The sequence below is a fragment of the Sanguibacteroides justesenii genome (assembly GCF_003204205.1).
Lineage (GTDB): Bacteria > Bacteroidota > Bacteroidia > Bacteroidales > Marinifilaceae > Gabonibacter > Gabonibacter massiliensis.
Map to the genome: position 1 here is coordinate 1 of NZ_QJPL01000008.1, position 114824 is coordinate 114824.

The 114824-nt window shown below is 43.1% G+C and carries 89 protein-coding genes and 1 rRNA gene; 40 read left to right on the forward strand and 50 right to left on the reverse strand.

Annotated features, from left to right (window positions below):
* The 13 genes from DMB45_RS12475 to DMB45_RS12535 all read right to left on the reverse strand — a co-directional run.
* Window positions 1-275, reverse strand: a 275-nt coding sequence (locus tag DMB45_RS12475; protein ID WP_146216446.1) for an ATP-binding cassette domain-containing protein, incomplete at its 3' end; no start/stop codon positions are given.
* Window positions 276-349: 74 nt separating this feature from the next.
* Window positions 350-2947 carry a zinc-dependent metalloprotease gene (locus DMB45_RS12480; protein WP_181416519.1) on the reverse strand — a complete coding sequence of 866 codons (2598 nt, stop codon included), beginning with the start codon at window positions 2945-2947 and terminating at the stop codon, window positions 350-352.
* A gap of 15 nt (window positions 2948-2962) precedes the next feature.
* Window positions 2963-5617: a zinc-dependent metalloprotease gene (locus DMB45_RS12485; protein WP_041504537.1), complete on the reverse strand. Its 2655-nt coding sequence runs from the start codon at window positions 5615-5617 to the stop codon at window positions 2963-2965.
* Window positions 5618-5786: 169 nt separating this feature from the next.
* Window positions 5787-7379, reverse strand: coding sequence for a PKD-like family lipoprotein (locus DMB45_RS12490; protein ID WP_041504538.1), 1593 nt, complete (start codon window positions 7377-7379; stop codon window positions 5787-5789).
* 17 nt (window positions 7380-7396) lie between these two features.
* Window positions 7397-8146: a DUF4843 domain-containing protein gene (locus DMB45_RS12495; RefSeq protein ID WP_041504539.1), complete on the reverse strand. Its 750-nt coding sequence runs from the start codon at window positions 8144-8146 to the stop codon at window positions 7397-7399.
* Window positions 8147-8169: 23 nt separating this feature from the next.
* A complete protein-coding gene (locus tag DMB45_RS12500; RefSeq protein WP_041504540.1) occupies window positions 8170-9735 on the reverse strand; it encodes a RagB/SusD family nutrient uptake outer membrane protein in 1566 nt (521 codons plus the stop codon).
* A 17-nt stretch (window positions 9736-9752) separates the two neighbouring features.
* Entirely contained in the window at window positions 9753-13169 is a 3417-nt protein-coding gene (locus DMB45_RS12505) for a SusC/RagA family TonB-linked outer membrane protein (RefSeq protein ID WP_052634885.1), read from the reverse strand.
* Between the two features lie 103 nt (window positions 13170-13272).
* Window positions 13273-14439 carry a FecR family protein gene (locus tag DMB45_RS12510; RefSeq protein ID WP_181416520.1) on the reverse strand — a complete coding sequence of 389 codons (1167 nt, stop codon included), beginning with the start codon at window positions 14437-14439 and terminating at the stop codon, window positions 13273-13275.
* Window positions 14440-14526: 87 nt separating this feature from the next.
* Window positions 14527-15108, reverse strand: a complete 582-nt coding sequence (locus DMB45_RS12515) for an RNA polymerase sigma-70 factor (RefSeq protein WP_052649443.1) — start codon at window positions 15106-15108, stop codon at window positions 14527-14529.
* Window positions 15109-15689: 581 nt separating this feature from the next.
* The gene (locus DMB45_RS12520) at window positions 15690-16271 is read right to left on the reverse strand and encodes a LutC/YkgG family protein (RefSeq protein ID WP_041504542.1); all 582 of its coding nucleotides are present in this window, start codon (window positions 16269-16271) and stop codon (window positions 15690-15692) included.
* Complete coding sequence (locus DMB45_RS12525) at window positions 16264-17634, reverse strand: lactate utilization protein B (RefSeq protein WP_110688821.1); 1371 nt, start codon at window positions 17632-17634, stop codon at window positions 16264-16266. The genes DMB45_RS12520 and DMB45_RS12525 overlap by 8 nt, the downstream gene beginning before the upstream one ends.
* Window positions 17631-18368, reverse strand: coding sequence for a (Fe-S)-binding protein (locus DMB45_RS12530; protein WP_041505587.1), 738 nt, complete (start codon window positions 18366-18368; stop codon window positions 17631-17633). The genes DMB45_RS12525 and DMB45_RS12530 overlap by 4 nt, the downstream gene beginning before the upstream one ends.
* Window positions 18369-18465: 97 nt before the next feature.
* Window positions 18466-19965 (reverse strand): L-lactate permease, encoded by a 1500-nt coding sequence (locus DMB45_RS12535; RefSeq protein WP_041504605.1) that lies wholly within the window; start codon window positions 19963-19965, stop codon window positions 18466-18468.
* Window positions 19966-20204: 239 nt separating this feature from the next.
* Here DMB45_RS12535 and DMB45_RS12540 point away from each other — a divergent pair, with 239 nt between their 5' ends.
* Window positions 20205-20783 (forward strand): YIP1 family protein, encoded by a 579-nt coding sequence (locus tag DMB45_RS12540; protein WP_041504545.1) that lies wholly within the window; start codon window positions 20205-20207, stop codon window positions 20781-20783.
* 10 nt (window positions 20784-20793) lie between these two features.
* Window positions 20794-21240, forward strand: a complete 447-nt coding sequence (gene smpB, locus DMB45_RS12545) for an SsrA-binding protein SmpB (protein ID WP_041504546.1) — start codon at window positions 20794-20796, stop codon at window positions 21238-21240.
* 489 nt (window positions 21241-21729) lie between these two features.
* On the opposite strand, the gene DMB45_RS12550 is transcribed toward smpB, so the two are convergent.
* Window positions 21730-23616, reverse strand: a complete 1887-nt coding sequence (locus DMB45_RS12550; protein WP_041504548.1) for an amidophosphoribosyltransferase — start codon at window positions 23614-23616, stop codon at window positions 21730-21732.
* Between the two features lie 187 nt (window positions 23617-23803).
* Between DMB45_RS12550 and DMB45_RS12555 the strand changes: the two genes are divergently transcribed.
* The 14 genes from DMB45_RS12555 (at window position 23804) to DMB45_RS12620 (ending at window position 40150) form a co-directional block, all read left to right on the forward strand.
* Window positions 23804-24214, forward strand: coding sequence for a DUF1573 domain-containing protein (locus DMB45_RS12555; RefSeq protein WP_041504549.1), 411 nt, complete (start codon window positions 23804-23806; stop codon window positions 24212-24214).
* A 105-nt stretch (window positions 24215-24319) separates the two neighbouring features.
* Entirely contained in the window at window positions 24320-26926 is a 2607-nt protein-coding gene (locus tag DMB45_RS12560) for an alpha-2-macroglobulin family protein (protein WP_110688822.1), read from the forward strand.
* 7 nt (window positions 26927-26933) lie between these two features.
* Window positions 26934-29561, forward strand: coding sequence for a hypothetical protein (locus tag DMB45_RS12565; protein ID WP_041504551.1), 2628 nt, complete (start codon window positions 26934-26936; stop codon window positions 29559-29561).
* Between the two features lie 103 nt (window positions 29562-29664).
* Window positions 29665-30036 carry a hypothetical protein gene (locus tag DMB45_RS12570; protein WP_146216447.1) on the forward strand — a complete coding sequence of 124 codons (372 nt, stop codon included), beginning with the start codon at window positions 29665-29667 and terminating at the stop codon, window positions 30034-30036.
* 101 nt (window positions 30037-30137) lie between these two features.
* Complete coding sequence (locus tag DMB45_RS12575; protein WP_041504553.1) at window positions 30138-30488, forward strand: NADH-quinone oxidoreductase subunit A; 351 nt, start codon at window positions 30138-30140, stop codon at window positions 30486-30488.
* Complete coding sequence (locus tag DMB45_RS12580; protein WP_082027585.1) at window positions 30479-31036, forward strand: NADH-quinone oxidoreductase subunit B; 558 nt, start codon at window positions 30479-30481, stop codon at window positions 31034-31036. Before DMB45_RS12575 ends, DMB45_RS12580 begins: the two co-directional genes overlap by 10 nt.
* A gap of 11 nt (window positions 31037-31047) precedes the next feature.
* Window positions 31048-32670: an NADH-quinone oxidoreductase subunit D-related protein gene (locus DMB45_RS12585; RefSeq protein ID WP_041504606.1), complete on the forward strand. Its 1623-nt coding sequence runs from the start codon at window positions 31048-31050 to the stop codon at window positions 32668-32670.
* A gap of 87 nt (window positions 32671-32757) precedes the next feature.
* Complete coding sequence (gene nuoH / locus DMB45_RS12590) at window positions 32758-33834, forward strand: NADH-quinone oxidoreductase subunit NuoH (RefSeq protein ID WP_041504554.1); 1077 nt, start codon at window positions 32758-32760, stop codon at window positions 33832-33834.
* A 10-nt stretch (window positions 33835-33844) separates the two neighbouring features.
* The gene (locus DMB45_RS12595; RefSeq protein WP_041504555.1) at window positions 33845-34333 is read left to right on the forward strand and encodes a 4Fe-4S binding protein; all 489 of its coding nucleotides are present in this window, start codon (window positions 33845-33847) and stop codon (window positions 34331-34333) included.
* Window positions 34334-34379: 46 nt separating this feature from the next.
* On the forward strand, window positions 34380-34889 hold the full coding sequence (locus DMB45_RS12600; protein ID WP_041504556.1) for an NADH-quinone oxidoreductase subunit J family protein: 510 nt from the start codon (window positions 34380-34382) through the stop codon (window positions 34887-34889).
* Between the two features lie 56 nt (window positions 34890-34945).
* On the forward strand, window positions 34946-35245 hold the full coding sequence (nuoK, locus tag DMB45_RS12605) for an NADH-quinone oxidoreductase subunit NuoK (protein WP_041504607.1): 300 nt from the start codon (window positions 34946-34948) through the stop codon (window positions 35243-35245).
* A 50-nt stretch (window positions 35246-35295) separates the two neighbouring features.
* Window positions 35296-37197: an NADH-quinone oxidoreductase subunit L gene (gene nuoL / locus DMB45_RS12610; protein ID WP_041504557.1), complete on the forward strand. Its 1902-nt coding sequence runs from the start codon at window positions 35296-35298 to the stop codon at window positions 37195-37197.
* Window positions 37198-37214: 17 nt separating this feature from the next.
* Window positions 37215-38708, forward strand: a complete 1494-nt coding sequence (locus DMB45_RS12615) for a complex I subunit 4 family protein (protein WP_041505593.1) — start codon at window positions 37215-37217, stop codon at window positions 38706-38708.
* Between the two features lie 23 nt (window positions 38709-38731).
* The gene (locus DMB45_RS12620; protein ID WP_041505594.1) at window positions 38732-40150 is read left to right on the forward strand and encodes an NADH-quinone oxidoreductase subunit N; all 1419 of its coding nucleotides are present in this window, start codon (window positions 38732-38734) and stop codon (window positions 40148-40150) included.
* An 84-nt stretch (window positions 40151-40234) separates the two neighbouring features.
* On the opposite strand, the gene DMB45_RS12625 is transcribed toward DMB45_RS12620, so the two are convergent.
* The 8 genes from DMB45_RS12625 to DMB45_RS12655 all read right to left on the reverse strand — a co-directional run bounded on the left by DMB45_RS12625 (window position 40235) and on the right by DMB45_RS12655 (window position 47720).
* Window positions 40235-41533: a hypothetical protein gene (locus tag DMB45_RS12625; RefSeq protein WP_041504560.1), complete on the reverse strand. Its 1299-nt coding sequence runs from the start codon at window positions 41531-41533 to the stop codon at window positions 40235-40237.
* Window positions 41534-41651: 118 nt separating this feature from the next.
* Window positions 41652-41981: a M57 family metalloprotease gene (locus DMB45_RS12630; protein ID WP_052634890.1), complete on the reverse strand. Its 330-nt coding sequence runs from the start codon at window positions 41979-41981 to the stop codon at window positions 41652-41654.
* Between the two features lie 65 nt (window positions 41982-42046).
* Window positions 42047-42229, reverse strand: a complete 183-nt coding sequence (locus DMB45_RS12635; protein ID WP_041505595.1) for a hypothetical protein — start codon at window positions 42227-42229, stop codon at window positions 42047-42049.
* A 12-nt stretch (window positions 42230-42241) separates the two neighbouring features.
* Entirely contained in the window at window positions 42242-42403 is a 162-nt protein-coding gene (locus tag DMB45_RS14740; RefSeq protein WP_160289163.1) for a hypothetical protein, read from the reverse strand.
* 209 nt (window positions 42404-42612) lie between these two features.
* Window positions 42613-44805, reverse strand: a complete 2193-nt coding sequence (locus tag DMB45_RS12640) for a patatin-like phospholipase family protein (protein ID WP_041504562.1) — start codon at window positions 44803-44805, stop codon at window positions 42613-42615.
* Window positions 44806-44824: 19 nt separating this feature from the next.
* Window positions 44825-46216 carry an alpha/beta hydrolase family protein gene (locus tag DMB45_RS12645; RefSeq protein ID WP_041504563.1) on the reverse strand — a complete coding sequence of 464 codons (1392 nt, stop codon included), beginning with the start codon at window positions 46214-46216 and terminating at the stop codon, window positions 44825-44827.
* Window positions 46217-46243: 27 nt separating this feature from the next.
* Window positions 46244-46942: a hypothetical protein gene (locus DMB45_RS12650; RefSeq protein ID WP_041505608.1), complete on the reverse strand. Its 699-nt coding sequence runs from the start codon at window positions 46940-46942 to the stop codon at window positions 46244-46246.
* Complete coding sequence (locus tag DMB45_RS12655; RefSeq protein WP_041504564.1) at window positions 46923-47720, reverse strand: metallophosphoesterase family protein; 798 nt, start codon at window positions 47718-47720, stop codon at window positions 46923-46925. The genes DMB45_RS12650 and DMB45_RS12655 overlap by 20 nt, the downstream gene beginning before the upstream one ends.
* A gap of 175 nt (window positions 47721-47895) precedes the next feature.
* On the opposite strand from DMB45_RS12655, the gene ybaK reads away from it, so the two are divergent.
* Window positions 47896-48384, forward strand: coding sequence for a Cys-tRNA(Pro) deacylase (gene ybaK / locus DMB45_RS12660; RefSeq protein ID WP_041504565.1), 489 nt, complete (start codon window positions 47896-47898; stop codon window positions 48382-48384).
* A gap of 124 nt (window positions 48385-48508) precedes the next feature.
* On the opposite strand, the gene gltA is transcribed toward ybaK, so the two are convergent.
* On the reverse strand, window positions 48509-49978 hold the full coding sequence (gene gltA, locus DMB45_RS12665; protein ID WP_041505609.1) for an NADPH-dependent glutamate synthase: 1470 nt from the start codon (window positions 49976-49978) through the stop codon (window positions 48509-48511).
* A gap of 4 nt (window positions 49979-49982) precedes the next feature.
* Window positions 49983-50801 carry a sulfide/dihydroorotate dehydrogenase-like FAD/NAD-binding protein gene (locus tag DMB45_RS12670; protein WP_110688824.1) on the reverse strand — a complete coding sequence of 273 codons (819 nt, stop codon included), beginning with the start codon at window positions 50799-50801 and terminating at the stop codon, window positions 49983-49985.
* Between the two features lie 157 nt (window positions 50802-50958).
* Between DMB45_RS12670 and DMB45_RS12675 the strand changes: the two genes are divergently transcribed.
* The 8 genes from DMB45_RS12675 to DMB45_RS12705 all read left to right on the forward strand — a co-directional run bounded on the left by DMB45_RS12675 (window position 50959) and on the right by DMB45_RS12705 (window position 61178).
* Window positions 50959-51297 carry a translation initiation factor gene (locus DMB45_RS12675; protein WP_041504567.1) on the forward strand — a complete coding sequence of 113 codons (339 nt, stop codon included), beginning with the start codon at window positions 50959-50961 and terminating at the stop codon, window positions 51295-51297.
* Between the two features lie 446 nt (window positions 51298-51743).
* Window positions 51744-52283, forward strand: coding sequence for an RNA polymerase sigma factor (locus DMB45_RS12680; RefSeq protein ID WP_052634892.1), 540 nt, complete (start codon window positions 51744-51746; stop codon window positions 52281-52283).
* Between the two features lie 75 nt (window positions 52284-52358).
* A complete protein-coding gene (locus DMB45_RS12685; protein ID WP_041504568.1) occupies window positions 52359-53516 on the forward strand; it encodes a FecR family protein in 1158 nt (385 codons plus the stop codon).
* 251 nt (window positions 53517-53767) lie between these two features.
* Window positions 53768-56275, forward strand: a complete 2508-nt coding sequence (locus tag DMB45_RS12690; protein WP_237143311.1) for a SusC/RagA family TonB-linked outer membrane protein — start codon at window positions 53768-53770, stop codon at window positions 56273-56275.
* Window positions 56272-57285, forward strand: coding sequence for a hypothetical protein (locus DMB45_RS14945; protein ID WP_237143312.1), 1014 nt, complete (start codon window positions 56272-56274; stop codon window positions 57283-57285). The genes DMB45_RS12690 and DMB45_RS14945 overlap by 4 nt, the downstream gene beginning before the upstream one ends.
* Before the next feature lie 11 nt (window positions 57286-57296).
* On the forward strand, window positions 57297-58859 hold the full coding sequence (locus tag DMB45_RS12695; protein WP_041504569.1) for a RagB/SusD family nutrient uptake outer membrane protein: 1563 nt from the start codon (window positions 57297-57299) through the stop codon (window positions 58857-58859).
* A 10-nt stretch (window positions 58860-58869) separates the two neighbouring features.
* The gene (locus DMB45_RS12700) at window positions 58870-60036 is read left to right on the forward strand and encodes a hypothetical protein (protein ID WP_052634900.1); all 1167 of its coding nucleotides are present in this window, start codon (window positions 58870-58872) and stop codon (window positions 60034-60036) included.
* Between the two features lie 47 nt (window positions 60037-60083).
* Window positions 60084-61178 (forward strand): TlpA disulfide reductase family protein, encoded by a 1095-nt coding sequence (locus DMB45_RS12705; RefSeq protein WP_041504570.1) that lies wholly within the window; start codon window positions 60084-60086, stop codon window positions 61176-61178.
* Between the two features lie 112 nt (window positions 61179-61290).
* On the opposite strand, the gene glgP is transcribed toward DMB45_RS12705, so the two are convergent.
* The 5 genes from glgP to DMB45_RS12730 all read right to left on the reverse strand — a co-directional run bounded on the left by glgP (window position 61291) and on the right by DMB45_RS12730 (window position 72415).
* Entirely contained in the window at window positions 61291-65535 is a 4245-nt protein-coding gene (glgP, locus tag DMB45_RS12710) for an alpha-glucan family phosphorylase (RefSeq protein ID WP_041504571.1), read from the reverse strand.
* 79 nt (window positions 65536-65614) lie between these two features.
* Entirely contained in the window at window positions 65615-67018 is a 1404-nt protein-coding gene (locus DMB45_RS12715) for a glycoside hydrolase family 57 protein (RefSeq protein WP_110688825.1), read from the reverse strand.
* A 58-nt stretch (window positions 67019-67076) separates the two neighbouring features.
* A complete protein-coding gene (locus tag DMB45_RS12720) occupies window positions 67077-68381 on the reverse strand; it encodes a glycosyltransferase family 4 protein (RefSeq protein WP_110688826.1) in 1305 nt (434 codons plus the stop codon).
* Between the two features lie 50 nt (window positions 68382-68431).
* The gene (locus DMB45_RS12725; protein ID WP_110688827.1) at window positions 68432-70387 is read right to left on the reverse strand and encodes an amylo-alpha-1,6-glucosidase; all 1956 of its coding nucleotides are present in this window, start codon (window positions 70385-70387) and stop codon (window positions 68432-68434) included.
* A 45-nt stretch (window positions 70388-70432) separates the two neighbouring features.
* Window positions 70433-72415, reverse strand: a complete 1983-nt coding sequence (locus DMB45_RS12730; protein ID WP_110688828.1) for an alpha amylase C-terminal domain-containing protein — start codon at window positions 72413-72415, stop codon at window positions 70433-70435.
* 390 nt (window positions 72416-72805) lie between these two features.
* Between DMB45_RS12730 and DMB45_RS12735 the strand changes: the two genes are divergently transcribed.
* The gene (locus tag DMB45_RS12735) at window positions 72806-73423 is read left to right on the forward strand and encodes a WbqC family protein (RefSeq protein WP_041505601.1); all 618 of its coding nucleotides are present in this window, start codon (window positions 72806-72808) and stop codon (window positions 73421-73423) included.
* A gap of 64 nt (window positions 73424-73487) precedes the next feature.
* Here the strand turns inward: DMB45_RS12735 and rlmD are convergent, their stop codons facing one another.
* The gene (gene rlmD, locus DMB45_RS12740) at window positions 73488-74891 is read right to left on the reverse strand and encodes a 23S rRNA (uracil(1939)-C(5))-methyltransferase RlmD (protein ID WP_041504577.1); all 1404 of its coding nucleotides are present in this window, start codon (window positions 74889-74891) and stop codon (window positions 73488-73490) included.
* A gap of 107 nt (window positions 74892-74998) precedes the next feature.
* Entirely contained in the window at window positions 74999-75682 is a 684-nt protein-coding gene (locus DMB45_RS12745) for an SIR2 family NAD-dependent protein deacylase (protein WP_041505611.1), read from the reverse strand.
* Between the two features lie 142 nt (window positions 75683-75824).
* Between DMB45_RS12745 and DMB45_RS12750 the strand changes: the two genes are divergently transcribed.
* A complete protein-coding gene (locus tag DMB45_RS12750; RefSeq protein WP_041504578.1) occupies window positions 75825-76613 on the forward strand; it encodes a C40 family peptidase in 789 nt (262 codons plus the stop codon).
* An 85-nt stretch (window positions 76614-76698) separates the two neighbouring features.
* Here the strand turns inward: DMB45_RS12750 and DMB45_RS12755 are convergent, their stop codons facing one another.
* From DMB45_RS12755 to DMB45_RS12770, 4 genes are all read right to left on the reverse strand, one after another.
* Window positions 76699-78264, reverse strand: coding sequence for a lytic transglycosylase domain-containing protein (locus DMB45_RS12755; protein ID WP_110688829.1), 1566 nt, complete (start codon window positions 78262-78264; stop codon window positions 76699-76701).
* Window positions 78265-78268: 4 nt separating this feature from the next.
* Window positions 78269-78982 (reverse strand): DUF5683 domain-containing protein, encoded by a 714-nt coding sequence (locus tag DMB45_RS12760; RefSeq protein WP_052634894.1) that lies wholly within the window; start codon window positions 78980-78982, stop codon window positions 78269-78271.
* Between the two features lie 9 nt (window positions 78983-78991).
* A complete protein-coding gene (locus DMB45_RS12765) occupies window positions 78992-79888 on the reverse strand; it encodes a ParB/RepB/Spo0J family partition protein (protein WP_041504580.1) in 897 nt (298 codons plus the stop codon).
* A 62-nt stretch (window positions 79889-79950) separates the two neighbouring features.
* Window positions 79951-80721: a ParA family protein gene (locus tag DMB45_RS12770; protein ID WP_041504581.1), complete on the reverse strand. Its 771-nt coding sequence runs from the start codon at window positions 80719-80721 to the stop codon at window positions 79951-79953.
* Window positions 80722-80863: 142 nt separating this feature from the next.
* Between DMB45_RS12770 and DMB45_RS12775 the strand changes: the two genes are divergently transcribed.
* The 3 genes from DMB45_RS12775 to DMB45_RS12785 all read left to right on the forward strand — a co-directional run bounded on the left by DMB45_RS12775 (window position 80864) and on the right by DMB45_RS12785 (window position 84864).
* Window positions 80864-81577 carry a DNA alkylation repair protein gene (locus DMB45_RS12775; RefSeq protein WP_052634896.1) on the forward strand — a complete coding sequence of 238 codons (714 nt, stop codon included), beginning with the start codon at window positions 80864-80866 and terminating at the stop codon, window positions 81575-81577.
* A 53-nt stretch (window positions 81578-81630) separates the two neighbouring features.
* Window positions 81631-83502 carry an ABC-F family ATP-binding cassette domain-containing protein gene (locus DMB45_RS12780; RefSeq protein WP_041505602.1) on the forward strand — a complete coding sequence of 624 codons (1872 nt, stop codon included), beginning with the start codon at window positions 81631-81633 and terminating at the stop codon, window positions 83500-83502.
* A gap of 234 nt (window positions 83503-83736) precedes the next feature.
* Complete coding sequence (locus DMB45_RS12785) at window positions 83737-84864, forward strand: mechanosensitive ion channel family protein (protein ID WP_235375115.1); 1128 nt, start codon at window positions 83737-83739, stop codon at window positions 84862-84864.
* Window positions 84865-84989: 125 nt separating this feature from the next.
* Here DMB45_RS12785 and DMB45_RS12790 read toward each other — a convergent pair whose 3' ends face one another.
* The 3 genes from DMB45_RS12790 to DMB45_RS12800 are packed head-to-tail and all read right to left on the reverse strand — an operon-like array spanning window position 84990 to window position 88403.
* Entirely contained in the window at window positions 84990-86318 is a 1329-nt protein-coding gene (locus tag DMB45_RS12790; RefSeq protein ID WP_041504584.1) for a sensor histidine kinase, read from the reverse strand.
* A 4-nt stretch (window positions 86319-86322) separates the two neighbouring features.
* The gene (locus tag DMB45_RS12795) at window positions 86323-87687 is read right to left on the reverse strand and encodes a sigma-54-dependent transcriptional regulator (RefSeq protein ID WP_041504617.1); all 1365 of its coding nucleotides are present in this window, start codon (window positions 87685-87687) and stop codon (window positions 86323-86325) included.
* Between the two features lie 20 nt (window positions 87688-87707).
* Window positions 87708-88403: an ABC transporter ATP-binding protein gene (locus DMB45_RS12800; RefSeq protein ID WP_041504585.1), complete on the reverse strand. Its 696-nt coding sequence runs from the start codon at window positions 88401-88403 to the stop codon at window positions 87708-87710.
* Window positions 88404-88646: 243 nt separating this feature from the next.
* On the opposite strand from DMB45_RS12800, the gene DMB45_RS12805 reads away from it, so the two are divergent.
* The 4 genes from DMB45_RS12805 to DMB45_RS12820 are packed head-to-tail and all read left to right on the forward strand — an operon-like array spanning window position 88647 to window position 96076.
* Window positions 88647-90029, forward strand: a complete 1383-nt coding sequence (locus tag DMB45_RS12805) for a TolC family protein (protein ID WP_041504586.1) — start codon at window positions 88647-88649, stop codon at window positions 90027-90029.
* A 17-nt stretch (window positions 90030-90046) separates the two neighbouring features.
* On the forward strand, window positions 90047-91297 hold the full coding sequence (locus DMB45_RS12810; protein WP_041504587.1) for an efflux RND transporter periplasmic adaptor subunit: 1251 nt from the start codon (window positions 90047-90049) through the stop codon (window positions 91295-91297).
* Window positions 91298-91353: 56 nt separating this feature from the next.
* On the forward strand, window positions 91354-93714 hold the full coding sequence (locus DMB45_RS12815; protein ID WP_110688830.1) for an ABC transporter permease: 2361 nt from the start codon (window positions 91354-91356) through the stop codon (window positions 93712-93714).
* A gap of 16 nt (window positions 93715-93730) precedes the next feature.
* Window positions 93731-96076 carry an ABC transporter permease gene (locus DMB45_RS12820; protein ID WP_041504589.1) on the forward strand — a complete coding sequence of 782 codons (2346 nt, stop codon included), beginning with the start codon at window positions 93731-93733 and terminating at the stop codon, window positions 96074-96076.
* Window positions 96077-96096: 20 nt separating this feature from the next.
* Here the strand turns inward: DMB45_RS12820 and DMB45_RS12825 are convergent, their stop codons facing one another.
* Entirely contained in the window at window positions 96097-98229 is a 2133-nt protein-coding gene (locus DMB45_RS12825) for a Tex family protein (protein ID WP_110688832.1), read from the reverse strand.
* Between the two features lie 81 nt (window positions 98230-98310).
* Here DMB45_RS12825 and DMB45_RS12830 point away from each other — a divergent pair, with 81 nt between their 5' ends.
* The 4 genes from DMB45_RS12830 to DMB45_RS12845 all read left to right on the forward strand — a co-directional run bounded on the left by DMB45_RS12830 (window position 98311) and on the right by DMB45_RS12845 (window position 100858).
* Window positions 98311-98967, forward strand: coding sequence for an ABC transporter ATP-binding protein (locus DMB45_RS12830; protein WP_041504590.1), 657 nt, complete (start codon window positions 98311-98313; stop codon window positions 98965-98967).
* A gap of 118 nt (window positions 98968-99085) precedes the next feature.
* A complete protein-coding gene (locus tag DMB45_RS12835; RefSeq protein ID WP_041504591.1) occupies window positions 99086-99688 on the forward strand; it encodes an FKBP-type peptidyl-prolyl cis-trans isomerase in 603 nt (200 codons plus the stop codon).
* Window positions 99689-99705: 17 nt separating this feature from the next.
* Window positions 99706-100410: an FKBP-type peptidyl-prolyl cis-trans isomerase gene (locus DMB45_RS12840; RefSeq protein WP_041504592.1), complete on the forward strand. Its 705-nt coding sequence runs from the start codon at window positions 99706-99708 to the stop codon at window positions 100408-100410.
* Window positions 100411-100480: 70 nt separating this feature from the next.
* Window positions 100481-100858 carry a DUF3127 domain-containing protein gene (locus DMB45_RS12845; protein ID WP_041504619.1) on the forward strand — a complete coding sequence of 126 codons (378 nt, stop codon included), beginning with the start codon at window positions 100481-100483 and terminating at the stop codon, window positions 100856-100858.
* Between the two features lie 143 nt (window positions 100859-101001).
* On the opposite strand, the gene menA is transcribed toward DMB45_RS12845, so the two are convergent.
* The 5 genes from menA to mazG all read right to left on the reverse strand — a co-directional run bounded on the left by menA (window position 101002) and on the right by mazG (window position 107499).
* The gene (menA, locus tag DMB45_RS12850; RefSeq protein WP_041504593.1) at window positions 101002-101907 is read right to left on the reverse strand and encodes a 1,4-dihydroxy-2-naphthoate octaprenyltransferase; all 906 of its coding nucleotides are present in this window, start codon (window positions 101905-101907) and stop codon (window positions 101002-101004) included.
* 25 nt (window positions 101908-101932) lie between these two features.
* Window positions 101933-102775 (reverse strand): CvfB family protein, encoded by an 843-nt coding sequence (locus tag DMB45_RS12855; protein ID WP_041504594.1) that lies wholly within the window; start codon window positions 102773-102775, stop codon window positions 101933-101935.
* A 159-nt stretch (window positions 102776-102934) separates the two neighbouring features.
* Complete coding sequence (locus tag DMB45_RS12860) at window positions 102935-106165, reverse strand: FAD-dependent oxidoreductase (protein WP_041504595.1); 3231 nt, start codon at window positions 106163-106165, stop codon at window positions 102935-102937.
* Between the two features lie 163 nt (window positions 106166-106328).
* Entirely contained in the window at window positions 106329-106685 is a 357-nt protein-coding gene (locus tag DMB45_RS12865) for a hypothetical protein (RefSeq protein WP_235375116.1), read from the reverse strand.
* 16 nt (window positions 106686-106701) lie between these two features.
* Window positions 106702-107499 carry a nucleoside triphosphate pyrophosphohydrolase gene (gene mazG / locus DMB45_RS12870; RefSeq protein ID WP_041504596.1) on the reverse strand — a complete coding sequence of 266 codons (798 nt, stop codon included), beginning with the start codon at window positions 107497-107499 and terminating at the stop codon, window positions 106702-106704.
* Between the two features lie 159 nt (window positions 107500-107658).
* Here mazG and DMB45_RS12875 point away from each other — a divergent pair, with 159 nt between their 5' ends.
* Both DMB45_RS12875 and DMB45_RS12880 read left to right on the forward strand, forming a co-directional pair.
* Entirely contained in the window at window positions 107659-108603 is a 945-nt protein-coding gene (locus DMB45_RS12875) for a PhoH family protein (protein WP_041504597.1), read from the forward strand.
* A gap of 21 nt (window positions 108604-108624) precedes the next feature.
* The gene (locus DMB45_RS12880) at window positions 108625-109575 is read left to right on the forward strand and encodes a phosphoribosylaminoimidazolesuccinocarboxamide synthase (protein ID WP_041504598.1); all 951 of its coding nucleotides are present in this window, start codon (window positions 108625-108627) and stop codon (window positions 109573-109575) included.
* Between the two features lie 223 nt (window positions 109576-109798).
* Here the strand turns inward: DMB45_RS12880 and DMB45_RS12885 are convergent, their stop codons facing one another.
* From DMB45_RS12885 to rrf, 6 genes are all read right to left on the reverse strand, one after another.
* Window positions 109799-110266, reverse strand: coding sequence for a low molecular weight protein-tyrosine-phosphatase (locus DMB45_RS12885; protein WP_041504599.1), 468 nt, complete (start codon window positions 110264-110266; stop codon window positions 109799-109801).
* Window positions 110267-110396: 130 nt separating this feature from the next.
* A complete protein-coding gene (gene ftsY, locus DMB45_RS12890; protein ID WP_041504600.1) occupies window positions 110397-111347 on the reverse strand; it encodes a signal recognition particle-docking protein FtsY in 951 nt (316 codons plus the stop codon).
* Window positions 111348-111410: 63 nt separating this feature from the next.
* A complete protein-coding gene (locus DMB45_RS12895; RefSeq protein ID WP_200889864.1) occupies window positions 111411-112322 on the reverse strand; it encodes a glycosyltransferase family 2 protein in 912 nt (303 codons plus the stop codon).
* A 1-nt stretch (window position 112323) separates the two neighbouring features.
* Window positions 112324-113760: a glycosyltransferase family 39 protein gene (locus DMB45_RS12900; protein ID WP_041504601.1), complete on the reverse strand. Its 1437-nt coding sequence runs from the start codon at window positions 113758-113760 to the stop codon at window positions 112324-112326.
* A gap of 3 nt (window positions 113761-113763) precedes the next feature.
* A complete protein-coding gene (locus DMB45_RS12905) occupies window positions 113764-114267 on the reverse strand; it encodes a hypothetical protein (RefSeq protein WP_041504602.1) in 504 nt (167 codons plus the stop codon).
* Window positions 114268-114562: 295 nt separating this feature from the next.
* Window positions 114563-114673, reverse strand: a 5S ribosomal RNA gene (gene rrf / locus DMB45_RS12910).
* Between the last annotated feature and the right edge of the window lie 151 nt (window positions 114674-114824).

Genomic DNA, 114824 nt, shown 5'->3' on the forward strand with positions numbered 1-114824 from the left:
TCCGGGTGCAAGGGCGGCGTCTGCGGCAAAAAGCCGATATGCCGTTTCGCCTCTACAGGGTTCTCCCGGATACTCACGCCCTTGATGTAAACATCTCCTTCCGTCGGTCTCAACACGCCACACATGATATTCATCGTGGTCGACTTGCCCGCCCCGTTGGAGCCGAGCAAACCGTAAATTCCGTTCCGGGTAATCTCGAAATTGATATCCCGGATCGCCCACTGGATCGTGTAACGATGAGATAGATTTTCAATTTTTACGATCGATTCTTCCATACAATAGATTTACTTTATATTAGTGATTAATATTTTATTACCTTTTATAAATCAACACTTTAATACGTCAATTATTATTTCTTATCCAACATCTTCCGTATCTTGTACAACATGTACTCGTAATGCAATTTCGTATCACCGGAACTTTTCTGAACGGCAGTTTTCAACAAATCCTGAACTTTAAACAACATGTTGAAATAATGATCCACCGGGATATAATCACTCGGCATAACCACGTTCATGTTCGGGTAAAAACCGCTTTGTTCCTCAACGGCCTTTCCGTCGACACGCACCTGATTGCGGTACTCGTCCATTAATCGGTTTGCCGTTTTCATGTCTATAACGGGGAATACCGCTTTATATGAATCCACCAAACCTTTTTTGGGAACGAAATTCCCGGCATTGGTCGCTACCGTCGAGGAGGCGACAACGCTTCCCAAGAACTCCCGTTGCAAGGCCATCTCGTGCTTCTCTAACGGACGGTTTTTTATCGTGCCTTCCCAAACCGCTTTATAGATATCGTCGACATACTCCTCCACGGGATAACCGCTACCTTTTTCGGCTCCCAACGCCACGTACTTCAAACGGAAGGTCAACGTACCGAAAATAAAACCACGGATACGGTCGATATAAGAGTTGCCGATCTCGAGTTGTCGCAGGACGGCCTCGTTCTCCAACCAGGAAAGATCTTTCGCCAGGTCGACCATCGCTTTCAAAGTAGCTTTCTGCGTGGTTTTCGGAACCGCGGTGTAACTCGTCAGATCTTCATCGTCAAACGCCTCGCGTTGATAAAAACCGCCAAGGTTTATCGAAAGGTCGTTTACCCGTTTTTGTAATTGCCCGTATAACATGTTATACAAGATCGTGCGCTGGCGTTGATCAACGTCTCCTTCAGCGTACCATTCATAAAAATGACGAACGGAGAGTTTCAAATTATTAACGGCGTATTCGAGGGCCTTTAAATGATCGTCTCCCAAATCCCCGGCGAACGTCGTCGGGTCGTAATAGTAATAAGGCATTTTACCGAAACGACAATTGGGGTTGTCCCGGCCTTCCTTGATCCAACGGTCTAAGGTTTCAAATTCATCCTCCGGACGGGAAGCGTTAGCGATAGGACGGTACAACCAATTGATCACGTAATAGTCGTAATCGCCCAAACCTTTCGGAGTCATACGAACGCCTTTCTCCACGTCTCCCGGTTGGGCGATGTAATTACAAGGCACATCATCCATGATCGAGGGACTCAAACCGTGTTCCCGCGTGAATGAAGGGGAACGCAAAGAGTCTACCGGATAAGCACTCGAGGCCCCAGCGTTGTAGACTAAACCCAAGTTAATACCCGTTTCACGCGTGACATTCGCCCGGATAAGCTCCCCGATCTGTTCGTCGGAAAGCTGTTTCCGTCTCACTCCCGGGTCGGAAGCCATCGTCGTCACCTTGCGATCAAATTGTAAACCGGAGGCCAACCCGTCATAAAGGTAAAGAGACGCCTGCAAGATCTCTCCCGTACGAGGGTCGATCGTCATGGAACTTTGCATGTCCATCCATAGCGGGGCGTAACGAACCGTCGAATAACCGATGTTGTTGGCATTAAAATCCGGATCGTTCCTCGGGAAATCGACCACGCGTATCGCATTTTTGAATCCTATCTTCTCAAAAGCCGCATTCCAAGCCTCGATACCCTCTTTCACGGGTTTCTTCCAGGCCGGGGGCATCAACGTGTCCATGTAAAAAACGATCGGTTTCAGAGGTTCGACCAATTCTCCTCGCTGGTAAGCCACGCTATCGCTCGGCTCTAAACGCCAGCGTTTCGTGAAATACGTTCTTTCAAGGGGCTTTCGACCATCCGGAAACTGGGACACGCTTGTGAAAGAAACTCCCAAGCGGGGATCCGCCAAGCGGGGTTTCATCGGCTCCTCCGGTAACAATAACAACATCTTGTTAGTCGTAACGGAAACCTTAACATCGGCCGGTAACATCTTGAATGCACCGAACAAGTACATGTTTTCGATAAAACCCAACTCGCAAGTCACCGAGATATTATCTTTATAAGACCTGACCTCTTTCAAGAAAGAGGTCTCTTTCTTGTACTCGTGAACACGGGCGATATAACCGTAAAAAGAGTTAGCCGAGTAAGCGGCAAAAGGGGTCGTGTAAGGAGAGTATTCCATGAAAAGAGGGGTCATGTCAACCACGATAGCGCTACTATCCGGCGTGTAAGCCGCAACTTTGAAAGAAGCGTAAACGCCACCCGCATTGGACCGCTCTATCGCCTCGTCCAAGTTCTGGTCTCCGCCACGGTTCAAGGGCTTATCCAGGAGAGAAATCCGCGCCTGTAACGTCGAGTCCAAAAGAACGAAACGGAAGGGAAGCGAGTACCCCCCGAATTGACCGACGACTCCCTCTCCGTTATCGCTGATATCTTCGATAGAAGAGACCAGTAACATCTCTTTTCCCAGCAGATTCAGCGGATACTCGACGAGGACTTTGTCACCCACCTTGTGGATCGTCATCACCCCCCGGGAAGTTTGCACTTTTTTACCTTGAAAAAGTTGCCGGTAAGGGGTCAACGTTTCTCCCCTCTCCACTCTCTTCTTTTTCCGCGCCCAAGATTCCTGGCAAAAAAATCCCAGCAAAAAAGAAGTGATCAATATATATAGTATTCCTTTCATACGTGACATCATGAATTATTTCAACGCCTGTTCCAGTTTATAAAGTAGTAAACGGTAATGTTGACGGGTATCGGCAGAACCGGTATTGGATTTCGATTTAACCAGGGACTGTATCTTTTTCAACATGTCGAAATAGAGGTGATCAAGAGGCTCAACTACCGTATTCGAATTGACATTCACCCAGTAACCGAAACCCTGACGCTCTAAATGTTCCAAGCTCGTGCCCCGTTCAAGCGCAGGCACCTCCTTGCAAGCCTCGACACGCGGAAAGTCCGAATACATGCCCATCCACTCCGTAGATAACATTCCGTATTTTTCACGGTGAAACGTCTTCACCACTTCCGGGACATCCACGAGCCCGCTACCGGAAACGATCGAGAACGGGTCACCCGAGATTCCTTTCTTCGCCACGTCCGAGAACAACATGATATTGGCAAGCAATTTCATCTGGAGTTTCTTCTCCGACACCGAAAGGGTTTTACCCTGTCTCGTCGGTTTGAAAACGAACTCTTGAACGTCATTTAAAAATTCCCGGGGGGTGTAAGTATCCTTATTTTCATCTTTCACCGCCGTTAAAGTGACACTCCCCAACCGGCTCATTACCGCTCCGAAGATTTTGTCTTCCAGCTCGGACGAGATTTCGCTCCGCAACGGCCATTTAGATTGCAACTCTTTAGCGTCAAGCCAATCAAGATCACCGATCTGGCTCAACAAAAAGTGAAACGCACGGCGTTGTTTCTCTCTCGGAACCACGGAATAACTGGGGCGGGAATCTCCGTCATAACGCTCGTTCAAGTAAATACCGCCGATATTCAATAAAACGTGGTTCACGTACCGAACGTACTGGTAAATAATCTCGTTGTACATGTTCTCCCGGAACGCCAGGTCGGGATCGTCTTTTCCTACCCAGGCACTCATGTTCGAGAGCACGTGTTTCAAGTTTTTCACGCCGTAGGTCGCCGACTTTATAGCGTCGTCTCCCAAATCTTCCTCGATTGAGCTCGGGTCAAAACGTGAATATATCTGTTGTTTGCCGTAACGATAAACGGGATCGCCAGATTTCTCGCTGATCCACCGGTTCAACGTCGGAACTTCATCTCGAGCGCTCTTGACATCCAATAGAGGAGTGTATAACCAGGCGATAGCGTACAAGTCGTACAAGCCCAGGTTGGGGGGAGTCAATTTTACCCCTCTCTCTTTATCGCCAGGTTGGGCCACGTAGTTGTTACGGGCGTAATCCATGATCGAGTACGTAGTTCCATGTTTTTGGGTGAAAGAGGGTGAACGCAACGAATCCGTCGGGATCGAGGAAGAACCCGCCATATTGTGCATCAAGGCCAGGCAGTGCCCCACCTCGTGCGCCACCACGTAACGGATACAATTACCAAGGGTCTCCTCGTCAAAAGCGACCTTACGCACGTCCGGATCTGCCGGCGCCGTTTGCAGGAAACGCCAGTTCGTGACCAACTCTACCATGTTATGGTAAAGGTAAACGGAAGCGTTCAATATCTCTCCCGTGCGAGGGTCCGTCCAAGAGGGGCCCATGGCATTAGCGATCCAGGAAGGGGAGTACCTCACGCAAGAATACTTCAGGTTATCGGGATCGAACTCCGGATCGTCCGTCGGGAAGTCCCTCGCGATTATGGCGTTTTTAAAGCCTATCTTCTCGAAGGCAGCCTGCCACTCCTCCACTCCGGCTTTGATGTATTTTTTCCAACTCTCGGGAAAGGCGTTATCAACATACCAGACGATAGGTTTTTTAGGCTCTACCAGCTGCCCCGAACGATAGGCCGATTCGTCCGAAGGTTCCAGACGCCAGCGAGTCGCATAATAAAGGGCCTCGACTCCTTTATTGTCGTGACTGAAAGAGGATACTCCCTGGTAAAAAATACCGATACGGGGATCAGCCAGGCGGGGACGCATCGGATCGTCAGGTAAAAGGATAAAACTGCGGGTCAATACCGACGTGAAAGGTAACTTGTAAATGTAGTAATACCGACCGTCGCGAACATTTACCTCGTAACTTAAAGAGGACTGCACGCTCGCATTATCAGAGAAAGACTTCACTTTCCCCAGCTGGGATTTATCCTTTTTAAACTCTTTGACGATCCAACGACCGTTTCCGAGGATCGGTGCGTATGGAGAAAACGGGGTCAACTCCTCGTTATCGCTGATAAAGAAATCGGTCACGTCGATTACCACCGCCGTGCTGTCCGGAGTGTAAGCGAGGATCCCGGTGTTGTATAACGTGGCAGGTCGTGTGCTTGCCTTAACGCGTTCTTTCAAGTTTTCCACTTCCGTGGTGTACATCGTGTTCACTTTACATAAGCTCACGAGAGAATCTCTTCTCGTGAATACAACGTGCAAGGGGTCCGTCGGTTTCTCTCCCACGCTACCGAACCAGTTGCTCGTCGTCTCCGATATGGTTGAACCCAGCAGCATTTCACGGTCCAATAAAGTCAACGGGATCTCGAAATAAACCTTACCATCCATCTTGTGTATGGTGAAAAGACCTCTTGCCGTTTCACAGGCTTTCCCTTTAAACAATTTATCGTAAGCAGTTTCGCTCTTCGGCTGAAGCTTGTCCTTTTTCTTTTGCTTTGCAAAGGCAAGCTGTCCGCTTCCGAATAAAGCAAACACGATAAAGAAAATCACAACTCTTTTTTTCATTACCAATTCTTTTCAATTTTACAAATACAATATAACATTCCCATTCCACAACAGTTACCAAACCGTTATGGTTCTATAAATCAATTAAATATTCAGGAAAGAAGGTATTCCAAAAGATACTTTTGGAATACCTTCCATTAGTCATCTACCAAAATCTTTTTACAAATCATCATTTATAAAAATCGGTATAACTATTATAGGCCAACTCCAAAAGGTCAACAATCTTTCCACCCACGTTAAATCTCGTCTCTTCTATGATCTTAGGAGTAATGATATTAGATATGTCAATTGCAAAAAAGTCTCCGTTTTCCAAAGCGACATACAATTTGTTGTAATCTATATTAGACGCATTATAAATAAACGCCACAACATTGGCAACAAACGGACTGCTCATTAAGCTTCCGGTCGTATTATTTTCCCGGTTCACGTAATGAATCTCTTTTCCTTTGGAATAGAAAATATAGTTATTGGATATCGGAGCACCGTAATTGGCGGCCGAAGTCAAAAACTTCGTTCCTTTGGGCAAATTTCCTCCCGGGAATGCTTGTTTACCGGCCTCTTCATGTTGAACGACCAAACCGGTAGCCCGATTGACAATAAAATCGGTCAACCAAGTTTTTCCATCCTTATCATTGTAAATGATCGAATATTTATACACATTTCCCAAATAATTGTAATACTCTCCCGCAAACAGGTGCAGCACCTCTGTTCCTTCCGGCATAGCCCAGACCGGATCCGGATACTCGGCACCCTCCACGTAAGTCAAAGGGAAAATATTAAAGGGCTCAGAATTCATCTTAATCATCAATATTCTCCGGTTTTTCTCGTCCCAACAAGGTGAAATATATCCCCCCGAGGGAGTACGTCCTAAACCGAAGCCCGTCACTTGATATCCTTTTTCATCTACAATATAAGGTTCCGACTGGAATTTTCCTCCCAACCAACTGGCCGTTTTAACTCTCTGGTATAACTTTCCGTCTGCCGTTGCCAACAAAGAAAGCCGACTGCGATGGAACGCACTCACGACATCAAAATTAGCAGGAGCTCCGCTCATAAATTCATCCTTCAACTCCCCGGCGAATTTCATATTCTCGTTATTGACCACGTATATACCCTTACTCGTCAATACCGTCGTCGCCGCCATGGAAGAAGAGATCGCGTTGTCATGATTCGCATACAATCCGCGAGGTGTTCCCTCCAATTTCATATCGGCATTTGCTACTTCAAAAACATTATCCTGCAAACTATAAACCACTTTACTCACCCCGTTAACGGTTTCTGTTTTTTGCGAATAACACGACAATTTGGCATTACTGCCGTTCTCGGACAAAATCAAGACGTTGCCTCTTCTGTATCTTCCATAGGTATAAAACCAAAGTCTTGCAACGAACTTCATTCCGGTCGACTGGTCAACGGCGGTGAAGGTTCCGGTTTGAGGAATCTCCGTATAAGAGGTAATCCCCAATCTCGAAAACAAGGTATCCGTAGATATCGCCAACACTCTTTCCTCACAGAAAAGCTTCCCGTCGTAAGTTCTCCATTCGAATCTAAAATTAGAAGAATCTCCTTCGAAATGCATCGGAACCGTCGCCTTCGTGGAATCCCCCTCGTAAGCACGAATATAAACCGGAGAAGAGGAGTAATTATAATCCCATACCGGACCGTTGATCTCCTTGTAGTCATATGTTCCCTCGTCATCGAAACAACCTATCAATAAGGCGGCGAGGAATAAACATCCTAACAATATTTTGTTTTTCATCATAATAACTTCATTTTAAATTACAACATCACTTGCATGTACTCGTTATTTTCATCGTCGTATATCCGAGGATTTTGTTCCAGCAACCACTCTTTAAACTGTAAAACAAGTTGTTTAGCCCTGTCGGGAGATTCCGCGATCAGCTCTTTACTCATCTCTCCCTTCTTATCGATTTCGCTCATGAATAATTTGAACTTCTTCTCCGAATATTTTCCTAACAGATAACTCGTTACCTCGCCATTCCACCAATCAGGCGGTGATACTTGCGTCGAAACGACGATAATCGCCCTTCTCCTCTCCCATTGTCCTAAAGCAAGTTTTTCGCCGGGAACCAATTCCACGATAATCCGCACGGGAGCTACATCCATTTTAGCTGTCCGGTGTATTTTCAAGTAGATGGTATCTCTTATGTCCACGGCATCTTCTCCCACAGTTGTCGACTTAAACGTATAAGAGGGATCCAGGGTAAACTCCTTTCCTTCCTCTCCCGTGCTTCCTTCCGTAACGGCTTTTAACCCGAACGTAAGGTCTTCCGTCAAAAGATTTCCGGAAAGACAGACTACAAGCGGAACTTCTATATCCTTGGTTCCATCAGGATAATGGAAGAAAGAAACCTCGGTCGAATCGGCCCCTTCCGTACCGGGATAGATAGCATCCATATAAAATTTATCGAAAAAAACTTCGGGACGATCCGCAAACGTAAAAATTTTCTCTTCTTCACAGGCCCAGAATAAACAAAGAAGGAAACTTAAATATATACTCTTTTTCATATCTATAAATCATTTAAAATTTATCATAATCCTTCATTCGTCGGTATCGGCAACAAATATTCACTACGAGTAAAAGGACGAACCGTTCCATTACCGAAATCCACACTGGCATTCAAACGCTTGTATAAATAGAATAATTGTCCTTCACCGATCCACTCTCTGCGGGCATCCCGGATCAATTCGCTTACAAAATCCGCCCAACTGGAAATACTAAGGGACTCAACGCATCCTCTCGCCTTACGAATATCTTCCAATATTTTTTTAGCTTCAGGGAAATTATTTTGACGAGCGTAGTACTCCGCCATAATGTATTTCATCTCTGTCGCGCGAATCAACGGGATAACCGTGGCATTATAATCCCGGGTCGTCTCATCCGTACTACAATAATACTTTCCTGAAATAGGATACTCTCCTCCGGCAAGATAGGTCAAACGCAAATAACGATAATCGCGGTCGGATTCGTCCACTCCCGCATAATTCTGGAAAACTTTCTGTCCATCGAGATTAAGCACGAACCATCCCGCACTTCCCGTATATTCCGGCGCATAACTGTAAGACAACCCGAAATCTTCATAAGCATTTTCATTATACACACCGAAAATCAGGTTACTGATCGTTTTCAGATCTTTTTTATTATTCCAATTGGTAGAACTGACTCCGGAAAAATCATCCTTATCGAATGCTAACTCGTTACCGTAATTACTCTTCACCTTAAATTCCAACACCTCTTTTGCACATTCATAGGCCTCCTGATACCTTCCGGCATATTGATAGGCTCTTGCCAACAAAGCCGTTACAGCAAAATAGTGCATGCGATATCCGCGTCCTTTGAAGAAGCTCTCCACATTCAGGGTCTGATTACCGTAAATTTCCGTTCCGAACACGAACGTATTATGGAATCTACTCTCTCCTCTGATTAAAGTTCCTCTTCCCACGAGAGAAGTATCCCAGACAACAACAAGCGGACGAGCCTGTTCCAAATCGGTTATTATTTTATCGATACAAGACTGTACGCCCAATTTTTGAGAATAGAGGCTGGGATAAGCTTCTACATAGGGAACATAAGCTTTTCCATCGTCATTGACCGGAGCCGGAGCAAACAACCGCAACATATCGAAATGCATAAAAGCCCGGCAAGCGTATGCCTCTCCCAAAATAAGGTTCTTTTCCATCTCTCCTTGAGAAAAAAGATCGGGACTTGCATTTTTTAGATTCTGTATCAAATTGTTAGCATTGGCGATGATATTATAAGCATCCGTCCACACATTTTTCAAATAACTGACGGAATAAGTGGTCGTGTAGTCGAGTTTTGCAAAATCCCTCCAAATCTTCCCCGCATAAAAATTATCTTCTCCCAGCTTATATTGTTGAGATATACAATCCAACATACCCCAAGTCAACTCTTTTCCGTACAAAGCTGTCTCTCCCATGGTTTTATATAAACCATTCAGGACGGATCTGTAACCATCTCCCGTGGTTAACAAAGACTCTTCGGTAATTTGCGTTTCCGGTTGCACGTCCAACCAGCTTTCGCAAGCGGCAAACGAAAACGATATCAATAATACCACTGTTTTTATATAATCTTTCATTTCTATTACTTTTTAGGTTAGAAACTTACATTCAAGGTAAAACTATAATTCCACGCGTACGGGTAATTGGTTCCCCTTTCTACTTTTACCGTTGACCAACGGGCAAGCTCGTTCACGTTGAAACGCAAGCCTAAGGCCGTTAACCTCCATTTGCTTATCAACTCTTTCTTAAAGTCATAACCGACAGATAAACTGGTAAATTCCAAAACATTCTCATCTTGCACGAATCGACTGGTCGGTTGCGTACTCGCACTATTCTGAAGATTACGATAAGGCGTTATATCTCCCGGTTTTTTCCACCTTTCGGTAAGTAACCGTTTGTCGACATTCACACTCTGAATATTAGGATTCTCAACCCGATTCATCAACGTCGTGTTGTAAACCTGTCCACCCCATTGGTAGCTGAAAGTGGCATTCATATAAATACCGCGGAAATTAACATTGAGTCCGAAAGACCCCTGTACGTCGGGTAATTCATCTCCGACAACCACCTGGTCATTGGAATCCCAAGTATAGGTACTCGAACCGTCTCTTTTTATATATTTTTCCTTACCGTTTGCCGGATCGATTCCTGCCGAACGTACGGCATAAATAGCCGTTGTCGATGCACCTTTATAATATCTCGTAAACGGAGCATACTGCGTGTAATAAGACGAACCGTTTTGATAAGCCTCGTTAATTGCCTCGTTATAAGCTTCTGCCGCAGCTCCCAATTTCGTTATCTTATTCTTGTTTCCTCCCATATTACCCATAAAGCTAACGATCCAATCCTTATCCCGGTAAAGAGTAGCGGATAAGTCTATTTCAAAACCCTTATTCTCGACAGAACCCGAATTGTCCCGGTATTCGCTGAAACCGGAAGAGGGACGAATTGAAATCTGGTCGATCAAATCCACCGTCTTCTTGATATAATAATTGGCAGACAACAGGATACGGTCATTAAGGAATCCCAATTCGAAACCGACATCCGTCGTTTTGGTAGTTTCCCATTTCAATTTCGGATTACCCAGGTATTTTAAGGAAGTAGCAGGACCGGTATAATACCAATGCTCCGAATCCACTTCATAAGTAGAAACAGCCGTGTATGCCGGGAAATTCACCTTACCGGTACTACCGTAAGAAGCCCGAAGTCTTAACCTGCTTAACAACCAATTATCCCTCAACCAACTGTAATTATGGATATTGATACCAGCACCAACGGACCAGAAGGGAGCATATCTCTTATCCGAACCGAATTGTGAAGAACCGTCCAAACGTATAGATCCGTCAAAAAGATAGACATCGTTATACGAGTAGTTTATTGAAGCCAAGAAACCGATCAAACGGTTGGTTGATTCATCTACGGATGTCTTATCCGGTTGAGATTTGGCATAAGAAGGGTTATACATTCCCTCCATCTGGAATCCTTTAAACACACTCGTATGTGAATTGGAATTATCCTCTTTGATATTTATTCCAAGCGTCGCATTTATAAAATGTTTTTCAATTGCCCTATTATAATAGAACATGGCATTCAGGTTCCAACTATAACTATCCGAATAACTCTGGGTCAACTCTCCTCTTTCATTTTCATTGTAACTACCAGAATTCCTATATGCGTATACAGATTTAGGATCTATAAAAGACTCCTGTTTTTGAGTCGTTTTGGTTATACTCAACTGTCCCTTGAATTGCAACCCTTCCAAAATAAATAAATTCACGTTCAGGTTGTCCTGAAATTCATGGTAACGGGTACGACCGTCAAATCCACCTAAAGTGACATCGAATAAAGGATTGGCTTTCGTACCGATACCATCTTTGAGGTACTTCAGGTATTCGCCGTCTTCATCGTATATTTCCAAATAAGGTTGCTGGGAGGCATACGTACTGAACAAACCGTAAGGAGAGTTTTCAGAACGCGTTCCCGCGTAAGAGATGTAATTTCGAATTTGCAATTTTTTGTAACGATAATCCAAAGACATACCTGCTCCGACACGGTCGCGATAGGAACCTTTCATCGCTCCACCGTTTTTATCATAGAAGAAATCAACCCCGTACCGTATGCTTTCCACACCACCTTCTATATAAATCGTATGCTTGTGATTGAATACGTTGTGTAAGGGCTGAGCCAACCAATCGGTATCAACCCCTTTCAATACCTGATTCAATTTGTTGTAATAATCTTGATCGCTGTTCGGCTGACTGCTCGGAGAAGAAGCCGTATAAACACCGGCTAACCGCTCTACTTCCAACTTCTCGGCGGCATTACAGAGATTGTAATCGGAAAGATCCGGCAATTCCAAACCTCCCGTAAAATTATAAGTAACCCGCATTTCTCCCGGTTGCGGAGCTACGGTAGTGATAACCATTACGCCATTGGCGGCACGGGAACCGTACATAGCCGTTGCTGCGGCATCTTTCAAGATAGTGATACTTTCCACCCGGTTCATATCCATATCGTATATCTTTTGAACATCCACCTCAAATCCGTCCAAAATAAACACGGGCAAATTAGGGTTATCTTTCAGGTTGGTACGTTGTGTCTGTTTCATATATTCCGATTCCAGACTTTTATTCATACCGATACTGGACTCTCCCCGGATATTGATTTCAGGCAAACTATTCGGGTCGGATCCCCACGCACTCTGCCGGATTCGGAAAGAGGGATCGAAAGTCTGAACAGCCGCAAGCATATTCTTACTATTGGTTCTCAATAGCTGTTCCCGGTTTACCGTGGTTACATTTCCCGTAAAACTCTCTTTTCGGATATTGGAATATCCCGTTACAACGACATCTTCCAACGCAACCTTATCCTCCTTCATGACGATTTTCAAATCTTTTCTAACCTCTCCTTCCTTTAAGGCATTGATCTTTACGTTTTGAGTCTGCATTCCGATAAAAGTAAAGATTAAAGTCGCCGTATCCCGGGGTATAGGAATGCGAAATGCCCCCTTATCGTCCGTGGCAACTCCCAAGGTCGTACCTTTTACGAGAACGGTAACTCCGGGTAAGAAGACCCCCTTTTCATCCACGACGACTCCCTTGATCAAGATAGGTTCCTTTTTCGTACTATCTTGAGCTGCCACTTTAGGAGCCAATCGGATAACGATCAAATTTTCTTTAAATTCATAGGCAAAACCGCGAGGTGTTAAAATCTCTTGTAACAACTCTTTTACCTCTACATTCAACGCCTCCACGTTCACACGACTCTCCCCCTTTATCAGATCATAATTATAAAGAAAATCATACCCGCTTTGTTCTGTGATTTCTTTAAAAACCTTGATTAACGTCGCATTCTTCATCTTAATGCTGACGGTCTCGTTTTGGGGAAAACCTTTTGCAGAGAGAAGCATTGTCCCCGCAAGAATAAAAAAAGTAATCCTTCCCATCGTAAATAAAATTTCCTGCAACCACGTTTTTCCACGTGACATGGCAAAAATCCATTTCTTTTTCATAAATTTGTAGCGTTTAGTCATTAAACATTGTATCCCGCGTCTACGCGCATTTGACAAAGGGACACGTTATCTAAAACTGAGAATGTTGGAAGCATTTTCAGTTTTATTTTTTATTCACAGTTATACTTCTATTTTCAATTTGGAAATCAACATCATAGGTTCCCTTTAAAATCTCCAAGAATTCACGAATATCGCCGTAACGCTTTATCCTACCTGAAAATCTGATTCCTTTCAACTCTTCACTTGCATAATGAATTTCTATATTATACCACCGGGCCAACGTATTCATGATCTCTTCCAAGGTAGTTCCTTCAAACTTATAATACCCGTCCTTCCAAGAGATATACAGCGCCACGTCGACCTGACGCACATTCATTTGTCCCGTCAACGAATCAAATACGGCCTGATCTCCCGGTTTTAAAACGCCCAAAGACTTCTCGTCGCTTTGAATCGCCACGGCTCCTTCGACCAAGGTTGTAAATATCTCTGAAGTACCCTCGTAAGACGCAACATTAAACTTCGTTCCCAACACCCGAATATCGATTCCTTTGCTCGTCACGATAAAAGGCCTCGACGAATCTCTCTTCACCTCAAAAAACGCCTCTCCGTCGATATACACACGTCGCTCCTTGGTCCCCCATGCCAACGGAAATCTCAATCGGGATTCCGAATTTACCCATATCCTCGTACCGTCTTCCAACTCCAAAGGATATTCTCCCCCTCGAGGTACTTCCAAAATACGATATTTCAGATTCTCTTCACTCGAAACGAGGGGGTCCCCCGTCACAGAACAAATCAATCCGTCCTCCTTGTTGCTGATCACCTGTCCCTTCTCCACAAACGTGAACGTTTTATCTAAGCTCAAAGCAATAGTCTCTCCTGAAGCCAAAGTCAGCACAGCTTTTGTCTCTCCCCCCTGAATGCTCAACGATTCCATCGACTTCACCCGGACAGGTTTATCACGGAAAAAATAATAAAAAGAGAAAGAAAACAACAGTAAAACAGAAGCCGCATAAGCCCATTTCTTAATATTTCTTAAATACCTGGTCTTACGCTTTTCTTGAAGTTTCTTTATACATATCTGATAAGCGACATCAACATCGATATACTTTTCCTGTTTACAATCAAAGTAATACTTCTCTAATTTCTCCAGCACGACTTGATTCTCGACCTCAGATTCTAACCATTCTTTTAAAATCGATTGCTCCTCTAACGTCAACACCTCACCGTTAATTTTGGCCGCAATTATTTCCCAAATAGAATTTTGCATATCTTTTAACATTGCATTTTGTCAAAAGACCCCAAAATCTACATTTAATGTGACAAGGATTTCGTTTTTTTTAGAAAAAAATTTATTTTATTTGGTTTTCGCTGATTGTGAATACCTTAAGAAAATAAAATACAATAAAGCAGTAAACGATTTTCCATTTAAAGAAACTCGTAATGATTTGAAAGCTCTCGCCATCTGTGTCCGCACGGTATTTATAGAAATTCCCAACAGATTGGCAACTTCCTGATATTTCATACCCTCTACACAACACAGATTAAAAATACGCCGGCATTGTTCCGGCAAACGATTCATAGCCCGATACAATTCTTCACGCTCTTCCATCTCCTCCAAATCGACCTTACACTCCTCCTTTTCATTCACGATCATACGAACCAACTTATCGTTATGTCTTCTCTCGTTCCGTATATAATTGATACAATTATTACGAGTGGACCGAAACAAATACCGTTCCAATTCGGAACTTATATTCTCGTATTTTTTCTCGTACCAAAAATTAATAAATAGCTCCTGAACGATATCTTCCGCTACTTCCCGATCCTTCAATATGGTACTCGCGTAAACGACTAAATTGGCGTAATAAACCCGAAACAAACGTTTGTACGCTTGTTCATCACCCGTTTTCAACTCTTGTAGTAAATTAGCAGACACCAAACAACTGTATTAAATCTTACAAACAAAGATACGTCAAATTTCATCTCATTCGCAAGGCTATAATAAAAACAAATGTATTTTTTTCATAAAATCGTTAGTCAATTACGATTTTTTCAAGGAATTTATCAAATAGGCATCCAATTATATCACTTCTTCACAATTAAGACAATAAAGCATGGAAATATTTTAATTTAGGAATTAACAACACCACACCAACCAAGAATAACGCACATATTATTAAATAATTATAATAAATATCATAAAAATAAATATAATCCGATAATGATCTTTTACACGAAAAAAAAGCTCGAATTACATCTCCTTTTTCTTTCCACTAAAACCGCAATGTTAATTCTTTTTTAATTTTCAAGCTAACACGTGACCAAACATAAATTTTTACAGGGACGATCGACGGATTAGGTTATCCCCTCATTCTACGATACCGCGATTAACACGACGACGAACCGAAAGAAAACAGGGATGACCGAAACTGAAGAGTCTTTTCGGGACAAAACAAATCGGTAGCGTCATGAAACGATCGGGTGATTCACCATATCATCACCCGATCATCCGATCTTTTAATCGGTTAATATGATCGTCACCGCTTTCGGCCCGTGTGCTCCGATGACAAGAGCTTGCTCTATATCAGCTGTCTTTGAGGGACCCGCAATAAAACATCCGTATCCGAAATCGTTAAAATAAGGATGGCGGTAAGCTTCATGCATGTTGTTTACGATCTGATGTCGATCCAACACGATAACCAAAGATTCCGAAATAAAATAGAGCGCCTTATACCTTGTACTTTGCCTGATCCATACAGCTCCGTTCTCAATCACACCGAATTCCCCGCGGATAACTCCCACATCCGTCCCGTTTAACTCCCGGGCATCCGTTAAGGCATCGGGGTTCAATGTCGCACAAGCGATACCCGGCAAATCGGAAGCGATCACTTTGGCATCCGGATACTGCTTTCGAATCGTTTCATTTATATCTTCGCCTTTTTCAAGTAAGAATACATCACACCCTACCAATTGCGCTACCTCCATAAAATGTCGAATCTTATCTTCGAAGGTCATCGGCTCAAAGTCCATAGCAGGCCGTTCGACTTCCGGCACCGGATGAGCTTTTATTCTGTTCAATATGTCATTTTTACTATTCATGGTCAATCTTATTATGTTTCCATATGGAATGAAAAGTTTCCGGAGCCATCCGGGGTAATTCCCGTCCTTTTCCCCAAGGATCCAAACGGTTATACAATACAAAACGAGGCATATGCTCCGCTACGCGTCCTGCTTTTACCGTTGCATAAAATAAATCGGGATGATTCATTATCCATTTCATACGCTTTACCATAAACTTTTTCATCGGATCGGCCAGGTTCAATCGGTCCATCTCCTGTCTCCATTTATAGATCTGTTCGGCCAGATCGATTTTAGCCGGACATACGTTGGAACAAGAATAGCACAAAGAACAGGCCGATACATTACCGGAATATTTTTGCGGAGAATTCAACATCCCCAAATTAATTCCAATCGGGCCCGGAATAAAATAAGAATAGGAATATCCTCCCGTACGACGATAAACCGGACAGGTATTGATACAGGAACCGCAACGAATACACTTTAACATACCTATATGGTCAGGATTACCCAATATATCGCTCCTTCCGTTATCCACGATCACGATATGCATCTCTTGTCCTTCCACCGGTTTTTTATAATGCGAAGTATAAGTCGTAGAGGGTTGGCCGGTAGCGGAACGGGCCAACAAACGAATATAAACGGCTAATGCATCGTAATCTGGAATTACCTTTTCCATCCCCATGATGGCAATATGCACCTTCGGGAAAGAGGTTCCCATATCGGCATTCCCCTCGTTGGTACAGACCACGAAAGCTCCCGATGAGGCAACGGCAAAATTTATCCCCGTCATGGCAATATCGGCATGTAAAAACTTCTCTCTCAAATTTGCCCGGGCCGCGTGGGTCAAATAGGTAGGATCACTATTTCCCGGTTCCGTATGCAAGTATTTTTCAAAAACCTTTCCCACCTCTTCTCGTTTTACATGGATTGCCGGTAAAACAATATGACTGGGCGGCATTCCCATCAACTGCATGATCCGCTCTCCCAAATCCGACTCCACGACATCAATACCCTGTTCGGCCAGAAATGGAGTCATTCCGCACTCTTCGGACAACATGGATTTACTTTTTATCAAATTATTACCGTCATGTTTTTTGATGATTTCATATACTATTCGATTGTGTTCCTCCGCATCCTTAGCCCAATGCACATGAATTCCGTTTTCCACGGCATGTTTTTCGAACTCTTCCAAATAGTAAGCCAGATGGCTGATGGTATGTTGTTTTATACGACTTGCCATCTCCCGCAATTTCTCCCATTCCGGCACACCGAAGGCCATTTTATCACGTTTCTCCCTGACAAAAAAAAGGGCCTGGTCGTGCCACCGTGTCCGTTCCTTATCGGCTATAAATTTTTCGGCCGCTTTAGCATGTGTACTCATAATCTCGAGGTTAAAATTTCAATGATATGAATCGTTTTGATCGGTAATTTTTCACGTCTGATAACTCCCTCCATATGCATCAGGCAGGAACTATCAGCACCGGTAATAAACTCCGCCCCGGTCGACATATGATCCCTTACCTTATCTTCCCCCATGCACACGGAGGTTGCCGCCTCCTCCACGGCAAACATGCCTCCGAAACCGCAACATTCGTCTACCCGCTTCGGTTCCAATACCTCCACCCCTTTCACCAGGGAAAGTAAATCCCTCAACTTGGAAAACCGGGGAATATTCAACTCGCTCGGGGAAGAGAGATGTAGCAAGCGCTCCCCGTGGCAACTATTATGCAAACTCACCTTATGCGGGAAACAGGCATCCAACTTATCTACTTTTACCACATCATGCAAGAATTCACAGATCTCATATATCCGGCTACCGATACAAGCATGTTCCTCTTTACGCAACAACCGAGGATAATTCTCTTTGACAAAAACGACACAACTGGCCGAAGGTCCGACTACATAATCGTATTTTTCGAATAACTCCTCCATCTTCTTTGCCAAACCGATCGAATCGTGTTCAAAACCGCCGTTCGCCATAGGCTGGCCGCAACAAGTCTGCTCCAAAGGATAATCCACGTCTATCCCCAAGGACTTCAACAACCTGTAAGAAGCCACGCCTACTTTCGGATATATCGCATTGACATAACAGGGAATAAATAAACCTATCTTCATATGTTATATTTTAATTTGAAAAACGGATTCTATCCCATTTTTTCATTGTAATACATTCATCTTTCCAAAAATACAATCTTTAGCGTTTAAATTTCTTTCACGCGAATAAACAAACAATAACTCCTGTAATTATAACATAGGCTAACGCGTAAGGAACAGCCGCCTTCAATATATCTCCCTCCTGTCCCTGCTGATCAGTCGCCGACGTTGCAATTGCAATACTTTGCGGAGAGATAATTTTTCCTCCCGTCGCTCCGGCAGTATTGGCGGCAGACAACCAATTGGGATCCACTTGAATATGTTCCGCAACCCCTGCTTGCAACTTTCCAAAAAGGATATTAGCCGACGTATCGCTTCCGGTTAAAAAAGTACCTAAAGCCCCGATCGTCGGAGCAAAAAACGGGTACAAAGCCCCGGTCGCCGCAGATAAAGCCATTGCCAAAACCTGTATCATTCCGGCTGTCTCCATGACGGAAGAGAGGCCGACCAAACAAATCACCGTAACGACCGTTTTTCTCAATTGAATGAACGTTTTCCAAAGTAAACGCGACAGCACTCCGGCTGAAGCTCCTTGAATCAATCCCCCGATAAAGGAACCTAAAAACAAAAGGACTCCCCCTTGGGTCAACCACTGAATAACATACCGGTTTTCCTCTCCGCGAATGGTAAAAGAAACGGTTGATACCCCAACGGATTGTAAAGAGTTTTTTATCGTCGGAAATATCGGACTCGTTACCAACACGAAAAACATAATCAAAACATAAACCATCCATGCCGACACGATCTCTTTTCCCCGATACGGAGATTCTACTCTTTTCTCCCCCTCTTTACGAATCAACTTTCCGAAAAAAACAATAACGACCGCCGCAACAATACTACCGATAATGGCCGGAGTTTCCGCTCCTATATAACGAGCCGACAAATACTGGGCAGCTAAAGAAAAACTTCCGACCAACATACTTAATACCAAATTTTTAGGTAAAGATTTAAGTTTTGGATCTGCTAAAAACGTAAGGACGAAAGGTACTAAAAACATCAACACGGATAATTGAAGCACCACAGCCGTACTCAAAGGACTTACCGGCAAACCCGTTTCCTGAGCCAAAACAATCACAGGCACCCCCACGGCGCCAAAAGCCGTCGGAACACTATTGGCAATCAAACTCACGACAGCAGAAAAAAGCGGCCGGAACCCCAGGCTAATCAATATGGCTGCCGGGATGGCAACAGCGGTACCAAATCCTGCCATTCCCTCCAACAACCCGCCAAATCCCCAGGTAATCAAAAGTACTTGTATGCTTTTATCCGTGGAAATAGAGGAAAATTGTTGCTTCAACACCTCTATTTTTTTCGTACGTAACAATACGTTATAACTATATATAGCCATCAGGATAATAAAAAGGATAGGAACCAGCGCCTTTAACATACCGTACACAAAAGAAAGTGCCGTATCCCGTAGCGAACTATGAAAAGCAAACATAGCCAAAAATGCCGTTACGATCAAAGTAATCGCACTGCTTGCATCCCCCGACATTTTAAAGAATCCCATCAGGATAATCAATAAAAGAATAGGCAATGCCGCATAAAAGATTTCCATAACTTCTATCATTAAATCAACGAAAATAAAAAGATAACGAAAAACCTTTTCCATTCACTTAGATACGAGGAATAAACGTATAAAACAAAAAAAATGTTACTTCCCGTGGCTGATTTTTAAATTTATTTACGAGCCGACTATTTTAACCAAAACGGAAACCATCCCATTCCCGATCATGCTAAAACAAAATAAGAATCCGGGAACTTAATTGAATAAAAAATCATATTTTTGCAAGTCAAATGAGTAACGTACATTTAAAATACATAGCAATTCGATTGAAACATTTGCTGACGAACCCGGAAGCAGAATGGGATACAATTAGAACGGACGAGACGGGAAGGATCGAACTTTTCAGAAACTACATCGTCTTGCCGACGCTTCTATTTTCCATCCTGGTCTTTTTGCTCAGGCTTGCGAGCAATGATGCCATGGTCGCTTTGGGATGGGGAATCATTAATTTCATTGCCTGTACCGCGGGATGTTACGTCTGCTTCCGTCTTACGCGGGAATATCTTTCTAACAAAACGATAAACCCGGGCAAGACAGCCTTGCAACTATCCGTCTACAGTTCGGCTGTATTCATTCTATTTCATAGCCTTGCCGTCGGTTTTACGCAAAATTTTATCGGAGACGTGATGGCTATTCTCAGTCTTCTCTCGCTTAGAATATTATACATCGGATTAAATACGATATCGGGATTAAATACACGATACAAAAAAAGTGCCGTTATTATTATCGGATTACTGATTATTTGCACCCCCATTATCATTACGAGACTCTTGACAATTATTTTTAGAATCCCGGCTATTAACGCGTAAAGAAAAAATTATGGAAAACATCAATATAAGAAACAAACGAGCCTCTTTCGATTACGAATTTATAGAAGAATACACGGCCGGCATTGTATTGACAGGAACCGAAATCAAATCCATTCGCGCCGGCAAAGCCAGCCTGGTGGATGCCTATTGCTATTTCCATAATGGGGAACTGTGGGTAAAAGGAATGTATGTGGCCGAATACAAGTTAGGCACCTATTACAATCATATCGAACGACGCGAACGTAAACTGTTACTTCAGAAAAAAGAGTTGGTCAAACTGGAACGTAAAACAAAAGAATCCGGCCTGACGATCGTCCCGATCCGGCTCTTTTTAACTGAAAAAGGCTTTGCCAAACTCCGAATTGCACTGGCCCGCGGTAAAAAAGAGTTCGACAAACGAGAATCTTTAAAAGAGAAAGATGCCAAAAGGGAAATGGATCGTTTTATGAAAAAATAAATAAAATTCAAAGCCGGAATTCAGGATTTTCTCATCGTATTCAAGTCTCTTTTACCGATCAACATCAATAAACACCCGCACGTAAGTGCTTTGCTCCGCAACGATTATTGGAAAACAGGAGCCTTTTACCTTACCTGTATTTATCGTTCTATTCTCTTTTAAAAAAAACATTTTCAATAGAAAAAATCAAAAAAAAAACAACATCCAAATGTTAAATTTTTAAAAAGAGTAGTACCTAATAAAGGTCGGCGTATTTTATATATGAAGAAAAATATTTTATTTTGTCACAAAAAACAGGGTTTTATTTATATGGAATAATTTACAAATTTAGTGAATCTATTTTTACTATGATAACGTAAATAATACAGGTCTAAAGCAATAGATTTATAATGATTAATAACCAAAAGGGAATATATCCCAATTCCGGGCGAGGACCCCTTATTCCTCCCCGGAATTTTTTATTCGCTTGTTCTGAATAAAAAAATCAAATCAATAAGAACGTTCATTACGTCCTTCCATCCAATTGATATAAGCCGTATTGACGACCTTATTTCCCCCGGGTGTCGGATAGTTTCCGGTAAAATACCAATCCCCGGTATTGCCAGGACATGCTTCGTGAAGATTTTCAACGGTTTGGAAAACTACTTTTATTTCGGCTTTTATGGCATCACTTTTTACCATCTGGGCTATTTTATCGGAAATTTCTTCATTACTGAAAGGGGCGTAAATCTCTTTCACGTAATTTCTTATCTGCTCTTTAGGAAGTTTCTCCTGTCGTTTGCATTTTTGATAAACCTCATCAATTAAACGAATCATATTCCGTTCTTTCAGTAACTCTATGGCCGCGTTAAAGGCAATAAATTCTCCCATCCGGTTCATATCTATCCCGTAACAATCCGGATACCGTATCTGGGGAGCCGAAGAGACAACAATAATTCGTTTAGGGTGCAAACTGTCCAATATCCGTAAAATACTCCTTTTTAAAGTCGTTCCGCGAACAATGGAGTCGTCGATTACCACTAAATTATCCGTATCCTTTACAGCTCCGTAGGTTACATCATATACATGTCCGACCATATCGTCACGTCCTTCGTCCCCAGTGATAAAAGTACGCAATTTAGCATCCTTGATGACAATCTTTTCAACACGAGGTTCTTTACAGATAATTGCATCCAACGTCTCTTCGCACCAATTCGCTTTCCCCTCCCGGATCAATCTTTTTTTATCTTCGACCATATACTGTTGTATCCCTTTTACCATTCCGTAAAAAGAAGTTTCAGCCGTGTTCGGAATAAAAGAGAAAACGGTATTATCCAGGTCACCCTCTATCGTTTTCAACAGCTGAGGCGTCAATAACTCCCCTAACCTTTTCCGCTCCCGATAAATACTTCGGTCGTTCCCCCGTGAAAAATAAATCCTTTCAAAAGAACAACTGCTTTTTTGCCGCGGTTCCCGTACCAACTCTTCCCGAACAGAACCATCCTTTTTTACAATCAAGGCATATCCCGGACGAATTTCCCGTATATTCGCATCGTCTACACGGAATGCCGTTTGAATGACAGCCCCTTCTGAAGCCACGACGACCACTTCTTCGTCTTTATAATAATAAGCCGGACGAATACCCCAAGGATCACGCATTACAAAAGCATCTCCGTGCCCTACCACTCCCGCAACCGCGTATCCGCCATCCCAGTCGGCACTACTCCTGGACAAAACACCGACCAAGTCCAAATGCTCCTCTATTAAGGACGAAATATCCTGTTTCGCATATCCCTGATCCCGGTAATCCCGATACCGATCCTGAATCTCATTATCTAAGTAATAACCGACTTTTTCCAATAAAGTTACCGTATCGGAATAGTTCCGGGGATGTTGACCCGCCTGAATCAGGCTTTCAAACAACTCATCCACGTTTGTCAGGTTAAAATTAGCCGCCAATGCCAGATTACGGGAACGCCAGTTACTCGCCCGCTTCAACGGATGTACATAATCAATATTATTTTTTCCGAAAGTAGCATAACGCAAATGTCCCAGATAAATCTCCGAAACAAACGGGAGATTCTGTTTACTCCAAACCGCATCTTTCTCTTTTACCTCCTCCGCGTGAATAGATTCGTGGATCTTGTCAAACACCTCTTGAATCGGATTGGCATCACACGAACGTACTCGGTCCATGTATTTAAATCCCGGAGCCATATCCAACTTTACTCCCACGACTCCAGCACCGTCCTGCCCACGATTTCGCTGTTTTTCCATCAAAATATACAAACGATTCAAACCGTATAGGTATGACCCGTATTTTTCCCGATAATATTCCAAGGGCTTTAATAACCGAATGAATGCAATCCCACATTCATGATTAATGACATCACTCATAAATAATTATATTTACCTTCCAATGAATAGATTCCGAAAGCGATACAAAATTAATAAAATCAAAAAGCTTTGACCGTTTCGAACAGACTAAATCATTTTATTTTTTTATTTTTTCAGATTTTATTTCAGAATATATCGATTTTTTTTCCGATAACCTTTATCTTTATACCACATAATACAGAAAAAAATGAAAAAAAAATACTGGTTTATCATCATCGCCGTTAGCTCTATCGTTGTTCTCTTTTTTCTTTTTTCAGAGGATGCTACTTTCGACAAGCCAAAGCAACAACAGACTGCAATCGAAGTAAACCGGGATTCGGTCTATTTAGATACCTTCCGGTACAGCGAGTCGAAAAAAACCATATTTGAAATTAAAAATACAGGTCATTTCCCATTGATCATAAAAAAAATAGAAACATCATGCGGATGTACCGATGTGACATGGAATAAAAAACCTCTATTGCCCGGGAAAACAGAAAAGATTCAAATTACCTTTACACCCAACTCCCTGGGACATTTCTCCAAAACCATCCGAATATTTTGCAATATCTCCTCTCAAACTTACACGTTAAGACTAAGCGGATTTGTAAAAGAATAATAATACTTAATTTCACACAAAAATCAATCCGCTTCGGTGTATTCAAAATAAAAACATTAACTTGGAAAAACATCGCTTAGAGAAATGAACCAAATCTAACCCATCATGAAACGAATATCATTGCTATTTAGTATAATAGTTTCACTATATGCCTTTCAGGAGCATCCTCCATTTGAGGAAGAAATATCCGATCTATTCTATAACCTTTTCCAAAAATATCCTAAAGAAAAACTCTACCTACATACCGACAAAGATATATATATCGCAGGAGATACCGTTTGGTTCAGAAGTTACATGGTAAATGCTTTTACGAATATTCCGATACTTCTCAGCAGACTCATATACGTGGAACTATCGGACAAGAGGGATTCCGTCATTCAGCGCCTCAAATTCAGGGAATGGGACTCCACTTTTTACGGCAACATCAATCTGCCGGAAGATATAAAGCAAGGAGATTATTGCATACGGGCCTTCACGTATTGGATGCAAAACGAGGGAACCGACTACTTTTTCAAAAAAAACATCCGGGTAGTGAACCCGCATGAAGCCAGAATCAATACCGAAGTGAAATACATCAGGCAAGAGAACGGCAGGTTAACGGCAGAGATCAGGTTATCGAACGCCATGAACATCGTCCACAACAAGCAAATGTTTATATATCAGGAAAATAAACAAAACCAAACAGGTAAAATCCGCTCCGCCCGCACCGACGATAACGGTATTTTACGCGTTCAACTCCAGCCGGATGACCGTATCATATACTTGAGCACGAAAGACGACTCCTCCATCGAATGTGACCGTTACCTCTATATACCCAAGGAGGTAACAGACTTCGACGTACAATTTTTCCCGGAAGGAGGAAATTTACTTAGCAACAATTACCAACGAGTTGCCTTTAAAGCCATCGATTCCAACGGGCTTTCAACAGAAATCGAGGGAACCGTATATTTAGACAGTATGCCTACCGTCCTAATCAAAAGCGAGCACAAGGGAATGGGAAGTTTTAAACTCCCTGCCTACACGAACAAACACTACTACGCCGAAATTACGAACAAGGACGGCATCACCAAACGTTTCGCTCTACCACCCGTCGTCAGCGAAGGGATAGGCATTCAATTGGCCTCCAAGGATTCCTGTATATATTATACGATTATTACCGCAAACAACTCTCGTTTCCCCGATGGACTTTCCCTGTTGATACAATGCAGGGGACAACTTCTTAACTTAATTCCTATCAATGCACGGCACAAAAAGGGAAAAATCACCATCTCCTCCCTGCCGGAAGGAATAATACAGGCCGTTTTAGTGGATTCCTCTTTCAAAGTATACAGCGAACGTCTGTTTTTCATCCGCCCCGGGAAACAAACAAATGTAGATATCCGTACAGATAAGGAAACATTCGGCCCGCGGGAAAAGATAAACCTTCGTCTGCTTTTAGACTCCAACGCCTCCCGGGGATCGTTCTCCATGGCCGTGGTGAAAGATTCCGGGTTAGACACCACCTCTTATAACGACAACATCCACTCCAACCTGCTGATGACCTCCGACCTGAAAGGATACATCGAGGAGCCCGGGTACTACTTCAGCGACACGACCGAGGAGATCAACCGACACTTGGATTTGGTCATGTTAACACACGGCTGGACACGGTTTAACGTGGCCGACCTGGAAAAAAATCAATCTCCCAGAATGAATTTCTATCTGGAATTAGGACAAGCCATTACCGGGAAAGTGAAAAATGTCTGGGGAAAAGCTTCTGAAAAGGCCAATTTGCTTTTTATTTCCGACAAGGGAAGCATCACCATGACTACCACGGATTCTACCGGATATTTCAGTAACAATCAATTGTTTTTTACCGATGGCACTAATTTTGTCGTCAGAGCCACTAACCAAAAAGGCAAAAAACGGGTAGAGATTCATTTCGATAAGGATTCGTTTTTAACCGTATCGAACTTTTTTCCTTACAACGAAAAAATCATGAGAGAAGCGGAAGAGTTTTACGACAAATTCAATCAAAATTATTATTACGAGAACGGGGAAAAAGTGTACCTGTTGAATGAAGTGAAGGTCAATCGCAAGGCTCCTCTCAAAAAATACTCTAAATACGACAGCTGGGCCGATGATCTTTACCGGTTGGATTCCGCCCGGATCGCAAATGATCCGGAAGAGAATATCGTCAAACTTATTGCCAGGAAAATACCCGGGCTCATGGTTTACAACGAACAAGTATGTGCCATAGGCCCGTTCCCGCCTCGCACAATTCCGGTTGCATTAAACGGATTCATGGAAAGGAGTTATACCTTTATCAACATGATTCCCAAAAGATATTTCTTGGGAGTTACTTTATTAACAGGTTCTATTGCCAAAAACTCTTTCGGAGAAGATTCCGTTCTTTTAATTACGACACAACCCGATTATCATTTTGAAAAACCATCCAATCAGATCAACATAAACCGGATACGTCCGATGGGAATTCGAATCCCGGATGAGTTTTACGTTCCGAAATACGAAATCGACTCCATACGCAACGCCCCTGAAAAAGATAAAAGAGTAACCCTATTCTGGGATCCGGTCATCACGTTAGACCCCGGAAAAACGACAGCACTTTCATGTTACACGAACGATAAACCGGGAACTTATTCCATCATTGTCGAAGGGATAACCTCAGACGGGAAAACGGTAAGAAAAACAAAAAAGATAAAACTCAAATAACAACATCATGAAACGCATTGCATTACTAACCTGTTTGGTATCCGTTTTATATGCTTTTCGGGAAATTCCTCCTTTCAAACAAGAGTTAGCTGAAAAATTTTACAATCTTTTCCAAAAAACACCCAAAGAAAAAATCTACCTACACACGGATAAAGAGATCTATTATGCCGGTGAAGACATTTGGTTCAGAGCTCACCAAGTCGATGCCGCCACCCATATTCCTCATGTCATCAGTAGAATCCTCTATGTCGAATTAACCGATAAACAGGACTCCGTTCTTCAACGTCTCAAATTCATGGAATGGGACTCCGCCTTTTCAGGTAACATCAGGCTACCCGAAAAAATGGTTCAAGGCAATTATTGTATCCGGGCTTTCACCTACTGGATGCAAAACGAAGGAACGGACTATTTTTTCAAAAAAAACATCCGTATTCTCAATCCTTCCGAAGCCCGAGTAAACACCGATATCAGATACATCCGGGCGACAGACAATACCCTCAGAGCCGAAATCACGTTCACTAACGCCAGGAATACTCCCTATGTCAGAGAATCTTTTCAATATCAAGTGAACAAACGCAACGCAACTGGTAAAACACAGAACAGACGTACCGACGATAAAGGAATTCTCCGAATCGAACTGGAACCTGACGACTACTCCATACACCTCTCGACCAAAGACAAATCATCCGTCGATCTGGATCGCTACCTGTATATTCCGATGGAATCCACAGACTTCGATGTTCAATTCTTTCCGGAAGGAGGCAATCTAATAACAAACAATTACCAGGTTGTCGCATTCAAGGCTATCGATACCAACGGTCTTGCTACCGAAGTGGAAGGGCACATCTATACGGACAGCACAATCATCGCCAAAATAAAAAGCGAACACGAGGGAATGGGTAGTTTTAAATTACCCGTATACAACAACAGGCGTTACTATGCCGAACTGACCAATAGCAAGGGTATCACCAAACGTTTCGAACTTCCTTCTCCGGTCGACCACGGTTTCGGTATTCAATTAACAGCCCGTGATTCCATTATAGAATATAAAATCATGCAAGGAGAGAAAGCATCGTTTCCTCCCGGCATGACCCTATTATTACAATGCAGGGGACGACTCATTAATCTTGTCCCCGCGGACGAACACCATTTCGAAGGCAAAATACTTCGCAACACCCTGCCGGAAGGCATCATTCATGCCGTCCTCGTAGACACCGCGTACAGAATATACAGTCAACGAATCTTCTTTATTCGTCCCGGGCATCTCGCAAAACTGGACATTGCTACCGATAAAGAAGAGTTCGTCTCGCGCGAAAGCGTCACCGTAAAACTACTCCTCGACTCGATTGCCGACAGAGGATCATTCTCCATGGCCGTTGTTCCCGATTCCGACCGCGATACGTCGCATTATATCGACGACATTCAGTCCAACCTGTTGCTGACCTCCGATTTAAAGGGGTACATTGAAGAACCGGGATACTATTTCAGCGATACGACCGAAACGATCGCCCGACACACGGATCTCCTTATGCTCACCCACGGCTGGACCCGTTTCAATATCGCCGATATCGCAAAAGCGAAAACGGAAGAGTGTGAATTTTACTTAGAACGAGGGCAATCCATTGCCGGCAAAGTAAAAGACGTCTGGGGAAAAGCGGCCCGAAAAGCCAGATTACTTTTTCTCTCCGACAAGGGAGATATCACGATGACCGAAGCCGATTCTTCCGGGCGTTTTTGCAACAATTTATTTTTCATCGACGGGACCAAGTTTGTTGTCAGAGCAACAAATCAGAAAGGAAAACACCGGGTAGAAATCGAGTTTGACAAAGAAAAGTTTCTGCCCGTTTCCAACTTTTTCCCGTATAACGAAAAAATCCGCCGGGAAGAAGACGATTTCTATAATAACGCTTACGAAAACTACTATTACGAAAACGGAGAAAAAATCTACTTATTGAACGAGGTAAAGGTCGTTCGCAAAATACCCCCCAAAAAATATACGACATACGATAACTGGGTAGACGATCTCTACCGGTTAGACTCCGCTCAGATCGCCAACGAGCCGGAAGAAGACATCGTAAAACTGATCGTTCTCAAATTTCCGGGGCTTATGAGATACAACGACGAAGTATACCCTTTGGGTCCATACCCGCCGAAACGTAAAATTCCAATGACGGTAAACGGTTTTTTAGAACGTAACTCCACGTTTGTTCGCATGATACCCAAAAGATTTTTATTGGGAATAAGTCTTTTAACCGGCCCGGTCGCCAGAAATATTACGGACCCTTTTGATACATCGTCCTGTAAGGATACCGTTCTATTGATAACGACCCGACCGGATTACCATTTTGAAAAACCATCGACTCATTTCAACATAAACCGTATCAGCCCCCAAGGCATTCAAATACCCGATGAATTTTATGTACCCAAATACGAGATCGACTCCGTACGGCTCAGCACAACCAAAGACGAAAGAACAACGCTTTACTGGCAGCCGTTGATTCGGCTTGAACCGGGTAAATCCGTTAAATTTTCGTTCTATACCGGGGATAAACGAGGAAGTTACACCATTATTATAGAAGGAGTCACTCGAACGGGAGCTATTATAAGAAAAATGAAAAAGATCAAGGTAAACTGATCGTTTGCATGTAATAGTTGTTAATTAACATACTTTACAACCAAATTTGGGAACTATGATTTAAAATTAAGTTATCTTTGTGGACCTTTTAAAAAAGAGACAAATGCGTAATTTACTAAAATACAGTCTATTAACACTATCCATTCTCTTAATGAACGGATCTTCTCAAGCCATTTCCGCCCAACCGGAAGTGTTAAGAGAGAGTTATGCCGCTCAAACAACCTTACGCCAAGCCTCTAATGAAATTCTCCACTTACTGGAAGCAATCTCTTCCTACTTCGGAGAAGCCCCGTTAGGTAACACGCATATTACCTCGGATCTAAAATCTTACATCCATCACCTGTTTCATGCCAAGTATGCAAAGAACATTACACAGTCTTTAGCACCTTTTAATCTGAACAGGTATTTTCATCCTTATTCGACTCTTAACAAAACAAAATACTACGTTTTTGCCTTACGCAAAATCATTATTTAGTTTATTGAAAGAGAGAGTATCCCTTTTTCCTTTTCTATCCTTTAGTATAAATTAGTCATCTGATTTATCTATTTTATATCTACATTTTAACATTTTATTTTATGAATCTGACCTTATTTGTAGTAGTGCTACTTACGGCCATCGCACTTGTCGTCATGGCCATGGGAATAGCCCGGTTGATCTCTCCCCGTTCTTACAATCAACAAAAGGGGGAAGCCTACGAGTGCGGTATCCCGACGCGAGGAAAATCCTGGATGCAATTTAAAGTAGGATATTACCTGTTTGCCATCCTGTTTCTGATGTTTGACGTGGAAACCGTATTTCTGTTTCCCTGGGCTGTCACGGTTCAAAGTTCCGGCATATACGGATTACTAAATATATTGTTTTTCATGTTGATTCTAATCTTAGGATTAGCATATGCCTGGAAGAAAGGAGCGTTGGAATGGAAGTAAATATCAAATCCATGAAATATGAAGAGTTCAATGACAACGAGTATCTTGAACAACTTCGGGCATCCGGCACAAACGTGTTCATGGGATGCCTTGACGAGGTTATCAACTGGGGACGTTCGAACTCCCTTTGGCCTCTTACCTTTGCGACCAGCTGCTGCGGTATCGAATACATGGCAGTCGGAGCAGCCCGTTATGATTTTGCCCGTTTCGGCTTCGAAGTAACCCGAGCCAGTCCACGGCAAGCCGACTTTATTGTCGTAGCGGGAACGATCGTCCATAAAATGGCTCCGGTACTAAGACGCCTTTACGACCAGATGGCAGAGCCGAAATATGTTATCGCCATGGGCGGATGCGCTATTTCCGGTGGCCCTTTCAAAAATTCATACCATGTCGTTAAGGGAGTTGATTCCATTATCCCGGTTGACGTCTACGTACCCGGTTGTCCTCCCCGGCCGGAAGCATTGTTATACGGTATCATGCAACTCCAACGGAAACTAAAGGTTGAAAAATTCATCGGGGGAGTCAATCGAAAAGAAGAGAAGAAATAAATGATCTATTTATGCTAACAGATAAAATCAAACATATCAACCCGGATATCGTCATAGAGGAAAACGGTATACCCACCGTTATCGTCCCGGTTTCCGAATATCGAAATATAGCCTTGTTTTTCAAAAACGATCCCCAACTCTCTTTTGATTACTTGGTATGCATGACCGGCATGGACTGGGGAGATTCCATGGGTGTCATCAACCTACTTGAATCCACGATACACGGGCATCGTATCTTCCTAAAAACAAGCACTACCGACCGGGAGAACCCGGAACTTCCCTCGATAAGCGATATTTGGGAAACAGCCAACCTAAACGAACGGGAAGTGTTCGACTTTTTCGGTATACGTTTCATCAATCATCCGGATATGCGTCGTCTTTTCTTACGCAACGACTGGGTAGGCTACCCGTTACGAAAAGACTACGACGCAAGCGAAGTCATCAATCCCGTCCGTATAGAAAGCGATGAGACATTGGATACCGCCCCCACTTACAAGGAGAATAGAAGCGGAGAGATACAGGAAAAAGAGAATATCGTATTCAAAGAAAACGAATACGTGGTGAACATCGGTCCTCAACATCCGGCTACCCACGGAGTTCTTCGTTTTAGAGTATCCTTGGAAGGTGAAATCGTAAAAAAAGTAGATGTCAACTGCGGTTACATCCACCGGGGCATCGAAAAACTGTGCGAAACCCTCACCTATCCCCAAACATTAGCCCTGACGGATCGACTGGACTATTTAGCCGCACAACAAAACCGTCACGCATTATGCATGTGTATCGAAGAGGCTTTGCAAATCGAAATACCGGAACGGGTGAAATACATCCGGACTCTTATGGACGAACTGAACAGACTCTCTTCTCATCTCTTGTTTTGGTCGGCTCTATGCATGGACTTGGGAGCTCTTACGGCTTTCTTTTACGGTTTCCGTGACCGGGAGAAAGTATTGAATATGCTGGAAGAAACGACCGGAGGACGTCTGATTCAGAATTACAATGTAATCGGCGGAGTCATGGCAGATATTCATCCCAACCTAACCCGCCGGATCAAAGAGTTTATCACCTATCTACCTCCCATGATCAAAGAGTATCATGAGGTATTTACCGGAAATATCATTGCACAGCAACGCCTGAAAAACATCGGTATCTTATCCAAAGAGAACGCAATCTCTTATGGCGTTACCGGACCTTCCGGAAGAGCTTCCGGGTGGGCATGCGACGTTCGCAAGCGAATGCCGTACGGAGTCTATGATAAAGTAGATTTCAAAGAGATCATCTATAACGAAGGAGACTCGTTCAGCAGATACATGGTCCGGATGGAAGAGATGCTCGAATCCCTCCATATTCTGGAGCAATTGGTCGACAATATACCGGCCGGGGATTTTGCAGTAAAAACGAAACCGGTGATTAAACTCCCGGAAGGCCAATATTTCAAGAGTGTAGAGGCCAGCAGAGGAGAATTCGGAGTATACATCGAAAGCCGGGGTGAAAAAACACCCTACCGGATGAAGTTCCGTTCCCCTTGTCTGACATTGGTCTCCGTTGTCGATCAATTGGCACAAAACAACAAGATCGCCGACCTGATCGCCATTGGAGGTACCTTAGATTACGTGGTCCCGGATCTCGACAGATAAATAAAAATAAAAGATACTTAGGTTTAGTAAGGAATACAAATAGTGTTGGAATTATAAATCTAAAATCATAAATCTAAAATAGCATATATGTTTGATTTTTCGACAATAACAGAATGGATAGACAACTTACTCCGAAGTTTCCTGCCCCATACCGCGGCAACTTTGATCGAGTTCGTCATCATCGGGTTATGCCTGTTGGTGGGCTACGCACTCATTGCCTTAGTATTGATTTATGCCGAACGAAAAGTGTGCGCCTTTTTCCAGTGCCGGATCGGCCCTAATCGCGTAGGACCTTACGGCATCATACAAAGCATCGCCGATATGATTAAAATGCTCACGAAAGAGTTGATCGAAATCAATCAGGTAGACCGTTTCCTATTCAACTTAGCCCCCTTCGTGGTGATCGTCGCCTCCGTATTGGCATTCGGGTGCATTCCGTTTGCCAAAGGACTGCATGTTATCGATTTTCACGTGGGTATTTTTTTCCTGATTGCCGTCTCTTCCATCGGTATCGTCGGGATTCTGCTTGCCGGATGGGCCAGTAATAACAAATACTCCCTCATCGGGGCCATGCGAAGCGGAGCCCAAATGATCAGCTACGAACTCTCCATCGGACTCTCTATCTTGACGATAGTTGTATTTGCGGGAAGTATGCAACTCTCCACGATCGTAGAAGAACAAGCCAACGGATGGTTTATTTTCAGAGGTCATATTCCGGCTCTTATCTCATTCGTAGTATATCTGATAGCCGGAACGGCAGAAACCAACAGAGGTCCTTTCGACCTGCCGGAAGCCGATTCGGAGCTGACGGCCGGATACCACACGGAATATTCCGGGATGCAGTTCGGATTTTTCTATTTGGCGGAATACCTGAACATGTTTATCGTGGCCGCTGTTGCCACTACCCTGTTTTGGGGAGGATGGATGCCGCTGCATATTCCGGGATGGGAAAGTTTCAATCAGATCATGGACTACATTCCGACCATCGTCTGGTTTTTCGGGAAAGTGGCAGTCATCATATTTATTATTATGTGGTTCAAATGGACCTTTCCGCGATTAAGAATAGACCAATTGCTTAAATTGGAATGGAGATATCTTCTGCCCATTAACCTGTTCAATCTTTTTTTAATGGTCGTCATCGTGGTTTTTAAACTACACTTTTAAACTTTGAATTATGAACGTGAAAGAATATATCAGTTCCTTTTTCAGCGGATTACACTCGCTGCTTGTCGGAATGCGGGTAACGTTAAACGAATTTTTCACCCGGAAAACAACGGAACAATACCCTGAAAACAGGGCCACACTAAAAATGTTCGATCGGTTCCGTGGAGAATTGACCATGCCGCATAACGAAAAAAACGAACATAAGTGCATTGCTTGCGGAATTTGCGAGATGAATTGTCCTAACGGAACCATCAAAATCACTTCGGAATTCCTGACGGACGAGGAGGGAAAAAAGAAAAAGGTATTGGTAAAATACCAATACGATTTAGGTAGTTGCCTGTTTTGCCAACTATGCGTAAAAAATTGCCCCCAACAGGCTATTACATTTATTCCCACGTTTGAACACGCTGTTTTCACGCGTTCAAAATTGGTCAGGATACTGAACCGCGAAGGATCTAAAGTGGAAAAAAAACAAAACAACGAAAAGAGAGAGGGATAACAGGAACTTTTGTTACAACCCCGTCTCTATATTAATAGATTGAATTATGAATATTGCTTTACAAGATGCCGTTTTCTTTATTTTGGCAACAGTCATCGTAGTTTGTTCCATTCTGACGGTAACGACAAAAAGGATTCTACGATCTGCGACCTACTTGTTATTCGTGCTTTTTGCCACGGCAGGTATCTATTTTCAGCTTAATTACTCCTTTTTAGGTGCCGTTCAAATAACCATCTACGCGGGAGGCATTATCATACTTTACGTATTCTCCATTTTGTTGACCAGTCCGGATGGAGATAAAGCGGAAAAACTAAAAAACAGCAAAATGGCCGCGGGTTTACTGACAGCTTTGGCAGGTACGGTCCTATGTGTTTTTATCACTTTAACACATTCGTTCGGCCCCAGTCGGCCTGCGGATGGAGAAATTCATATGAAAACCATCGGAACGGCCTTAATGGGCATGGAGAAATACCAATACCTGCTGCCTTTTGAAGCCATTAGCGTCTTGCTGTTGGCTTGTATGATCGGAGGTATTGTCATCGCCCGGAAACGATAAAAACAAAACGAAAGAAAAACATTGCAAAATCTAAACATAAGCACATGGAAATACACATGGAATATTATCTGGTAATCAGCACCGTCATGCTTTTTGCAGGAATATACGGATTCATCACCCGCAGAAATTTATTGGCCATCTTGATCTCGATCGAGCTGATCCTGAACTCGGTTGATATCAATTTCGCGGTATTCAACCGTTACCTTTTTCCCGATCAATTGGAAGGTTTTTTCTTCACCTTGTTTGCAATCGGAATATCAGCCTGCGAAACGGCCGTGGCCATCGCCATCATTATAAACATATACCGGAACATCAGGAATATCCAGGTAAAGAACTTGAATAAGATGAAACATTAAAATCCGACGAATTACAAAATCGGGAATTTGAAAATATAAAATTATAAATCATGGAATACGTTTTACTCATTCTGATCCTGCCGCTATTTACCTTCTTGGCCATCGGGTTACTGGGAACGAAGCTTAAACCGCTGACAGCCGGTTGCATAGGAACCGCCTCTCTCGCCCTCTCGGCCATCTTAGCCTATATCGCGGCAGGACAATATTTCTCAACGGCACAGGTAAACGGCATATATGAAAAATTAATCCCCGTGAATTTCACGTGGCTTCAATTCACGGATCGTTTGCATATCGATTTAGGGCTTTTATTAGACCCGATCTCGGTCATGATGCTGGTGGTCATTACCACGGTCTCGCTGATGGTGCATATATACAGTCTCGGATACATGAAAGGAGAACGGGGATTTCAGCGTTATTACGCTTTTCTCTCCCTATTCAGCTTTTCCATGTTAGGGTTAGTCGTGGCAACCAACATTTTCCAGATGTATATATTCTGGGAGTTAGTCGGGGTCTCCTCCTACCTGCTGATCGGTTTCTATTATACCAAACCGGAAGCTGTATCCGCCTCTAAAAAAGCATTTATCGTCACCCGGTTTGCCGACCTCGGTTTTTTGATCGGAATCCTGCTATTATCCTATTTCACAAAGACATTCAGTTTCGAATTGCTGACTTCCGGCGACCGATCCCTGTTTACCGACGCATCCGGAATGACATTTATGGGCTGCTCTGTTATCAGCTGGGCATTGGCCCTTATCTTTATCGGGGGAGCAGGAAAATCGGCCATGTTTCCTTTACATATCTGGTTACCGGACGCCATGGAAGGTCCGACTCCGGTTTCCGCGTTGATTCACGCCGCCACCATGGTCGTGGCAGGAGTATATCTGGTAGCCCGATTATTTCCCGTCTATTACTTGGAGGCGCCCGACGTTTTAGTCGTCATCGCTATCGTGGGGGCTTTTACCTCTTTATACGCGGCTGTCGTCGCATGCGTACAAACCGATATCAAACGGGTATTGGCCTTCTCTACCATCTCCCAAATCGGGTTCATGATGGTAGCTTTAGGTGTCTCCGGCATGGAGGGACATGCCGGATTGGGCTACATGGCCTCCATGTTCCACCTCTTCACTCATGCCATGTTTAAAGCCTTGTTGTTCCTCGGCGCAGGAGCCATCATTCATGCCGTACACAGCAACGAGATGAGCCATATGGGAGGATTGAGAAAGTATCTTCCGGTTACGCATATTACCTTTTTGGTCGCTTGTCTTGCCATTTCGGGGATTCCCCCTTTCTCCGGTTTTTTCAGTAAAGACGAAATATTAGCCGCAACCTTCAATTTCAGTCCTATATTGGGAGGTGTCATGAGTTTTATCGCCGCTTTAACCGCATTCTATATGTTCCGGCTGTATTACAATATTTTCTGGGGAAAAGAGAGTCCGCACGAACACACGCCCCACGAAGCTCCTCGGTCCATGACCTTACCGTTGGTATTTCTGGCCATAGTCACCCTGTTTGCCGGTTTTATTCCCTTCGGGAAATTTGTCAGCAGTAACGGAGCCGAATACGCGATTCATTTGGATTGGGTCGTAGCCGCCAGTAGCGTACTTATCGCTTGTATAGCGATCGCTATCGCAACCCGCCTGTATAAAAAAGAGAGCTCCGTCCCGGCTCAAATGGCCAATACTTTCCCTACCTTATACAAGGCAGCATCCAAACGGTTCTATATCGATGAGTTTTATCTGTTTATTACCAAACGGATCATATTCAACGGAATATCCCGTCCGATCGCCTGGTTCGACCGCCACATCATCGACGGAACGATGAACGGTATAGCTCAATTGTCCCAACGAACCGCATACGCGATCCGGGGATTCCAATCCGGACAAATACAACAGTATGCTTATATTATCCTGTTGGGTACCTTATTCATCGCCTTTTTGGTTTTATTCGTGTAATCTAAAATACAAAAGATATGAATTTTTTATCCTTATTCGTTCTTATTCCGATCCTGATGATGTGCGGATTGCTCTTTTCAGCGAACCTGAAACAGATACGAGCCGTTGTTGCCGCGGGAGGATCTCTATTGCTGGCTTTGGCCATCGGATCGGTATTCGCCTACATCGGAGAACGAAACGCCGGAAACACGGCGGAAATGCTTTTTACGGCAGATTGCGTATGGTACGCTCCGCTTAACATTCACTACTCCGTAGGGGTCGACGGAATCTCCGTCGCCATGTTACTGCTCTCTTCCGTCATTGTTTTCACGGGAATATTTGCCTCCTGGAAAATGGAGTTCCTGCAAAAAGAATACTTCATGTGGTTCTGTTTGCTCGCCGTCGGCGTATTCGGTTTCTTTATCTCCGTAGATCTGTTCACCATGTTTATGTTTTACGAGATCGCCCTGATTCCCATGTATCTGTTGATCGGGGTATGGGGTAGCGGAAAGAAAGAGTACGCGGCCATGAAATTAACCCTCATGCTGATGGGAGGCTCGGCCTTATTATTGGTAGGAATCTTGGGTATCTATTTCCATTCGGCAACCGACGGGGGACAGTTGACCATGAACCTGCTCCAGATCGCCCGAACCCATATCCCGGTAGAAGCCCAACATTGGTTCTTCCCCTTGACATTCGTCGGTTTCGGTGTTTTGGGGGCCTTGTTTCCGTTTCATACCTGGTCTCCCGACGGACACGCATCCGCCCCGACGGCCGTCTCCATGCTACACGCGGGAGTATTGATGAAGTTAGGAGGCTACGGTTGCTTCCGGGTAGCCATCTACCTGATGCCCGAAGCCGCCAAGGAACTATCCTGGATATTTATCATCCTGACGGGTATCAGTGTGGTATACGGAGCCTATTCGGCCATCGTACAAACCGATTTGAAATACATCAATGCCTACTCTTCCGTAAGCCATTGCGGATTAGTATTGTTCGCCATTCTGATGCTGAACCAGACTGCCATGACCGGAGCTGTACTCCAGATGCTCTCCCACGGTTTGATGACGGCTCTCTTTTTCGCCCTCATCGGCATGATATACGGACGCACGCACACGCGGGATATCCGGGAAATGGGCGGATTGATGAAAATTATTCCCTTCTTGGGCTGCTGTTACGTTATTGCCGGTTTAGCCTCTTTAGGTTTACCGGGATTAAGCGGATTCGTGGCCGAGATGACGGTATTTGTCGGGGCGTTCCAACACACGGATACCTTCCATCGGGTCTTCACGATCATCGCCTGTACCTCAATCGTCATTACGGCGGTCTATATCCTTCGGGTTGTCGGCAAACTTCTGTACGGACAAGTCGTTAACGACCACCATCTGGCCCTCACGGATGCCAACTGGTACGAACGCCTGTCCGTCATCGTATTGATACTGGCGATAGCCGGTATCGGTCTGGCTCCCTTACGGATATCCGACATGATCCGCGAAAGTTTATTGCCGGTCGTTAACGTGTTGAACTATTAGTAATCATTAAACCTCAAAATAAAATGTATTACACGAATCTAATGCCATTAAAAGAAGAACTATCCTTAGTCGCCCTGATAGTCATCCTTTTGCTATACGATATATTCGGTTCTCCCAAAAGTCTGAAATATTTTCAGCCGACAGCCTGTATCCTGATGGGAATACATACCCTGTTGAATCTGTTTCCCGGCGAAGCTGCTTCCGCATTCGGGGGCATGTACCATTACGAACCGATGGGAGGAATCGTAAAAACAATTCTGAATATAGGTACACTGCTTATTTTCATGCAGGCAAACAATTGGCTGAAAAGCGAAGAGACCGTCATTCGAAGGGGCGAATTTTACATGATCACCCTCTCGACATTGTTAGGCATGTATTTTATGATCTCTGCCGGAAACTTCCTGATGTTCTTTATCGGCATGGAAACCGTATCCATCCCGATGGCCACTTTGGCCGCTTACAATAAATACCAGCATCTTTCAGCGGAAGCCGGAGCCAAATACATTCTTTCGGCCGTCTTTGCTTCCGGGCTGGCTCTTTACGGCATATCGTTGATATACGGTACGGTGGGAACCCTCTATTTCGAAGATATTCCCGCGGGTATCAACGGCAGCCCGATCCAAATCATGGCCTTTGTATTCTTCTTTACGGGTTTAGGATTCAAACTATCCTTAGTTCCCTACCACCAGTGGACGCCCGACGTTTACGAGGGAGCCCCGACTAACGTAACCGCCTATCTTTCCGTTATATCCAAAGGATCGGCCGCTTTCGTGTTGATGACCGTTTTATGTAAAGTATTCGGAAACCTGATCCACGAGTGGCAAGCCATCCTTTATGGCGTGATTATCGCCACGATCACCTTAGCCAACCTCTTCGCCCTGCGCCAACAGAATATAAAACGATTCTTCGCCTACTCCTCCATCTCCCAGGCCGGATATATCATGCTGGGGGTAATCAGCGGATCGGCCATAGGCATGACCGGATTGGTATATTATATTCTGATCTACACGCTTTCGAACTTAGCCGCGTTCGGGGTTATCGCCATCGTCGAAACCCGTTCCGGAAAATTGAATATCGACGAATATAACGGCTTATACTCGACAAATCCCAAATTAAGTATCGTTATGATGATCGCCCTGTTTTCCTTGGCAGGGATTCCTCCTTTTGCCGGATTCTTCAGCAAATTTTTTATTTTTGCCGCTGCTGCCAAAGAGGGATACTACGTTTTGGTTTTCATCGCCCTGCTGAACACGATCGTCTCGCTTTACTACTACCTGAGAATCGTAAAAGCCATGTTTATCAACAAAAACGAAGAAGCCGTGACGGCTTTCCGTTCCGATAATTACACCCGGTTAAGTTTAGTGATTTGCAGTGCGGGTATTCTTTTATTAGGCCTCATCAGCAGTGTTTACGAATACATCGACACATTCAGCAGATTCTAATTTTCCTCCATATACGGATCCCCTTTATTCTTCGGAAGAGATTAAAAGGGATTTATCTTCCCGATATAACGATCGCAATAAATATTAATTTATTTGAACAATACCCTCCCCGTAAAAATAGAGCCCGAAAATAAAAGAGTGGAAAGTTTGTCGCTCCGGGTTATACACGCCTAATAAATTGCTATTGCTTCCTATCTCTTTAAAATCGGAAACGACATAAAAAAGTTCGGAACATTTTCGATAAACGGGAGAATGCCAAAGCCCTCGCAATTCCGTCATTTCTTGCTTTATCTCTAAAGTTGCCGGATTTAAAATTCCTATATAAGTTCTATCTTCCCCATCCTTCTCGTGAACCCTTAATAAACCAATCTCTTTATTCATACGGAATAGCTCATTTCGTTTTCCATCTAATATTCTCTCTTTCATACTACCCGATTTGGTATTCAGGGAGATCATGCACTCCTTTTCCGAACTGTCTTCCGAGTTCGGGGAAATTCCGGTAATAAAAATAAGATTTTCGCTCACGGGATCATATACAAACGTATTCTCTTTTCCCACGAACGGTTGTAGATTCTCTCCTTTCACCCAAGTCCCGACCTCCGTCTGATCGCCGGTTTCATGATCTATTTTTAACAATTGCAATACCGTTCGCTCTTTAGCCTCCTTGTCTGCGCGCAAAACACAGAGATCATTCCCGATTTTACCCCAGGAGATCAAATCACGCACGCCCGTTAACTCCTTGTATCCTACCATCTTCAACGAGTCATACATCTCCGGATCAAAAGAGACTACTGTAATCTTATCCTGATCCTTTAACAGGCCGAACACGGGCTTAACCCCGGAAATCTTGATCAAACTTTTCAAAGGGAGTATTTCAGGCAACAAACACCGGGGATCAAACATACACCAAGGAAAGCTGCCCATCTTTCTAATTCCATATCCCTCATATCCACCCCGCTCTCGTCCCCAGGCATATAAACCACAATCCTCTTTACCGATATTCAACTCTACTATATCCTGTCCCACCTTATTCCGGCTAACAATAACCCGGAATCTCCCTGCCCTATACCGGGGAACAAAAAAAGTGATATAATCCTCCGTACATTCCAACGGTTTTATATTAGAAGCCGTACTAAGTCCAATCGTCTCCGAACGGGAATAAGCCACCGACTCCAAAACGATTTCGTCTTTTACCGTAAAACCCTTAGCCCGGATCATCACCAAGCTATTGGCAGGAAAAGCAGTCGATAAGTCAGGCATTTGAACATCCGTAATACCGATATGACCCTTTTTATATCTCTTCCAACCAAACTCGTCTTTATCGCAACTCGTAAAAGAGACCATTAGAATCATCATTATACCCCAAAATAGTTGTTTTTTCATTTTTTACAATAAATATATAAGTACTTAATTATCTATATAAGCCGTTTTATCCAAGCTTTTAAGCGTCATAAAAAATATTCACGTCAAAATACTTTTATTTATTCACAGTTTCTATTTATTACCATTGCGGATAAATTCTCCGAACAGCAATTATATCATACTCACTAAACCTCTCCCAAGGTATACCAGCTGTTCCTCCGTTCATGACAGAATAACTATCGGTTTGAGGAGTCCCCGGAATAAGGATTCCCGTTTCACCTAAACTTAAATAATTCGTATGTTTAAGACCTATAATATGTCCAATTGCATGAACTAAAACAAATACTTTTTTCTCATGACTAAGTTCTCTCCCATAACGATTCCAATAGTTTATTCTTATCATCTCTCCCGGAGCCCCATTTCTTGGTAGATTTGATGCAGCAGCTGTACCAGAAGGTAAATGATCCATTCGAACCACGACATTAGAAGGTCCTCCGCTTATATATATAATACGAACACTCGTATGGCCTCCGATTAAGCATCGAGCCAATTATCCAGACCGGATGTCGGCATATTACAAGTACTAAGCGATATAAAATTCTCATACGGAACCTGAATCAAGGTTGTATGACGAGCCTGACGAGCTTTAGGCTGATAACAAAAAAGAGAGTCCTTATCAAAAGCAATATCTTCTTCGACAATATAATAACTTCCCATATCACGAATTGTCTACGTATCAAGTCCTAACGAAGCAATAATTTGTTTATCCATGTTTTCTTGAGATACATTACTTTCCGTAAGTAACTCATCAACATTCATTTCTTCAGTTTTACTACAACTATAAAATATAGCCATCAAAAGTAAAACAACAAAATAATACAAGGTTTTCATAATAGTTTAAATTTGATGACGTGAATATTTTATGCGTAGATTATTGGAATACTTGCAAAATATCCCAATCTACGATTAGCACAAAATTAAATATAAATAATCAAATAAAGAATAATAATAAAAAAAATAACAATATTATATTGATACAATATCACTCAAAAATGTCAATCCGTATACATTTTTATCAGGTAATTCAAACAGAAAAGCAGTTAGAAGTAAAAACCCAGATCAAAATAGAATTTTAATTTTTTATCCCGGTCGGAAAGGCTGAACACTATATCTATCGGTCCCAAGCGGGAATCCCGCGAATAAGAAACGCCTCCGCCCCAAATACCCCGTCGGCCCCACATATCGAAAAAGCGGTCGTCTTGTTGGGCATAATTACCGATCAGCGAGGCATAATGCCGACCTCCCATCCGTTGTCGCAATCGAAGCCGCCACACGATAAGCGAGTGCTCGGCCATCTCCATATGATTGATCCCTAAAAAAGCTATCTGTTGGGGCAGATAACGGCCGGGATGCACTCCTCCCATGCAATTCAGATAAGAATATGCCGGGCTGCGACCGATCAAAACCCGCCCCGAAACAGAAGGCAATATCTTCAAACGGTTCGTTAACGGTATCACTCCCTCCAAACGAGACTCCAATACAGAAAAAGGAGAATGCTCCTTATAGGTAATCATATTATCGGTATACAGGGAATAATCGGCCCTGAAAGAGACCCCCCGGGTCGGATAGTAACGCCGGTCGTAGGTCTCCAAACGAGCCGACCCGCAATAACTGAAAAAGCCCTCCGGCCGCACGTCCATCACCTCCCCCCCAGCAGAATAGAGAAAGGAATTGTAATCGAAATATTCGTAACGCAAACCTACCTGAAACTGGAAGTTCCGGAAATAAAAATTGGAAAGCCCGAACTCTCCCATATGATAACGGAACGTCATATTGTAATCCTTATGCCCTTCTTTATACACGTTAACGTCGCTAAAACGAAACATATAGGCCAAATTGAACCGGCGCAAAAAAGTATTTTCCAACGTATACTCCAAACGCACGTAAGGATTGGCACTCAAACGTCCCGTTACGGAAAATCGAGAACCGCGTAAAGCCCTATTCGTCCACGTCGTATTTAAGAGGATTGCCGCCATCTCCTCGGAGTCAAACCGAAAACCTATGTTTACGCGACTCACCGGATGCTCTTTCAGGGTCAGTTCCAAATCATAGGGAGGATCCCCGACCAAACGGTAATTAACGGCACTGAATGCTTTCGTACCGTACAAAACGGCGATGGTCCGGTGCAAATCCCGTAAAGAAATTTCACTATTTTCTCGGACATACAATTTTCTCCTTACCCATTTTTCATCTTTCGGGGAGACTCCTAAAACCCGGATATCCCGTATCCTAAAATACCCGGGAGACACAAAACGACTCTTCCCGACTTTCGATTCCACCTTTTCCGGTTTGATTCCGATTTTCTCCTTGAAAGCCATCAATTCGTCCCATTTCGACAAAGCGGCGATTTTTCCCCGGGCCAATAACGAATCGATCGCTTTCGTACTGAAACTGGCCGCAGTGTAACCCTTTACATTAGGACGTATCAATAGATCCGTCTGTTTGAGGTTTGCCTCGTATTTATTCATACAAAGCAAATTAATAATCTGGGGTATCACCTGGGAAACGGATTTCAATTCATCCGCACCCAACAAATCGGCCTGTACATCCACCCCGATAATCACTTCCGCACCCAACGCCTTAGCCACATCCACCGGAAAATTATTCAATACCCCCCCGTCAACCAACACCATATCCTCCATTCGAACCGGCGTAAAAGCTCCCGGAATGGCCATGCTGGCACGCATCGCCAACGCCAGGTTGCCCCGATCGAGCCGGATCTCCTTCCGGGTTATCATATCCGCCGCGATACAGGTAAACGGAATAGGCAATTTCATAAAATCCAAGGAGTCATGATAGCCGATCGTCAAATCCTGAAACAGATTATAAATATTCTGGCCGCTTACAAATCCCAAAGATCTTCCCTGCTTTCTGCTTCTATCAAAAGGTATGGACAATAAGTACTTTTCATCCTGCTCTTTTTCGGAAAAAGAGAGGTCATAGCGGTAAACCTTATCGCTCAATAAAAATTCCCAATTCTGACGGCGTACCAAACTGTCGAGAACATCCGCACGATAACCGATGGCATATAACCCGCCAACAATGGATCCCATACTGGTTCCCACGATTATATCGACAGGTATCCCCGCCTTTTCCAATACCTGCAATACTCCGATATGAGCCACACCTTTGGCTCCTCCCCCGCTCAACACGAGTCCGACTTTTTTCCGTTGTGCGTCCGCAGTACTGCACAACAACAGGAAAAATAAAAAAGACAACCAGACTCTTTTCATGGGAAGCACTGTTATTCCGTCATTTTTTACCGTGTAAATCCAATATCCATTCGCCGATCTCTTTCAACGCCACAGGAGAAAAAGTTTGCTCTATGATTCCATATTCCCCGGGAGTCCCCGTTATACATTCTTGAAACAAATGATTTAACCCGGGTAATTTTTTTATTTCGAACCGTTTGTTTTTCCCTTCCATCAAAGCTTTTCGTATAGCCTCTAAGTTCACATCGGCAGGAACCTGCAAATCTTTTTCTCCATTCAACGCCAATACCGGACACTTCACCTTTTTCAGTATCGGATAAGGATCATACCTGAGCAAAGCCGTATACGAGGGCACCAGACAGCCGTCCACCTGCACCTGAATCCATCTCTCGACGCTCATATTTCCGGGTTTCAAAAAAAGATGTTCGTGTGCGAAACGGGAAACGAGAGCCGTAATAGAGTCTCTTTCTTTTTCAGGATCGTCCGAAGCAATAATCCGATCAAAGATCGTCCGGTCCAAATCGCCGATTTTTTCTGCTAACTTCGGATCCGTTCCGTAAGCTTTCCCGATCAACTCCTTTTGCAATAAAACAAGCCGATCCCCCCGAATACCTGGTCCTGCCAATAAAACGATAAAACCAACACGCTTGTTTCTGCTTGCCGCAACAGAAGCCACACATCCCCCTTCACTATGACCGATCAATCCGATTCGCCGGATCTTTTTTTCTCTCCTTAAAAAATTGACCGCCGCTTCCGCATCCGAAGCAAAATCCCATAAAGAGGAGGAATTAAAATCTCCCTCGGAAGCTTCCACCCCCCGATCATCCACCCGCAACACGCCGATACCTTGTCGCGTCAAATAATCGGCCAAAACCCAAAAAGGTTTATGTCCCATCATCTCTTCATTTCTATTCTGCGGGCCGCTACCGCTAATCAACACAACCGTAGGGAAGCTCTTCTTTCCTTCCGGCAAAGTCAAGGTTCCGCCTAATCTGACGGAATCTCTTTTATTCTCGAAAAACACCTCCTCGACCCGGTAAGGATAGGGTCCCCGGGGTTCCTGATAGCGTACATTTCCGTCTCCCGGGACAAAAAGCAAAAAAGAGGTGTATCCCATCTGCTTAAAAGTTCCTTCGATCTCCCCCTTTTCATTCAATTTTCCCGTGTATTCAACACCCAATTTCCGAATGACGAAACGCAATTGTTCATCTCTCCAACAAACGGTATCGACAGGGATACCGAGGGCCCCCTGAGCGGGGCTATCCAAAGAGGCGGTATATCCGCCTTCGTTTCTCTCGATATGCAACACGAGCTTTAAAACCCCGCCCGGAAGAAGCAACATTCCGTTCCATGCCCCCGTATCATGCTGAGCCGAAACCGTTCCGACTCCCCCTATAAAACATACTATGCAAACGATTAAGAAGTTTCTCATCAGTCTCGTGTTGATTCTTTTACAAATCTACAAAATTTGTAACTTGATCCCGAAAGAAAGACTTAAAATATCTCCTAAACCGATATACCTGTTTCCGACAGCACTGATAAAATATAAATCGCAGGTACTGAATTCGTAAAAGACCGTCATTTTTTTAAAGGGGGCACTCCGGTCTAACCCGAAAGTAAGCCGTTGTCCGATAAAAGCATGGAAACGAATCCGCGTGGAAAACTTATAATAGTTACTCGGATAACGATCCGGTTCCTTTACCCAAAAAGCATCGTCCAATACCGTATTCACGTAAATACCCGTCGTCAAGGGATCGAACGACCAACGTTTGGCTAAATAAACATTGGTCCAGGGAATATAATTTTGTTTTAATGTAAGAGTAATCTTTGCCTCATTGGAAGAAAAACGGGGTATGAATCCGATCAGGAAATCGGTTTCCCATTGGTCTTTTTTACCGTAATCCCATCCCATTCCTAACGAAATCAAACCTATGGAACCGGCAAATTGCAGCTTTTGATATTTAGGAATCAATTTTTGCCAGGTCGTCTGGTAATTCATCAATTTTCGCTCGTAGCGTGCCCGTAAACGTTCTTGCCTGGCCAAACGATGAGCTTCCCGTTCTTTTATCCGAATGCTGTCGGCATCCTGCTGTGCACAAAGAGGTGAAGTGACAAAAAGAAATAACCCGACTCCCCATTTAATAATAGACCACTTCATAACCATATCCTTTCGGGGTTAAAGTAAACAACAAATAATTTTTATCTTTCATACAACTGCAACCGTAATACATGACTCCGTCTTCAAACAGATCTTCCGCCATCAAAGTATGATTGTGTGCATGCAAACAAAATTCCATCCGGGGAAAACGCCTCAACAACTCATGAAATACCTGAGACACGTTATTATTGAATTCAACATCCCCCGGTCGGACATGCATCACGGGGATCGTGCGCTTAAAACCGGAAACACTATCCTGCAACTCTTTATAAATAAATGAAAAATCAGGGATCGGATGGGAATAATCAAATTCCAAGGCACAAGTGTTCATGCAGATAAATTTCGTATCACCCGCAATAAACGAAAAATTCATATCTCCGTATATTTTCTTGTACACCTCCACCCCGTTTCCCAACACATCATGATTACCGAGCAAAGCAACATAGGGCACTTTCAACTTCGACATAATATCCCGCACCCACTCGAACTCCTTGGTTAAACCAAAATCGGAAATATCCCCGCCATGAATAACAAAATCCACATCATCACGGGTATTCAAGTGGGAGACAAACTTTTCAGTCTCGTCATACCAACGCTGACTATCTCCCATCAACACGAAACGGATTGTATCTTTCCCTTTGCAAGCCTCCTCGATACGGGCAATATTCTTCTCGTTTATTCCCCTCTCCCCACCCAATCGGACATCATAAGGATGGTACTCTATCAGATCGCAACCATATACAAACAAAGCGACCATTAACATTACACCTACTCTCATCACAAGTTTATTTTTACACTACACGGAAAAATAAAATACAAAAAACAGACCAAATACAATATATTTTAAGATAATAAATATTAAAATAGAAAGTTAAACCGCTCCTCGTTTCCGAAACGCTAATCCCATCCGTTTTTCCTCACAATACACTATCTTTGTAATGAAAAAAAAGATCATGAAGGCTAAAGTAAACAAAACGAATGCAGCCCGTCTACTCGACAAAGCAAAAATCGATTACGAGCTTGTTCCTTACGAAGTCGACGACAATAACCTGGCTGCCGTTCACGTTGCCGAACAATTAGGGGAAAATATCGGGCAGGTCTTTAAAACCCTCGTGCTGAAAGGAGATAAAACCGGCTTTTTCGTATGCGTTATTCCAGGCGATCGAGAAGTCGACTTGAAAATAGCTGCCAAAGTGTCCGGAAATAAAAAAGCCGATCTTATTCCCGTGAAGGAATTACTCTCGACAACGGGCTATATCCGGGGAGGTTGTTCCCCTATTGGCATGAAAAAAGAATTTCCCACCTACATTCACTCCTCTTGTCTTCATTTCGATTACATCTATATCAGCGCCGGAATTCGCGGCTTGCAAATCAAAATCTCCCCCTCCGACCTAATCCGCATCACCCAAGCCAAGACGATAAGGATCGAGGGAAAAGATTAAGAGATTAAGAGATTAAAAGATTAGGTGATTAAAGATTAGAAAATTCGGAGCTCAATTTACAATTAACGGATGTTGATTCAATCGACCAATCATTGAATCGTTAAATCCCTAAATCACCTAATCCCTAAATTCTTTCCGTTGTCAATCGTTCCGACATATACTCCGCAGCCCTGCGTCCGTCCCCCATTGCCAAAATAACCGTAGCTCCTCCGCGTACGATATCTCCGCCCGCAAAAAGTCCGGGAATATTAGACTCCATGGTCTTTTCATCCACGATAATCGTTCCCTTGGAAGAGATATTCAGTCCCTCCACGGAACGAGGAATTATCGGATTAGGAGAGACTCCCACGGCCACGACCACCACGTCGGCATCTATCAAATATTCGGAACCGGGAACAGGCACCGGACTACGACGTCCGCTGGCATCCGGTTCTCCTAAAGCCATTTTCTGTACTTTTACTTGTTTAACCCGGCGATTCTCATCGGCAATATATTCAACCGGATTGGTCAAGGTCATAAACTCGCATCCCTCTTCCTTGGCATGCTTCACCTCTTCGATCCGGGCAGGCATCTCCTCCTCGCTTCTACGATAAACAATCGTAGCCCGTTCGGCACCCAGACGTTTTGCCGTCCGGACAGAATCCATCGCGGTATTTCCTCCGCCGACTACGACCACCCGTTTTCCGTGATACACGGGAGTATCCGACTCTTCACTATCGGCACCCATCAAATTCACCCGGGTCAAATACTCGTTGGAAGAGAGTATGCCATTGTAATTTTCTCCCGGTATATTCATGAAACGGGGCAACCCCGCTCCCGAAGCTACATAAAATCCTTTAAAACCTTCCGACTTCAAATCTTCCATCGAATCCGTCATACCCACGATAAAATTGGTAACGAATTTCACCCCCATCTTTTTCAGGCTGTCAATCTCCGCATCCACTACCCGATTAGGCAAACGGAACTCGGGAATTCCATATTTCAGCACCCCTCCGATCTCGTGCAAAGCCTCAAAAACGGTCACATCATATCCCTTTTTAGCCAAATCCCCGGCACACGAGAGCCCGGACGGCCCGGAACCGATCACCGCCATTTTTATACCGTTAGCCGGAGCCACCTCAGGAACGGATACACGACCGGATTCCCGCTCGTAATCCGCCGCAAACCGCTCTAAATAACCGATAGCTACCGGTTGCTTATCTAACTTTTGAATATAAAAACACTTGGATTCACACTGTTTCTCCTGAGGGCACACCCGGCCGCAAACCGCCGGCAAAGCACTCGTATTCTTCAATATTACGGCCGCTTGTAAAAACTCCCCCCTTTCGATATTCTTCACGAAACCGGGAATATCAATCTTCACCGGACAACCTTCCATACACGTGGGATTTATACAATCCATACAACGTTTCGCTTCCAGAACGGCCATTTTCGGCGTTAACCCTTTATTCACCTCTATCCTTTGGCTCTTAATCCTCTCCACGGGATCTACTTCCGGCATACGAACCCGTTCTATGGATGTCCGTTCCTTACCCGGCATATCTCGACGTAACTGCTGTCTCCAGGCAGCATTCCGATCACTTACCCCACTCATATTCTTATTTTTCAAATTCATGCAATTTTTCACTCTCGGTATCTTTATACCCGTTTAAGCGGGACAACATCTCGTCAAAGTCAATCTGATGCGCATCAAATTCCGGTCCGTCGACACAGGTAAACCGGGTTTTTCCTCCCACTGTAACCCGGCAAGCTCCACACATACCAGTACCGTCCACCATGATAGCATTTAAGCTGGCTATCGTGGGAACGTCATATTCCCGTGTCAATTTCTCACAAAACTTCATCATGATTGCCGGACCGATAGTCACAGCCAAATCGATCTTCTCCCGTTTTATAATCTCCTCCATTCCCTCCGTAATCAATCCCTTCTTTCCGTAAGAACCGTCATCCGTCATAATAATCATTTCATCCGACGAAGCCCGTATCTCATCTTCCAAAATAACCAAATCCTTCGTCCTTCCGGCGATCACCGATAGGACCCGATTACCGGCCTCCTTAAATCCTTTGACAATAGGCAACAAAGGTGCGACACCGACACCGCCCCCGCAAGCCAACACTGTTCCTACTTTTTCTATGTGAGTCGGTTTTCCCAATGGTCCTACTAAATCCGTGATATAATCCCCTACCTCCAAGGCACATAATTTCCGGGAAGAAACTCCCATCACCTGCACCACTAATGCAATACTCCCCCGTTTTAAATCGGCATCCGCTATCGTCAAAGGCATTCGCTCTCCCTTCTCCCCCACCCGCACGATGACAAAATTACCGGGTTTTCTCGCCTTGGCGATCAAAGGGGCCTCCACTTCCAATTTCACCACCCGCTCCGAAAAATAGGTTTTACTCAGTATCTTATTCATATTCGTTACTCTCCTAATATTATATCACACATTCGAAGGGTGTGAAGATAATAAAAAATATCAACAAAAAACACCCGTAACCTCCTTCTCTCCTTCATATATAACATTTCAACATCAAAATACTATATTTGCAATAAATATAAATCGATTATCCGCTATGAACAACAAGAAAGAAAAAAAGGAAAAAATAAACGTGGTATACTCTACTGATCCCAATTTTCAATACGAATACGACGAAGAAACAGAAGCAGAAACGCTGGCTCCGGAAAAACAGAATCTCAGGGTATCTCTCGATTCCAAACAACGCAAAGGTAAAATCGTCACGCTCGTGCAGGGTTTTATCGGCACGGAAAACGATCTAAAAGAATTAGCCAAATTACTTAAAAACAAATGCGGGGTCGGCGGCTCCGTGAAGGACGGCGAAATCATTATTCAGGGTGAGCTCAAAGAAAAAATACTCACCATTCTAAAAGACAACAACTACCGAGCCAAATAACACACCTGCCCCTTCGACTCTCTGCTTTCTGTTATTTATATTATAACGGACATTCGATTATTGCCTCTAAAAACATATTAAAATACCCCATTCATTCTCATTAATTCCAATTTTGAACATCTCCGCAAAAACACATCGATAGTCATCCATTTCCAATTGGATTAACAATAAAAACATTAAGTCCTCCTCAAAAAACAACACCTCAACAAAATAATAAATATTTTATCCAATATAATATTATAAACAAATAAATATTTTTTTATTTTTGCATTAGATATTATTTTTTATCAGACAAGAAAACAAATGCGTTTATATTAAAATATCAAATACAAGTTCCGAATAATTAACATCAAAATTTATAAGATTGTTCGAAAACTAATCGTAAAAGAAAGTTCATTTTCATTAGGAAAACATTCCTTTCAATTATAGAAGAGTCAAAAGTGGATATGATAAATACACAACAAAACAAAGTATTTGATAAATGTTTTCGTTCCTATTATCAAGTGCTTTGTTATTTTTCATACCACTATCTAAAAGATACCGAAAAAGCAGAAGATATTGTCCAAGACGTTTTTTTAAAACTACTAAACGAAAATATATTATTCGATAATGAAGAACATATAAAGCATTATCTTTATAAAGCGGTTCGAAATAGTTGTTTAAATCATATCAAACTTACAGGAATCCGTTCCGGAATACTGGAGTCCATTCACAGAGACAGAGATAAAGATGAAAATAATTTTTTTGCTAATGTCGTACGGGCTGAAGTTTACAGGGAGATTATGAAAGCAATACGGGAATTACCCCATGCATGCGGGCAAGTTTTTCAATTGGCTTACGTAGACGGTTATAGCAATGAAGAGATAGCTTCCCAACTATCCATAAGCATCAATACGGTCAAAGTTCAGAAAAACAAAGCCAAGATCCGACTACGGCAAAAATTGCAAGGATTGTATCCGGTAGTAGCACTTTTTTTACCGATTTAATAGCGAATATTAAAAAAAACGATTTCGCGTAATCCTTTCTTCAATGTTATTTGTATTAGGGCAAATTTTAAACAAATGAAGGATCCATTCGAATTTGCATCGGAACTACTAAAATATGCCCGGGAAGAACTTTCCAATGAGAGAGGAGAAAAGGTCGAGGGTATGCTGAACAAGCATAAAGCGTTAAAAGAGCTATCCGACGAATTAAAAGATAAAAAACACATCGGAAAAGAGTTGGAAATCATACACTCCTTCGACACGGAAAAGGCATTGATACGCATACATAAAAGACAACGGTTTAAAAAACATTTATTTATTTCATGGGGAATTGCCGCATCCGTTGTGATCAGTATCGGGCTTACGTTTTTATTTTTTCAAAATAGAGCCATACAGGTAAAAGAAAACAAGACCATAGAAACAAAATTGGCCAAATCAGAAGTCATACTTGAAATGTATTCCGGCAAAAAATATCGCTTGGATACTCTCGCATCAAGTATTTACAATACAGAGGAGAACGTGATCTTTGATAATAGAGAGGGAACGTTGCAAATGGAAGCAAGCAATTCTTTGACCTCACCAAACGGTTCGGAGTACAATAAAATCCATGTTCCTTACGGAGGTTCTTATATATTGAAATTAAACGACGGAACGAAAATCACCTTAAACGCGGGAAGTGTTCTTGAATTTCCATCCCGTTTCGGGCAAAGCGTACGTCGTGTAGTTTTGACAGGAGAAGCCTATTTTGAAGTAAAACGAGACGAAAAAAGACCTTTTATTGTGAAAACAGACAACATAGAAATTAAAGTATTAGGAACTTCTTTTAACGTGTCCTCTTATTTTGACGAACCCGGGATCTACACGACCTTGGTGCAAGGTAGCATTGCCCTCATTCGCAAAGGAAAACCGGAACGAATCATCGTTCCGGGCGAACAGGCTCGTTACGATAAAAATAACGGAACACTAAACCTGTTTAAGGTAGATACGAACGAATTTACGGCTTGGAAAGAGGGATTATTCTATTTTAAAGATCTTCCGTTAGAAGAAATATTACGGAAAATAGCCAGATGGTATGACTTAAAAATTTTCTACACCAATCAAGAGGCAAAGAATTTGATTTTCAGTGGAAAATTACCAATATACTCCTCCGTGGAAGATGTTTTACGAAAATTCGAACTATCGGGAGAGGTTCAATTCAAACTGAGAAATCGCACGTTAACAGTTTCCTACAAATAAAAAACGGGATTGGAGCATCCCGTTCATATTACTCCCTCGTCGGACAACGAGCAGAATAAATGTTTAATTTAATGTGTCACAAATTTATGAAAAAAAAACGAGATTCAGTACCGAAAAACCGGCAATATCCAAGATTCACATCTTCAACAAGGAGGAAAATTCTCCTGTTCGTATTGTTGACCGGCCCCTTGTTCTTTTCCGCAAAGAGCTTTTCTCAAACAAAAGTATCTCTAAAATTGAGAAATGTAGCAATGCAAGAAGTATTTGCTCAATTGGAAAAAATAACCGAATACACCTTTCTTTATAAACCGGATTTACTAAAAAAATGCGGAAGAATGGATATCGATGTAAAGGATGTAGAATTCAATCATTTACTAAAAGATCTGTTATATCCGTTCGGATTAAGCTTCACAATAGACGATCGGGTCATAATTATCACTCCGGCAGAGCCAAAGAAAGAAAAAAAACAAAGGATTCTAATCAAAGGGCGTGTTCTGGCGAAAGACAGCACGGCAATCCCCGGAGTCACGATTCTATTAAAAGGTACTTCCACGGGACTAACCACGGATAACCAAGGTTTCTTTACTTTCATACTTCCGGATTCAACAGCCAGCAGGGAATTCACGCTCTCTTTCATCGGTATGAAAACCCAAACGCTCAGATACAAAGATCGTCCGAAAACGGGACTATGGACAATCATTCTCGAAGAAGAGGTATTAAATATGGACGAAGTAGTCGTTACCGGTTACCAGCAAATGCGTAAAAGCGATGTCGTGGGCTCCATTACAACAGTAAAAACCTCGGACATCATGATGCCCGGCTATACCTCCATCGACCAAATGTTACAGGGCCGTGTTGCCGGAATGGTCGTGACAAATACAAGCTCTCGCATCGGGACTTCTCCCAAAATCCGAATACGGGGAACATCCACGATACTGGGTAACCAAGATCCGCTATGGGTTGTGGATGGAATTATCCAACCGGACCCTCTACCGATCGACCGAAGTGATGTTATGATAGATGACCTGAAAAATATTTTAGGGAATCAGATATCTTGGTTAAACCCAGCAGACATAGAGACCATCACCATATTAAAAGATGCTGCCGCTACTGCTATTTACGGTTCCAAAGCTGCCAACGGAGTAATCGTGATTACCACCAAACGAGGAAAAGAGGGGCGCATGACAGTAAATTACGGGGTAACTTTCAGTTTCAGAGCCCGCCCGCACTACAATCAATTTAACCTGATGAATTCGAAAGAGAGAATTCAGTTTAGCCGGGAAGCCTTCGAACAAGGAGTTTTCTATTCCGAAATTCCGGTGGGCTCCATCAACACCTACGAAGGTATTATTCAAATGCTTAAAGATAAACAACTCACGGGAGAAGAAGCAGAAAAAGCGGTCCTGAGGTTAGAATCAGCCAACACGGACTGGTTTAAAATCCTAACCCGCAACTCGCTAAGTCACAATCACCACCTGAGTATAAGCGGAGGGACGAACAAAGTCACTTATAATGCCTCTTTAGGGTTCAACGATCAAGCGGGTATCGAACTTCAAAATAACGCCCAAAATTTATCCGCCCGTTTAAGCCTGGGCGTCCAATTGCATCCCAAAGTCCGGATGGATATCGTTTTAGGAGGAGCCATCAATAAAAATAGAAGTTATGCCGCTGGTGTAAACCCCCTGGGATACGCGAAAACAACAAGTAGGGCCATACCTGCCTATGAAGAATCCGGAGATTTATACTATATTCAAAAAGCCGCCTATTACAAGTTAAATGCCCGGGATCGCCTGTATCTAAAATACAACATCCTCCATGAAATGGAACACAGTTATTCCCAAAATAAAGCACAGCAAATGAACGGCTCTTTCAATTTCTCCTGGGAAATTTTTCCCTGGTTAAAATATGAATTTGTCGGGGGAATAAACACGAACACGGGCTTGGGAGAATCATTCGCTGGGGCACAAACATTCTATGTGGCTCGAAATTACAGAGGCTATGATTACGGAACGGAAGAATACGGATCCGAAAAATACAACGCAGCCATGCTTCCTTACGGGGGAGAGTTGTTTAATTCGGAAAGAAACGTTACCGGATGGAACATCCAAAATAAAATCGTCATTCAAAAAGCATGGAACGAGGATCATCGCTTGGGAGTCCTACTCGGAACAGAATCCAGTTCGACCTCAACCAAAAACGCTTCCCATAAAACATTCGGCTATATGCCCGAAAGAGGAGAGAGAGTGACCGAACCCACTCCCCTCGATCAGTTAAAACCCATCGGGGCTCCGGTGGATAAATGGGGTATTTTACAGGCTATTTATAACGGCTCCGGATGGATGCGGACCACTCAAACAGCAAATCTTTTCTCGCTATTTGCCACGTTAACCTATTCGTTAAAACATCGTTACGTATTGAATGCCAGCATACGTAATGACGTTTCAAACCGGTTCGGGCAAGACCAAAACAAACGGTTCGATCCGACCTTTTCTTTCGGAGTATCCTGGAACATCGCCCAAGAACCGCTTTTAAACAGTATTTCCGCTTATTTAAACCAGTTCACGTTACGGGCGGCATACGGCATTCAAGGAAATGCGGTGAATTCCATTAGTCCCGATTTGATTTTGACCATGGGCCCCTTAAAAGAGTATTATGGTTCCTTTACCTCCTCCATCTCCCGCTTACCGAATCCGGACCTAAGCTGGGAACGAACCAAAACCTGGGAGTCGATATACAACTATTCAGATGGATTACCATGAACCTGGAGTATTATACCAAAAGATCGAATAACATCATAAAACAAACGGTCGCTTACGAATACGGGATAAACGATATGGACATCAACGGAGGACGTATCACGAACTCAGGAATAGAATACACGTTGAATATCACCCCCATCCGGACAAAAAATTGGGGATGGACCATCGGGCTCAATTCTTCAAAGAACTGGAACAAAGCTCAAACAGAAGCCCTGATTCATAACTTTACCGCAAAAGACTACCTTGAAGGAAAATCCGATCGAATACTAAAAAAAGGATATCCACTATCCGGTTTCTGGTCTTTCTCCTATAAAGGACTGAATCACGATACGGGCCTGCCGGAATTCAATCATATCTACCAACAAGACGAAGAGGGAAAAATAAAACTAAATCCCCACGGGCAACCATTGTTGGCCAAAATTTCGGAAATAACCGATTTCCTCGTGTATTCGGGCAAAACCGAACCGGACTTCACGGGAGGTATAACCACTCGCCTAAGATGGAAAAACTTAACCTTCGGGGCCAACTGTTCTCTTTTAATCGGGGCTCAAAAAAGATTACCGAGCCCGTTTCCGGGCAAAAACCATATCCCTACTTCCGACATCAACCTGGACAGAGAATTAATCAACCGATGGAAAGAACCGGGAGACGAACGAAAAACCAATATTCCGGGTTTATACACCGGAATCGAGCCTATCGATTTTACCTTACCGGATGTCGGCTTCGGTGGGAACACTTACACGGGAACAATGACCGATCCTTATGAGATGTGGGAGAAATCGGATCTAAGGGTTGTTAACGCCTCTTTTTTCCGCTGCCAGCAGATGTCATTAACCTGGAACATGAGCGAGAGAATATGCATGCAATTGGGTATTAAAAGTTTCTCCGTTCAAGCCATCGTCAATAACGTATTTGTAATCGCCAGTAAAAAATTCCACGGATTCGATCCAGAATTGGGTAACAGCGTGCAGCCCAAAACGTATTCGGTCGGGATAAATGTCGGATTTTAACATAATGCTTTATGAACAGAATAATAACATATTGTTTATTGATTTCGACGGTGTTTTTCACATCTTGTTCCGATTTTCTGGAACCGAAATCACAGAGTGAATACAGACCTCAAGTCATTCAATCTCTGGATGAATTACTACTGGGAAGTGCTTACCTCAGCCCGGTAGAGATTACCTCCGTTTTTTTATATCCCGTGTTGGGATTATTCGACGACGACGTGTCGACCCGCCCGGATATGAAAGAAGTCAGAGCCGATGACGAAAAAAAATGGAACAAAGCTTTATTAGCCTACTCCTGGTCCAAAGATATGATCCATGAATTCCCGGGTTACAATGTCTACGAAAGTGCCTATAAAATGATTGTCGGGTGTAACGCAGTACTGGATTACATCGATGAAGTTACCGGAACCAGGGAAGAGAAATATGATGTAAGATTACAGGCATTGGCGTTACGGTCTTTTTATTACTTCCATCTGGTAAACCTGTACGGAAAACCCTATTCAAGTAATAAAAACGCCCTGGGTGTCCCGTTAAAGTTAACCTCCAGACTCTCCTCCGAAGCCATTCCCCGCAACACGGTGGGTGAAGTATACGATCAAATCATCGGGGATCTGCTTGAGGCTGAAAAATTAATGAAAACGATGCCCCAAGAAATTCAACGTCGTAAAAATAAACGGGTCAATCTACCATTCATACAATTATTGCTTTCCAGGGTGTATCTCTATATGGAAAACTGGCAGCAAGCTATGATTTACGGAGAAAAGGTTATTTATGATTATGACTATACTCTCCGCGATCTGAATAATATGGAGGATCCCGACCGTTGGTCGTCGGAATCTTATCCGAATTATTTCACATGGGAAAACCCGGAAATGATATTTCTATTGGGAGACCAACGCGATGCCACCTCGTTGGCTCTACTCAGCGTTACCGTAAAATGGATGCAGGAAGGTAAAGAAAAAAGCAAAATCGTGACTACCTGTATCGCCTCAGACGAACTGATTAAAAGTTACGATCCCGCAGATTTAAGAAAAAAACAATATTTGATATGGGAATCTCTTACCAAGGAGGAGACGACTCCCGTTTACAAAATTCCCACGAGTAAATTAAAAGTAGGGACAAATTATTCGTTAAGTTCTGGCTGGGGCAAAGCGTGGGGAATTGCTTTCAAAGTAACAGAAGCCTACCTGAATACGGCAGAAGCCGCAGCCATGTTGTATAAAACCAAGGGAGGAGGGGAATACAAAACGAAAACATTGCAATTAATGGATAATTTACGTTACAAACGATACGAACAGGGAAAATATCATCCCCTCGACATCAGCAACCCGGAAGACCTGGTTGCTTTTGTCCGCGCAGAGCGCCGAAGGGAACTGTGTTTCGAACATCACCGTTGGTTTGATTTACGGCGCTACGGAATGGAAGAAATCCGGCATATATGGTACGATAAAGATCATCGCCCGGTAGAATACGTGTTGAAAAAAAATGACCCCGGTTTTACCTTATTAATACCTAAAGGAGCATTCGAAAGAAATCCCAAATTAATTCAAAATGAAGAACGTCCAAACAATTAAAATCTTAATCATGAATATTATACCCAAAAAATCAGCCTATGGAGCACTGTTATTGCTGTTATCGGTAATAACATCCTGCATGAAAGAAGAAGACATCGGAATTATCGAGAAATCAAGTCTGTTGCGTTTCGAATTCCCTCAAGGGAACAACCCATGGGACAAAGAGATCGAAAAAATCGCTCAAGAATGGGGAATGTATATCATTTACAAAAAGGTGGACAGTACCGACTTGAACCGTTCCTGGACATCCTCGGGCTTTCAAACTCCTATCTGGGTCTGCCAGACGCCGAATGATAACGAGATAAAGATATACCTGGATCTCATTCAGAAGTGGTTGTTGGGCTCTTTGGATAAAGACAAGAGGGAAGACCGGCTGCAATTACCATTTTATCTGTATTTGGTCAATGATTTAAAAGATAATAATCCAAACTCTCCCACCCACGATAAACACGTACAGTTAAAACAAGACGGCTTCGACTACTGGGCGTTGAGTTTTACCTCCGAAGAGCTACAAAACGAATTAACACCCCGGATGATTCATGCGGTGGCCTGCGCATTCAGCTACCCGGCAATGGAGGTACGTTTCCTCAATGGAGAGTACAAAATATCTCCTGATTTTGCCCCGTTAACCCCGGACTACGAAAGCAGAATAGGAACAAGATACTATTCTTTTGAAGCATTTTTTAACGACATGTTCGGGGGAAATGAAAATATGAAAAAGACGGCAGAATACATGTATGACATGATGGTGGGATCCCATGAAAAAGATCCCCAGAACGTGTACACGCGGCGAGGTTTTGCCCCGCAGGTCTCCAAAAGTTTCCTGTTGCTTACAACCAACAGACAGACTTTCGGAGCCCCGACGTGGATGCCATGGATTCTGACGCAAATGGAATTCCCCGGAAGCCCTCCCCTCGTGTTCGATAATAATCCGGAAGGAGGTTCCGTACCGGAAATAAAGGGACGAGTCCTGCAGGACTTCTTAAATACCGTTCGTCTGGCCATGACGTTTCCCGAAGAAACGATCCGGGAGATGTTTCCCGTAGACGCACCTGACCCGCTGGATCAAAAAGGGAATCGGATCATCAATGATAAGTACGATCTGGTCGTCAGGTATATGAAATCCGCTTATAACCTGGATTTACCCAAGTATGCCGCTATTTTAGGGGGAGAGTAGAAAGAAGAAGTTATAACATAAAAATATCACGTAACCTTTTAATAAAGATGAAAAAAATTACATATTACATCCTGTTATCGGGAATCCTAATCTATAGTTGTTCCTCCGGTTATACCATAAACGGAACGGTCGAGAAACAAGATCAAGGAGAAGCATTTATAACCAAAGAAGCTTACAACGGCACAAACGACACGCTGGCGAAAGCGAAGATCGAGAACGGAAAATTTACTCTCTCCGGAAAAGTAGACGGTCCGACTATCGCTTATTTAGCAGTGAGCAACAGGATTGGTGCTATACTTTATTTGGAAAACAAGGCCGTTTATCAAGTAACATCCAAACCCCGCGAGGCATGTACCGTCGAGGGAGGAGGTAAAGATCAACAATTGAGTAGCGACTACATCCAACTGAATACAAAACTGTACAAGGAACTTCAAAAATTGGGAAGAGGATTTGCCCAGGCAGGAAATAGCGGGGATACCTTGAAAAGGAATGAACTATTACGAAGACAAAAGGAACTAATCGAAAATACGGAATTAGCCAAAAAACAATTTTTGGAAAAACACGGTAACTCCTTTTTCGTGTTACACGATCTCGCCCGACGAGCGTTAGGCATGGGAATAGATGAAGTAAAAGTGGCCTTCAATCGCTGTAGCGATGAATTAAAAGCGACAGAACCCGGTAGATACATTATCTCTCTTTTGCCCAAATTAGCAAAGATAGCCATCGGTGCTACAGTTCCTGATTTTACCTCTACAACACCGGAAGGAAAGAAAATCTCTTTGTTTGGTATAAAGGCAAAAGTGAAACTCATCGATTTCTGGTCCTCTACCTGTGGCCTCTGCCGACGGGAAAACCGTCATTATTTACCCATATACGAAAAGTATCATTCTCAAGGTTTTGAAATCGTCGCCTACTCTTTTGACAAAAAACGGGATTTGTGGCTAAAAGCCATGGCTGAAGACGGAATGCCATGGACTCAGGTTTCCGATTTATCGGATCCGAAAATGAAGGTCGTAAAAGAAAATTACGGGGTGTGGTCATTACCCGCAAATCTGTTAGTGGACGAAAACAACCAAGTAATCGCCCGGAACATTAGTAGCGAAGAGTTAAAAGAGTTACTTCCGAAACTTTTAAGAAAATAACAGATAAAAAGTATTTAAAAACTAATTTGAAAAGAATGTTCTTCTCTGACATTCCCTTTTTCGAGTAAAAAAGGAACTGTCTAACTTGTGTTAGGCAGTTCCTTACGTTATACTACAACCATTTCACTAAAGCAAAGTCTTGCCTGTGCGGTAGCAAAGGATTCTTCGGATAAATACGTAGACCTAATGTAAACAGCCCCGGATCATCCGGAGTGATCTCTACCGAATAGAGGGCCTTGCCGTTTTCAAAAGAAATCGGGGCAAAATCATAGGTAGAACGAACGACCATTTTTCCGTTTACCTGTTCCGTAACGATCAACTCGACTCCCACATCGTCGATCGAAAGATCTCCTATATCCAAAAGAACTTTCCCCACGTACGACTTACCTAAAGAGATGATCTGTTTCGACTTATCCGGAAGAGTCAGCGAATCAACAGTTACATTCTCCCATTCGCGTCCGACTTTTTTCTTCCATTCCGCAATCTCTATGGCTAAAGCATCATTATCGGCTATCAATTTATGATACCGACGGGACATCGGCAAGTAAAATTTCTCCTCGTAATCCGTCAACATTCGATTCGAAGTAAAGTTGGAAGCGACCTTGGCTATCGTATTCTTAATATACTCTACCCAGGCCGACGATATGCCGTTTTCTTCTTTGGCATAGAAAACCGGAGCGATCTCAGTCTCAATGATATTATAGATCAATTCTGCATCCAGTTGATTCTGGAACTCTTGATTCTCATAGGTACGTTCCATGGGTAAAGCCCAGCCTGCTCCTTTCTGATAACCTTCCACCCACCAACCGTCCAACACGCTGAAATGCATAACCCCGTTCATAGCCGCTTTTTCCCCGCTCGTACCCGAAGCTTCCTGCGGGCGGGTGGGGGTATTCATCCACACGTCCACCCCCTGCACCATCCGGCGGGCCAAATCCATATCGTAATTAGGCAAAAAGACGATCTTCCCTAAAAATTGCGGATACTTGGAAACCTCCACGATTCGCTTGATCAAATCCTGCCCCGCCTGATCTGCCGGATGGGCTTTCCCGGCAAATATGAACTGCACCGGACGATCCGGATTATTGACAATCTCGTTCAAACGATCCAAATTGCTAAACAGAAGATGGGCTCGTTTGTAAGTGGCAAAACGCCGGGCAAAACCGATAGTCAAAATATCATCCCGCAGCTTATCTTTAATCTCTACCAACTCTTTCGGGGTAAAATAGGCCGTATCTCCTCCATCGGCTAAACGACGTTTAATATGACGTATCAACCGGCTCCTCAATACTCCCCGTACTCCCATGATCCGTTCGTTATCCACCTGATATATCCCTTCAAAGCAGGAGCGGTCGTAATGATGGGTTTTAAACTTCTCCCCGAAAACCTTCTGATGAATCGCTTTCCATTCGGGAGCTGTCCAAGTAGGGTAATGGACTCCATTCGTCACATAACTGATATGCAGCTCTTCAGGCATATATCCCGGCCACAAACCTTTAAATATTTCCCTGGTTACCTTCCCGTGCAACCAACTGACCCCATTCACTTCCTGTGACAAATTAGCCGCCAAAAAGCTCATGGAGAATTTTTCGTTCGGATCTCCCGCATTGATTCTTCCTAAAGCCAACAACTGTTCCCAAGTTATTTTCAACCGGTCGGGAAAATAGGAAAGATACCCCCTCAACAAATTCTCCGTGAAAGCATCGTGTCCTGCCGGCACGGGCGTATGCGTCGTAAACAGCGATGATGCGCGAACGACCTCCATCGCCTCGGAGAAAGCAAGGTTCTCATTCTCCACGTACTCCCTCAACCGTTCCAACCCGGTAAAAGCAGCATGCCCCTCGTTACAATGGTATACATCAGCAGAAATATTCAACTTACGCAAAGCCTGAATACCTCCCAACCCCAATAACAACTCCTGCTTCAAACGGTTTTCCCAATCTCCGCCATATAAATAATGTGTAATACAACGATCACCTTCCTGGTTATCCTCGAAGTCGGTATCCAACAAATAAAGCTCCACTCTCCCCACATCAACCCGCCAAATCCGGGCCGATACGTTACGTCCCGGAAAAGCCAGGCTTACCGTCAACCAATTCCCCTCTTTATCCCGTACGGGATTAACCGGAATTTTCATAAAATCTTGCGCTTCGTATTCCGCTTCCTGATTCCCTGCTGCCGAGAATTTTTGTGTAAAATAACCGTACCGGTATAACAAACCGACACCGGTAATCCGGGTTTGTTTATCACTTGCCTCCTTTAAATAGTCTCCTGCCAATACCCCGAGTCCACCGGAATAGATCTTCAAAGAAGCATGCAACCCGTATTCCATGCTAAAATAAGCGATAGAGGGATCGTTCATCTTCTTTTTCCCCTCCATATAATCCTTAAATTTAGCATAAACACTCTCCAAACGCTGCACGAACTCTCCGTCCTTTTCCAGCTCTTTGTAACGATTCAAAGAGATCTTATCCAAAAGGGCGATCGGGTTATGGCGTGTCAGCATCCACTGTAACGGATCTACACTCTTAAACAGATCCACGGCCTCCTCATTCCAACACCACCATAAGTTATTGGCCAACTGTTCCAAAGCACACAAGCGCTCCGGAATAGACCTGTGAATAATCACGCTCACCCAGGTCGGCGTAGTGTTAATCATCTGTTTGTCGATAAACGCTACCTCTTCCGCCTCGTTCACCGGCATATCTTCGATTCTCAAAGCTACCTTCTGTAAAGCAATTTCGTAGGCTTTATGGTAATAAGTAATCAGATGCTCCCATAAAGCAATCCGGGACACCTCTTTTGCATTCTCTTGGTACTTAAGGTATTTATCCGGAGCCAACGCAGCTATATATTTCATTTTATCTGCAATCTCATGCACCACGGCCTCGTTGTTTCGATCATCCCGAGAAATAACATCTATTCCGGGATGCTCCTTGGAATAATGAGTTTCCACCCATAACCCGAAGCCGGCTAAAGTGGTAGTAATCGAAGGAACCTTAAACGCCAGACTCTCTAAAGGAGTATACCCCCAAGGCTCGTAATAGGATGGAAACACTGTCAAATCCATACCCACTAACAAATCATAATAAGGCACGTCGAATACCCCATCGCTCCCGTTCAAATAACTGGGACTGAAAAACACCTTTACTCGATTCTCTTCCCGGTTCAACAGTTGTTCCTCGGCAAACTTCAACAATATCGGATCATGCTCCGGGTCCGTCAATATATGGGTTACATAAGGATGTACAACCTCTACAGCCTGATAAGGCTTCTCCAGATTATTTATTAACTCCGTATTCACCCCTTGATGTCCGGCCGGTACTAAAATAAAAGCTACAATCTCTTTCGTATTCTCCCGATCCCGATTCAGTTGTCCCAGAGCCTCGATAAATACATCGATACCTTTATTTTTAAATTCGTAACGCCCGCTAATTCCAACGATAAAAGCATCCTCAGAAATGGCCCTTCCGGCTAATGCCTGTGCTACCTTCAATAACTTCTTTCTTCCGGCTTCTCTCTTCTCTAAGTAAATGTCATCCGGAGGAGTAAAACTATTCTCAAATCCGTTCGGGGTAATCATATCCACCTTTTTCCCGAGGAAATGGGCACACTCGACAGCCGTGATCTCACTCACCGTTGTAAAACAATCCGCAAATTCGGCCGCCTTGCTCTCCATTGACTGTTTTGCTTCCACCTGAAAACGATGAGCGACCTCAGCCGGATTATACTGTTGTATGTGATCGTATAGAGGCAAACCGTTTCCCGCAATACTCCGTCCCAACACGGTGGCATGAGTAGTAAAAACGCATCCTACCTGCGGGAGAACATCTTTCAGATAAAGAAGACCGCTACCCGTCATCCACTCGTGAAATTGAGCAATGACATGTTGGCGGGAAGAGGCATTGTAGCGTACAAAACTCTCTATGACTTTTCCTGCCGTGTAACCGAACAGAACAGGTTCGATATAATCCCACTGTCCGGTCAAGGAGTCCAATCGGAATTTTTCCCAAAAAGAGGTCAATATCTGATCTTTTTGGGCAATGAATGTGGTAAAATCAACTAATATCACCACCGGATTTCCCGCGATATTCCAACGTCCGACTTTTATTCGCAACCCTTCACGAGATACTTTGGCCCTCCACGATTTAAACAAATGCGGATCCTCCGTAAACTCCGGATTCGGTTCATTGTACCTCCATACATCCGGCCCTATCAGGATATGATTATTTTTGAACTCTCGGGCCATACTTAAGGCTTTCGTGGAAATAACAGTGTGTATACCACCAACTTTATTACACACCTCCCAACTCACCTCAAACAAATAGGCGGGATTTTTCAATTTTATATTGTTCATGTTTTAGTTTTAAATTACAAATACAGATCGGCATTATTACACCGCTAACCCATACATCGTAGCTTTTGGTTATTTAAGATTATTTTTTCTTTTTAGTTACCGTATTCTTCGTTTTCTTCTCTACTTTTTTCCCCTTATCTTCTAACTCCTTTCCAGCTTTTACCTCCTTTCCAGCTTTTTCCGCAGAAACGACATACGTTTTCTCTTTAGGCTTGGTAGATCTTGCAACCTTCTTTTCGGGAGGTGTTTTACCCTCCTGCATTATTTCTCTCTTCGATACAATATTACTCTTTTTTTCCAAATCATCAACCCTTATGATAAAATCACTCAATACATTCATATAATTAACAAAGGCTTCATAAGGCGATTCGTATGGCGAACTATGACGACGGAAATCTCCATCGGAAAAAAGCTTGGTCCCCATATAATAAAAATGATCGCTTGCTTGCAGACGTTTATAATCCTCATTCAATACGGGATCATTGATACGCTTCACTCTCTTCTGAATCTTATACAACTCTTCAAAAGCCTCGACCTGCAACTCATTACCCAACCATCCGGTGATATCCCGTTCTTCATCTGCCCAGGATATCGGGAAAGGTACATGCAAAGGAGCTACCGGCTGATGTTTCTTAACAACCTCTTTAGGAGTCAAGAATTCAAAATCAGTCGAAGCAAACACAGCCTCAGGTAAATGCCGCATAAAATCAAAAATACCGCTCTCTTGTGATTGATACTCTCCAAAAGTTTCATAATTCATAAACAAATTGACGATTTCACTCTCCCGGACACTCTCTTTTAACCAACCGGCATACTTTTCCGCTGTCAGAGGCCATTCGCTCCAGCTCCGATCCGAAAAACGCATGGTAATATCATCACTCAACCTGGAGTTTTTCAATAACAATTTTAATTTGGGATTGATCGAATTGGTATATAGAAAATTCGGACTCTTCCATCCCAACACGTGTTTTGCCCCATCCGTCAACATGGCTTCATACCCCATTGCCGCCACTCGCTCGCCAATCTGATCCGAATAGATCAAAGAGGAGTTACGCAAGGTTACCGGACGTTGTCCGAACAACTCTTTTACCTTGCGTGCATGCTGTTTCACCTGGGCTTCGAATTCATCGGTAGAGGACAACGAGGCCAAGGAATGGGCGTAAGTTTCCGCCAGAAATTCAACGCATCCCGTCGCCGCCAATTGCTTAAAACTCTCGATCACCTCCGGAGCATGTAATTCGAATTGCTCCATAGCAGAACCCGAAATAGAAAAGCTTATTTTAAAATTACCCCCGTAACGTTGGATCAACTCTAACATCAACGCATTCATCGGTAAATAACAATTCTCCGAGACTCGGCGTATCGTGGAACGATTGATATAATTATCAAAATAATCACTGCGTTTCCCAATATCAAAGAAACGGTATTTTCTTAGCCGAACCGGCTGATGTATCTGGAAATAGAAACATAATGTCTTTCTCATAACCTTATATTTTATTTATTTTTATTTACTTACAACCTTTTTTCATCCCTTTCCGTCCTCAACGTCCCGCGTTAAACTCATTAACAAGCTCTTCATAAATGAATTTAATTTTTAAAGCCGCATTTCTCCATTTCAATTGATTTACTTCATCCAATCCCTCACGGCCTGCTAACACGGACAATGCCGGATAAGCCAGCAGGCCGTATATGGCATCGGCCATAGCATCCACATCCCAATAATCCACCTTTATCGAATGTTTTAATACCTCTGCCACACCCGATTGTTTGGATATGATGGTCGGCACTCCGGAACGCATCGCCTCCAACGGCGTAATACCGAACGGTTCAGATACGGAAGGCATCACGTATACATCACTATAAGCAAACATCTTCGGAACCTCCTCACCATACAGGAAGCCGGTGAAATGGAAATGAGTAGCCATCTTCAATTGTGCCACCCGGCGAATCGAACGATTCAACATATCCCCGCTTCCGGCCATAACGAAACGTACGTTCGGATAACGTTGCAAAACTTTATAAGCCGCCTCTATAAAATATTCCGGTCCTTTTTGGTAGGTGATCCGGCCTAAAAAAGTAACGATTTTCTCTTCCACGCCGCGTTCCACCTCGACCTCTTCACGAGACTGAAAATCTACCGCATTATGAACGGTCACCACCTTCTCCGGATTTATCCCGTACCGATTAATGACTATATTCCGGGTCAGATTGCTCACGGTAATCACCCGGTCAGCTTCCTCCATACCCTTGCGTTCAATATCGTACACCTGCTGGTTCACCCGTTCACCGCTACGGTCAAATTCCGTCGCATGTACATGGATCACCAAAGGCTTGCCCGATATCTTTTTGGCCACGATCCCGGCGGTATAGGTCAACCAATCATGGGCATGGATCACATCGAACTGCTCTTTGGCGGCAACCGTCCCGGCAACCATCGCGTAACGGGCCACCTCTTCCATCAAATTAGCTCCATATTTGCCGGAAAACTGAAATTTATTTCGAAAAGATATTTTCTCCTCTTTTTCCCCGACCTTCAACGTTTGATGAACACTTCTTTCAAATGCCTCCGGATCGAGATAAGGAACCAGATTGGAATCGATCTCCATAAAATGAATATTCTTCCAATACTCTTCCAGATCGGAACACGTATTCACGACCTCAACATCACTCGCATTAATAATTCTCACGGCACTTTGATCCTCATCACCCCCGGCTTTCGGCATCACAAACATTATTTCGACCCCGTATTCGGCCAATCCTTTCGTTAAACCGAAAGAGGCAGTTCCCAATCCTCCCGAAATATGAGGAGGAAACTCCCAACCAAACATCAATACTCTTGTACTCATATCATAACTCGATTTCAAAATTTGAGAATCCAGACACGAAACTTCCGTTCTTATTTCCGTTTCCTCTCAAACTTTTTGATTAACGCTAAACTTCTTAACACCTCTCCGACACTCCATGCCTGAGAGATACATCCACCAGGCCTGTGAATGGGGTCTCCGTCATACACTTCCGCGATAGAACAAACTCCGTAAGTGGTCATATCTTCCTCGAATCCGGCCAGTAGTTCTTTCACCGCAGGCAAAGCCTGCTTCCCCCTCAGTTTCAGACTGGCCTCGATGTAAGGACCGATCAACCACGGCCAAACCGTTCCCTGGTGATAAGCCGAATCCCGTTCATTCTGATCTCCCTCGTAACGTCCCTTATATGAAGCACTTTTAGGCGACAACGTACGTAATCCCTTGGGTGTTAACAACTCGCGGCGTACCACATGCAACACCCTCTCTTTCATATCATCGCTAATCGGGGAGTACTCCAAAGAACAAGCTATAACCTGATTCGGACGAACCAAGGTATTCTGACCGGTATGATCTACATAATCGGCAAGGTATTTTCCCTCTTCATACCAGAATAATTTATTGAAGCTCTCCCGAATCTTTTCCGGCATTTCTTTCCATTCTTCCACGAAGCGGCGATCGGCAGCTTCCTCTGCCAAACGCAAACTGTAACACACAGCATTATACCACAAAGCATTGATTTCTACGGCATAACCACCCCGAGGAGTTACCGGTATTCCTTTCACGATAGCGTCCATCCAAGTCAGGGCTTTACCGGGTTGTTCCGCCCAGATTAAACCGTTCTCCTCCATCTTCACCCAAGGATTCGTACCGTACCGGAAAGCCTTCAATATGGCTTTCATCTTACTCCCGTAATTTTTCCAGATAAATCCCTTCTTTTTCATCGCATCGTCCAATTGCTGAAGCGTCCAAAAAAACCACATCGGAGCATCTACCGAATTGTACGCCGCATCCTGACGCTTTCCGATATTCGGGAACAATCCATTATGCAATTGACGGACCATCGTATCGATCACCTCCTTACAACTTTTTATATCCTGTTCGGCAGCCAAAGTGATTCCGGGTAAAGCGATAAAAGTATCTCGCCCCCAACGCCCGAACCAAGGATAACCAGCTACCACTTCCGTATCCTTACCGTCATGAACAATAAATTGAGAAGCCGAGTATTTCAGACAATTCTCGAAATTATCCCTCGGCATACGCAGATCCACCAACCGTTGAAACTTACGCTTCAGGACGTTCGGATTGACCTCCTCCATAGAAGCCGAGAAAACGATACTCTCCCCTTTTTTGATCGGAACTTCAAAATAACCGGGAACAAATAAATCCTCCCGATAGTCATACCCCCTTGCTTTCTCTTCCAGATATTCGATATTGTAATACCAATCCGGCACTGCCACGAACTCATTCGGTTTACTCAATTGCATATTCAATGAGGGAAACCCAACATATAACCTCGACCTTATCCCGTTAGTAACCGATTCGTATTTCGTATTGGCCATCATATTGGCCTTACTCAAATCATGCACATTCCGATACGCCAAAAAAGGTTTTAAACGCAACAACGTTTCCGAATGAGCATCTACCAATGTATAGCGGATCATTACTTGTGCCTCGTTATGCACCATGATCAACTCTTTCTTCAGAACCACTCCTCCTACCCGATAGAGTAACGTCCAAACAGGCTCATACTCACAATCGACAATATACTTATGTCCCCGGGGGTCATACACGCCGGGGTATTTATGAATACCCAAATTAAACGATTGACCATGCTGTACGATAGTCTCATCCAACGAAGAGAGCAACACATGGTTCATACCGCCGAATTCTTCGATCGGAAGTATCAGTAGACCATGATACTTTCTCGTATTACAACAAACAATAGTTGTTGACGCATATCCCCCCGCCCGATTGGTCGCTAAAACCTCCCGGTGCAGAGCATACTCTAAGTTGACTAACTCTTCTTTATTGAATTTTAAATATCCCATAATCTGCCATTTAATATATCAAAATCAATTATTATTACCTTCTTATCACGAACGATGCATAACAAATGCACTCCGGGCGGGAAGATACAAACTCAGTTGGCTTCTACCGGGAGCGATATAACGCGTAAAATGTTCCACGTTCTCGTCAATCCTTTCGAAACCGTCAAACAACGCACTATCCGTATTCAGTACCGTCATATACTTTCCCGGAGGAGCATCGAATTGATAATCCATAAAAGAAACCTCAGGATTAAAATTAAAGACGAACAAAAAATCTCCCCGGGTAAAAATCAAAATCTGCCTCTCGTTATCCCTCACCAAAGGAGAAGGATATCCCACAAATAGCTGATTATCTTCAACGAAATGAATCATAGCCCGATCAAAAGCATTCAAAAAACGAAAACGCAACTGCTCATCATCGACCAAGCTCCATAATCTCCGGGCATGATCGTAACTCCAATTATTCCCCTCTCGCGGGAAATCAATCCACTCCGGATGCCCCCACTCATTCCCCATAAAAGAAAGATAACCGTCTCCTGCCGTTCCTATTGTCACCAAACGAATCATCTTATGTAAAGCAATACCCCGGTCAATGTGTATATTTTTATTAAAAACACTCATCGAAGAGTATATAGCCTTATCGACCAACCGAAAAAAAATTGTTTTATCACCGACCAAAGCCTGGTCGTGACTTTCGGCATAGCTAATCGTATGTTCCTCTTTCCGTTTATTGGTCAGTTCGTAAAAAAGATCCCCCACGTGCCATTCTTCATCTTTCCTATCCTTCAACAACTTTATCCAGTAATCCGGCACCCCCATACTCATACGAAAATCGAACCCCAATCCTCCTTCTTCTACCGGGAAAGCCATACCCGGCATTCCACTCATATCTTCGGCTATCGTAATCGCCTCCGGATTTACCTGATGAATCACCCGGTTGGCCAAACCCAAATAAACAATAGCATTTTCATCCTGATCGCCGTCATAATACATCCGGTAATCCGTGAAGTCCCTATTGATCCCATGATCCCAATATATCATACTCGTAATCCCGTCGAAACGAAAACCGTCAAAATGGAATTCATCCAACCAATATTTGCAATTGGATAACAGGAAATTAATCACCTGATGCTTGCCGTAATTAAAACAACGGGAGTTCCATAAAGGATGATATCCCTGTTCTCCGGGGTAAAAGAACTGGTCGTACGAACCGTCAAAACGACTTAATCCCTCCATCTCATTATTGACAGCATGCGAATGAACAATGTCCATAATAACCCGTACACCCATTCCGTGAGCGGCATCAATCAAAGCTTTCAACTCCTCCGGAGTCCCGAATCTGGAACTAACGGCAAAAAAATTAGATACCTGATACCCGAAAGAACCATAGTAAGGATGCTCCTGAATTCCCATCAATTGCAAGGTATTATATCCCAAATCCACCATACGGGGAAGCACAAATAAACGGAACTCCGTAAATGTGGAAACCCTCTTGTGTTCGGTAGACATACCCACGTGCGCCTCGTATATCAAAGGGTGAACAGTACGATGAGGAGATTTATGTTTCATGCGATACGGATTCTTCGGGTCCCATACCTGAGCACTGAATATTTTGGTATACTCGTCCTGAACCGCTCTTCTGACATGAGTAGGGATACGCTCTCCCGCTCCGCCGTCCCACTCCACCAACAAACGATAAAGCATTTCATGAGACAAAACACCCTCCGGCAATACGATCTCCCAATCCTCTCTATTTATTTTTTTTAAGGCATAGTCCGGATGTTTCCGCCAATCGTTAAATACCCCGATCAAATACACAGCCGTAGCATGCGGCGCCCATTCCCTGAACACCCATCCCCGGTCCGTTTTGTGAAGACCATAGTATAAATAAGAATTACACAGGTCGGCCAATCGCGTTGCCCTACTCGTGAATTCCTTCTCCAAAGCAAGTATCCGTTCATGTCTTTCCTGAATAACCTTCGCAAAAGGCTCCAATAATTTATCTTGATTCACGAGTTCCGGTTTCATATAATTGATCTAATTTAATTTTTTTGAATAATCACTTCCCTGCTTCAAATAAACCATTTTTGCATTACGTTGGGATGTATCTTCTGTTACATTTTTATTACTTAATTACGAAGAATTGAGTCATTTAGTTGTAATATAAACCTTTTTTATTTCGCGGGAATTTTAATTTTACTCCTTTCTTTATTTCCCTGAAGAGTTTTTTTCTGAAATAACCTAAATTGGTTACAAGATAACAATATTTAAGCCAATAAGAGTTGATTATACCAATTTTAACATATTATATTTTAAGAAAAGATTAATATATCCATTTACATATATTTACAATCATTTTTTCATCAAACTTCAAGCTACAATCTTTATTTTTTTATTTTTGTCCCAAAATCGCACGGAATGAAAAAAATCTTATTAAATACGGCTTATTTCCCTCCAATACAATACTTATCTAAAATAAAAGATTACGAAGAAGTTATTATCGAACAATACGAACATTACGGAAAACAAAGTTACAGAAACCGCTGTGACATCATGACCGCCAACGGAGTGATGACCTTATCCGTTCCGGTAATAAAAGCAACGAGTAAAAAGATATTAACCAAAGAAACTTGTATAGATTACTCCACCTCTTGGCAAAAACTTCATTTTAAAGGTATTGAATCCGCTTACAAAAATTCTCCTTATTACGATTATTACATGGACCATTTCACCTCTTTTTTTACAAAAAAAGAGAAATACCTGCTCGATCTGAACATGAAGATAATACACGAAATTCTTGATATCCTGTCTTTAAATAACACGATCGCCCTGTCAACAGACTACGTCAACACTCCCGACCATTGCGACGATTTCAGGGACGTCATTCACCCCAAACCGTCCAGGCGCAAATTTAACGATCCTTTTGTTGCCAAACCCTACCATCAAACTTTTGCCGAGCGTTTTCCGTTCGCCCCAAATCTCAGTGTCATGGATCTTCTCTTTAACGAAGGTCCCGATGCCACTCTCTATTTATAGCAAAAACTCCACGTTAAAAAATCCATATACTCGGGAACCAAAAATACCCGGCCCAGCGACTCTTCTACCTGCGATGCAATAATACGATATTTTCCACATGATGCGTATGCGGAAACATGTCTACCGGTTGAACTGCCATTACTTTATAATCAGCATCCATCAGGTGAAGGTCGCGTGCCTGTGTTGCCGAATTGCAGCTGACATAAACGATACGCTCCGGCGCAGCATTCAATATGGTATTTACAACATCCGGATGCATTCCGGCACGCGGAGGGTCGGTAATAATCACATCGGGTTTGCCGTGACGGGCGATAAAAGCCTCGTTTAAGACCTCCTTCATGTCTCCCGCGTAGAAAAGCGTGTTGGTAATCCCATTGATGGAAGAATTTACTCTGGCATCTTCGATAGCTTCCGGAACATATTCAATTCCGATCACTTTATGGGCATGACGAGCGATAAAATTAGCAATCGTACCCGTTCCCGTGTAAAGATCGTAGACAGTTTCATCACCCGTTAACCCGGCCAAGTTCCGGGTTTGAGCGTACAGGTTATAAGCCTGTTCCGAATTGGTCTGATAAAATGATTTCGGGCCGATCTTAAACTTCAACTCTTCCATTTGTTCGTATATGTGATCCTCACCATGAAAGCAAATTACTTCCTGATCGGTAATCGTATCGTTCAACTTCTCGTTTATCACGTACATAAGAGAAGTAATTTCCGGAAAAGCCCCGACCAAATGTTGAAGTAAACACTCCCTTGCCTCCCGCTCTTCGTGTCCAAAAGTAATAATAACCATGATCTGGCCCGTGGAGGAGGTACGAATAATTAAGGTACGCAAAAATCCTTTTTGTTCCCGTATATTATAAAAACTCAAACCTCGGGCAACGGCATAATCCCGTATAAAGTTACGAATGGCATTGGACGGTTCCTGCTGCAAATGACAGGTTTTAATGTCCACCACCTTATCGAAAAGCCCCGGGACATGAAAACCTACCGCCGGAGAGCGTTCGATCTCCTGGTCGCAACCGATCTCTTCACGAGTCAAAAAACGCTTGTCCGAGAATGTAAATTCTAATTTGTTCCGGTAATGCCGGGTTCGCGAGGAACCTATAATCGGACATACATTCCGGAGCTCAACCTTTCCGATTCGTTGCAGATTATCTACGATCTCCTGTTGCTTAAAATCCAATTGCCGTTCGTAAGGCAGATTCTGCCACTTGCAACCGCCGCATATTCCGAAATGAGAACAGAAAGGCTCTGTCCGGATATCGGCATATTTCTTCACATTCACCACGAAACCTTCCAAAAAACTTTTTCGTTTCCTGGTTACCTGAACATCGACAACATCACCGGGAACGGTATTGGGAACAAATAACACTTTTTCATCCACGTATGCGATGGATTTACCTTCCGCTGCAATTTTTTGAATTTCGATATTTTCCAGTAACGGTTTCTTTCCTCTACCCATAAACTTAAAACACTTCAAACTTCAGATTAATACCCTCAAAATTTTGAAGGGCAAATATACAAATTAAAATGAAACAGAAGACCGGAAAGGCAAAATAGCCCGATCTGTTACGACATTAGTTTCTCTTTCAATATCCGAACTCCTTCGGACGCTCCTGTCTCTATAAATTCGATTCTGCTGTTTTTCACGCTCTCCGGAATCTTAGGATCGATAAGCAAAATACGACATCCGGCCGGAGCGTAATGCAACAAACTCGCCGCAGGATATACGGCAAGAGAGGTCCCGATAACAACCAATATATCAGCCCGGGATACTAATTCTATCGCCGGCTCGATATTCGGCACGGCTTCCCCGAACCAAACGATATGCGGACGAAGAACGGATCCGTCTTCTCCTTTTGTTCCCAATTTCAACTCCCAACCTTCCAGATCATAAATAAGAGTCGGGGTTTTGCTACTTCTGACTTTTTTCAATTCACCGTGAAGATGTAGTACTTTCGAACTCCCGGCCCGCTCGTGCAAATCGTCTATATTCTGGGTAATGATTTGAACATCATACTCCGTTTCCAATTCAGCCAATCCGTAATGGCCGGCATTGGGTTTTGCCTCATAAAGTTGTTTCCTGCGTTCGTTATAAAAACGATTGACTAATTCGGGATCACGCTCCCAAGCTTCCGGGGTACACACATCCATGACATTATACTCTTCCCAAAGACCGTCGCTATCCCTGAAAGTCCGAATGCCGCTCTCCGCACTCATTCCCGCCCCTGTTAAAACTACTAACTTCTTCATGATCAAATCAATTTTACGATTCATAATGTCATGCAAGTTAACTAAAAAAATCATTTCATTATCTCGAAACTTTCTCTATTTTCGCGATAATTAATACGAACTGGAATAAAAGTTCATTTTTCAGTTTCTCAATTTTATTACGATGGAGTTTGGTATAGCTGATTTGAGTATAGTGCCCGTGAGGCGGGAAAAATCGGAACGAAGCGAAATGACCTCCCAAATTTTATTCGGGGAGATCTACGAAGTTTTGGAAAAGGAGGATAACTGGCTGTATATACGATTATTGCATGATAATTGTGAAGGTTGGATCGATCGGAAAATGCATAAGGAGGTAAGCCCATCCTACGTCGAGTCTTATCGTTCGTCCGATCAATTGATTATGGAAGAAGTATTCAACTTGGTACTAAAAGAAGGGGATTGGGGCAATAAGTTAATCGTAGCGGGCAGCGTATTGCCTTTTTACGACGCCTACTCGAAGAAAATGAAATTGGAAGAAGACGAATACGCGTTGATCGGTACATTGAAAGAGATAGGCATTGACAACTTGAGGGATCTACTTATCCAATACGCGTTGATGTACTACAATACCCCCTACCTATGGGGAGGGCGTACTCCGTACGGAATCGATTGTGCCGGATTGTCTCAGATCGTCTACCGAATGATCGGTATGAATTTACCCCGAAAGGCGGAACAACAGGTCATGAAAGGACAAACTCTTTCTTTTATCGAAGAGTCCTTACCGGGGGATCTGGCCTTTTTCGGCGACGAGGCAGGAGCCATTACCCACGTGGGAATCTTATGGGAACCGGGTCGTATCATCCATGCTTCCGGCCGGGTACGGGTCGACAAAATCGATCACCATGGTATTTTTAACGAAGAAACCAAACGCTACACCCACGCGCTAAAGCTGATCAAACGCTACATTAATTGACAATTGCAAACTAAAAAATTGAGGGATTAAGCGATTCGGCGATTGAATGATTCTTTGATTTAGCGATTAAAAAGATTGACGATTATTAGATTTTTATCTTCAACTTATGACCGGGTTTTAAATTTTTCACGGTTTTATCGGTAAGCCCGTTCCACCTCATGATATCCTTATTCGTGATCCCCGGATATTTCTTGGCTATATTCCACAGGTTATCTCCCTTCTTCATCACGTAGATTTCATATTCTCCTTCAATCAAGGGCTCCGTCTCCACCTCCGCGTTGGAAGCCATTCCAGCGTATTTCGCATCAGCCTTGTTCTGGTAAGTTTTCACCTTATCCTTAGGCACATAGACGACCAATTTCTGACCTACCCGGATTAAATTTCTGCTCATATTGTTCCAATACTTCAAATCCGCCAAACGTACATGAAAGGTATTGGCAATCCCCCCCAGCACATTCCCGCTCTTCACCACATAAATCAATTTCGCTTTATTACTGGGAGGAGCATAGGCATAGTGTTTAATCCGATCTCTCGGGTTAGCCGTCCGGTCGCTATCATCGAAATAATAAGAGCGATTATAAGCAAATATTGTATCCTGTTTATCGATAAACTCTCCGACATAATTATAAGGCATTCTTAAAGCGTAAGATTTTCCGTATCCTGCAGGGATAACATCCCGTCTATATTGAGGATTCAAATCCCGCAACTGCTCGATCGAAATATCCAAAAGTTTGGAAATCTGTTCAAAATGCAATCCTTCGTTTATCATAATGCTGTCGCACATCACGGGCAACTCGTTAGCGACAGGATAAATCTGATGCGCTTTATGATAGTTAAACACGTACATCGCCGCTATAAATGCCGGTACGTATCCCCTGGTCTCCCGAGGCAGACGATAATAAATATCCCAATAATTCTTCTTCGCCCCGGAACGACGAATAGCCTTATTCACGTTTCCGGGACCGCAATTATAAGCCGCGATAACCAAAACCCAATCTTTGTAAACACTGTACAGATCCTTCAGAAAACTGACTGCCGCTTCCGTAGATTTTACCGGGTCTCTCCGTTCGTCCACGAAAGAGTTGATCTCCAAACGATACATCTTTCCCGTCCCATGCATGAATTGCCATAACCCGCAAGCACCGGCACGAGAGAACGCCCGGGGGTTCAGTGCACTTTCTATGACCGGAAGGTATTTCAACTCGAGCGGTAAGCCTTCCCGGTCCAGAATCTCTTCAAAAATGGGGAAATAATACTCGCTTAATCCCAACATAGCACCTACCTGAGCCCGGCGTTTTAGCGTGTATAACTCGATATAGTTCTTTACTATTTCATTAAACGAAACCCGTATAGCCGAATTCATGGAATCTAATCGACTGAGGTAAATGGAATCAGGCAAAGAAGAAAAAGCCTCCTTTTGCTCCAACATGTTCAAGGTATCTCCCAATTCCGGTTTACTCACATACCACTTCTGGTATAATTCGTCTAATCTCCGGACAAAAGTTCCCGGAATGGAATCTGTAAGTAAAACCAAAGGAGGATTTATTAATTTAGGAGCTTCCGTTTGAATCTTCACGGAATCCCTATCGTGTCCCTTCACGGTAAGAACACCACACGATAAGATACATAACCACAAAAACACCCAGCGCATGCTTTTAAAAATTAAATGTTAATGATATTCCGACATTTCCCCCGGTTACAGGCGAAAAACCGGTAGTAGGACGAATCGACATAGACAAATCGTCATTGATTTCATAATCATAGAAATGAGCAAAAACCGTAGCATCGATAATCTGAATGATATAGATAGCTCCCGAAACGATGTACAGCAAATCTCGATTTCGTTTATAGTAATCTTTCTTATTTTTCAACTGATCTTTCAATCGTTGTTGTTGAGAAGGAGTAAAATCCGCCGCCGAATTTCCTGCAATCATCAATTTATCCCAGGTATTGTCTGTAGGGTAAGGTGTTTCGGGATCCTCGCTTTTTCTATCTAAATAATTCGTGTAATCCAAAAAAGCCGTCTTATACTTTCGGAAATATTTCGAATTCCAAGAGAGTCCGTAGACCGTCGCCCCGATACCCCCGTATAAAATGGGCACCTTCCACCATTGTCCGTTGTAAATCTGAGCCGATCCCGGCAGAACCATCGCCATAATCGTCGCCTTATGCGGGGAATGAGGCTTTAAATTTTTCATTTTCTTCTTATAAACAAATGCCTCCTCACCTCCGACACGTACGGAATCCTCACTGATAATAGTATCGGTTACCTGTGTTAACAGGTATACGCTCTCTCCCCGGGCATCCGTACCCAGAAGAAGTAAAATCCCACACGCGATTAAAAATATTTTTTGTAAAACAGCCTTCACGATATAAACTTATTTCGCACTCAGTTTATCCAGTAAACCGACAATGCGTTCCAACTCACCATCCGACTTAAAAGATATGACAATTTTTCCTTTTCCTTTCTCGTTTCTCTTTAAATCAACCTTCGTCTCGAAATAACGAGAAAGATGACTTTGCAATTCGTTATAATCATCGATTGTTTTTACCTTCGACTCTTTTTTATCGACCTTTTCTTCTTTTTTGGGATTCATCAGTTCCCGGACTATCTCCTCAACCTTTCTGACAGAGAAATCATATTTCATAATCTGTTCGAACACCATATATTGGGTATCGGGATCCTCTATATTCACAATAGCCCGGGCATGCCCCATACTAATCTTTCTCTCTTTAATCGCCAATTGTATCGGAGCAGGTAATTTCAACAGGCGCAAATAATTGGATATGGTCGTTCTCTTCTTGCCGACCCGTTCGCTCAAAGCGTCTTGGGTTAGCCTACACTCTTCCAGCAAGCGTTGATAACTGATCGCTATTTCGATGGCGTTCAAATCCTCCCGCTGTATATTTTCAATCAAAGCCAATTCCAATACCGTATCTTCCTCCGCTTTCCGAATATAAGCCGGAATGGTCTCCAATCCGGCAATCTTGGATGCCCGGTAACGACGCTCTCCGGCGATAATCTCGTACTTCCCGTCACCGATCTCTCGCACGGTAATAGGTTGAACAATCCCGATAGATTTTATAGAAGCTGCCAATTCATTTAATGCTTCCTCATCAAAAGAGGTCCTCGGTTGATGCGGATTAGGACGGATATCACTTAATTTTAACTCCTCTTGCATAGACGACCCGCTTCCACCCCTCGGCTTAATCTCTTCCGCCGCATCCTGAAGCAAAGCCCCTAATCCTTTTCCTAATGCATTTTTTTTTGCCATCAGCTTATTATTTATGATTACACGTCCAAACAATTTAAAACTTCACATGAATTCCTTTTCGGCTAAGCTCTTCTATTCTTCTCCAGCAATTCGTTTGCTAAACTCAGGTAATTCACCGTCCCTCGACATTCGGCATCGTACAGTACGACCGGCTGTCCGTAACTGGGAGCTTCCGCCAGCTTCGTGTTTCGCTGGATCATCGTATCGAAAACCATATCTTCGAAATGTTTTTTTACCTCGGAAGCCACCTGATTAGACAACCTCAAACGAGCATCGTACATGGTTAACACAAATCCCTCGATCTCCAAGGAGGTATTCAAACGCTTTTGAATGATCTTTATCGTATTCAACAACTTACCCAATCCTTCCAAAGCCAAATACTCACATTGCACGGGAATAATCACCGAGTCGGCAGCGGCCAGCGAGTTCACGGTCAACAACCCCAGTGAAGGCGAACAATCGATCAGTATGTAATCGTACTTCTCCCGAACACCGGCCAATACCCTTCCCATAACACTCTCTTTATCTTGAAAATTCAACATCTCCAATTCGGCTCCGACCAGGTCGATGTTAGAAGGCAATATATATAAATTCTCAATTTCCGTATTTAGAATAGCCTTCTCCGGCTCTATCCCCTCCACCAAACATTCGTAGATAGTGGCCTTCAACTCTTTTAAATCATATCCCACGGCCGTCGTCGCGTTTCCCTGCGGATCAGCATCCACCAACAAAACCTTTTGCTCCAAAACAGCCAAACTCGCTGCCAAGTTCACAGAAGTCGTCGTCTTTCCTACCCCCCCCTTTTGATTCGCTATAGCTATTATTTTTGACATAAGACTATAATTTTCGATTGTGTGGTAAAAATACAATTAAAATAAATACACTACCGATTTTTAACGGATTTTTTAATAACAACCCGAACTTTTTTATTAACAATCATTACCTTTACAACCCATAAAAAAAAATCGCTTTATCATGAAAGATTCCTTAAAAGAGATAACAGAAGCACTTAATAGACAAAAAAATACACAAAAAGCCCACGCTCTTGCCCGTTTTTTTAAAACCGGTAAAGGAGAATACGGGGAAGGAGATCTTTTTATAGGAATCCCGATACCGCAAGTCCGAGACATCGTAAAAATATACCAGCACACCCCCCTGCCCGTAGTACACGAGTTGTTACTCTCGCCTATTCACGAATACAGGATGACAGCCGTCTTGCTTCTGGTCCATCGTTTTGAAAAAGAGAAAGATCAACAGAAAAGAAAAGAATATGTCGATTTCTATATTCAACATGTCGATCACCTGAACAACTGGGATTTGGTCGATTTAAGCTGCTATAAATTACTGGGACGCTGGCTCGAAGACAAAGAGAAAACATTACTCTATGAATGGGCCCGAACCGGCCACCTGTGGAAACAACGTATCGCTATCGTCTCTTGTATGTATTTCGTGAAAAGAGGAAAATTCGAAGAGTGCTTAGAGATCGCAGATATTCTGCAATTTCACTCCCACGACCTGATCCACAAGGCAGTAGGCTGGCTTTTGAGAGAGGTCGGTAAAAAGAACCGGCAAATCCTTACCGATTACCTCACGCCGAGGTATCGGCAAATGCCGAGAACCATGCTGCGTTACGCGATCGAACACTACCCGGAGGAGAGCCGGAAAGCTTTTTTAAAGCGGGGAAATTAAAACTTATTTGACTCTTTTTTACAACTCGTTATATCTTAAACTCGAAGTTACTCATGATTAGTTTTTTACAAGTAAATAATTTAAGCAAACGTTTCGGCGAACAACTTCTATTCGAAAACCTCTCTTTTGGTATCGGCAAAAACCAAAAAGTTGCTTTAATCGCTAAAAACGGCATGGGTAAATCCACTATGCTAAAAATCATTGCCGGGAAAGAGATCGCAGATGCCGGCACGATTATCTTCCGCAACGATATTACGGTCGGTTATTTAGAACAAGATCCCCAGCTGGAACCCGAGAACAACGTGTTCGAGGAGGTCTTCAATTCGGACTCTCCTTTATTGAAAGCGATAAGAAATTACGAAGAAGCCGTAACCAATAACGATTCTGAAGCCATAGAGGAACTAATCCCGCAAATGGATGCGTTAGCCGCATGGGATTACGAGACACAGGTAAAACAAATACTTTCCGAACTTAAGATAAACAAGTATAATCAACGCATCAAAGAGCTCTCCGGCGGACAGAAAAAACGAGTCGGCTTAGCGAAGATACTGATCAGCAATCCCGATTTCCTAATCTTAGACGAGCCTACCAATCATTTAGACGTGGAGATGACCGAATGGTTGGAGAGCTACCTGGAAAAATCGAAAGTAACCCTGTTAATGGTCACCCACGATCGTTACTTTCTGGATCGAGTATGCGACCTGATTATAGAAATCGACGATTTCGGCCTTTACGCGTACAACGGCAATTACTCCTATTATCTTGAAAAAAGAGAAGAACGTATCGATGCCCGAAACGCTTCCATCGATAAAGCTAAAAACTTGCTCCGAACGGAGCAGGAATGGATGCGCAGGATGCCGCAGGCCCGAAGCCATAAAGCACAATACCGAATAGATAATTTTTACAAGCTGAAAGAGGTCGCCGATCAACATACCGAACAACAACAACTGGAACTCGATATTCGAGGAAAACGGCTGGGTAAAAAAATCCTGGAATTGGAACATGTCGACAAAAGCTACGGGGATCTTTGCATTCTAAAAGATTTCTCTTACAAATTCGTTCGAGGAGAAAAAATCGGAATTATCGGAAAAAACGGCATCGGCAAGTCGACATTTTTAAATATCATCACACAAACGACTAAACCGGACTCCGGACAAATTGAAATCGGAGAAACCGTCGTTTATGGCTATTACAAACAATCCGGAATCACCTTCAAAGAAAACGATCGTCCGATCGATATCGTCAAAAACATCTCTGAAAAAATAGATTTGGGCAATGGCCGAATCATGACGGCCTCCCAGTTCCTGGAATATTTTCTATTTTCCGATAAACTACAGTACTCTCCGGTCTACAAATTAAGCGGAGGAGAAAAACGTCGTCTCTACTTGCTAACCGTATTGATGGGTAATCCGAATTTTCTCATACTCGACGAACCAACAAACGATTTGGATATCGTAACTTTAAACGTTTTGGAAGAATACCTGAAAGCCTTTCAAGGATGCCTGATCATTGTTTCACACGATCGTTTTTTCACCGACAAAGTAGTAGACCGGGTATTTGCATTCGAAGGCAACGGTATAGTTAAAGACTTTCCCGGCAATTACACCCAATACAAAAATAAAAAAGAGGAGGAAGAACTGCTCCAGAAACAGGAAGCGAAAAAGAGCGTTCCTAATGCAAAAACCGTCGACCGGGAAAAAGAGAAAAAACGTAAACTCACGTTTAGCGAAAAGAAAGAGATGGAACAACTGGAGATCGCTATGGACCAACTGAATGCAGAAAAAGCAGAACTGGAAACAGCATTAAATACCGGAAAACTAACCACGGATGAACTGATCAAATTCTCTCAACGCATTTCGGAGATTATAAACCTATTGGACGAAAAAGAGATGCGCTGGTTGGAACTCAGCGAAATACCCAATTAGTAAGATTTTCCCCATCAAGGGGCTTCCGACATCATCTCTATTTCAAAGGATTCGTTGTGCAAAAATTCCTTTTTAATATTTTTAGAAAAAAAATATTACATTTGTCCGTTGTGCAACAAAAACTCACGTTAATTGAAATAGGTCATGGAATACATCCCAACGATTTTACAACATTTCGGTATTTACTCGGAAAGTATCACTAAACTAATACAATTTCTTATTCAAGCCTTTATTATGGGATTAATTGGATGGTTCGTCTACATTATATCCAAAAAATGGCTGGCTAAAATCATCCTGAAGATCGTACATCGCACGGCAACTCAATGGGATGACCTATTACTGGACCAACACTTTTTCAATCGCTTGGCATTATTAATCGTTCCGGTCGTCATTCAGTTGATTTCCACTCAAATCGGATGGGAATATGCCGATATCATAAACCGCCTGATAAACGTGTGGGTTGTCATCTCCATTTTATTGGTATTATCCTCTATCATGGACGGGATCAATCGCATATACGAAAGTTATCCCATGGCTCGAAACCGTCCGATTAAAGTCTTTATTCAGGTCATCAAGATATTTTTCTACAGCATGGCCACCATCATTATTATCAGCATATTACTAAATAAATCACCACAAGCTCTACTCGTGGGATTAAGCGCCTTTGCCGCCGTACTGATGCTGATCTTCAAAGATTCCATCCTCGGATTCGTGGCCGGCGTTCAGCTGATTGCCAACCGGATGGTTCGCATTGGAGACTGGATCGTTATGCCCAGCCATAATACGGACGGCGAAGTCTTGGAGATTAACCTGACCACGGTAAAAGTACAGAACTGGGACAAAACCATATCCACCATCCCGACTTATAAATTAGTTTCGGAATCCTTTACGAATTGGAGAGGCATGGAAGAATCCAAAGGACGAAGAATCAAACGTTCCGTGAACATCGATATTTACTCTATCCATTATTTGAGCAAAGAAGAGTTAAACACCCTGAAACAATCCCAGTTACTGAAATCCTACATAGAGAAAAAAGAGGCCGAACTTGCCGTTCATAATGCCAACCGTCATAATCTTCTGGACGAAAGACGCCTGACCAATATCGGCACGTTCCGGGAATACATGGAGTCATGGATCAACGCCAACCCGGACATCAACATAGAAATGACGCATATGGTACGCCAACTTCAACCGGGTCCGACGGGAGTCCCCCTCGAGATTTACTGTTTTTCCGCCAAACAGAGTTGGGTGGAGTACGAACGGGTACAATCGGATCTTTTCGACCACCTGTTTGCCATACTTCCGCTATTCAATCTGAAAGTATTTCAGTACCCCGGTAAATTAGACTACCCGGCAAACTAAGTCAGAATTTTTTCCGGAAACAAACATAAACAGAGAGATACCGATATGTTTTATTGAGAACAATCGACACCGGATATCGGACGGGAAAAATCCCGCGGCCGATAACGTGAAACGGATAAAATTATTTAAAGCGTAAGGGTAAAAGTCGTCTCTCTACCGTATATGGAATTAACCTTTATATTTCCACCGTGAACCCGCATGATTTGCCGGGCGACACTTAAACCGATACCGGAGCCTTCCGTTTTCGTCGTGAAAAAAGGGACAAAGATTTCATTCATGACTTCCGGTTTTATTCCCGGTCCGTTATCCTTAATCTTAATCCACGCACATCCCTCTTCTCCTTTTCCCGCCGACACGAGAATACGCCCGTCGGAGCGTTCCCTCAAAGCATAAAAGGCATTCTTCAGCAAATTTAACACCACCTGTCCCAACAGATTCGGATCCGCATATATTCTCAAACCTTCGGGTTGAATCGTAACCTCCAGCCTAACGGCTGAAAAATTAATCTCCATACTACATAAAATAACCATGCGATGGATAAATTCGTTCAAATCGACCAACTCTTTTTCCGGTTTCGGGATCCGCGTAAATTTACGATAGGATTCCACGAAAGAGATCAGTCCTTTCCCGGTCTCCCCAATCACTTGCAAACCGTTCATGGTATTGCGTTTTAACTCTTCGTCCGGCATCTCTCCTTCCCGATACAAAGATAACAAGGTATCGCTCAAGGAAGTCACCGGTGCGATGGAGTTCATGATTTCATGAGAAAGTACCCGGATCAAACGGATCCAGGAATCGATCTCCTTCTCATCCAACTCGTTCTCTATATCATTTATAACCAATAGCATGATCGGTTTATCACGCAATACGATTCGGCTTGAACGAACCAACAGCTGAATTCTCCCCCGTTCCGTAGTATATGCTACTCTCCGGCTCTCTCCCGGCTGAATATTCCGGAAAAGTTCCTGCAAATCCCAAGAGACCTTATGCAATTGATCGATATGGGTAAACACCTCCAAACCGATCAATTTTAAGGCCACTCGATTGCAATCGGTAACAAACCCCTCTTTATCCATCACCACGATCCCGGAACTGACACTGTTAATAATCAACTCATAAAACTTTTCACGTTGTTGTACCTCCAACCGGGTATTTTGCAAAATATCCTTCATCCGGTTCAACATGACATTCAACATACGCTCCGAAGGCAAGCCCTCTCTCTCCGGGAAATGAATGGTAAAATCATCGTTCTCCAAAGAACCGAAAAAATAAGTCAACTTACGATTAACATGGTTTATTGAATTAAATATCGAAACGACACACAACACCATCAATCCGGTTACAAATGCCGCCCCGACATAACTCTTTTCCGATATTAAAATATACGTCCCGACGCTGGAGATCAACGCTATCAGCAAATAAAAAAACAGACGAAAAGAGTAATACCGGGACATTCCGTTACAAGTTAAATTTTTTTATCTTATTGTATAATGTCTGTCGGGTAATCCCTAACTGTACGGCTACCGTCGATAAATTACCGTCGTTGCGTTCGATTGCCCGACGAATCATCTCTCTCTCCATCTCCTCCAAAGTAGAAACCGTGTTCTCGAGCTGATCCGTCGTAGGTTTAAACAAAAAATCTTCCGGACGTAATCCCTCTTCGTCACACATAATTACCGCTTTTTCAATAGCGTGTTGTAACTCTCTCACGTTTCCGGGCCAAGCATAATTCAACAAACGAGCCTTGGTTTCTTCCAGCAGATACAATCCCCGTTTACCGTATTTGGCCTCGTATTTCCGCAAAAAGAAATCGGACAATAAAAGGATATCCTCCCCCCGTTCCCGCAAAGGAGGAACCACGATATGAATCGTGTTGATCCGGTATAAAAGATCTTCCCGAAACAACCCTTTTTCCACCATCTCCTGCAAATTACTATTTGTGGCACAAATCAACCGGATATCGACATCTATCGGTTTATTGGAGCCCACCCGGGTGATCTTTCTGCCCTGTATGGCCGCCAGTAATTTCGATTGCAAGGCATAGGAGAGATTACCGATCTCATCTAAAAACAACGTCCCTTTATGCGCCGCCTCGAATTTACCGGAACGATCTTCGCAGGCATCCGTGAAGGCACCTTTTACATGACCAAACAACTCGCTTTCAAACAAGGTTTCCGTGACGGCTCCCATATCCACGGAGATCATTACCTCCTCTTTTCGATTCGACAAAGCATGCAGTTCCTTGGCGATCATCTCCTTACCCGTTCCGTTCTCTCCGGTAATCAATACATTGGCATCCGTGGCCGCAACTTTCACGATCAGATCGTGTACCCGCCGCATGACCGGAGAATCTCCCCATACTCTCTCTTGGTCTCCGTCCAACTGACGTTTCAATACCCCCTCCTTCTCCCGAAGTTGTTTCACCTCCTGCCGGGTTTGGTTCAACCGATAGGCAGCCAATAACGTCGCCACCAACTTGGCGTTATCCCAAGGCTTGACCACAAAATCAGTAGCGCCTTCTTTCACCGCCTTCACGGCCAATTCAATATCCGCATACGCGGTGAATAAGACCACCGGCAAATCCGGAAGTCGTCTTTTAATCTCCGTCAACCAATACAAGCCTTCGTTTCCGCTATTTATTCCGGCAGTAAAATTCATATCCAATAAAACGACATCCACATTTTCACTCTCTAATATAGAAAGAATCCGGTTTGGGTTACTAGTAGGAATTACTTTTCGGAACACCCCCGCCAACAACATCTCGATTGCCGTCAAAACTCCTTTATTATCATCTACAACTAATATCGTTCCCTGCTTGGTCATATCCATAATTTTACATCACATTACGCTTCCGTATTCTCCATTCTATTTGCCGTTTCGGTGACGACCTGACCGTCGAAAAGATTTACCACCCGATGAGCGTAGGATGCATCGTGCTGGGAGTGGGTCACCATAATAATAGTCGTTCCTTCCCGGTTCAATTCGGTTAGCAGATTCATAACCTCCGCCCCGTTTTTGGAATCCAGATTACCGGTAGGCTCATCGGCCAGAATCAACTTCGGATCGGCAACCACGGCACGGGCAATAGCTACCCGCTGTTGTTGTCCTCCCGACAACTGCTGGGGAAAATGTTTGGCCCTATGGCTGATATTCATTCGCTTTAAAATAGTCGTTACCAGCTCTTTTTTCTCCGAACTTTTCTTTTTCAAATAGATCAAAGGCAGTTCTACATTTTCATAAACATTCAATTCATCGATCAGGTTAAAACTTTGAAATACAAAACCGATATTTCCTTTACGTACCTTGGTTCTATCTTTTTCCTTAAAATGTCCCACCTCCTGGCCGTTAAAATAATAATTTCCCTCCGTAGGATTATCCAACAAACCGATAATATTCAATAACGTTGATTTACCGCATCCGGAAGGACCCATGATGGCAACAAATTCTCCCTCTTTCACATGAAGAGAAACTTTATTTAAAGCGGTCGTCTCTACCTCCTCGGTACGAAAAACCTTACTTAAATTCTCAATCTTTATCATATACATTTACTTACGAATAAAACATATTCGAAAGATTACCATAAGCATGCCAAAACAGACATATACCTTATTATCAATACATTAACTTACGAGTGATTCTCCCGAGTGTAAAAAAAATAGACAGCACTGTCCTATTTTTTTACAGGACGACATCTCCCATGAAAATATATACTTCTGATTATAAATACGTTACATCTATGGCATAAGTTTAGCATCAGGGAGGACAAAATAAAACAAAAAAATATGATTCTGAAATTATACCTCTTGTTATTCCTCTGCTTTCTGTTAAAAACTTACAGAATGGAAGCTCAAACCGTAAAATGGAATCTTCAGGAATGCATTAATTACGGAGTGGAACACAGTCTAACGATGCAACAAAAAAAACTACAAAACGATAACAATCGTCTGGAAGTAAGGGATGCCGTTTTAAACCTGCTCCCCTCCGTAAGCGGCATATCCCCGGGATTAAGTTATAGCTTCGGAAGAGGTATTGATCCCGAAACCAACACTTACGTAAATACCCGTTACATGTCGTTCGGCGGTTTCGGATTCGGAACCGGAATAACGGTTTTTGCAGGATTTAGCGGTATTAATCGGATAAAAATCGCTAAAATAAGCCGTCTGATGGGACTGAAAGAGACAGAGAACCAAGCCAATCAAATCGCGATCCAGATCATGCATGCTTTTTTCAACTACCTCTACATGAAAGAAGAGGTGCATATCACGGAAGAACAAGTCGAAAACTACCGGATGCGATTGAAAAAAATAGAACGGGAATGCGATTTAGGCAAAAAACCGAAAAGCGATCTTTACGAGATGCAGGCACAACAAGCTTCTATGGAGTTTTTACTGGAATCTTCCCAGAATAACCTTCAAAATGCACTGGTTAACCTGAAATATCTGATGAATTATGAAGAAGAGGATGAGTTTATGGTAGACACTCTTTCATTTGAAGATTTTTCCCTCGAACAACACCGTTTTGATATCGATGATATCTATCACAAAGCCATGGAGGAACTTCCGGAAATCACCATCGCTAAATATTCTGTCCGTACAGCTAAATTAAATCTGATGACGGCACAAGCTAACCTCTATCCCTCCATAAGCATGGGGGGAAGCATCTCTTTCGGGAGCTATTCAGATCATGTAAGTGAATCTTTCTGGAATCAGATCTTCGACCGGAACAGAATAGGAAAAGGTTTTAGTATCAGTATGAGCATTCCTTTCTATTCTGGCTTAAGCAAACGTTCCGGACTAAGAAAAGCCAAGAATTCGTTAACGGCTACGGAAATTCAGTTTCTTCAAACCCAAAGAGAATTGTACAACGAGATCCAAAAAGCGTTGCAGGAATTGGAATCTTGTGCTCAGCGCTACCGGATATCCCTCCAACGGGAAAAGTTTTCAACCCTTTCGCAAAGTGCCGCTCAAAAACGATACGAACAAGGCCTGATCACGATCATCGATCTTAACAACACTTCCAACAATCAATTAGAAGCCAGATCGGAAGTACAGAAGAGTAAATTCAATTATATCATGCAAAAAAAGATGATCGATTTTTACCGGGGGATTCCATTACAAACCCAAGTGACCTCCCCCGATAATTTTAATTTTCGCAATTACAAATAATAGGAAACAAATACATCATGGACAGACCCATTGAACAAAAAAAAGGTTTAAAGAAAAAACATATACCTTACCTGGCCGGAGTCGTTTTTATACTGCTATTTATCGGTTGGTCCATATTCGGGAACCACCAATCCAGTCTGAGAGTGGATAAGGACAAAGCCACCGTTGAGGAGGTTACGCGCGGAGTATTCAACGATTATATCCGTATTATGGGAAACGTGGAACCCCTTAACTTTTCACAACTCACAGCCATTGAAGGCGGAAGAGTGAAAGAGCAGTTTAAAGAAGCCGGAGAGATGGTAAAAGCCGGGGAGATCATTCTCCGCTTAGAGAACCAAAGCCTCGAAACCGAAATACTGAATAACGAGGCCGGATTCGTGGAAGAACAGAACAATACCCAAAATGCCCTTTTGGATTTGGAAAAAGAAACCCTCAACCTACAACAGGAACGCCTGAACACGGAATTGGATACCGAACGGAAAAAAAGAAAATATTTACAAAACGAACAGCTTTACAAAGAAGACCTGATTGCCAAAGAGGAATACCTCATCGCCAAAGAAGATTATGAATTTGCTATTAAAAGTCAGCAATTGATTTCGGAAAAACAAGCCAAGGACTCCATCCGACGCCACAGGCAGGCCATTATCATGCAAAACAAACTGGAAAACAGAAAACGTAATCTGATATTGACCCGGGAACGGTATGCCCAATTGGAAGTATGTGCCCCTATCGACGGGCAACTCGGAGAACTGAGTATCGAAATCGGACAATACATCAGCTCCGGTACGCAAATCGGAAAAATAAACGTTTTAGGCAAATATAAGGTAACCGCTCTGATCGACGAACATTACATCGACCGGGTACGCAAAAATTTGGAAGCTACCCTGGAACGACAGGGGAAAGATTTCAACATGAAGGTAATAAAAGTATACCCCGACGTAAAAGAGGGGCAATTCAAAACCGACTTGGAATTCACGGAAGAGATCCCGGATAACATCCGGACAGGACAGACATATCATATCAATTTACAATTAGGAGCTTCCGACGAATCGATATTGATTCCCCGGGGAAGCTTTTACCAAAGTACCGGCGGACAATGGATATACGTGCTTACGCCCGATGGTAAAGAGGCCTACCGACGGAAAATCAAAATAGGGAAACAAAATCCCAGGTATTATCAGGTTCTGGAAGGAATTCAGCCCGGTGAAAAAGTGATCACGTCCGGCTACGAAATGTACGGGGATAACGAAAGACTGATCTTTAAATAAAAAAAATCTTTTTATACATTGCATTCAAATAAACCGTAAAAAGAAATCCGTTTCCCATGAATCAGCTCAAATTCATATTTCGAAAACTACTCCGCAACAAAAGCTACACCTTAATTAATTTGTCGGGATTGGCCATTGCCTTTACAGCCGCCCTATTGATCTTCAAACACATCAGCAGGGAATGGGAAAGCGACCGTTTTTACCCCGGTACGAAAAAGATTTATCGCGTAACCCATAACGATCAAAATTCCCCTCAATGGTCCGGCCGGACCTATGGTATCATCGGTCCCTATGCTAAAAAGGAGATTCCGGGGATAGAAAACTACGTACGGTGTTTCTTTCCTCAATCCCTCGGTATTCAACCGGAAGGAGACACGGAGATATTCCTTGAATCAGCTTGCATGTACGCCGATCTTTCGCTTTTCGATCTATTCCATTTTCCTATTTTGACGGGAGATGCTCATATCCCCGATGTCTCCAACTGGGCGATACTCTCCTCCCGAAAAGCAGAACAATATTTCGGGACACAAAACCCGATCGGAAGAATCATTCGAGCCAAATATACTTACCGGGAAGATTCGGGTAAAGAGTTCCAGATCATTGCCGTAATGGACAATCTTCCCCCTACCTCCTCCATTCAAGCAGATATCATCCTATCCCCCGTACACGAGAAAGATATATTTGAGAGATGGGGTGTCATCGGGACTCATCTCTTTCTGCAACTGGACGATCAGGCTGATCCAGCGGAGATCGAAAAAGCGATTCCCCTGCTGACTGCCAAACATTTTCCCGCGGGAACCCTCGGCAACGAAGCGTTTAAACTTCAACCGTTCCGGGAGATCTATTTTCATTCCGGCCATATCGTTCCCGATAATATGCTCAGAGGCTCTTGGCTTTTCACTCTCCTACTATGCGGCATTACCCTATTGATTCTGTTTTTAGCCGCCTCCAATTATATCATGATCAAAACAGCACAATTCCAACAAAAGGAGATCGCCGGATTCGCTTTACAGAAGTGTTTCGGAGCCGGTTCCAACACGTTTAAGAGGCAATTGTCCGTAGAAATCGGGCTACAAATTCTTATTGCTTTCGGGATCGCTATCGGGGCTGGCAACCTGCTTCATCCTGTTATTAACCGTATATTATCGCCCCATCATCCCTACGCTTTCACGTTCACCGGAAAAGAAACGATTTTGTTTCTTCTCATAATTGCAATTGCAGCCGGGATGATCGGGTCATTTTTATTCTTTTACATCAGGAACGGACTCTACCGTTCCCTCCGGTCCGCTCCACCGCATTCGAGCTTAAAACAGGTACTGACGATAACCCAAATGGCTATATTCTGTGCCCTATTGTTCTCCTCTACTGTCATTTACAGTCAAATGGACTACATTAAAAATAAAAATTTAGGGTATAGCACTCAAAATACGCTCCATTTCCTGATACCCAATCGCATCGGTTTATGTAAGGAAGAACTTTTGCGGAACCCGGATATCGTAACCGTCAGCAACGGAGAATCCCTACCCATATCCCCTTCGTTCTACATAGACCTTTATCCCGAAAATAAACCCGATCATCAAATAAAAATACAAACCCTTATCGGGGATAAAGACTATCTTTCTATTTACCGAATCAAGCTAAGCGAGGGACGTATGCCTCAGGAACTCTCTACCGAATACGACCCCGACAATCCCAATTCTTATTACGGGGAAGTTATCGTGAACAAAGCTTTGGTACAAACACTGAACCTGCATTCCCCGCAAGATGCTATCATAAATCTGTACGATACACGTGTCAAGATAGTCGGAATAACGGAAAATTTCCACTTTAATCCCTTGTACCAACCCATTCAACCCGTTGTTATATATAACGGCCTGTACATGCGAAGTATGAATCTGATTGTCCGTTACCAACCCGGTAAACGTCAGGAAGTCATTGATTATATAAAACAAGTATATACCCGGATCTATCCCGGCACTCTTTTCAGTTACCATGAATACGCGGATTCCGATTTTTATGACAAAGACATAGCGACCGTCAAAATAATTACGATTTTCACGATCATCGCTATCCTAATCGGAGGTATGGGAATTTTCTCCTTTTCGACATTTGTGGCTAAAACAAAAAGAAAAGAGATCGCTCTGAGAAAAATAAACGGGGCTTCCGAATCCCGTATCACCCGAGAATTAAACCGGAATTTCATGAAAAAAACACTGACGGCTTGCACCTTAAGCATACCGATCGCCTATATCCTGTCGAACAAGTGGTTGGAGGGTTTCGCCTACAAAACGGAAATTTCCGGATGGATCTTTATCTTTGTTCCGGGAATCGTTGCCTTGATCGTACTCGGAGTGACTACCTGGCAAATCAGGAAGGCCGCCCGGACCAATCCGGTAGAGGTATTAAAAAACGAATAACCTAAACTGTACAGCCATGCGAAAAACAAGCATCAAGATTATACTCAGAGGATGGAAACAAAACAAAATATACACGTTCATATCCATCGTCAGCCTTATCGTCGGATTGACGGCAAGTATGCTGCTTGCAGGATTTGTCATGCATGAATACCGGATTGCCCAAGCTATCCCGGCAAGTGAAAAATGTTACCTCATCCAAACAAAAGAAGAAATATCCTATAACACTCTTTTTTCGGGAGAGATCGCCGATTACCTGCAAAGAAGTTATCCGGAGATCAAATCCCATGCTGTTTTTCGAAACGAACCCGTCAACCTCTTTCCGGGAAAAACAGAGATTCCTTACGAACAGGCTTACTCCGTGATACCCGAGACCGTAGATTTTTTTCATTTTAGAATGTTGTCCGGAGACCTGAAATCCACTCTCGCCCATGAAAATGAAATAGCCGTTACCCGCTCTTTCGCCCGGAAGTACCTCGAAAAAGAAAATCCCGTCGGGAAAACGCTACGACTTACCCGCTATACGATTAAAAATATAGAAGGCAAAATAACTTATATTCCGGTAGAAGAGGAATTCCGTATCACCGCGGTCATCGACGACCGTCAAAAGACATTCCTCTCCTTCGGGATATTATGGGGCATTGCCGAAAATAAAATCAACGAAGCTCAGGGATCGAGTCAATTCTACGCTTTCGTTAAACTAAACGAATCGGTCAACCCGCAAACCTTTCAGCAAAAAATCAGTCAGGATACCCTGATTCAAAATTTAAATGCCAACAGGGGTAAGGTCGTATTAAAACCGAGCAATCAACTCTACTTCTCGGAAAAATCTTATCTCTACTATAATGAGCTGATCGATAAACGGGATCCGACATTCATCTACACGAGCCTGAGTGTCGCCCTTCTTATCCTGATCGTATCCTGCTTCAACTATATCAACATCTATATGACCCGCACGTTCAAACAATTACAAAATACCAGTATCCAACTGGTACTCGGGGAATCGAAAAACGGCATTTACAAGCAATTGATCGGAGAATCTGCCATGCTCACCCTTCTCTCTTCGGGTATCGCCCTGATGCTTATTTACAGGTTACTCCCCATCTTCGACAGTTTTGTCCAAAGCGATATGCAAATATTGGACTTCCTATCCGGACAAACCCCGTTGATATTGCTTTTTCTGCTAACGGTGATTATATTCATCCCCGTCATTTACATCGGTTTTAAACTGAAGAACAGCCTGTTAAGTCCTATTTTAAAACGAAAACTCTCACGACGGAACCGACTGACCCGGGACATTGTTATCGTACAGTTCTCCCTCTCCATTATTCTGTTTATTCTAATGTTTAATATCCGAAACCAAATGAACTATATCGTTCACAGCCGCCCCCATTCGGAAGAGATTATAGCGTTATACGGGGGAGTTTTTTTTCTGGAAAAAGGAGAATTCCGGAACTTCAAGGAACAACTCCATGCCCTACCGGAAATCCTGAATATTACAGGTTCGGCCATGCATCAGAATTTTACCTATTCTCGAAAAGATACCATCATCAACATAACCGACGCCGACGATTCATTTTTCGAATGCTATGATATTCCACTCGCGGAAGGAAAAGGATTTTCCCCGGGCCCCCAAGCCTACCACGAGGCCATCGTGAACGAATCTTTTGTCCGGAAAATGGGATGGCCGACTCCCATCGGGAAAACTTTCACCTATGATTACAATGAAAGGTATACAATTATCGGGGTCATTGCCGACTATGCCACGAATAAATTCACCGAAGGCATCAAACCCATGCTGATCCGCTATTCACCCGACGGTTCCGGCCGCCTTACCATCCGGATAAAAAAAGGTTCCCGGGAAGTAACCGAAACCAAACTTCGGGAATTATGGCAAAGCAACTACCCGGCTTTCCCTCCACTCCTCACGCAGAGCATGAAAGAGATGTACCTGGAGTTTCATCAGGAAGAAGTCCGGATCATGGAAACCCTTACGGTTTTCTCTTGGCTAAGCATCCTACTGAGTGCCCTCGGTCTCTTCGGACTGGCGTGGTTCTCCGTGGAGAGCCGACAAAAGGAGATCGGATTAAGAAAAATCAACGGAGCTACCGAAAATCAGATCGTTATATTACTATGCCGGAAATTCATAAAATGGATTCTGATCGCTTACGCAATCGCTATCCCCATCGGTTACTACTTTTCAGAGCAATGGCTCACCCGATTTATTTATAAATCTTCCCTCTCGCCAGGAGCCTTTATCATGGCCGGGATCTCCGCCTTGGCAATCGGCCTGTTAACGGTAATTTGGCAAACCGTCAACGCCGCACGGGAAAATCCGGTAAATGTCCTAAAGGGGAACGAGTAAAAGCTCTCGTCTAATATAATTTATGCCTGTTTTATGGAAAGCCCGATCCGTTTTCTGACTTTATCCACCTGAATTACTTTGACGCTCACATGTTGATGCAAGGAGAGGATCTCCGTGGGATTCGAGATAAATTGATCGGCAATCTCCGAAATATGGACCAGACCGTCCTGTTTTACACCGATATCCACAAAAGCTCCGAAATTAGTCAGGTTAGTCACGATACCCGGTACGACCATTCCTTCCTGAAGATCATCGATGGAATGAATCCGCTCGTCAAAACTAAACACCTTTGCCACAGACCGGGGATCCCGTCCCGGTTTTTTCAACTCCTCGATAATATCTTTTAGGGTAGGCAAACCGATCCGTTCGTCCACGTAGCGATTCAAATCGATTTTACCGCATACCTCCTCATTTCCGATCAAAGACTTCAGGGGAAGTCCCAAATCTTTTGCCATCCGTTCTACCACAGCATAGGATTCGGGATGGACAGAAGAGTTATCCAACGGATATTCCGCATCGGCTATACGCAGAAATCCGGCACATTGCTCGAATGCCTTCTCCCCCATTCGTTTCACCTTCCTTATCTCTTTGCGGCTTCTGAACGGACCGTTCTCTTTTATGTATTCTATGATATTTTCCGCCAAAGCAGGTCCCAAACCGGAGACATGTGTCAAAAGGTACTTACTGGCCGTATTCACATTTACACCTACCCGATTTACGCAAGACTCCACCACCCGGTCTAAACTCTCCTTCAACTTCACCTGGTCGACATCATGCTGATATTGTCCCACGCCTATCGACTTCGGATCTATCTTTACCAATTCAGCCAAAGGATCCATCAACCTACGCCCGATCGACACGGCTCCGCGAACGGTTACATCATACTGGGGAAACTCGTCCCGGGCTATTTTAGAGGCCGAATAGACGGATGCCCCGCTTTCACTCACCACGAAGACCTGAATCTTACGGTCATAACGCAGATTTTGTATAAAACGCTCCGTTTCCCGTCCTGCCGTACCGTTCCCTATAGCGATAGCCTCTATTTTATAAGCACTCACCAATTGAGTGACCTTATTAGCCGCCTGTCGTACTTCGTTTTGAGGCGGATGCGGATAGATGGTTTCGTTATGCACGAGGTTTCCCGTCCCGTCCAAGCAAACCACCTTACAACCGGTACGGAATCCCGGATCAATACCCAATACCCGCTTGCTGCCCAACGGGGGAGCTAATAACAATTGGCGCAAATTTTCGGCAAAAACGTTAATAGCCTCTTCATCGGCTTTTCGCTTGCCTGCCACGCTGTATTCAGATTCTATGGAAGAGACGAGTAAGCGTTTATAACCATCCCGTACGGCCTCCCTCACCTGCTCCGCACTCTCGTTACCGGCTCTTACGAATTGCTTTTCCAAGGCCTCTACGGCTTCTTGGTCGGGCACACCTATGCTTACCTTCAAAATACCCTCGCTTTCTCCCCTCCGGATAGCCAACATCCGGTGAGACGGACAACGACGTAAACTCTCCGTATAATCGAAATAATCCTTATATTTTTCTCCCCCCTCCTCTTTTCCTTTTATCACTTTAGAGGTAATCGTCGCTTCCCGGTCAAAAAAACGCCGGGTCGTATTCCGAGCCCGCTCACTTTCACTGACCCATTCGGCTATAATATCCCTCGCCCCCTGCAACGCCTCCTCCTCATTCGCCACCTCTCCTTTCACGAAACGGGTAGCTTTCGTCCATACCTCTCCCCCCTCCTGTTTCATCAACATGACGGCCAAAGGCTCCAGACCTTTAGCTTTTGCTTTGGAAGCCCTGGTTTGTTTTTTAGGTTTATAAGGAAGATAAATATCTTCCAATTCCCGAAGTTCCCGGCAACTCTCAATCGTCTTCCTCAGTTCAGATGTCAGCTTTTCCTGCTGTTCGATACTATCGAGCACCGTCTTTTTACGCTTCTCCAATTCTTTAAACTGCCCGTAAATCTCCTGTACTTTTCCGACCCCCACTTCATCCATACTTCCGGTCATCTCTTTCCGGTAACGGGAAATAAACGGAATCGTCGCTCCTTCATCCAGCAGATTCAACAAATTTTTCACGTATCGACTGCCGAAGCCACTCTTTTCCGCTACAAACACAACAGGATCTATATAATATTCCATAAATTCATATTTTAATCCGCTAATATACGGCTTCTCCACATTTATCACTATCTTTAAACCGAAAAAATAGCGAATCATCGTATGATTGAAATCAAAAATATAACTAAAAACTACGGAGAGTTAGAAGTATTAAAAGGTATCGACCTGACGATTAAGGAGAAAGAAATTGTCACTATCGTGGGAGCCAGCGGAGCAGGAAAAAGCACGTTATTACACATTCTCGGTACGTTAGATACGCCGGATCGGGGGGAACTCTATTACGACGGCATTAACGTGGCGAAACTCTCTTCCAACAAACTTTCCATCTTCCGCAACCAAAACATAGGTTTCGTGTTCCAATTTCATCATCTGCTACCTGAATTTACAGCCCTGGAAAACGTGTGTATACCGGCATGGATCAAGGGAGAAGGAAAAAAAGAAACGGAAAAACAAGCACTGAAACTCTTAACACTTTTAGGGCTGTCCGACAGAATCCATCATAAACCTAATCAGCTTTCCGGAGGCGAGCAACAACGGGTTTCCGTGGCCAGAGCCCTGATCAACCGCCCCAAAGTGGTATTGGCAGACGAACCCTCCGGTAACCTGGACACCCAAACCAAAAACGAATTGCACCAGCTCTTTTTCTCTTTACGGGAAAAATTAGGACAGACATTCGTGATCGTCACCCACGATTCGGAATTGGCAGCCATGTCGGATCGACAAATAAAATTACGCGACGGGAGAATCACTTCGGATTAAATCTTTCCGTTTATTTCACATACTGCAAAAAATGGCTCAAACCTGTTTGTGATTTCACGCATTGTTTTTACATTTGTCAATTAGAAAATAAAATATTTATTCATTAATCAACCTTTAAATGAAGTATACTGAAGAGTTAGACAAAGTGAGTTATTGTTTCGGACTAAGTATCGCAAGTAACCTCCTTTCATCCGGTGTTAATCAAATAAATACGGAAGCGTTTGTAGATGCTTTACGTACTGTATACGCTGGCCAGATGCCTGAAATCACCCCGGAAGAAGCCAATCAGATTTTACAGACTTATTTTGAAAAATTACAGAACGAAAGAGGAAATGCGGCAAAAGAAGCCGGAGCTTCCTTTCTGAAAGAGAATAAAACAAAAGAGGACGTCATTACCCTGAATAGCGGCCTGCAATATAAAGTGATCTCCACCGGAAACGGAGCAATCCCCAAAGCGGGAGACACGGTTAGATGCCACTATGAAGGACGTTTGATCAACGGTACCGTATTTGATTCCTCTTACCGCCGCGGAGAACCGGCAGAGTTTCCCGTAAACGGGGTAATCCCCGGTTGGGTGGAAGCTTTACAATTGATGCCCGTGGGTTCCAAATGGCAACTATTTATCCCGTCAGAACTGGCTTACGGGGCACACGGAGCAGGACAAGCCATCGGTCCCAACGAGACTTTGATTTTTGATATAGAATTACTGGATATCGTATAATTTTAATTAATAAAACTATGAATACTAAGAATTTGATCTTAATGTTATCTGTTGTTGTTCTCGGTTTTACCAGCTGTTGTAACAACGCGACAAAAACTACCGCTACTCTAAAAACAGAAGCTGACACGGCATGTTATTATATCGGTTACATGAACGGTACCATGTTAACCAGAAACGGTTTGGACAAACCAAACGTAGAGGCTATTATTGCCGGTATGAATACCGCTTTACAGAAGAAAAAAGCTCCGGCAGATTTAATGGAAATGCAACAATTCCTCGGTAACTACATTCAAAAAGTTATGACTGCAAAAGCTGAAGAGACTTTGAAAAAAGGAGAAGCTTTCCTGACTGAAAACGCCAAAAAAGAGGGTGTAAAAACAACCGAAAGCGGCTTGCAATACAAGATCGAAAAAGAGGGTACAGGTGCGATTCCGTCCGACACAAGCATCGTGAAAGTTCACTATAAAGGAACCTTTATTAACGGAGAAGAATTCGATTCTTCATACAAACACAACAAACCCGCGGAGTTCCCGGTAAACGGAGTCATTCGCGGATGGACTGAAGCATTGAAGATGATGCCCGTAGGTTCCAAATGGACGCTTTACCTCCCTTCCAAATTGGCTTACGGCCCGAGAGGAACGAACGGCGGCCCCATCGGTCCGAATGAAGCATTGGTCTTCGAGGTTGAATTACTCGAGATCGTTTCCCCTGCCGCAAAGTAAATAATTTATCACGCTGTATGAAAATAAGTAACAAGCCCAAATGAATTGGGCTTGTTTTAATTATAAAGATATGAACTACGAAGTTATTGGAAAATTAATTTATAAAGAAGATACCCAAAAGATTAGCGATCGTTTCCAAAAACGGGAATTTGTCATTGAGGTGGAAAACGAGAAAAATTCCCAATGGAACGATTTCGTGAAAATCCAATTGATACAGGATAGATGTGATCTGCTTGAAAACATACACCTGAACGAAGACATCAAAGTCTATTTCAATCTGAGAGGAAGAAAATGGGAAAACAACGGACAAATCTCCTATTTCACCAATCTCGAAGGGTGGAGAATCGAAAAAATCCAGGCAGAGCCGCAAATGGCCGGTACCCCCGCTCCCCAATACCGGGTGGAAGATATCCCTCCTATGCCGGAGGCCGACGATCTACCCTTTTAATTGTAGATTGTAGATTTTAAATTATAAATAAACTGACGGGAAATCCCGTCAGTTTATTTTTTAAATTACAGAATATCGAAATCTTAATTCCAATCACAGAATCATTATATCACTCAATCACAGAATTTTTTAATCTACAATTGTCAATTGTACATCATTTGTCCTATCACAACCAATAACGTCAAAAGCAACGTACTTAAAGAAAGAAATCTTAATTGAGGATCGAGGGCTCTCCCTTTTCCATAATACACCTTCGCCAAATGAATTCCGAACAGGGGTAAAGTTAATGTAAAAAGATACCCGAACCAGCCGTTAGAATGCAAAATAGTATACAGCCCCATACAAACGAGAGCCATTACGATCATGATAAAATGGTATATTTTTGCTCCTCTTATTCCCAACATGACGGGAATCGTTCGTTTTCCGCAAGTTTCGTCATTTTCCATATCCCGGATGTTATTCATATTCAATACCCCGGTGGAGAGAAGCCCGATCGAGACTGCCGGAAAAAGGGCAATCCACGGCAAACGGCCCGCCATGGCAAAATAACTACCCAAAACACTTACTATCCCGAAAAAGATAAAAACGAACAAATCACCCAGGCCACGGTAACCGTACGCATGATCCCCCACCGTATATTTCACGGCAGCCACAATAGAGGCTCCCCCGGCAACGAACAAAATAATACTTTTCAGATCCAACAGATCCCCAAAAGCATCGTATACCAACAAACTTCCGGTAACGACCCCCATACCTCCGAAAAACGACATGGCCCGGATCATCTCCCGTTTACTCAACGCTCCGCTCTGTGCGCTTCGGATAGGCCCTAACCGTCTTTCGTTATCGGTTCCCTTCTCCAGGTCGCCTACCTCGTTAGCCAAATTGGAGAGTATTTGTAACGCCATTGTCGTCACGATCGCCCACGCAAAAGCCCACGGCTTAAAATAACCGTCACTCGCGGCCAACATAGCTCCCAATAAAACCCCTGATACGGATAAAGGCAATGTTCTTAATCGAAGACTTGTAATATAGGCTTTACTCTTAGACATTTTCTCCTCCGTATTCAAAGACCTATCATCGAATTAATTTCAATTCATGTTCTCCGATCTCCACCCGGCGTTGCTTAAACAATCCGCCTACTGCCTTTTTGTAGTTTTTCTTACTGCAACCGAACAAACGATAAATATCTTCCGGCGCACTCTTATCGGAGACGACTAAAACCCCGCCGTTCTCTTCCAACTTGGTCAAGATCAATTGAGACAACCGATCCACTTGCTGGTGACCGTCATTCTTTTGCAGGATACAATCGATTTTCCCGTCTCCCCGCAAATTCTTTATATATCCCGTAACCCGTTCACCCACCGTCAAAGGTTGAAAAATTTCGTTCCGATAGATCACGGCCTCGTGTTCGCCGTTTACGACGACACTATATCCCAAATCGGTCCGCCGGGCAATCAAAAGCTCTACCTCCTCTCCTTCCTTGTAATCCGCCGGCTCTTGATTTAAAAACTTATGCCATTTCGAAGAGGCCACGATGCGGTCGGTCACCTGATCTACGTAAACATAAACCAAATACTCCCTCCCCACAATCATATTTTCTCGTTGTTCCCGAAACGGCACCAATAAATCTTTACGCAATCCCCAATCTAAAAAAGCACCTACCTTACTCGTTCCTACTACCTTCAACAAAGCAAAATCACCCACGATAGCTTTGGGTTTATTCATGGTTGCGATAATCCGGTCCTCCGAATCGAAATAGATAAAAACTTCCAACTCATCCCCCTCTCTGACCTCTTTAGGAGCATTCTCACCCCGCGGCAACAAAATCTCGCCCCAATACTCCCCTCCATCCAAGTACAACCCGAAATCGACCTCTTTAACGACCTTCAATATATTATACTCTCCTAACTTTATCATCTCTTGTTATTTATTTGGGCACAAAGATAGGAATTAATTATAAATTGTAGATTTTAGATTGTAAATTAAAAATTCAGCACCCGATTTACAATCTAAAATCAATAATAGTCAATCGCTTAATGCCCCCATCGACAATCACTGAATCACTGAATCACTGAATCACTTAAATGCCCTCTCCGCTAATCCCGGTCCGTTTAGTTTGAGCTTATCGAAATACTCCGGAACAGGGCGGCCCATCAATTTATCCACGTACATCTTGGCGATATATTGCGACAACATAAACCCGTGCCCGCGCATGCCGACAAACAACCCCAACTCGGGATCGACGATATAACGGGGTTCCGTGTAATAACCAGACCAGGTAGCCTGAATCCCGACCCCGGCCAAATCAGGAATCCAATCCACAAAAAATTCCCCGATAATCTCCAAAAATTCTTTCGTATTCAACATCAAGTCCTTATCCGTTCGCAAAGCATCCACCCGCGGAGAAGCACAACCGATAATCTGTCCCGTATAAGCAATCTGTTGACCGTAGACGGCCGAGAAACCTTTGTACTCTTGTCGATCGATCAGCATATCCAAACTATTCCCGTTTTTTCCTAACATCGGTAATCGACGGGTTATAAAAGCTTGATGCCGTACGGGATAAAGTCCCGCCTGAATACCCAAGCTCTCACAAATCTTTCCGGCCCCGGCTCCCAAGGCATTTACGAAATTCTCGGTCCGGAATTCCACGTATTTTTTATCGTGAGTCAATACCAAGACAGAATAGGTAGAACCTTCGCGAGCCACCTCGATCACCTTACAATCTTCTATGACCCGGCCTCCGGCAGCTATCCCAATATTGCGTATCAACTCAACCACCTTCCCCGGGGTCGCTTGCCAACAATTATTCGTGATCAAAGCTCCTATATAACGTTTGGATTTCGTGCTAAATGCCGGAGAAATCTCTTTTTTGAAATCTTTCGGATCGACCATATAAGCATCGGACCATGCCTTACTGGCTTCCAATGCGTTATAAGTAGCTTCATCGTGAGCAAGATTCACGTAACAAGTAGCCTTATAATCGATATTGGATATTCTTTGCAGATCCTTAAATAACTGATGATTACGTTCAGCGATTTCTGCTAATTCCGGTAAAGAGAATGCCGTACGCCCCCCCCCGATGTTTCGCCAGGAAGATCCCCGATCCGCATTTACCAGAACAGGATTCATTCCCGCTTCCGCCATATAACGGAACAAAGCACTTCCGGCGATACCTCCTCCCGCTATCAATGCCCCTACTTCAACTTTTTTAAAACCTTCCCGATTGGCCACCAAATAAACATCCCCGGCTTTAGAAGGATAGATTTCACCTAAAGTCAACGGATTGGATAACGGTGCCCGCGGTGTGGCATCCCCGACAATTTCAATTCCTTTGGCCCTTAATGCCGTCCTCAAGCGCGGGATACAGCGTTTTCCCCGACAAGGTCCCATGGCCAGATGGGTAGAATGCTTTATCTCGTCGATAGAGATAAAAGTACGATCGCCGACTATCTGCAAAACGTCGTCCAAAGTCACATCGTCACAATGACAAATAAAAGTAGCCTCTTTCTTATCCTTCAACAAAGGCTCCATCTTCAAATTCTCGGGGTAACGATTCTTTACGACGAAGCCTCGAACTTTTACCAAATCTTCCCCGTGAATATCCAATGATCTTACCCTGACTATATTGGTTTTATTCGGTTTATGCAACACTTTCTCGATGATTCCCGATCCTAACTTTTCCCCGTAATTGTTAACTAAATATACCTCTTCCTTTTCCGCCACCTCATATTCGATAGGTAAGAAAAGGGTATCCTTACGCATATCATACCCGAATATGGCTAATCCGGGACATTGATACACACATTCCATACAACCGATACATTTGTCATAATCGACATAAGGAACTGTAAAAGTAGCATCTTTTGTTATCGCTCCGTGAGGACAAGCAAAAGAACACGGATTGCATGCAAAACCATACAAACAATCCATCTGCACGAATCCTCTTTGCTTCATTCTCGTAAGATCCGGCAAACGTGGTTCCTCCAATACTCGTACCGGATGCTGCTGCGAATCGATATACTCTTTGGATAACACCAAATAATCATCGTAATTGACCCGGACGCCCAAATCGATCATGATTTCTACCGCTGCCTGTTTACCGCGAAGCACGGCACTCGTTCCCTCCCCAATTCTTACCGCATCCCCGGCAGCATAACAATTAGCGCCGAATACAGCTTTACCCTTTGTCAATAATTGATTATCCGGTATCAATCCGGTACAGATATTAATGACATCTATTCCGTCCAATATCTTTTCCGTACCCGGCACCGGTTTGAAATTTTCACATTCGGCGATGACAGCTCCGGTGACACCGGTATAATCGGCATTGGGAATAGCTTTTAATAACATATGAGACGTCATGATGGGAATCGCCAACCGACGTACCCGATTCGCCTGCACGGGAAACCCGCCCTCCTTCGGCATAGCTTCTATGATGGCTTTCACGTGGGCTCCTGCCTGCATCAGTTGGTAGGAGGTAAGATAACCGATATTCCCGGCTCCCACGGTCAACACGTTTTTTCCTAACAACGTAAATTCATTGTTCATCATTTTCTGAACCACGGCTGCCGTATAAACACCCGGCAAATCGTCATTCTCAAAAGCAGGCATAAAAGGAACGGCACCCGTGGCCACAACTAAATAATCCGCATCGACAAAGAAAACCGTGTCTGTCTCTAAATTTTTCACAGCTACCCGTTTCCCTTCCAAAATATCCCACACGGTAGAGTTCAGGTAAATGCCATCCATATTCTCTCCGGCCAGAGTCTTCGCGATATCGAATCCCCGCATCCCTCCAAACCGTTTCTCCTTTTCGAAAAAGAAAAATTGATGCGTTTGCATATTAAACTGTCCGCCGATCTTGTCATTATTATCGATAACGATATTATCAACTCCCCGTTTTTCAAACTCCTCTCTAACAGCTAAGCCAGCTGGCCCGGCACCGACAATCACTACCGTCGTACGTAATATTTTCCGGGATATCTCGGGAGCTGTCTCCTTTATTTTAGCCATCTCTCCGGAGGCAATCTCCCGTACCTCTTTCACCCCATCTACCTTCGTCACGCAAATCCGTTTTACTTTTCCGTCTACCAACATCTCACAAGCACCGCATTTTCCAATGCCGCAGGCCAACGAACGTTTACGCCCATCCAAACTATGACTATGTACCGGATAACCGGCTTGATGAAGAGCTGCCGCAATCGTTCCTCCACACTCCCCCTCTATTTTTTTCCCGTTAAAAGTAAAAATTACTTTATCACGTTTGGGAACATCTAAAATCGGATGATGATTAATTTTTGACATAAGATATAGGTTTTAGTAGGTTATTTTTCATTATTTCCTTGGCAATGTATTCTATTACAAACAAAAAAAAGCTGACTTTCGTCAACTTTTTAAAATACGCGCTAAATTTCTTCCGCCTGTTTTATAAAAAACTTATCCCCTCTATATCCAAATATAAAGATCCTCACGTTACTTTCTCAAAACTGAAATTTCCTTCCACTCCCTGAGCATCGACACTTACTCCCATAATGGTGACATCATCAACCAGCACCCCGAACCAACTGTCCAATTCGTAATAAATTTCATGTTCCGAATGAATAATATCTACCTCCACCGCATCCAACTTCACCTTATGTTCCTCGATACGCCCTTTTAAAAATTCTTGCAGCATATAAGGTTCTTCTTCCTTCGGTTTATCCGTAAATATGATCCGGCCCGAGAGTTCACTTCCTTCCTGTTTCAAAAACAACTCCCCTTCCGTAATGCCGTAACCGTAATTTTCCCTATATTTCCATTTACCCGTTAAATCTATCATAACCATACGATCTGGACTTTTTTTATTTATCTGTTTTCTCCCGTCTCTTGGCTTCATTCCAATACCCATCCATCTCCTCCAAAGACATATCGGCAAGTTTTACTCCCGCTTCGTTTGCCTTACTCTCCACGTAAGAAAAACGACGAATAAACTTCCGATTCGTCTTCTCCAATGCATCTTCCGGATTAATACCGTATAAACGGGCGGCGTTGACCAAGGCAAACATAAAATCACCGAATTCCTCTTCCATTTTTTCCGTATCTTCCCGTTGCATCTCCGCCTGTAACTCATCCAGCTCTTCTCTTACTTTTTTCCATACATCTTGCTTTTGTTTCCAATCGAATCCAACTCCCCTTACCTTATCCTGCACCCGAAAAGCCTTAATCATTGCCGGAAGAGCAGACGGGACTCCTTCCAATACCTTATGGTGCCGACCTTTTTCCTTCAATTTCAACTGCTCCCAATTCCGCAACACATCATCCTCATTCTCCACCTGTACCTCCCCGTATATATGAGGATGCCGGTAACGCAATTTCTCACAAATCTCTACCAACACATCCTCTATATCAAATTGCTGTTGCTCCTCACCGATACGAGCATAAAAAACAATGTGCATGATCAGATCTCCCAACTCCTTCTTTATCTCCTGCATATCCTTTTTCAGAATTGCATCCCCCAATTCATACACCTCTTCCACCGTCAAATTTCGTAAACTTTCCAACGTCTGTTTTTTATCCCAGGGACACTTCACCCGTAGGGTTGCGATGATATCCAATAAATCGGCAAAAGCCTCTTTTCTCTTTTCAATATCTTGACTCATTGCAATTTAAAATTATTAATAACGGTATCGTCAAAACCTCGAAATTTTCTCGGACAAGGCCGTGAATCCTCAATGGATAAACCCTATTTTTATTTTCAATTCTCGATTGTTTTAACTACTTTGCACCTGCAAAAATAAGTTATTTATTTTAATTTCACGATGGAGAGAAGAATAAGTATCGGAAACATTGATCCCATTGACTTTTACGGCATTAATAACGCAAAATTCATTACACTCAAGGAGTTTTTCCCAAAATTAAAAATCACAGCCAGAGGTGACGAAATCATCGTTCAAGGAGAAGAAAAAGATATCGAAATCTTAAACGCTAAGGTAAACGCCTTACTGGAACACTATAACAAATACAATATGCTGACGGTCGCCAACCTGAAACGGATCATCCTGGAAGACGACGTTATTGAAGATCCGGAAGATCCGGCATCTATAATCGTTTTCGGAAACGGGGGAAAAATTATCAGGGCAAGAACAGTCAATCAACGCAAATTAGTAGACCTCTCCAAAACCAACGACCTGCTCTTTGCTACCGGACCCGCTGGATCAGGGAAAACATACACAGCTATAGCCTTAGCCGTAAAGGCATTACGCAATAAAGAAATAAAACGGATTATACTCAGCCGACCGGCTGTTGAAGCAGGAGAAAGTTTAGGATTTTTGCCGGGAGATATGAAAGAAAAAGTAGATCCCTATCTACAACCCTTGTACGACGCTTTGTCCGATATGATCCCGGCTCGGAAGCTAACCGAATATTTAGAATCCGAAGTCATTCAAATCGCACCTTTGGCCTACATGCGCGGACGCACTTTAAACGATGCCTTTGTTATTTTGGACGAGGCTCAGAATACGACCCGCAATCAATTGAAAATGTTCCTTACGCGAATGGGAATCAGTGCTAAATTTGTCATCACGGGAGACATGAGCCAAATCGATCTTCCGAAACAAAACGATTCTGGTCTGATTCATGCTTTCAAGATACTAAAGGACATCAAGGGCATCGCCTTTGTAGAATTCGACACGAACGATATCGTTCGCCACCGTCTCGTAAAAGAGATCGTGAAAGCTTACAACAATGAAAAAAAATCCATATAACAGATCATTAAAGCGAATAACATGGAAGCGATTGTAAAAACAAATTTCAAATTTCCGAAACAAAAAAATCTATATGTCGGAAAAGTTCGGGATGTGTACAACATCAATGACGAATACCTGGTCATGCTCGTCTCCGACAGAATTTCTGCTTTTGACGTGGTCCTGCCCAAAGGGATTCCTTGCAAAGGACAAGTATTGAACCAGATTGCGGCGAAATTTCTTGATGCCACTTCCGACATTGTTCCCAACTGGAAAATCGCCACTCCGGACCCGATGGTAACAATCGGCCACATGTGCGAACCGTTCAAGGTGGAGATGGTTATCCGCGGTTACCTGGCAGGCAGTGCATGGAGAGAATACAAAGCGGGGAACAGAACGCTTTGCGGGATAAAACTCCCCGAAGGAATGGTTGAAAACCAGAAATTCCCCTCCCCCATTATCACGCCGACGACCAAAGCCATGGAAGGCCATGATGAAAACATATCCAAAGAAGAGATCATCTCCAGCGGTTTGGTCAGCAAAGAAGACTACGAAATGCTCGAAAAATACACGTATGCACTTTTTCAAAGAGGCTCGGAAATGGCGGCTAAAATGGGACTTATCCTCGTGGATACGAAATACGAGTTCGGAAAGAAAAACGGACAGATCTTCTTAATAGATGAAATCCACACACCGGATTCCTCCCGTTATTTCTATGCTGACGGATATGAAGAAAGATTAGCAAAAGGAGAAAAACAACGCCAGCTTTCCAAAGAATTCGTTCGCGAATGGCTGATGGCAAACGGCTTCCAAGGAAAAGAGGGGCAACAAGTACCTGAAATGACTCCAGCGGTGGTGAAAAACATTACCGACCGGTATATCGAACTTTATGAAAATATAACGGGAACCGAATTCATTAAGGCCGAAAATACAAACATACTGGAACGTATCGAGAAAAACGTGAACGAGTACCTCGATAAACTGTCGAAATAAAAAATATTCAAATAATACAAACCCCGAAAGTCAGATATCGAAACTTTCGGGGTTTAATTCTTTTTGCTTCATGATTTACGATTGAATAGTGCTCTTACCCTCTTTCAAGCGTCAACTCTTCTTCAATCACTGAATCTTCCAATCACCAAATCCTATAATCATTATATCTCAGCATCTTTTAATTTACCATTTTAAAATAGCATATGGTACCCGTTTCAATGGGTTATTTCAATGCATCGAGCAATCCTTCAACCCCGTCTTCCAAAAGGTCCAACACCAACTCGAAACCGGCCTCCCCACCATAATAAGGATCCGGTATTGCCGTTCGACAGGAAAAATGCCGACAGAAATCAGTCATTTTATGTATTTTCCCCAACTCCTCCTCCGTATCGGCCAAAGCCCGTAAATCCCGGATATTTTGATCGTCCATACCGATGATCATATCAAATTCTTTAAAATCGGCCGGAGGATAAAATTTACGGGAACGACTGGTCAACTCGTAACCTCTGTTTTCAGCATGCTGTCGCATCCGCTCATCTGCCGGTTCTCCGGAATGCCATCCGCTCAATCCGGCGGAGTCGATAAAAAATCGATCCTCCCATCCTCTCTCTTTCACATAATACTTCATTACCGCCTCCGCACTCGGAGAACGACAGATATTACCCAAACAAACAAAAAGAATCTTTTTCAATTGAAATGCAAGAATTTAAGTAGACAATAGTAAATTAAAATTCAGAAATCAGCAGATATGAATTCAATCTCTCAATCACAAAATCATTGAATCACGGTATTCCTTACAACTTACAATTAAATCATTCGGCTTAACTAAACAGAGAATCGACAAACTCTTCCCGGTTAAACACTTGCAGATCTTCCATTTTTTCTCCTATACCGATATATTTCACCGGTATCTTAAATTGATCCGAAATACCGATCACGACCCCCCCTTTAGCTGTTCCATCCAATTTGGTTATGGCTAATGCATTTACTTCTGTCGCTAACGTAAATTGTTTTGCCTGCTCGTAAGCATTTTGTCCGGTGGAGCCATCCAGCACTAATAAAATCTCATGAGGAGCATTCGGTATTACCTTCTGCATTACCTTTTTAATCTTTGTCAACTCGTTCATCAAGTTGACTTTATTGTGTAAACGTCCTGCCGTATCGATTATGACCACATCCGCATGATCGGCTTTCGCCTTGCTCAACGTATCGTAAGCAACAGACGCCGGATCTGCTCCCATAGCCTGTTTTACAATAGGTACTCCGACCCGCTCGGCCCAGATGACCAACTGATCAACGGCAGCAGCTCTAAAGGTGTCGGCAGCACCCAATACCACGGATTTTCCGGCTTCTTTGAACTTATTGGCGAGCTTACCTATCGTGGTTGTCTTTCCGACCCCGTTCACTCCAACAACCATTATCACGTAAGGTTCGTCTCCCGGCGGTAAATCGAATGAATTATAATCCGATACGTTATTCTCCTTCAAGAGATCCACGATCTCTTCTTTCAAGATCCGATTCAACTCTTCTACACCGACGTATTTATCTCGTTCGACCCGATCTTCTATCCTGCGAATAATTCTGACAGTAGTCTCCACTCCTACATCCGAAGTAATCAAAACCTCTTCCAAATTATCGAGAACTTCATCGTCTACTTTCGATTTTCCGACTATTGCCCGAGAAAGCTTTTTAAAAACGCTCTCTTTTGTCTTCTCTAAACCTTTATCAAGGCTCTCTTTTTTCTTTTTATTAAATAAACCGAATAATGCCATTTCCTAAATCTTGTTTCAAACCACGAATATATAAAATTAAAACCTATTCCTTACGCTCATCGATCATTTCTTCAATATCTGCTCAAAAAAGGCCTGATCTTTATAAGCCAACGCATCCAAAATCAAACCGCAGGTATAAGTCAAAGTTGCAATAACAAACAATGACCCGGCCAATATAGCCGAAGGGACCTTATATATATATTGGTAATCTATATACTCCATGATTACCGGGATACCGAAAATAAAAGACAGTATCATACAAAATAAGGCGATAACGGTAAAGAAACGTAAAGGTTTATAATGCCGATACATATTGAAAATACACATGATAACCCGAAAACCGTCAGAAAAAGTATTCAGTTTGGAAAAACTCCCTTCCGGTCTCTCAGAAAAGTCTATCGGTACCTCTACGATTCTGAAATATTTACTCAAGGCAAATATGGTCATTTCCGTTTCCAACTGGAACCCTTCGCTAATTACAGGAAAAGTCTTCACGAAATTCCGACTGAAAACCCGGTATCCTGTCATAATGTCTTTCAAATCCGTACGAAAAAAGTAGTTAATAAAAAACTTAACCAAATTATTACCGAAACCATGGAAAGACCTCTTGTTTTCTTTAAAATAAGTACCGTTGCTCAAACGATCTCCGATCGCAATATCTGCCTCTCCCTTTTCAACGGGTTCCAACAGCGACTTAACCGCCTTGGCCGGATAAGTATCGTCCCCATCCACCATAATATAGATATCGGCATCGATATCCCGAAACATGCTTCTTACGACATTCCCCTTTCCCTGCCGACGCTCTTTACGTACGATAGCTCCCGCCGATAAAGCCTCTTCCACGGTATTGTCCGTAGAATTGTTATCATATACATACACCTCTAAATCAGGCACCTCTCTTTTAAAATCATCCACTACTTTACGAATCGTCAATCCTTCATTATAACAAGGAATAAGCAAACAGGTTTTCATCATATTACTTTTTTTGAGGATACTCCATATACAACATGTTCGAGAAATTTTGTACCACTTTCGAAGTGGCAAAATAGAAGAGAAGTAAAGGCAAGAAATTAAAAAGTCCTCGCTTATAGCCATAACTGATATAACCTTCAAAGATATCAAGAGAAGGTACATCGATCTGATAATAGACCCACAAATAAATACACCATGCCGCAACGATCAACGACAAGGTTATTCCATTGAAAAACAACCACTCCCGTTTATACATCAGGTAAATCAGATTCAACACGAAAGCCGTGATCCCCAAATAAATAACCCAACCGTATAATTGAGAAGAAAAACTGATCTCTTCAACGATACGCATCATAAAGTCGAACTTACCTTTCAACTCTATAATTCCCAGCTTAAAAGGTTGTTGCAAATCAGAGGCTTTCAGAACGTATTTCAGATAGATTTCCCATGTTCCGTAAGCGACACAAGAAGGTATACCAAACCATAAACACCTCTTTACATTTTCCCGGGAAAACAACGACCGCTCCCGACATTCCCGTATCAGTCGATAAGCCAAAGCAAAACAACAGGGAATAAAGAATACAACCCCTTCCGTTCGTCCCCAGACACCCAAGGTCAAGGTAATAATACTGAGGGCAAAATAACGCTCTCCTTTATGATTAAACCAACAAATAAAACCGATCACTCCGATCAAAGTATAAATAGTTTGCGGCATATTCGTCATTAAGAAGGTCGATTGTGCCGCAAATTCAGGTGTTGCCAACAAAATCAATACCATCAACATCGATGATAACGGATTCACATAACGACGTAATAAACCATAAAAAGAAAAGGCAATCGAGACATAATACAAGATGGGAATAATCTTTACCGACATTTCCCCGCAAATATATGCGTAGGCAAAACTTAAAGGAAAAAGAGGAGGATAAATACTACGGTAAGAAACCAAACGATGGGCCGGATCGAAAAGAGAATTATGGAGCGTTCCCTCGTGGGCAATCGCCCGGGCTAAAAAATCATACCCGGCAATCGTATCGTAATGAATAGCAGGCCAGTATAAAGCCTTTACCGTTACCAGATAAATCAAATAGATCAATACTCCCGACAAAAATAAAACTCCGGCATTTTGTTTGTGTAAAAGTCTACTGATCTCTCCCTTACGGACGTACCGTTTTATAGGTGCAAAAATATCCTGATCTTTTTTGAAATAATACAAAAGAAAATATAAAAACGCCACCAATAAAAAAGTACCAGACAAAACAGTCCCGCGTATCAAAGAGATCCCCAAAACATCCATAAGAAACATCCATACCGTCACACATCCCATACCGATAGGAAAACCGAAACCTAATGTTTCCGATAACGACCATTCCCGGCTGATCAATCTCAAAACAATCATCCCTATCAAGTACACCGATACGATTGAAAATAAAGCTATCATAAATTATCTTTTTATGGGTATAACCGAAAAAGCAGGAGCGGTAGCCAAATCGACGCTATCTTTTACATATTCGTACCCATGTTTGTCGATAACGGCAATATGAGTCACTTCTGCCGGACACCCTTTCAAACTATCGGCATATATAATCTTACGAGGATATACAAAATAAGACGCCCATATTCTATTTCTCAAAGAAGCACTATTGGAGGGCTTATCTTTAAAAAGCTTAACATGCAAGAGCGTATCCTTCGGAGGAAACAGAATAACCGCATCCGGCGGAGTATTGGTCTTTAGAAAATGTAAATAATTAAAATTCGCTCCATGTTTAATCTCGTTCTTCTGCTCTGTACTCATCCGGGGGTAGCGTTTTATCATCTCCAGATTTCCCTCCAGCATAGAAAAAACCCAATTATACCCGCCGTTATCGCGAATCGCAGTCTGTACGACAAAAACCATCAAAAACAAAGCCGCTATATTTTTAACTATAAAAGAAGTCGTATTATTCATTATATCGTCCTATTTTTGACAAAAATATTAAAAAAAATTGACAATTGAGAATTATAGATTAACGATTGGAGACAAAATGATAAGAGATTGAGAGATTAAAGGATTGACGATTGTAAATTTTAGATTGTAGATTGTAAATTAAAAACGGGATTCAATTTACAATCTAAAATTAAAAAAAGGACGATCGCGGGACTAAATTCGAATCAGCCAATCACTCGATCACCAAATCATTTAATCACTTAATCATTTTAATCTACAATAAAAAAAGCCACGATCTCTCGTGGCTTCTCCCTAAATTCGGCATCGACCTACTCTCCCACCTCGCGGCAGTACCATCGGCGCTAACGGGCTTAACTTCTCTGTTCGGCATGGGAAGAGGTGGATCACCGTCGCTGTAGATACCTTTTAATACCTTTAAAATAATTCAACGTCTTCAACGTCAAACCTTAAGCTAGTTGAATGGAGAGGGACATCGAACGTGGAAATGAAACAACCGACAGAGTTTATCGGGTTATTAGTACCGCTCGGCTGTGCCGTCACCGGCTTTACACCTGCGG

Excerpts from the sequence above, each read along its gene's own strand:
- DMB45_RS12480 (WP_181416519.1), bottom strand. The coding sequence starts at position 2,947 with ATGAAAGGAATACTATATATATTGATCACTTCTTTTTTGCTGGGATTT.
- DMB45_RS12485 (WP_041504537.1), bottom strand. The coding sequence starts at position 5,617 with ATGAAAAAAAGAGTTGTGATTTTCTTTATCGTGTTTGCTTTATTCGGA.
- DMB45_RS12490 (WP_041504538.1), bottom strand. The coding sequence starts at position 7,379 with ATGATGAAAAACAAAATATTGTTAGGATGTTTATTCCTCGCCGCCTTA.
- DMB45_RS12495 (WP_041504539.1), bottom strand. The coding sequence starts at position 8,146 with ATGAAAAAGAGTATATATTTAAGTTTCCTTCTTTGTTTATTCTGGGCC.
- DMB45_RS12500 (WP_041504540.1), bottom strand. The coding sequence starts at position 9,735 with ATGAAAGATTATATAAAAACAGTGGTATTATTGATATCGTTTTCGTTT.
- DMB45_RS12505 (WP_052634885.1), bottom strand. The coding sequence starts at position 13,169 with ATGAAAAAGAAATGGATTTTTGCCATGTCACGTGGAAAAACGTGGTTG.
- DMB45_RS12510 (WP_181416520.1), bottom strand. The coding sequence starts at position 14,439 with ATGCAAAATTCTATTTGGGAAATAATTGCGGCCAAAATTAACGGTGAG.
- DMB45_RS12520 (WP_041504542.1), bottom strand. The coding sequence starts at position 16,271 with ATGAATAGTAAAAATGACATATTGAACAGAATAAAAGCTCATCCGGTG.
- DMB45_RS12525 (WP_110688821.1), bottom strand. The coding sequence starts at position 17,634 with ATGAGTACACATGCTAAAGCGGCCGAAAAATTTATAGCCGATAAGGAA.
- DMB45_RS12530 (WP_041505587.1), bottom strand. The coding sequence starts at position 18,368 with ATGAAGATAGGTTTATTTATTCCCTGTTATGTCAATGCGATATATCCG.
- DMB45_RS12535 (WP_041504605.1), bottom strand. The coding sequence starts at position 19,965 with ATGGAAATCTTTTATGCGGCATTGCCTATTCTTTTATTGATTATCCTG.
- DMB45_RS12540 (WP_041504545.1), top strand. The coding sequence starts at position 20,205 with ATGAGTAACGTACATTTAAAATACATAGCAATTCGATTGAAACATTTG.
- smpB (WP_041504546.1), top strand. The coding sequence starts at position 20,794 with ATGGAAAACATCAATATAAGAAACAAACGAGCCTCTTTCGATTACGAA.
- DMB45_RS12550 (WP_041504548.1), bottom strand. The coding sequence starts at position 23,616 with ATGAGTGATGTCATTAATCATGAATGTGGGATTGCATTCATTCGGTTA.
- DMB45_RS12555 (WP_041504549.1), top strand. The coding sequence starts at position 23,804 with ATGAAAAAAAAATACTGGTTTATCATCATCGCCGTTAGCTCTATCGTT.
- DMB45_RS12560 (WP_110688822.1), top strand. The coding sequence starts at position 24,320 with ATGAAACGAATATCATTGCTATTTAGTATAATAGTTTCACTATATGCC.
- DMB45_RS12565 (WP_041504551.1), top strand. The coding sequence starts at position 26,934 with ATGAAACGCATTGCATTACTAACCTGTTTGGTATCCGTTTTATATGCT.
- DMB45_RS12570 (WP_146216447.1), top strand. The coding sequence starts at position 29,665 with ATGCGTAATTTACTAAAATACAGTCTATTAACACTATCCATTCTCTTA.
- DMB45_RS12575 (WP_041504553.1), top strand. The coding sequence starts at position 30,138 with ATGAATCTGACCTTATTTGTAGTAGTGCTACTTACGGCCATCGCACTT.
- DMB45_RS12580 (WP_082027585.1), top strand. The coding sequence starts at position 30,479 with ATGGAAGTAAATATCAAATCCATGAAATATGAAGAGTTCAATGACAAC.
- DMB45_RS12585 (WP_041504606.1), top strand. The coding sequence starts at position 31,048 with ATGCTAACAGATAAAATCAAACATATCAACCCGGATATCGTCATAGAG.
- nuoH (WP_041504554.1), top strand. The coding sequence starts at position 32,758 with ATGTTTGATTTTTCGACAATAACAGAATGGATAGACAACTTACTCCGA.
- DMB45_RS12595 (WP_041504555.1), top strand. The coding sequence starts at position 33,845 with ATGAACGTGAAAGAATATATCAGTTCCTTTTTCAGCGGATTACACTCG.
- DMB45_RS12600 (WP_041504556.1), top strand. The coding sequence starts at position 34,380 with ATGAATATTGCTTTACAAGATGCCGTTTTCTTTATTTTGGCAACAGTC.
- nuoK (WP_041504607.1), top strand. The coding sequence starts at position 34,946 with ATGGAATATTATCTGGTAATCAGCACCGTCATGCTTTTTGCAGGAATA.
- nuoL (WP_041504557.1), top strand. The coding sequence starts at position 35,296 with ATGGAATACGTTTTACTCATTCTGATCCTGCCGCTATTTACCTTCTTG.
- DMB45_RS12615 (WP_041505593.1), top strand. The coding sequence starts at position 37,215 with ATGAATTTTTTATCCTTATTCGTTCTTATTCCGATCCTGATGATGTGC.
- DMB45_RS12620 (WP_041505594.1), top strand. The coding sequence starts at position 38,732 with ATGTATTACACGAATCTAATGCCATTAAAAGAAGAACTATCCTTAGTC.
- DMB45_RS12625 (WP_041504560.1), bottom strand. The coding sequence starts at position 41,533 with ATGAAAAAACAACTATTTTGGGGTATAATGATGATTCTAATGGTCTCT.
- DMB45_RS12630 (WP_052634890.1), bottom strand. The coding sequence starts at position 41,981 with ATGGATCATTTACCTTCTGGTACAGCTGCTGCATCAAATCTACCAAGA.
- DMB45_RS12635 (WP_041505595.1), bottom strand. The coding sequence starts at position 42,229 with ATGGGAAGTTATTATATTGTCGAAGAAGATATTGCTTTTGATAAGGAC.
- DMB45_RS14740 (WP_160289163.1), bottom strand. The coding sequence starts at position 42,403 with ATGAAAACCTTGTATTATTTTGTTGTTTTACTTTTGATGGCTATATTT.
- DMB45_RS12640 (WP_041504562.1), bottom strand. The coding sequence starts at position 44,805 with ATGAAAAGAGTCTGGTTGTCTTTTTTATTTTTCCTGTTGTTGTGCAGT.
- DMB45_RS12645 (WP_041504563.1), bottom strand. The coding sequence starts at position 46,216 with ATGAGAAACTTCTTAATCGTTTGCATAGTATGTTTTATAGGGGGAGTC.
- DMB45_RS12650 (WP_041505608.1), bottom strand. The coding sequence starts at position 46,942 with ATGAAGTGGTCTATTATTAAATGGGGAGTCGGGTTATTTCTTTTTGTC.
- DMB45_RS12655 (WP_041504564.1), bottom strand. The coding sequence starts at position 47,720 with ATGAGAGTAGGTGTAATGTTAATGGTCGCTTTGTTTGTATATGGTTGC.
- ybaK (WP_041504565.1), top strand. The coding sequence starts at position 47,896 with ATGAAGGCTAAAGTAAACAAAACGAATGCAGCCCGTCTACTCGACAAA.
- gltA (WP_041505609.1), bottom strand. The coding sequence starts at position 49,978 with ATGAGTGGGGTAAGTGATCGGAATGCTGCCTGGAGACAGCAGTTACGT.
- DMB45_RS12670 (WP_110688824.1), bottom strand. The coding sequence starts at position 50,801 with ATGAATAAGATACTGAGTAAAACCTATTTTTCGGAGCGGGTGGTGAAA.
- DMB45_RS12675 (WP_041504567.1), top strand. The coding sequence starts at position 50,959 with ATGAACAACAAGAAAGAAAAAAAGGAAAAAATAAACGTGGTATACTCT.
- DMB45_RS12680 (WP_052634892.1), top strand. The coding sequence starts at position 51,744 with ATGATAAATACACAACAAAACAAAGTATTTGATAAATGTTTTCGTTCC.
- DMB45_RS12685 (WP_041504568.1), top strand. The coding sequence starts at position 52,359 with ATGAAGGATCCATTCGAATTTGCATCGGAACTACTAAAATATGCCCGG.
- DMB45_RS12690 (WP_237143311.1), top strand. The coding sequence starts at position 53,768 with ATGCAAGAAGTATTTGCTCAATTGGAAAAAATAACCGAATACACCTTT.
- DMB45_RS14945 (WP_237143312.1), top strand. The coding sequence starts at position 56,272 with ATGAACCTGGAGTATTATACCAAAAGATCGAATAACATCATAAAACAA.
- DMB45_RS12695 (WP_041504569.1), top strand. The coding sequence starts at position 57,297 with ATGAACAGAATAATAACATATTGTTTATTGATTTCGACGGTGTTTTTC.
- DMB45_RS12700 (WP_052634900.1), top strand. The coding sequence starts at position 58,870 with ATGAATATTATACCCAAAAAATCAGCCTATGGAGCACTGTTATTGCTG.
- DMB45_RS12705 (WP_041504570.1), top strand. The coding sequence starts at position 60,084 with ATGAAAAAAATTACATATTACATCCTGTTATCGGGAATCCTAATCTAT.
- glgP (WP_041504571.1), bottom strand. The coding sequence starts at position 65,535 with ATGAACAATATAAAATTGAAAAATCCCGCCTATTTGTTTGAGGTGAGT.
- DMB45_RS12715 (WP_110688825.1), bottom strand. The coding sequence starts at position 67,018 with ATGAGAAAGACATTATGTTTCTATTTCCAGATACATCAGCCGGTTCGG.
- DMB45_RS12720 (WP_110688826.1), bottom strand. The coding sequence starts at position 68,381 with ATGAGTACAAGAGTATTGATGTTTGGTTGGGAGTTTCCTCCTCATATT.
- DMB45_RS12725 (WP_110688827.1), bottom strand. The coding sequence starts at position 70,387 with ATGGGATATTTAAAATTCAATAAAGAAGAGTTAGTCAACTTAGAGTAT.
- DMB45_RS12730 (WP_110688828.1), bottom strand. The coding sequence starts at position 72,415 with ATGAAACCGGAACTCGTGAATCAAGATAAATTATTGGAGCCTTTTGCG.
- DMB45_RS12735 (WP_041505601.1), top strand. The coding sequence starts at position 72,806 with ATGAAAAAAATCTTATTAAATACGGCTTATTTCCCTCCAATACAATAC.
- rlmD (WP_041504577.1), bottom strand. The coding sequence starts at position 74,891 with ATGGGTAGAGGAAAGAAACCGTTACTGGAAAATATCGAAATTCAAAAA.
- DMB45_RS12745 (WP_041505611.1), bottom strand. The coding sequence starts at position 75,682 with ATGAAGAAGTTAGTAGTTTTAACAGGGGCGGGAATGAGTGCGGAGAGC.
- DMB45_RS12750 (WP_041504578.1), top strand. The coding sequence starts at position 75,825 with ATGGAGTTTGGTATAGCTGATTTGAGTATAGTGCCCGTGAGGCGGGAA.
- DMB45_RS12755 (WP_110688829.1), bottom strand. The coding sequence starts at position 78,264 with ATGCGCTGGGTGTTTTTGTGGTTATGTATCTTATCGTGTGGTGTTCTT.
- DMB45_RS12765 (WP_041504580.1), bottom strand. The coding sequence starts at position 79,888 with ATGGCAAAAAAAAATGCATTAGGAAAAGGATTAGGGGCTTTGCTTCAG.
- DMB45_RS12770 (WP_041504581.1), bottom strand. The coding sequence starts at position 80,721 with ATGTCAAAAATAATAGCTATAGCGAATCAAAAGGGGGGGGTAGGAAAG.
- DMB45_RS12775 (WP_052634896.1), top strand. The coding sequence starts at position 80,864 with ATGAAAGATTCCTTAAAAGAGATAACAGAAGCACTTAATAGACAAAAA.
- DMB45_RS12780 (WP_041505602.1), top strand. The coding sequence starts at position 81,631 with ATGATTAGTTTTTTACAAGTAAATAATTTAAGCAAACGTTTCGGCGAA.
- DMB45_RS12785 (WP_235375115.1), top strand. The coding sequence starts at position 83,737 with ATGGGATTAATTGGATGGTTCGTCTACATTATATCCAAAAAATGGCTG.
- DMB45_RS12790 (WP_041504584.1), bottom strand. The coding sequence starts at position 86,318 with ATGTCCCGGTATTACTCTTTTCGTCTGTTTTTTTATTTGCTGATAGCG.
- DMB45_RS12795 (WP_041504617.1), bottom strand. The coding sequence starts at position 87,687 with ATGACCAAGCAGGGAACGATATTAGTTGTAGATGATAATAAAGGAGTT.
- DMB45_RS12800 (WP_041504585.1), bottom strand. The coding sequence starts at position 88,403 with ATGATAAAGATTGAGAATTTAAGTAAGGTTTTTCGTACCGAGGAGGTA.
- DMB45_RS12805 (WP_041504586.1), top strand. The coding sequence starts at position 88,647 with ATGATTCTGAAATTATACCTCTTGTTATTCCTCTGCTTTCTGTTAAAA.
- DMB45_RS12810 (WP_041504587.1), top strand. The coding sequence starts at position 90,047 with ATGGACAGACCCATTGAACAAAAAAAAGGTTTAAAGAAAAAACATATA.
- DMB45_RS12815 (WP_110688830.1), top strand. The coding sequence starts at position 91,354 with ATGAATCAGCTCAAATTCATATTTCGAAAACTACTCCGCAACAAAAGC.
- DMB45_RS12820 (WP_041504589.1), top strand. The coding sequence starts at position 93,731 with ATGCGAAAAACAAGCATCAAGATTATACTCAGAGGATGGAAACAAAAC.
- DMB45_RS12825 (WP_110688832.1), bottom strand. The coding sequence starts at position 98,229 with ATGGAATATTATATAGATCCTGTTGTGTTTGTAGCGGAAAAGAGTGGC.
- DMB45_RS12830 (WP_041504590.1), top strand. The coding sequence starts at position 98,311 with ATGATTGAAATCAAAAATATAACTAAAAACTACGGAGAGTTAGAAGTA.
- DMB45_RS12835 (WP_041504591.1), top strand. The coding sequence starts at position 99,086 with ATGAAGTATACTGAAGAGTTAGACAAAGTGAGTTATTGTTTCGGACTA.
- DMB45_RS12840 (WP_041504592.1), top strand. The coding sequence starts at position 99,706 with ATGAATACTAAGAATTTGATCTTAATGTTATCTGTTGTTGTTCTCGGT.
- DMB45_RS12845 (WP_041504619.1), top strand. The coding sequence starts at position 100,481 with ATGAACTACGAAGTTATTGGAAAATTAATTTATAAAGAAGATACCCAA.
- menA (WP_041504593.1), bottom strand. The coding sequence starts at position 101,907 with ATGTCTAAGAGTAAAGCCTATATTACAAGTCTTCGATTAAGAACATTG.
- DMB45_RS12855 (WP_041504594.1), bottom strand. The coding sequence starts at position 102,775 with ATGATAAAGTTAGGAGAGTATAATATATTGAAGGTCGTTAAAGAGGTC.
- DMB45_RS12860 (WP_041504595.1), bottom strand. The coding sequence starts at position 106,165 with ATGTCAAAAATTAATCATCATCCGATTTTAGATGTTCCCAAACGTGAT.
- DMB45_RS12865 (WP_235375116.1), bottom strand. The coding sequence starts at position 106,685 with ATGGTTATGATAGATTTAACGGGTAAATGGAAATATAGGGAAAATTAC.
- mazG (WP_041504596.1), bottom strand. The coding sequence starts at position 107,499 with ATGAGTCAAGATATTGAAAAGAGAAAAGAGGCTTTTGCCGATTTATTG.
- DMB45_RS12875 (WP_041504597.1), top strand. The coding sequence starts at position 107,659 with ATGGAGAGAAGAATAAGTATCGGAAACATTGATCCCATTGACTTTTAC.
- DMB45_RS12880 (WP_041504598.1), top strand. The coding sequence starts at position 108,625 with ATGGAAGCGATTGTAAAAACAAATTTCAAATTTCCGAAACAAAAAAAT.
- ftsY (WP_041504600.1), bottom strand. The coding sequence starts at position 111,347 with ATGGCATTATTCGGTTTATTTAATAAAAAGAAAAAAGAGAGCCTTGAT.
- DMB45_RS12895 (WP_200889864.1), bottom strand. The coding sequence starts at position 112,322 with ATGATGAAAACCTGTTTGCTTATTCCTTGTTATAATGAAGGATTGACG.
- DMB45_RS12900 (WP_041504601.1), bottom strand. The coding sequence starts at position 113,760 with ATGATAGCTTTATTTTCAATCGTATCGGTGTACTTGATAGGGATGATT.
- DMB45_RS12905 (WP_041504602.1), bottom strand. The coding sequence starts at position 114,267 with ATGAATAATACGACTTCTTTTATAGTTAAAAATATAGCGGCTTTGTTT.